This window comes from Psychrobacter nivimaris (assembly GCF_904846365.1).
Lineage (GTDB): Bacteria > Pseudomonadota > Gammaproteobacteria > Pseudomonadales > Moraxellaceae > Psychrobacter > Psychrobacter nivimaris_B.
Genome location: NZ_CAJHAL010000011.1, coordinates 1 through 86123, shown reverse-complemented (window position 1 = coordinate 86123; position 86123 = coordinate 1). Strand labels below are relative to the sequence as shown.

Here is an 86123-nt window from a genome sequence, read left to right as displayed (position 1 = left end):
CTGTTCTAGCAGTTACTTCAGCCGTGAAAAACTCTAATAGCCTTCGCTGTGCTTTTTTACTTAGTTTACAACGGGTTATCTTCATAAAAGTAGTCTAGCATAGTGCTTATCTACTACAGCCCCAAAATTAAAGGAGAGAAGCATGCCAAACATCCTGATAGGCGATGACGACGAAGAGTTGACTCAGTTATTGCAAGAGTACTTGGACAATCACGGCATTCGCTGTGACTGCGTGCATGATGGTGCAGCAGTCATACAAAGACTCAAGGCAGTAGCACACGAAGATACGGTCTATGATTTACTCGTACTCGATATTATGATGCCAAAACTGGATGGATTAAGTGTGCTGCGTCAATTACCAAATATTATTGATATTCCTGTCATTATGTTAACGGCGAAAGGGGAGGAGATTGATCGTATTATTGGTCTAGAGCTTGGGGCCGATGACTATATCACCAAACCTTGTAACCCTCGAGAGCTGCTAGCGCGTATCAATGCAGTGATTAAACGTACCAATACGACCGCATCAGAGCATACTCCGTTGCCAGAGAGTCGTTTGCATCTCGATCAAAACCAACGCGCCTGTCAGATAGATGGGGTAACGCTACAAGTCACTGGTACAGAGTTTGATCTACTTGTTGCCTTACTCAAACAAAAAGGGGAAGTGGTGAGTAAAGCATGGCTGTCAGAAAATATCTTGCAGCGTGAGTTGCAGCCGTTTGACCGTAGCCTTGATGTGCATGTATCTCGCTTACGCAAAAAACTTCAACCTTTCCACGATGAACCAATAAAAGCGGTGCGTGGTAAAGGTTATCAACTGGTGCTGTAATGACGGACATATCGATGAAAGCTTCTGGGCAGACCCTCAAAAAAGCACCTAAGTTTAAGGTGCGCATTACCTTGTTTTGGCGTATGTTTCTGAGCTTATTACTGACGATTTTAATCACCTCTGTATTGTCTATCGTGGTAGAGCGCTGGCTGGCTGAAAAAGAGCTGACCTCTCGTATGGATATACAAATCGATAGTCTATTGATAAAGCGTGAAGAGATGGTCGCGGCGCTACGGGCTGGTGATGTAGACTCTGTCAGGCAGATGTATCGTCAAGACCGCCAGCTGATGAATCAAATCAGAGTCTATGATGAGCAGGGCGCTATTATATTCCCGCGTTATCGTGACAAAGACGATCGCGCGCAAGGACAGTTGCAAAGTGGTCGGCGGCTAATGGATCGTGCGATACAACCGTTGCAGCAAATACCACCTAGGCCACCTAGAGTAGAGAATAGCGTTTATGGTCTAGAAGGTCGCAATGCTGACAATAGACTGCGTGAACACGACAATGAAATACCGAAAATTGAGCCGTCTTTTTGGCAAAAATTCCTAAAGCCAAGAACAGCAAGTAGTGCAGCAGTAGCTGATATCGATACTCGTCCTGAACTGGCTGATATGTCTGTTGAATTACCTGATGGTCAGTCAATTATCATACAGTTGCGTCCGCACTTGCGTTTTTCAGACGTGGTAGAGATACAGCACGGTAATTTTCCAATACGTTTGCTATTGATTGTTATCTTTAGCGTATTGGTCTGCATATGGCTCAGTCGTACTTTAACCCAGCGGATTGGCCGTGTACAAAATACTGTACACCGTATGATTGATGGTAATTATCAAGCCAACCCAGAACTGTCCAAGATGGGCGATGATGAGTTGGGGCTACTTGCCAAAGACGTTGCCCATCTCTCGACCAGACTGGTTGACAGTGAGCTGGCACGTAAGCAAATGCTCAGTGATATCTCACATGAGCTGCGTTCGCCGCTTGCTCGTTTGGATGTCGCGACTGAGCTGACTCGAGACTTCGCGCCTAATGCCAATCGTTATCTGGACCGTATCGATAAAGAGTCTACACGAATGAATGAGCTAATTGAGCAAATCATTCACATTCAGTCTCTACAAATGCAGCAATATACCGTCGATAATTTGGAGAGTGAGGCAGTCGATATATCCGACACTATTAGTAATATCGGAGAGGATGTCTGCTTTGAATTTCAACATAAAGACGTGCATTGGCAATGGCAACCGCCTGTAGCCTCAGCGCTAGATGATTTGGCAGGATTTTGGACAGTCCAAGGTAATGCCGAACAGTTGTATAGTGCACTTGAAAATGTTATTCGCAATGCCTTTATGCACACGGCAGCGGGTTCGACAGTGATTGCGGAAGTCAAAGCAATCAAGATGGACAATAAGGCACCAGCCGTTCAAATTAATATAACAGATGAAGGCGGCGGTGTCGCAGACAAAGACTTAGAACGTATTTTCCATCCCTTTGTGCGGCTTGATACTGCTCGGCATCGTGATACTGGCGGCTATGGTCTTGGATTGGCTATTGTTCATGCTGTAGTTATGGCTCATAAAGGATATATCAATGCTCATAATCGGCAAGATGGTATTCAAGGGTTAGTGGTTCAAATAGTGCTACCTAACAGATAAAAAGATAAATAATGTAGAAACAATTTATGTAACCAACATGCGCTTGTCCTGTATTTTTAATGTGTATAAGCGCATATTTAGTAGTAGATAAAAGCTGGCTCTTTTTAAAACCGACGTAATTTATTATAAATAGACAAAAATGAAAAGTATTTATATTCGTTTATATGAATATAACCGACGAACGGTATCAAAATACGGATGAACGGTATTGTCTCTCTGTATATATTCGGTAATACTAATATATACAGAGAGTGATAAAGATTATACAAAACAAAACGTCTTATTCCTTAAAGACTACTACAACTATTATTTGAACAAGGTCTCGTTATTATAAGCTTATAACCCGTTTTATTTTGTCACATCGTCTCTCTGACATAGATCTTATCTCTGATTTTTTAAATCTGACAAGTCTGTAAGGGAGTACGCATCATGAACCGCATCTATAAAGTCATCTGGAATGAAGCCTTAAGTTGTTTTACCGCTGTTGGTGAATACGCCAAGGGACGTGGCAAATCTTCCAAATCTAGCGTTAGCTCTAACGCTACCATCAATACAACGTCTAACGCATCATCAATCAATAGATTACGTCTTAGCGCTATCGGAATAGGGTTGATAGCGGCTGGTTTTACGATGTCGCCGCAAGTTTTTGCAGCAACTGGAGTAGGGGGCGGTGTAGAAATTGGTACAGCTAGTAATTGTAGTACAGCTGCATCCGCAGGGAAGACCGATAGTGTCGCAGTGGGTTGTAATTCTGTTGCAGACTTATCATCTGATACAGCAGTTACTTTTTATCAAAGAAACAACCCTGATAATACGGGTATTGACACTTCTACAGCTTTTAACTCTACCGCGATTGGTACTGGGGCAGTAGCAACCGAAGCAGGTACATCATTAGGGATGAATGCTTCGTCAAGTAATTTAGGAATTGCTTTAGGGATTCAATCAAAATCTGAAAATGTGGCAGCGATTGCAATTGGACCCGCCGCCCTAGCGAAAGGAAATACCTCACTTGCTTTAGGTCGTCAATCTGCAGCGACAGAGGATTTTGCCCAAGCGATTGGTAATGTGTCTTCTGCTACGGGGAAAGGTTCTTTAGCGATGGGTCATTCTGCTAGAGCAGAAGGATACCGCTCGATTGCTATTGGTTCTGCTGACATTAACGGTGCAGATGCTACAGGTACTCAGTCTGGTGTGGTATATCAGACCAATGAGCAGACTCTAGCAAAAGGCAAAGATTCAATGGCTTTTGGTAGCGGTGCGCAGAGTTTACTCGAGGACAGTGTCGCTTTAGGATCAAACTCAACTGCCAATGTCGGTGGTAATGTTGGAGGCTATGTACCAACTGGTGTCAATGGAACTGCTATATTGGCCACAAAAAGTACGACTGGTGCTGTAAGCGTGGGTAGAGTTGCCTCTGGAAATGAAGCAGCGGTTCGTCGTCAGATTGTTAATCTAGCTGCTGGTACCAACGACAGTGATGCAGTGAACGTTGCGCAGTTAAAAGGTGGTATCTCAAGTGTCATTGATCTAGGTCTTGACTTTACAGGTGACAATACAGCGACGACAGTCACTCGCAACCTTGGTGAGCAACTTACCGTCAAAGGCGGTGCAACCACAGCACTATCGGATAATAACATCGGTGTAGTTGCAGATAACATGAGTAACACCTTAAACATTCAGTTGGCTGAAAAATTAACAGGTCTTACTAGTGTGACTACTGGTAATACGGTTGTGAGTAATGGTGGTGTTACCTTCCTTGGTAGCAGCGTAAGCTTAAGCGGTGCTGGTTTAAATAACGGTGGCAACCAAATTACAGGGGTTGCTAGCGGAGGTTCATTAACAGATCCGAATGTTCAGAACAACGCTGCCAACATCGGTGATCTAAACAATGCTATCTCGAACAATAAAACCAAGTACTACAGTGTAAAAAGTGGTGCTACAGGAAATAAAAACAACGATGGTGCACAGGGACCAAACTCTATGGCTATGGGCGGCAACGCCAGTGCTACAGGTGGTCAAGCCATTGCTATTGGTAGTGGTGAGAGTGGTCAGAACACCGTAGCTAGCGGTCAGCAATCTATTGCCATTGGTGCAAACACAGTATCAAAAGGACATTCATCTATCGCCATTGGCGGTGATGATTTAGATGCCGCCTCAAAGGTAAATGGGGTTAATGCGTTATTTAACACTTATACAGGCAGCACAGGCGGTCTTGTTACGGTAGGTGATTATAGTAATCATACTGAATCTGGTGGTGCGGCCTCTGTTGCCATTGGTGTCAAAGCCCATTCCAAAGGCAATCTTTCTACCGCTGTCGGCGTCCGTTCAAGCTCATTAGGTGATGCCTCTTCAGCCTTTGGTATGGGATCGTCAGCAAGTAAAAAGGGCTCAGTAGCACTAGGTGCAGGGTCAACTACACTAACTGATGCAACTGACCAAAAGAAGCTTACTATTGGTAATAAGGATTATTTTTACGCTGGCGCGACCAATGATGAAGGAGCACAGGTCTCTGTTGGCTCAGAAGGAAGTGAGCGTCAAATTAAACATGTTGCTAGTGGTAAGGTGAGTGCATCCAGTACCGATGCGATTAACGGTAGTCAGTTACATGCCACCAATGAGTCTGTTAAAGATTTAAGCACTACGGTTGTGGCTAACAAGACACATTATTATAGTGTTAAAGATGGCGGAACTCCTAAAGCCAACTACAATAATGACGGCGCGATAGGCAATAATGCGATGGCAGCAGGAATAGGTGCTGAAGCGAAAGGTGATCAAGCCACGGCAGTTGGTTATAAGGCGAAAGCTGAAGGCGACCGTTCAGTGGCTTTAGGTGAAGGTGCACAAGCTACTACTTTGACAGGTACTGCTATTGGCTCACGTACGCTCGCTAGTGCAGTACAAAGCACGGCAGTTGGGGTGGGTTCTCATGCAACTAAACAATGGGCCACATCTGTAGGCTTTAGCTCAGAAGCAAAAGGTATTAGCTCTGTGGCTTTAGGTGATCGAAGCGTAGTAGATGGAAAAGAATCGATAGCGATCGGTAAAGGTAATATAGTGAGTGGTAAGAACTCAGTCGCTGTGGGCACTGGCCATACTATTAGTGGTGACAACTCAGGTGCCTTTGGTGACCCTAATATTATTAGCGGCAGCGGCAGTTATGCAGTGGGTAATAACAATACCATCGATGCCGACAACTCCTTTGTATTAGGTAATAACGTCACAATCAACGCCAGTGACAAGCATTCAATCGCTCTGGGTGAAGGTGCTGTAATTAATGGCGAGGATAGTATTGCAATTGGTCGCGGTGCCACTGCTGCGGCCAGTACCAGAAACGGTCTAGCAATTGGTGTGAGATCAAGCTCTGGTAACCATGCTGCATCTTTAGGTGATGATGCTACGTCTGGTAATTACGCAGTAGCGCTTGGCTCTAAGTCCACTGCTCAGATTGGCGGTACGGCTATTGGTCGGGATTCTAGTGCAGTCAGCAATGCCACAGCTTTAGGTCGTGAGGCTATTGCAGGACAGTCAGGTAACGTCGCTTTGGGGCATCAATCCATTACTGCATTACAGCACATCGGCGCTTTTGCCATAAACAATCAACCAGTCGCTGGCTTAACTAGTGGTGCTAATACAGTATCAGTAGGGACTGTGGGTGCTGAACGTCAAATCCAAAACGTGGCACCGGGTATCGTGGATGCTACTAGCACTGATGCCATTAACGGTAGTCAGTTACATGCTACCAATAAAGCGATTGGTGATTTGAGCGGGACAGTTATCGCCAACAAAACCAAGTACTACAGTGTAAAAAGTGATGCTACAGGAAACAAAAACAACGATGGTGCACAGGGACCAAACTCTATGGCTATGGGCGGCAACGCCAGTGCTACAGGTGGTCAAGCCATTGCCATTGGTAGTGGTGAGAGTGGTCAGAAAACCGTAGCTAGTGGTCAGCAATCTATCGCCATTGGTGCCAACGTTGTATCAAGTGGTAACTCTTCTATCGCCATTGGTGGTGATGATTTAGATGCTGCCTCAAAGGTAAATGGGGTTAATGCATTATTTGACACTTATACAGGCAGCACAGGCGGACTTGTTACAGTTGGCGATTATAGTAATCACACTGAATCTAATGGAGCAGCATCTGTTGCCATTGGTGTCAAAGCACAGTCGAGTGGTAATCTCTCTACTGCTGTTGGTGTGCGTTCAAGCTCATCTGGTGATGCATCTTCTGCCTTTGGTATGGGATCTTCAGCAACCAAGAAAGGCTCGGTGGCATTAGGTGCAGGGTCAGTGGCTAATCGTGCTGGTGGTTTGGCAGGTTACATTCCAACAGGCGTAAGCTTAGCAGATGCAGATGCAATCACAAATACTCAAAGTGGCGCAATATCTGGCGCTGTCTCAGTAGGAAGTGGTGCTAAGGGTGGCAATCGTCAGATTATCAATCTAGCAGCTGGTACCAACGATAGTGATGCAGTGAACGTTGCGCAGTTAAAAGGTGGTATCTCAAGTGTCATTGATCTAGGTCTTGACTTCACAGGTGACACTGGTACGGCCACTCGTAAACTTGGCCAAACCCTGAGTATTACTGGTGGTGCAACCAGCGACCTAACGACTGCTAATATTGGTGTCGAAGCGGATGAAACGGGTGGCCTAGTTGTAAAACTAGCTGAGAAAGTCAACCTTGGCGCTGACGGTAGCGTAACTACGGGCAATACACTAGTTAATAATGACGGTCTGACCATCGCTGGTGGTCCAAGCTTTACTACTAGTGGTATAGATGCTGGTGATCAGCAAATCAAAGGGGTATTAAGCGGCGGTCTCCTCACTGATGTAAACAACGAGCTAAATGCTGCAAATATCGGTGATATAAAGACTGCCATTGGTGATGTAACGACCTTAGGTTTTGGTATCAAAGCTGCTGATAATAATGAGGTTCAGAAGAACCTAGGTCAGACGGTTGATATTATAGGCTCTAACAGCAACCTCACTACGCAAATAGACAATGGCAAAGTTGAAGTTGTGCTCAATAACGATCTTGATCTAGGTAACAATGGTAGTGTCAGTACAGGTAATATTGTTGGTGGCACTCAAGTTGATCGCTTCGGCATGATCACAGGTGGTCTAGCGATGGGCGGTGTAACTACAGTTAGTGGGCTTGGTGTGACGGTAACCGGCATCAATCCACTATCCAATGCAACGTTGACCAGTGATGGTCTAAGCATGGCTGGTGGCCCAAGTATTACTAAGTCTAATGGTATCAATGCTGGTAACAAAAAGATTATCAATGTTGATAACGGTGAGGACCCAAATGATGCTGTCAATGTCAGTCAGCTAAGTAGCTCGTCTGCCGCTGCCAGAACCAAAGTTTTAAAGGGAACCAATGTCTCTAGTGTTGATTTCTCAATCGACAGCAATACCGGACAGGATGTCTACACCGTCAATGCCAATGGTACTAGTGTCTCTAGTGGAGATGACAGTGCATTGACAGTTACCGCTGGTGATAAAGGTAATGACAATATCACCGACTACAAAGTAGATTTAAGTGATAAGACTAAAACTAGCTTGAGTCATGCTGACAGTGCCATACAGACACTTATTACTCAGGTCGATGGTGCTGATGATAAGACGTTAACGAAAACGGATAACAAAGCCAACTTCGCCTCAGGTGACAACATTCTACTGACTCGTGAAACAGATGGCAGTATCAAAGTTGCGACTAAAGATAATGTTGAGTTCAAAAAAGTAACTGTGAAAGATGGCGCTAATAGTAGTGTAATCGAAGCCACTAAGGTTACTGTTGGTGGTGCAAACCCAGTGATGGTTAGTGGCGTTACTGGAACAATAAATGGTTTAACCAATAAGACATGGAATGGCAACACTATTGTTTCAGGCCAAGCGGCAACGGAAGACCAGCTAAAACTCGCTTCGACTGCATTAGTTAATAAAGGTATGAAGTTTGTTGGCAATGATGGACAAGTGATTAATAGAATGCTAGGTGAAACTCTAGGTGTCGAAGGTGGTATGACTACTGGAGCTTCTTCTGCAGCCAATATTAAAACCGTTAAGAAAGATAACGGTGCACTAGAAATTCAAATGGCTAAGAACCTAACGGATCTTGACAGCATCACCATCAATGACGGCGGTCCGATTATCAGCAGTACGGGTATTGATATGGGTTCCAACGCTGATGAAGAGGATTACCCAACCAACACAATCACGAACCTTGGAAAAGGTGTCAATGGTACTGATGCGGTGAACCTTGATCAGTTGAATGACGTGACAACGGATCTGACTGACTTAGGTTTCGACATTACTGCCGACAATGCTTCATTAGCGCCTGGTGAGACTAAAGACAAAGTCAAACTTGGTGAGACGGTCAAATACACCAGTACAGATGGCAGTATCGTCACTACAGTGGCAAATAATGAAATCGACTTTGCATTAGGCGACAACCTCAGTGTTGGTGGAGCAGGTCTAGACGGTGAAGATGGTGTAGATGGCTTTATCGGTGTGAATGGTGCAGACGGTCAATCTGGCATTGCCCTTAATGGCGCTGATGGCACAATCGGGCTAACGGGTCCTGCAGCGATAGATGGTGTGAGTCCAACGCTGACCATGCGTCCAGAAATCCGGCCTGGCGACGTATTTGATGATGACACAGACGTCACTCGCTTAAGTTACGAAGATGGTGACGGTAACAGTCATACCATAGCGACGTTAGAAGATGATGGTTTACGATTCTCTGGTAATGACAATCCAACTGTTGGTTATGTCACTCGCAACCTAAACAAGGAGATGCAGATTGTTGGTAGTAAAACAGCTATTGGTACATATTCATCAGGCAATATCAATACGATTGCGACACAAGATGGTGGTATTGAGATTCAAATGGCTGATTCACCGAAGTTTGGTGAGGTAATCATCAATGCTGAAAATACCGGTAAAATCACGGGTCTTGCTGCTGGTGAGGACGATACTGATGCCGTTAATGTCTACCAGCTCAATCAAACCAATTCTACTATCAACCAAGGTCTAGACTTTGGGGGTGACAGTGGTACCGATGTCAACCGTAAACTTGGTCAAAAGCTAACTGTCAAAGGTGGCGATACCATCAATGCTGATCCAGCAACGAAAAACATTAGTGTCACTGCTAATGGTACTGATACCTTGACTATCAGATTGGATAAAGATATTAATCTTGGTAATACAGGCAGCGTTACCACTGGCAATACTCAGGTTAATAATGCAGGCATTACTTTATATAATGGTGATAATAATCAGGTAGCACTGACTAACAATGGTCTGAACAATGGCAACAACAAAATTACCAATGTTGCTGATGGATTGTTGAGCGCTACTAGTAAAGATGCGGTTAACGGTAGTCAGCTGTTTAAGACCAATAACGAAATTGCTAAAGGTATCAAAATTGGTGACGGCAATAGTGCTAATGATCAGCAATTTGCATTAGGCGATACCATCAATGTCACAGGTGATAGCAATCTGACTACTGTCGCTTCTGCGACTGGCGTCCAAGTGAAACTGAATAATCAGTTAGACCTCGGAGATGATGGCAGTATACAGATAGGCAATAGCATCATGAGTGATGCAGGCTTTACCTTCGTTGGAAATGGCGTGAATAGAATGGTTTCGCAGGTTTCATTGAGTAGCCGTGGTCTAGACAATGGAGGCAACACCATTCGCAATGTTGGGGAAGGTGTGCTAAATACGGATGCTGTCAATGTTGGGCAGTTGAAAGATGTAGCCATTGCTTTGGATCAAGGTTGGGGCATCACCGCTCAAGGTGATATCGCTACTATGGTAAAACAAGGAGATGCCGTAGACCTTAGTAGTAAAGACGGTAATATCAAGGTATCTAGGAAATCAGTGAGTGATGTCGTTGCTCTTAATGGTAGTCCATCACTACAAGCTGTAGCCATACCTACCAATGCTAATGACATTAGCTTTGATCTGAACCCAGATATTACTTTGAATAGCGTAACTACTGGTGGTACGGTCATGAATGACGATGGACTGACTATTGCAGGTGGCCCAAGCATCACGAAAAGTGGTATTGATGCCGCTAATACCAAAATTACCAACGTTCAAAATGGAGAAGTTTCGGCAGAAAGCCAGGACGCCATAAACGGCGGTCAGTTTTACGCCCAAGGAGCTGGTATCAGTAGTATTATCGGTGGTGACACTGTTTACAATGCCGAAGATGGTACTTTCACCAACAGTGACATTGGTGGAACGGGTGAAAGCAATATCGATGGTGCGATTGCTTCTATCAGACAAGGCACGATTGAAATTAGTGAAAATGTGCAAATTAACACAGAGAGCATTACCACTAATACAACCAATATCGCGACCAATACGACAAATATTGCTACGAATACCAGCAATATCACGACCAATACTACGAATATCGAAACCAATACGGACAAGCTAAATGCTGGACTCAATTTTGGCGCAGACAGTGGTGCCAATATCAACAAACCAATTGGCGATGAGAGTGTCCTCAGCTTCACTGGTGGCAATAACATCACCACCACAGCAGATGGCAGTAGTATTAAGTTTGACCTAAACGGTAATATCAGCGTTGATAGTGTCACAGTTGGGACAACGGTTATCAATAGTGAGGGCATCAGTATGCAAGATGGGCCAAGTATGACGTCTCAAGGTCTATATGCTGGTAACCAACGTATGACTGGTGTCGCCGATGGGGTCGAAGCAACAGACGCCGTCAATTATAGTCAGCTTAGCGCGCTTGATAGTCGACTCAATAACAATATGAGCGATCTTGGCTACAAAATCGACGAAGTAGAAGACGATGCAAACGCAGGTATCTCAGCTGCAATGGCAATGTCAGCAATGCCTCAGGCTTATATCACAGGTAAGTCATTGATCGGTGGCGGTGTCGGTACCTATAATGGAGAGAGTGCTGTAGCAATTGGTTTCTCTAAATTATCTAATGACGGTCGCTGGGTCATCAAGGTAAATGGTACAGCAGATACTCAAGGCAACGTAGGCGGTGCAGTGGGTGCAGGCTTCCATTTTGATTAACAAAGCCTTTCAATTGTAGTTATCGGTAGGCTATAAAAAAGCAAGACATCCAATGTCTTGCTTTTTTACGGCTTAAAGATAAACAATTAAAGTAATAAAGCTATCGATAAATCATAAGCGCTTGTAAATTGTATCTTACAAGCGCTTATGATTTATAATTAAGACGCTGTTATATTCTAAACATTGCACCATTCGGTGTCAGTCCAACATATGCCATACCTGCTTGATTCATCCAGTGAGGTTGAATAATGCCATGCTGCAAAATAGCATGAATATCTCTATGCGCCCTTTCTATCTTATGCTTTTTATATAGGGAGGCTGTGCCTGCGACTGCGTAAACTTCAGATACCATGTCGCGAGCTTCTCTTGCGCCTCCACAAGACGCTGCCCATACATCGGCAAGCTGTATATCAGTAAAGGTGTTCTTTCGCTGAGATTCTTCCCATAATATATCTACACTTTGATGCAGTTGGGCGCGTTTCGATGCCAGTATTGTTTTACTCTTAGCAATGGTAGCCTGTACCGTTGCACGGTCGCGTAGATCTGGACTCTTACCAGGTGTTATTCTTTCAAGGCACATATCAACCAAGTCATCCATAGCGGCTTTTAATACGCCTAGCGCCATCGCCGCACAGCCAGCAGCATTGATACAACCGATAGGCAGGCGACTGTAGGCAGTATCGACAGCCACAGGACTATCGAAGTCAACTGCATAAGCCTCTTTGACAAAAGCGTCTTTGACAATGATATCGTGGCTACCTGTGCCATTTAGGCCGCCCACATCCCACGTATCAATGATTTTTACGTCTTTTTTAGGAATAAAGAATAGTTTTAAATTTGCACCTGGACCAAGGGTTGTAGGAGAGCCTTCGGAGATAACGAGACAACGTAACACAAACCAGTCAGCCAATTGGCATCCAGAGACGAGTGTCCATTGTCCTGATACCATGTAGCCATTATCTACTGTTTGGGCCACGCCTTCAGGCCGTGCGGAATTGGCATAAATATGAGAGGGGTCGCTATATACCTCTTTCATACTGGACTCATCCAAAAATCGACCGAATGTACAGGCCAAATGGTTGTTCCAAACGATCCAAGCAACGGAGGCCTCAGCACTGGCCAACGTCTCATAAGTTTTTAGCGTTTCTACTGGGTTGCCTGCCCATCCTCCTAACGATTTAGGCAACCCCATTCTAAATAATGCAAATTCTGAAAGTTTATTGACTACCACGGGTGCAATTTTTCTAGCGCTTTCTGTTTCATCTCTAAACATGATTGCTGATGCATAAATCTTGTTTGCTGCATCCGATGGTAGGGTGGTTATTTCTGCTGAGGATATATCATTCATATTGTTCAACCTTATTGTGATGAATAAGACAGTACTTTTTTCTACAGCTGATAAAGTACAAATTTGAGCGATGACAAATACTTATATAAAGAATAACCAACAGCTGCCTACCATACAACTGTTAATATGAATATATTAAAAATTATATTGTAAAAATTGAATAAATAATAATCAATGAGGCAAAGTTAAGCAATTAAGCTAGGAATTAAGCTGTAAAAATAGGTAGGGGTAAAGAATAGCGAAGAATAAAGCTAGACCAAATATTAAGTGTTAATTCTAAGTCACTTAATATTTGGCCGAGAAGATAAATATTCTATAAAGATAGGTATCCTATAAGAACTGTCTTAAATTAGGCATCACGTTTCGGCGCATCAGGCTGCATCATAGGATCCGCATCTGCAAATGCCTTTAGTGTACGGCAATGAGTATCAATGGCGACGATATTGGGATAAGCGCTCAAATCTACTTTGAAGCGGCGAGCAGAAGAGACTTGCGGAATCAAATAACAATCTGCGAGAGTAGGATTGTCCCCATAGCAGAACTGTCCGCGATTGTTATCCGCCGCCAAACGTGTCTCTAAAGCAGCAAATCCTTCACTGATCCAGCGGTTGCACCATGCAATCACATTTTCCTCGTCTACTGACAGCTCATTGCGTAGGTACTGTAAAATGCGGCGATTATTAATTGGGTGGATGTCGCAACCAATCATGGCGCTCAGCGCGCGTACCTGCATACGTCCAGCAGCATCGTTAGGTAATAGTGCGTGCTCAGGGTAGACCTCTTCTAACCACTCCAAGATAGCTGGACTTTGATATAATAATAAATCGTCAGCTTGTAGGACAGGTACTAATCCTTGTGGATTAATTGCTTTGAAGGCAGATTCTAACTGTTCATCCTGTGCCAGATTGATTGCGATATCATCGTAATCTAAGCCTTTTAGGTTCATAGCGATACGAGTACGGTAAGACGTGCTACTACGAAAGTAGCCATAAAGTGTCATCATGATTCATGTCCTTATGTAGATGTGTTTTTATAAAGATAAATATTATGAAGTAAGGTCTGTATCTCACTGGTATTTGATCGAGCAAGTCATTATTGAACAAACCATTATCAAGCAGACCGTCATTAGAAAATAACCAAGCACACCAGAATCGAGCAAATCATGCCAGCAGACAAAACCCTTGTAGACAGTTCTATCACCAATAAAAACCAAAGTGGCGTCCAGTCGCTTGAGATTGGGCTGTCGATACTCGATGTGCTGATCGACCGTAATGAGCCTATGATGCTAAAAGATATCGCTGAAGCCATGCAAATGCACCCAGCAAAATCGCATCGTTACTTGGTCAGTCTCATCCGCAAAAACTATGCGCGTAAACTTGATGATGGGCGCTATGGGCTTGGCGATAGAGTCAATGCATTGGCATCACTAGGACATACTGGACTCAACCAAAACAATCTTTTGGCACGTCTCACGCAAGTGGCTAATGAAATCAAAGACACCTTAAATTGCGGTGTACAAATTGCCAAATGGTTTAGCGAAGGCCCTATTATTATTCAGTCCGTTGAGCCAGACAGTCCGATTAGCATCATTACTCGCATCGGCTCACGTATGCCGCTGACGACATCGGCCACAGGGCAGTTATTTGCCAGTTATCAACCTGATGCCGTCATTCAGCCATTGGTCACAGCTGAATGGCATACGAGTAATACCGCCGCAGATATGGCCGAGAAGTGGCAGCACTTTACCCAGCTACAGGCCAAAATTCGTACTCAAGGCTATGCGACAGTGACGGGCGATATGCTTATGGGGATTAACGCCATTACGATTCCTGTTATATTGCCACAGCTTGCCAATAGTGCTACTAAACCATTCACGAGTAGTGAAAAAACTGATAGTGAAGATTTACCGCTAGAATATGCTATCACTATCATTGGAACAACAGAGCAGTTACCGATGAGTGAGCAACATAACGTGGTTAAGCAAATACTGGCGATAGCACAGCGTTATCAAATTGCCTAGCCAGTATGTAGTGCTATAAGCTAGGGCGTGCCTTCAATTCACGCCATAGTCATCTGATATGTATCCTTTAGACCATACAGGCGCTACTGGCCGCTTTTGCTTTTTCGTATACGTTGTCAGCGTCTAGGCCAGTCGCATTCACTTCATCTAGGTAATGCTGAGAGCCCTCCATCAATGGACCTCTCCAATCTGGGTCGTTGAGTGGATCAGGGATATCAATCATAATATCGCCTTTTTCTTTGGCAGCGGCCATTGCTTTGGCATTGCTGACGTCAAATACTTTAGAAATATGCGCTGCCAGCTCTGCGCCAGAATTGTTATCAATCACTTGTTTGAGGTCGTCAGGCAAACTGTTGTATTTATCCTTGTTCATGCTAATCACAAAGGTGGAGTTATAAAAAGGAATATTGGTGTGCGTATTGATCAGCTCATCAAGGCGAAACGCTTGAATGGGTTGCCAAGTAAAGCTGAGCCCGTCAATGACACCGCGCTGCAGAGAGGTATAGGTATCACTGGCAGGCATGCCGACAGGTGCAGCACCAGTGGCTTCGATAATATGGCTAGCAACCGCAGAAGGTTGGCGAATACGGAGACCTTTCATGTCGGCTGGCGTGCGAATCGGTTTATCAACCGTATGAAGCGCGCCTTGTCCAGTCCCTATCAAAGCGAGCAAATGCGTGTCTTCATACTCATCTTTAATGATACCGTCATCATATAGCTTATGAAGTATACAGCTCTGCTGCTGTGCGGTATTTGTGATACCCGGCAGCTCTACAATTTGCGTTAAAGGAAATCGTCCTGCTGTATATCCTTGCGCTTGCATACCAATATCCACACTACCTTTCGCCGTAGCGTCATAGGTAGCCCCTGGTTTGCTGAGCGTTGCAGAAGGGTAGATCTCAATCTTTAAGCGGCCGTTTGAATCCGCTTCAATTTTCTTTGCCCATGGCTCTAACGCTTCGGTGTTTATATTGTCAGTGGCAGTCATAAAGTGTGAGAACCGCAACGTTGTCACTTCACCTGCATCTGTAGACGCGCCTGTTGCTTGGTCGTTATTGGAGCAACCAGTCATCGCAAGCGAGGCGGCTAAGAGTATTCCTAGAGGGGTTCTTATTTTCATCATAGAGTCCTTTCATGATGGTTAGATATGGTTCGCTATTCATTAATACCTAGGGTATGTCGTCAATTAGCACTTTTATAATTAAAGCGATGATTAACTGATCATTTAAAAAGGCAGTAAACAGAATGACAGGAGAGTTACTCGCCGACAGGAGCAACTTCGCGTGCTTCAGCCAGCTCATCACTATGCAGAAACTGTGTATGTGCAGGAGCACGCTTGGTACGAGACCACTCATCTAGCATGTCTTGCTTGATGGCATCTGTAATCATCGATACTTTGTCTTCTGAGGTTGGATCATCATAGGTCAGCTCGAGACGATGACCGTTGGGATCAAAAAAGTAAATCGAGTGAAAGATGCCGTGATTGGTCACGCCAATGACATCGATGCCTGCATTTTCTAAATGCTCTTTGGCAACGATTAGCGCATCACGGTCCTTAACCTTTAGCGCCAAATGCTGCACCCAGCTTGGGGTATTAGGATCAAAGCCCATCTCAGGTTGATTGGGTACTTCGAAAAATGCTAAGACATTTCCATTACCAGCGTCCAAAAAGACGTGCATATAAGGGTCAAAGGCTTTGGTCGAAGGCACATGATCTTCTGCGAATGCCAGAATAAAATCCATATTTAGATTCTTTTTATACCATTCGACGGTTTCTTTGGCATCTTTGCAGCGATAAGCCACATGATGGATTTTCTCAATTTGAAAGCTCATATCAAACTCCTTTTGATAAGGTGCGTCACTCATTTGGCTGTATTCACATAACGATGAGTAGGTGAATGCATTTGTCTTCCTATCAGCCTGCATGAGAGTTTTCACGCCTATTTTGCTATTTCTCTATCTATGTTATTTCTTAAATACTATTTATCAAAATCAAAGCTCAGTGCTGGTAATACCTTGCCGCGTACTTCACCAAAGCCAACACGGATGCCGTCTTTTTCGCTATAGCCTTTCATGATGACGGTGTCACCATCTTCGATAAAGCTGCGTGTTTCGCCACCTTCAAGCGTGACTGGTTTGGTAGCATTCCAAGCAATCTCTAGCATCGAGCCATAAGAATCAGGCGTTGGTCCTGAAATCGTGCCTGAACCCATCATGTCACCGACTTCAACTTTGCAGCCAGTGATGGTGTGGTGGGTAAGCTGCTGTGCCATTGACCAATACATGTATTTGAAGTTGGTCTCACAAATGATGGTCGCTGTTTCCGCATTTTTAGGTAGTAATTCAACCGATAGATTGATGTCAAAGCTGTTGTCGCTCGATTTTTCATTTAAATAAGCGAGTGGCTTGGGTTCTTGTGTTGGACAAGCTGTTTTGAACGGAGCCAACGCATCCATGGTGACAATCCAAGGAGAAACCTCGGAGGCAAAGGTCTTAGCATTAAATGGACCTAAAGGCACGTATTCCCATTTTTGGATATCTCGTGCTGACCAATCATTGAGCAACACCATGCCAAAGATATGATCAGCGGCATTATCTACGGCGATTGGTTGACCGATATGATTGCCTTTACCAACAACAAAGGCGGTCTCTAGCTCAAAATCCAAGCGCTTACAGGCAGAGAAGATAGGGCGGTCGTCAGGGCTAGGCTTTAGCTGACCGGATGGACGCACGATATCAGTTCCACTGACGATGACGGTGCTGGCGCGTCCGTTATAGCCGACAGGCATTTCGGTCCAATTAGGTAGCAGGGCGTTGTTTGGATCGCGGAACATGGTGCCGACGTTGGTCGCGTGCTCTTTCGATGAGTAAAAATCGGTAAAGCCCGGTACTTGCACTGGCAAATGCATGGTGACGTCTGCTTGCTTAAACAGGACTTTGTTCTGTAAGTCTGCATTGTCACGTAGGGTGTCATTGTCGCTAGACAGCAGTGTCTGAATCGTCGTACGTGCTTGCGTCCAATTGTCTCGACCAGAATCAATAAAAGCATTTAGAGTGAACTGGTCAAAATACGGACCACCGTTCAAACTTAATAATCCTTCGGCTTCGAGTACAGATAGATCCAGTACATGCTCACCGATGGCAACGCCTGCACGGCGCTTGCTATCACCAGCAGCGTCGTTGGTCTCGCTAAAGATGCCATAAGGAAGGTTGTGAATAGAAAAGTCAGAGTCAGCAGCGATATCGATAAAAGAGGTGAGGGTGCTGTCAGTCGTTGACATGATTTGCTCCTTGCTAATATACATTATGAATTACGTTATAATTAATTACTTACGTATAATGTAATTTATTGATATATGGATTGCAAGTTTTTTGTGCAATGTCTTTTGTGAAAAGGCTGCTTTGAAAAGTGGTTGTCGTTGTTTTGACTAAACGGTTCTGACTAGATGATTTTAATAAAATAGTTTTGACGAAATAATTTTGATTAAATACTAGGCATAAAAAAAGGCCGAGCAATCGCTCAGCCTTTATTATCCGCGTTTATTTTTTATCAAGTTACATATTGAGTAACATGGCTTACGTGGTTTAATCAGTCTTTTAAGACGTCTGCCATGGCATTAGCCACATAGTCGATGTTACTGGTATTTAGGCCAGCCACACACATACGTGAGTTAGATACCATATAGATCCCAAACTCAATCTGTAAACGCTCGACTTGCTCAGGCGTGAGACCAGTAAAGCTAAACATACCATTTTGACGAGTGATGTAATCAAAGTTACGGTTAGGGATTTTAGCTTCTAATACCGATTTTAGCTTTAGGCGCATCGCTTTGATACGGTCGCGCATCGCATAAACTTCGCCAACCCACTGCTCATGTAGTGTTTCATCGTTCATAACGATATCGACCACACGTCCACCATGTGATGGCGGGCTTGAGTAGATACGGCGTACGGTCGCATTTAGCTGACCGAATACGCGCTCGGTTTCGTCTACGGTTGGGCATACAACTGATAGGCCACCGACACGCTCACCGTATAGCGATAAGTTTTTAGAGAATGAGTTGCTAACAAACAATGGCAAGCCCATCTCAACCGCTTTACGAATAGCGTAAGCGTCGCTGTCCATGTCTTCGCCAAACCCTTGATAAGCGATGTCCATGAATGGAATCAGCTCACGCGCCTTCACGACGTTGAGTACAGTATCCCATTGCGCTTGAGTCAAATCCATACCGGTTGGGTTATGGCAGCATGGGTGTAGCAAAATGACGTCATTTTTGTTTAATGTTTCAAAAAACGCAATCATTTCATCAAATTTGATGCTGCTGTTGGCTTTGTCGTAGTACGGGTATTTACCCACTTCTACATCAGAGCCTTCAAAGATAGCGATATGGTTGCCCCATGTCGGATCGCTCACATAGCATTTGGCTTGTGGGAACCAGTCATGGATAAATTCAGCACCAACTTTCAACGCGCCAGAACCACCGATTGTAGCGATAGTAGCGACCAAGCCGTCCTTTAAAATCTGGGCGTCTTTACCAAATAGTAATTCCTGACAGCCTTTACGGTGACCTGGCAGGCCTGCCATTGGCAGGTATGGACGCGGTGCGATAGGATCAGCAATACGCTCTTCGGCTGTTTTTACACAGTCGAGTACAGGCAATACGCCATTCTCATCATAATAAATACCAATACCTAAATTGACCTTGTTAGGATTGCTATCTGCTGAGTATTTTTCCATAAGACCTAAGATTGGATCACCAGCGTAATAATCGATACGTTCAAACATGCCATTTCCTTATAAAAATATAAATCGAGCAGCCGAAAATCATAGAGCAAATCGCGGCTGAACTCAACACGAGAGTGGGTTATATGAGGCAATTAATAAAATAAATAGCCAAATAGATTGTTTATCCATCTATCAAGCGCATTTGACATGCTATACGTCATTCGCTAGACGATGAGTCAGAGTGATGTAGGTCGTTATAATGGGTCGCAAAATACGTTTGCAAAAACTGCTTAAAAGCAATTGTCGCCGGAGAGAGCGCCCGTGAAGCACGTTGATAGATAAAGAATTGCCGCATTTTGACTGGTTGAGTGAGTGGTCGCATCAGCAGTCCATTGGCGCTGACCCAATCAATAACTTCAGGCATATAGGGCAGACAGAGCGTGATACCAAAGCCTTGGCGTGTCATCTCAAGCGCGGTGGACATAAAGTTCACCTTGTATCGAGCTTGTTGAACATGAGCGGAGATAGAGTCGTCGAGCTCTGCGGTTACTTGATCTAGGAACGGACCTTGTAAGGTAATTAGCGGTGTCTCTAATAAATCTTGCCAAGTAATTTCGTCTCTTTGTGCCAGTGCATGATTGTTTGGCATAACCACGCAAAATGGTAGCTGGTACAACAGGTCGGCCCCGATGTCATCTTCAGTTTCTATAAAGCCAAGTTCGGTACCAACCCCTAAATCGACTTCGATATCTTGAATATGCTTGAGCAAGTTTTCTGCTGAACAGTCCAATAGTGAGACGCCGATATTTGGATATTCTTTGGCAAATTGAGCGATGACGGCAGGTAGGGAAGATGCTGCAAACTGTGATACCGCCAAGCGTACCTGACCTTGGGCCAAGCTGGTCAAGCTACTTGCTTCATTTTCAAAAAGCTGCATCTCATTCAAGATACGCCGCGCTTGTGGTAGTAGATGCCGTCCTACTGCTGACAGAGACAACTGGCGAGTGGTGCGATCAAACAGCACGATACCGAGGCCAGTCTCTAATTCCTTAATCAATCCACTAACAGCAGATTGAGTCAAATACATCTGTTCGCTGGCACGAGTAAAGCTGCCGTTGTCAGCGACTTTGATAAATGCGGTCAATTGGCGAATACTGATATTCATAAGTAAACCTGATAAATAAATCATAAAAAACAATTAGTCTTATAAATAAAGCTAATCTAATATAAATACAACGTCAACAATAAAGATTGATTATCAATCGTTTTATAGACTTTTACTATTAATCGACTTTTACTACTCATCGATTTTCTATTACCAATTGAAATTAAGGATAATTACAATGGCAGATTTATTTGACAACCCAATGGGACTAAATGGATTTGATTTTGTCGAGTTTGCTTCTCCGCAGCCTGATGCAGTCGACGCATTGTTTAAGCAGCTTGGTTTTGCCCATGTCGCCAATCATCGCTCAAAAGACGTTGCGCTATATCGCCAAGGTGATATTAACCTTATCCTAAACCGTGAGCCAAAAAGCCAAGCCAGTTATTTCGTTGAAGAGCATGGCGCAGGTGCTTGTAGCATGGGCTTTCGAGTAAAAGATGCCAAAAAAGCATATGAGCGTGCGGTAGAAATGGGTGCGCAGCCAGTAGATGTGCCAACTGGGGTGATGGAGCTTAGATTGCCTGCTATCAAAGGCATTGGCGGATCACTAATCTATTTGATTGACCGCTATAAAGACGGCGAATCTATCTATGATGTCGACTTTGAGTTCTTTGCGGATATCGATAGAAACCCTGTCGGCTATGGCTTCAAAGTTATCGACCATCTAACGCACAACGTCTATCGTGGACGCATGGCATACTGGGCAAAATTCTATGAGCGTATCTTTAATTTCCGCGAGATTCGTTACTTTGATATCAAAGGTGAGTACACGGGACTAACCAGTAAAGCCATGACCGCACCTGATGGAAAAATCCGTATTCCACTGAATGAAGAAGCCAAACAGGGCGGTGGTCAAATCGAAGAGTACCTAATGCACTTCAATGGCGAAGGTATTCAACATATTGCGCTAGCCAGTGATGACTTGTTTGCCAGTATTGATAAGCTAAAAGCGGCTGGTATTCCGCTTATGACTGCACCAAATGCTGCTTACTATGAAATGCTGAGCGAGCGTTTGCCAAATCATGGTGAAAATGTCGCTGACTTACAAACGCGCGGTATCTTATTAGACGGCACCACAGAAGGCGGTGCACCGCGTCTGCTGCTACAGATTTTCTCTGAGACCATCTTGGGTAGCCCAGTGTTCTTTGAGTTTATTCAGCGTAAAGGCGATTATGCAGATGGCTTTGGTGAAGGTAACTTTAAAGCGTTGTTTGAGTCGATAGAGCGCGACCAAGTACGTCGCGGCACAGTCGGTCAGCCAGAGACTGAAACGCTATAAAACCATCTAAAGCCTAGACCACATCTAACAAACGGACAAGACAAAAGGAGTTTGTGTTGTCCTTAATAGGAGTACTACCTAAAAGCATATTGCAAAGGTAATGCTCTCATTGCGATAAAAGGAATACAGGCATGGAACGCCTATCACAGATAGATTCTCTTAATACTGCCATCGGTACCAATAGCGTTGCTACTAATAAGCAAAGTAACGATGCGTCCAGTCATTCTAACGCGACACATAAAAAACAGCCCTATATCTCACACCAGCCAGATAGTTATGGTCATATTCACTATAGTGATGATGAGCATGCGATGTGGCAAGCGCTGCTGGCACGTCAAGCGGAACAAACGCCCAATCGTGCGTGTACTCCATATCTAGAAGGCTTGACTAAGTTAAACTTACCGACGACGCATATCCCGCAGTTACATGATATCGATGAGGTATTGCAAGCGACCACAGGTTGGCAGACCGCCGCTGTGCCTGCATTAATCAGCTTTGGTAAATTTTTCAAATTACTGGCCAATAAGTCCTTTCCTGTAGCGACGTTTATTCGTCGATTCGATGATATGGACTATATTGAAGAGCCTGATATTTTCCATGAAATCGTTGGGCATTGTCCGCTGTTGACCCATCCTGCGTTTGCAGCTTTTAATGAAACGTATGGTAAGCTTGGTCTTAGCGCAACGAAAGAGGAGCGCTGGTTTTTAGCACGACTGTATTGGTTTACCATTGAGTTTGGATTGGTCGGCAGTCGCGTGGAAAATCGTAGAATCTATGGCGGCGGTATATTGAGCTCACCTTCTGAAACGGTTTATGCACTTGATCGGATGCCGCAAGAGCTTTCAATCGCTCAAAACAAGCCGCAATCTCAACCTCAGTCTCAACCTGAGCACCGAGCATTTGATTTGCTTGATGTACTGCGTACGCCTTATCGTATTGATCAAATACAGCCGATTTACTATGTCATCGATGAATTAGATACTTTATTTGATATCGTTGATAGCGACATCATGGGTACGGTCAAAAAGGCAATTTCGCTTGGACTATTTGAGCCGACCTATCCAGAAAAAACTCGTTAAAAACCTCAATTCAAAATTAAACATGAAAACCATCACTTCGGTGCGGAATATTGAGATAGCAGCAAAGCTATATCAACATGGATGTACGAGTATTAAAAAATAGCCACTATAAAAGGATTTTATTATGACAGCACTATCGCAAAACAGCTGCGAAGCTTGCCGCATTGGCGCACCGAAAGTTGAAGAAGCCGAAGCACGAGAACTATTACCGCAAATTCCTGATTGGTCATTGATTGAAGTAGATGGTATTCAGCAATTGCAGCGTCAGTATAAATTTAAAAACTTCGTCTCAGCAATGGCATTTGCCAATCAACTGGCAGAAATCGCTGAAGCAGAAGGACATCATCCGGGTATATTGGTAGAGTGGGGTAAGGCTACGGTCACTTGGTGGTCGCATAGTATTAAGGGTTTGCATCGCAATGATTTTGTCATGGCCGCTAAAACCGATGACTTACTGGATAAGTAATAGGTTGCTTCACTAGCAAATCACTTCAATCATACTTCTACCATCAAAATTAAAATAAAACCCAATCTAGTGCCAGTGTTTACTGGTATTTTAAGGATGTGTCATGCCACCAAAACCCCTCACATTAATCAGTGCCAAGCTCGCCTTTATCATATCCGCCATCGTCATCGGTATCATGGGCATCACCATGATCGGCTTTGGCTGGGTGCCTCATCTGTCTCTTATATTGGCTATCTGTGTACTACTGGCTATTGGTATGTATAAAGGACTCAGCTTTGATGACATGCAAGCACAAATGGCCTCAGGTGTCATGCGCGGTATTGGTGCCATCTATCTGTTCTTCTTTATCGGACTGATGGTTGCGGCTTTGATGATGTCAGGGGCGATTCCTACACTCATGTATGTAGGCTTTCAGCTGATCTCACCTGAGTACTACTATATCTCCGCCTTTGTCCTGACTTCTATTATCGGTATCGCTTTGGGCAGTAGTTTGACGACTGCTGCGACCTTAGGTGTGGCGTTTATTGGTATGAGTAATGCGTTTGATGCCAATGTAGCGATAGCGGCAGGGGCGGTAGTATCAGGCGCGTTCTTCGGTGATAAGATGTCGCCCTTGTCTGATACTTGTACCATTGCGTCCTCAGTCGTCGGTATAGATCTGTTTGAGCACATTCGCAATATGATGTATACGACCGTACCTGCATGGATACTGACAGTGATATTGTTTTGGCTGTTCTCAGGACAGACGACCAGTGCTGATCTGAGTCAAGTGACCATATTGCAAGGACAGCTCATAGACAGTGGTCTGGTACATGGATATTCGGTACTACCCTTTGTGGTATTGGTCGGATTGGCACTGTTTCGGGTCAATGCGATTTATACGATTATCTGTACGATTGCCGCGGCACTGATCATTACTTATGTGCACAGTTCACCAAGCTTTGGTCAGTTAGGCGGCTATCTGTTTGGAGGGTATGCACCTGCTGAGTCATTAGAGTTGGGTGAGGTAGGTGGTATGCTATCGCGTGGCGGTGTACAGAGTATGTTCTTTACTCAGGCGATTGTGATACTAGCCCTAAGCTTAGGTGGTCTATTAACGGCACTAGGTATTCTGCCAGCACTGCTATCTGGTATTAAAGATACATTGACGACTTCAGGCCGAGCGATATTTGCCGCAGCGATGTCGGCACTAAGCATTAACGTGCTGATCGGTGAGCAGTATTTGAGTATCTTGTTGTCAGGTACGGCATTTCGGTCGACGTTTGAGCGCTTACATCTACATCCTAAGAATTTGTCTCGGACGATTGAGGATGCGGGAACGGTGATTAATCCATTGGTACCTTGGAGTGTGTGCGGGGTGTTTATCAGTCAGGCGTTAGGGGTACCGGTATTAGACTATCTACCTTATGCATTCTTCTGTTATTTGTCATTACTGCTGACGCTGCTATTCGGGTTTACGGGGCTGACGATTAGTCGGGTTAAAGAGGGGAAGGTGGTCGAAGCATGATAAGTGATGATTGATAAAAAAAGGTGGGGCTAATATTAGCCCCACCTTTTTTGTTTCGAAATACGTAACTACTGATCTTCCGTTTGCGCATCCTGACTTTTGACGATTTTATGCTGATCTTCTGTGCTATCGACTTTCCAGTAGCTAGAAACATATAAATGCGTCTTTGGTATCGCGCGCTCAACTTTGAAGTATTGGCGCAGTGCACGCATACTATGGAACTCACAAGCTGCCCAAACAGCAGGTTGACCATCAAGCCAGTTCAATGATTTAACACAGTCCAGTAAAGGGCTATCGTCTGCATTTGGATGCGCATTAATCACCCAATGTATCTCGACGTTCTCTGGTTTTTTGAGCGTCTGACGATCTGCTTCAGTCGTCACTTCAAGTACTGCGTAACCATGAGCCTCAGTAGGCAACTGGGCTAAGTTGACCGTAATCGCTGGTAGCGCGGTCATATCACCGACTAATAAAAACCAATCTGCTTCATTGTTGATGAGTTTTTTTGGCCCTGGACCACCTATCAGAATTTGATCGCCGACTTGCGCATTTTGTGCCCATGCTGATGCAGGTCCTTCTGTTTCATGTAAAGCAAAGTCAACATCTATTGCGTCTTCACGTTGCACGCTCACCGTATAAGTACGCATCAGTGGGCGGCTACCTGCATCTTGAGGGAATATCAGTTTGATATAAGCACTTTCTTGATCGATAGGAAAATCAACCATGCCAGCACCGCCAAGCGTGACACGGCACATATTTGGCGTAATGTATTTAGTGCCAATAACTTCTAGTACTCTTGGAGTAGGTTTTGCCATATTGTGCTTTCCTTCTAACAGCGGGTTAGGGGCTAGGGGTTGGCTTACTAATAGCACCAACCCTCTGCTTGTAAATTTGATTAAAAATTGGCTTTTAGGCTGACTGATATTTGACGTTCAGGTCCCATCCAGCAGTTATTGATGTCGTAACAAGCACCGACATAGGTCTTATCAAACAGATTGTTGATACTAGCACCCACAGCCAGCATAGGGTTTATCTGATAGCTGCCTCCGACATCTACCAGCGTCACACTTGGCAGTTCATCTGAGTTTTGCTTGTCAATCTGCATACCATCTTCATAGCGAACACCAGCATTGAGAGTGAGTTTGTCTGTAGCATAGTAGTCTGCCCATAGCGTGGCTTTGTGTTTGGCAGTTTGAGCAGGGGTATTACCGACTATATCAGGGTTGAACTCATCTTCTGTGATCTCAGCATCGGTGTAGCTGTAGCTTGCCGCGAGATCTACCCAGTCATTAAGCATACGACTGCCTGATATCTCAAAGCCTTTTGATTCAATTTCACCGGTTTGAACTTTTTGTTGAGAATTAGCGGGGTTGGTTACTATGACATTTTTCTGTGTGATATCAAATACGGCAAGCGTCCCTTGAGTGGCACGGTCTGGAGAAAGATATTTGAAGCCAGCTTCGAGCTGATCAGCAGTGCTTGGTTCAAAAGGTTCATTAGTAATAAAGTTGCTACCAACAACGGGCTGAAAAGATTCTGAGTAGCTAGCAAACGGTGATAGACCATTACCAAAGTCATAGATAGCAGCAAAACGACCACTAGTTTCCTTGGCATCGTTAATAATAGTTTTTTCGCCAGGTGTACCTAGATAGCTTGATCTTTGCTCATTGGTACTTTTAAAATCGTCATGGCGTAGGCCTGCCACCACTGTCCAGTCTTGCCACCTCATTTCATCCTGCACATAGAGTCCAAGCTGGCTTTGTTCAATATCATCTTTCTGATAATAGGTATCCAGTGGTAGCATGTCAGTACTAATTTGAGAAAAGCTAGGTTTAGATAGATCAATAGGTAAATCTTTGCTGTCTAGCGTATCTCGATAACTCACCGTGCTGTCTGTCTCTTGATACTCAACACCGAACAGTAGATTGTGTGAGGTGTTAGCAGTATCGAATTGGTAAGCCAATTGGTTATCTGTGGTCCAGTTGTTCATACTTTCATCAGTAGTGTAGGCGCTACGCTTCAAAACCTTATCACTACCATCAATGAACCCTCTGTTATACATATTGCGTTGCTGCGCCTCGGCATCGGTATAGCGCGTGATATGTTTAAAAGCTAACTGGTCATTGATATCCCAGTTTACGGTGACGCTTGGCATAAATACTTCTTTACTAAACTTATTCCAGTCATCGCCTGCATAGGCATCACTGCCCAATTTGCCATAGCTTGCCTTATATACGGTGCCGACAGCAGGCAATGGGGTAGAAGGTATCATCTCTGGATCATCTTGATAAAACAGATTAGCAAGTACTGAGACATCATCCGTCGCTTGCCATTTAAGCGATGGATTAATCAGCAATCGCTCTTCTTCTGTGGTTTGCATTTGACCATCTTTTTGGCGTTTTAGCGCAACAAATCGATAATCCAAGGTGTCCGTGATTGGGCCTGTACTATCGACGGCCACTTCTTTTAGGTTCTGATTACCAAGTCGTAGCTGTACTTCATTTTCTTGAGTGCTCTTAGGGGCTTTAGCTATTTGATTCACCATACCGCCGGGTGCTGCATAGCCATAAAGGGATGAAGCAGGACCTTTCACGACTTCTACCGCTTCAGTCGCATAGACATCGACTTGTGGCATCAGATTCCAAGCGCCATCGTAGGGCAGTCTTAGTCCGTCATAAAAATTGGAATAGGTCTTAAACCCACGGATATTGTACTCATCAAAGACAGATACTGTACCGCGGCTCTCAGAGCTTACGCCTGGCTCATAACGTAGGGCAGCATTGACGCTATCTGCCTGACGCTTTTGCAACAGGTCTTGATCGATTCTGGTATAGCTCATTGGCGCATCGTTTGGGTCCAATGCAGTCTTGGTGCCAGTACTACGATAGCCATCTGAGTAGACGGTAATAGCATCTAAGGTGGCTGATGGTGTGGCAGCCTCATCGTTTTCAGTATTGTTTGTCGTCTCTACAGCGTAAGCGGCGTGACTCATACCCATGATCAGGCCAATTTGTACTGCTGTGGTGAGATATTTTTTGCGAATGACGTTAGTGGTTAGATGAGACCGCATCAGATTTCCTCTTGGACTAAAATGATTAAATATTATTGGTAACAGTTAAAGCAAATTTATAACGACGCTAATAATAACACTAATGATAATTATTATCATTAAAAAATTACAACGAGACAGTTTTGAGAAGTATTTGCACTATTAATAAGAGGCTAAAGATAGAGTATTGCGAATAGAGTCACACAGACTTACTGTTTTGAGCGATGTATTTTAAACGATGGTTTTTGTCAGACTTTTCTCGTATTATGCAGCAGCATTCTGAATACAATTATTTACAGTAGAGTTTTTACATCGCTGTATTGCCGTCACTGTACGGCTTTATTCTAGCTCGCTTTGAGATTCTTTAAGATTGGTCTTGCAAGCAGATATACCATTATTATCGATAGGTTTACGTTGTTCATTGAGCAACCAAAGATTGTTTAAGGTCACATTTATGGACACACCCTCCAACCAATCCACCAACAACCAACGCTATTTCACAGTGTGGCGTTGGCATTTTTATACAGGTATTTTTGTTGCTCCCTTTTTAATTGTCTTAGCGATAACGGCGCTCGGTATGCTGTTTATGTCCAACTCAGTAGGACGTGACAACGACCGCTTAACGGTTGTCGTGCCAGAGTCTACAGTTCAATCACCTGTCTCTACTCAAGCAAAGAACGCACTGAGCACCTTGCCTGATAGCACACTGGTTAAATATATCGCTCCTCGTGATACCGATACGGTAGCTTTGTTTCAGATAAAATCAGATGACCAAAGCAATATGGTGGCAGTTAACCCCTATACGGCTGATATCGTTCAAAGTGTGCCTACCAGTAGCGGTCTTTATAGTACGTTTAACGATATCCACAGTGATTTGCTGATTGGTAAAGTCGGTGATTATCTGTTAGAAACAGCGGCATCATTAACCATTTTGATGATTTTGTCTGGTTGGTATCTGTGGTGGCAAAAACGTAAATCAGTCAAAGCGATGTTGATACCTAACGAGAGGGTAACCAATAAGAAAAAACGCTCTTTTATCCGTACGATTCATGCGACATTGGGCAGTTGGATATCTGTGCTGCTACTGTTTTTCTGTATATCAGGTATGGCATGGGCAGGTGTATGGGGCGAAAGAGTGGTACAAGCATGGAGCCAGTTTCCTGCGGGTAAGTGGGGCGTTGCGCCTGTCCCCGTATCAATTGACCACAGTCAGCATGCTGCTATGCAAGAGTCTACACCAGCGCCGCATGTACATGGTGCGGCAGCGTCTGAATCACATACTGAAGTACCCACGCATGGCAGTGCTCTAAACTCAGGCGACACCAAAGAAGTTCCTTGGGTACTTGAGCTGACGCCAATGCCTGTGTCAGGCACGACCAAGGGTAAAGATGGTATCGCCGCCAATATACCCATTATGATTGATACAGTGGATCGCTACGCTCGTGAAATCGGCTTTGAAGGGCGTTATCAATTGAACCTACCACAAGGTAGTACAGGCGTCTGGACCATTAGCCAAGACTCAATGAGCTATGATATGAAAAGTCCGACAGCAGATCGTACGGTACATATCGACCGTTATTCGGGTAATGTCTTAGCTGATATTCATTTTGATGACTATAATGCGTTTGGTAAATTCATGGCGGCTGGTATCGCGCTGCATATGGGCACGCTCGGATGGTGGAGCGTACTGGCTAATGTGCTGTTCTGCCTAGCGGTAATCGCTATTTGTGTCAGTGGCTATGTCATGTGGTGGCAGCGTCGCCCTCGTCAGGCGAGTGACAACGTAGGATTAAACCCACCAGCTCGCGGCTTAAATATTTCCGTCTGGTGGCCGCTTGCTATTCCCTTGTTAGTGGTGGCTATCATATTCCCGACTGCTATTATCGCGATTGTGGCTATCGCGCTATTAGACTTCTTAGTGATTTCTCGAGTTGGGTTTTTGCAGAAATGGTTCAAATAAGCGAACGGTAAGATATCGTTGTTCTCGATATAGCAAAGGAGCGCCTTGTAGTAAGGCGCTCCTTTTTTGCTTAAAAATTACTTATGTTAAAAGCATGCTATTTCAAAAACTGCTCAGATTAACTGCTACTTAGCTTAAAGTTGATCAAACGTTTTATGGGATTGAAATAAATCGGTTCATGCTAGTAGTTAAAGCATTGCTTACTTGAGCATAGCAATGGCATCTTTGCTGGCACGCTGTCGCTCTTCAGCATTTAGCTCAATGAGACGGCCTTCTTTCATCAGTAATAATCGATCAGCATGTTCAAAATAACCGTCATCATGACTGATGATAAACAGTGTCTTACCCATGGCTTTTAGCTCAGGGATGAGCGTCTGATAGAACACGCGACGAAAAGCAGGGTCTTGGTCGGCTGCCCACTCATCGAGCAGTAATATGTCTTTTTGTTCGGCGACAGCGATTAGCATTGCCAAGCGTTTGCGCTGACCTTGCGACAGCTTATCTGTAGAGAGTTTATGGTCAGATACGCTAACTTTTTCTTGTAGATTGAGCTTATGCAGCCAGTCAGACACTAGGGCCGCATCAGGCTCATTGCCTTGAACTCCAATCAGTTGTTTAAATAGATGCTGGTCGCTAAAAATTGCAGAAAACAGCTGTCTAAAGTCGGCATTGTTCTCTGAATTAACGCTTTGTCCATCGACTTGTACCGTTCCTGTAGTAGGAGTAAAGATACCAGTAATGATTTTGGCAAGAGTCGATTTACCGCTACCATTCGCACCGATTAAGAAAACCACGTCACCTCGTTGCAAGGTTAAATTGACGGACTTTAAGATATTATTGGAAGGGTTCTGATTGTTATCACTGTTATCGCTATTTTGAGCATTATCATTAACCGCTGTGTCTGGTGCATTACTATTATGACTACTACTGCCTACATAGCGATAATTGATATTATTCAGAGTTATAGATTTCCAGTCCTGTGCAACAGTATCTGTCGCAAAACTCGGCTGATGCTCGGCCAATTCTAAAGACTGTATCTTTTCTAGTGCAACTTGAGCAGTCTGCAATGTTGGGTAAGCGCCAACCGCATGTAGGAGCGGCGACTGCATAAACAAAATCGTCAAAGAAAAAGTAGTGGCAACTCCCATCGGTATATCAAGATAATTGGCCACTGCAAACACGATACCAATCGATGCAAACATCATAATATTGGACCAGTTCACTGCTGATAAATGAAAAGTATCAGACTTGGTTACGGTCTTCTCGTACGATTTAGCATGAGCCAAAAAATCATCTGTATACAGTTTTTCTGCTCGGTGTTGGTTAAGTGCCAGCTCTTTACGACCTTCTATTATAGATTGATAGTCCTGATATAATGCGTCATTAATCTCTCTCAATTCGGTCAAATGCGTATAAACATGCTTGACCAAAATGGTACTTATCCAAATCGTCATCACAATCCAAAACATCACAATGAACAACAATGGCAACGATAACCAGCCCAGATATAGCCCAACGCCAACAGATAAAATAATGCCTTGTACCAGCTCTGGCATACGGACAAAAGCAACGGTAATCGATTGAATATCTGAAGATAAGCTGGCAAGTAAGCGTGCACTACCCAAATGATCTACCTGAGGCACGGCGGTATCGATGATTTGTTTGACCAATTTGGTTCTAAGCTCATAGACAAATCGATGCCCCAATCGCGTCAATGCATATTGCGACAAAAACGTCGTCACTAGCAGTAATAGTACCAGCAGGGAGAACTGCCCCAAGCTGAGCCAAGATAAAGTGTCAAATACTGGCTGACTAATAAAGGTGTGATTGATATAGGCAATTATACCGACGCTGACAGCGGCATTGACCAAATTTAGCAGAATGACTTTGAGAAAAGGCAGACGATAATTCGCCCAAATCATATGATATAAAGAAGCGGTCGTACGAGAGGACGCTGTGGTATGAGAAGACGCTGTGGTACGAGAAGACATAGTAACTCAGTAATAAAATAAATTTTTGATAGCAGAAAAGGGAGTAGGTCGCGCCTAATCCCTTTTATAGAACCTAAGAAAGCCTACTAATAAAGCTTAAAAATCGAACGTTGCTGATACTTTTAAGGCCGTTGGTTCACCTGCATTTAGATAGCCTGAATCTGCATAACCGCCCACTGACTGCCAATAATCTTCACCTGTGACATTGGTTACCATACCTTTTAGAGTAACGTCTTGTCCTGCTAGCATAGTGCGATAGCGTGCACCCAAATCTAAGGTAGTATAACCATCAACCTTTAAGGTATTGGCATTATCCGAATAACGAGAGCCTGTGTGGATGATATCACCCGTTAAAGTTAATCCTTCCACTGCTGCTAAATCATACTCTAGGTTGACATTGCTCTGTAAGGTAGGCACACCAATCACTCGATTGCCATCTAATGCACTATCACCAGTGTCTTTTTGCTTAGCACTTAAGTAAGTAACACCAGCATTGAGGCGCATGTTTTCACTTGGGCTACCAAAGACAGTCAGCTCCACACCTTGATGGCGATTTTCTCCAGCAGCAGTAAACGTATTTGAGTTGTTGATATAACCACGCGGTTCATCAGTTCGGAAAACAGCGAGACTACTGCCAATCATGCCATTGTCATATTTCACACCCAGTTCAGTTTGCTCACTCACGTACGGATCTAGATTTTGACCACCATTAGTGACAGCGCCATTATCGTTAGTTAGAGGCGCTCTTTTTCCTGGTGCTAGACTTTCGATATAATTACCATACACAGACCAGTCCATTGTTGGCTGATAAACAATACCGATACTTGGGGTCCACTCACTCTTATCGTAATGAGCCGTTTCTGCCTGCGTGTTGGCATCATAGCTGGTGGTTTTTATATTTTGATGACGCACACCCAAGGTGGTTTTCAGTTTGTCATCGAACAGCGATATGGTGTCTGCTAGCGCAAAGCTTTGGAGTTGCTTTTCATTGGTTAATTTGGGGTCGTCTAAATTTCCACCGAAGATTGCTGTGCTTGTAAAAGGGACTTCCGTGTAGTCGGTAGGGCGATAAAAATTGGTCGCTAGCTGATTGCCAAAATCATATGCGAATGCGCCTTTTTCTTCTTGATCATAGAGGTTTGCGGCAAACACTAAGCTATGAGCCACTTCACCGGTTTGTAATTTACCACGTAGACCAAGCTCGGCGCTTTGTACTTTATCTTCTCGAGTATTGTCAAAGCGATAAACTGTACCCGCACCATCAACGTTGTTGACAGTTAACGTGGCTAGTGAGTTTTCTTCCTCGCCACTTCGCACACCGTAAGCACCATAAGCGGTAATATTGTCATTAAAGTCATATTCTCCTCGAATCGTACCAAAGACATCCTTTTCATCTGAGTAGGTCCAAGGCTGCGCCCAATTTTTTGAGCCGTCTGGAGCATTTGGTACACTAGAAACCCCACCAAGATTGACACTAGGACGAGTCTCTGACAGCTTATTGTCTTGCCAACCTAAATCTGCTGATAGGCGATACTGATCTCCTCTATAGTCCAAACCAAGGGCAGCCAAACCCAAGGTCGATGACTCATCATCGATAGCGCTGTCACCATCTTGATAAGCAGCATTAAAGCGAACGCCAATAGCATCATCGCTACCAAAGCGATCACTGACATCTACTGCGACCTTACCTTGGTCACCTTGACCATAACCAAGCGTCACTTCACGTAGTGGCTCATTACTAGCACGTTTCGGTAGCAAATTGATTGTACCACCTGCGTTACCGCCACTGGGTGCTGCACCATTTAGCATGGCAGAAGCGCCGCGTTGGACTTCCACCCGTTCAAACAATTCAGTTGCAATGTACTGTCTTGGTAAGATGCCGTATAGACCATTGTACATGGTGTCATCTGATGTGGTGATGAAACCGCGCATAAAGTAGGCTTCTTGGAAGTTACCAAAACCCCTTGCCACGCGGACGGTTGGGTCTTTTTTGAGTAGATCGCCTACACTTTGGGCTTGCTGATTGGTGATATATTCATTGGTGTATGAGGTGGTAGAGAACGGCGTATCCATGATGTCTTGGTTACCCAAGATTCCGACGCGGCTACCGGTCGCAACTTGGCCACCTTCATAAGCATCTGGCAATCCATCCGCTGAAGCATCAGCGCTACTAGTGACGACGATAGTATCAAGTACCACATTAGGAGTGGTTTGAGCATCTACATCATCTGCCTGTGCCCATGCCGATTGACTCGTTGTTAATACGATGACAGAAGTAGATAGACAGGTTGAGCATAGTGTCTTTAAAGAGAGGGATTTAGTCGATACCAATCTAGAAGGTATAGATGCTAATCGTAGAGAAGAACCAGATACATTCGAAAGATTAAATAACGCAGCAGATAAGAGAGACAATTGCATGAATATTTCCAGCATGTAATTTAAATCGTTATTATATTGATAATAATTTTCATTATCAATATTATTACGGAGCTAATGCTAAATATATTTTCAGGTTAAAATTTTAAATGTATTATTTATATTGCCAATAGTGGTCTTGCCTGCTCAATTTCTTGTTTTGAAATGTACTTTTAATTATCTATGAATGTCAGGTAGATTATTCACTACTTTAAAGTTCGAATTCTTAGTTTCCTAAGCTCCTCTTAAGGTTTGTTTGTTGTAATAGCGGTAGAGCAAACGATGTGATGGCGAGTCTACTAGCGGTATCTCGCCTAGATTCGATGTTTAGCAATCATGTCGTCAAAAACAAACGAACCATTAAAGGAGTGACGGTCATGACCCAACATAGCACAAGCAATCCGGCACACGAGCCTGATATGTCTTTATCAAATACTCCTAAAACTCGACAAGTACGAGTTTGGGACATTTTGGTTAGAGTGACTCACTGGGCCGTCGCGGCTGGTATCACTGCCAATTTGCTGTTTACCGAAGAAGGTAGTGAGCTGCATCAATATGTCGGTTATATCGTGGTGGGGCTAGTGGTTATCCGTCTACTTTGGGGCTTTGTGGGGACGCGTTATGCACGTTTCAGTGACTTTTTCCCCACGCCGTCTCGTATTAAGCACCACCTATCTGATTTGAGTATTCGCCACACAGACGAGCAGCATTTGGGTCATAATCCATTGGCTGCCCTGATGATGTTTGCGTTATGGGCGGTGATTATTGGCTTGGGTATTAGTGGCTATCTGATGGAAGCCAACATTTTTGCCAGTAAAGATGTCCTTGAAGAAGTTCATGAGATACTGGCCAATAGTTTATACTTGTTGGTGCCGCTGCATATTATCTCTGCGATTGCCATGAGCTATTGGGAAAGGCAAAACCTGATCAAGTCGATGATAACGGGTAATAAAACGGTGACGCCGCGTCGCCCACAATAAAAAAGACAATAGAGTACATAACGTAATAGGACAATCATGGCACGCATACTATTAATAGAAGATGATAGCAATATCGCTGAAAGTCTCGTTGTTGGACTCAAAAGCCATGGTATGATGGTCGATTGGTTTAGTGATGCCAAGCAAGGTGAGATGGCACTGCAAGAGGGTATGTTTGACGCGGTGCTACTTGATTTGACCTTGCCAAGAGGGGATGGCATGACGGTGCTACAAAATTGGCGCTACAAACAGCTAGATACGCCGGTATTGATCATTACGGCTCGTGACGCGATTGCCAACCGCGTGGCTGGACTCAATGCGGGCGCCGATGATTATCTGGTCAAGCCATTTGCACTAGATGAAGTGGTTGCCCGCCTGCAGGCGTTGATACGGCGCAGTCAAGGACGTAGCCAGCCTGAGATTCGTTATGGTGACGTCGCTTATTGGCCGCACAATCACCGAGTCTCTTATCAAGGCCAAGTCGTTGAGCTCACCATCAAAGAAGTGGCGATACTCGAGCAAATGCTGACCCATCCCAAACAGATTCACAGCCGCGCAAGCTTAGAGGACAAGCTCTATGGCTGGCAACAGGATATTGAGAGCAATGCCATTGAAGTACATATCCATCATTTACGCAAAAAGCTGGGCAATGACTTTATTTTAACCAAACGCGGTATCGGCTACCATCTCAATCCAGCCCATAATCATTAATATGTTTATATTCAATTTGGCTTTCAATATACAAACCATATATGAGCAACCTATGAGCTTATGAAAAGTATCCAGCAGCGACTGTTCATCTCCTTACTCATTGGTCTGCCTTTGCTGTGGCTTGTCACGTCAAGTTTTATTGCTTGGCGGTTGTGGCACGAAATCAATGAGATGAATGACACACAAATCACCCAAGTGGTTCGTTATTTGATGGGCATCTCTGCTGATAACGATGAGCAAAGTGACCGCGACAATAATAACGAGACAGAGCACAATGGAAAACCCGTCGCCAAAATATATAATTTAAAAAGTAAGGCGCTGTCAGGCGATTTGGGTGATGCAGAAGACGATTACATGGGCTTTGCTATTTGGGATAAAGAGGGGCATTTATTAGCGGCTGACGAGAACGGACAGTCGTTTTCTTTTTTGCCAGATCAGCGCGGTTTTGTAGAAGAGGACAACGCTATTTATCAGCGTCTAAACCCTTTTAGTAAACGCTGGCGGTTGTTTTATGCGCATGATGACTATCGTAGCGATGATATGGGTGAGGAGCGTGTGATTGCCATTGGTCAAAGCCTTGCCTCTCGCCGAGAAATGATTGTTGAAGCGATGTCTGTGCAAGTACTGCCGATGTTAATTGGGCTGCTTTCCTTAATGATCTTGACTATCGGATTGATACGACACGGACTGATGCCATTAAGTCAGATTAGTTCTGAGGTAGAACAGCGCAAGCCGCAAGACGATCGTCCGATTACAGCAGACGTCCCACAAGAGATTCAGCCTTTAGTGACCGCGTTAAACGTGTTGTTTGTGAAAGTGGCAGACACTCTAGCACGGGAGCAGCGCTTTACCGCTGATGCCTCTCATGAGCTGCGTAGCCCACTGGCTGCGCTCAAACTACAAGCCGATCTTTTGCAGCAGCAGCTATTACAGCTGTCTGGTATAGAAAACGACAGTCAACTGTTTTATCACACGCAAAAAATCAGCGATGGTATTGAGCGCGCCACCCATTTGGTCGATCAGTTATTGGTGTTAGCCAAGATAGAACCGCAACAGCAGTTGCCTTTTGAGCAATTAGAACGTCCAGACTGGCTGCTGCTCACCGATACTGTGCTGAGTGATGTCAACCGCTTGGCTCGAGAAAAATACATCCAATTAAGACGTACCGTACACTGTGACAATCATGCCGATATTTTACCCATTCTTATTAATCCAGTGTTATTTAAATTGCTAATCCGCAACCTATTAGACAATGCCATTCGCTATTGCCCAGAGGGCTGCCAGATCGAACTGCAGTTGGATACTGATAGTATCAAAGTGGTGGATAATGGCTTGGGCGCAGACCCAGAGCAGCTAGCGCGGCTAAGCGAGCGCTTCTATCGTCCAGCCGGTCAAACCCAAATAGGTAGTGGGCTGGGGCTATCAATTGCCAATCGAATTGCCGATCTGCACAATCTTACCTTAGCATTTGCCAACCGCCCTCAACCAGAAACAGGCTTTATCGTAACGGTCAGCAGTAAGAACGCACTCTCAAAACCGTTATAAGACATAAAGCATACTGTCTTAATCTGTATCAGCTACACTAGGGCATACCCATTCGCGTCTCTACCTTTTGAGGATTTTATGCATCATTCTATTCATGACGAAGCACATTTGAGCAATCGCAATCATTGGTTGAGGGCAGCAGTGCTGGGTGCGAACGACGGGTTGATTTCGACCGCCAGTCTATTGGTTGGGGTGGCTGCTGCCAGTACAAGCAGTCAGACATTGCTGCTGACAGGTATGGCAGCGCTGACCGCAGGTGCATTATCAATGGCGGCTGGCGAGTATATCTCGGTCTCATCACAGGCGGATACCGAAAAGGCGGATCTCGATAAAGAGCGACATGAGCTGAGGCACAATGCTGAGCGTGAGCTGCTTGAGCTCACCAAAATTTATGAGGCGCGTGGACTTGAGCATGATTTGGCGCATCAAGTGGCCGTGAGCTTGACTGAGCACAATGCTCTGGAGGCGCATGCCCGTGATGAGATTGGCCTGACGGATATTAGTGAAGCAAAGCCTATTCATGCCTCAGTGGCTTCGGGACTATCATTTATAGCGGGGGCGATACTACCCATTATTGGGATATTACTGTTACCAGCGGAAACACTGGTTTGGTCATTGTCATCTTTGACGATAGTGGGCTTGATGTTACTTGGTATTATCTCTGCTCGTCTAGGCGGTGCACCTGTGATTCCGGCGACTACCAGAGTCGTGGTTTGGGGCGTGCTTGCCATGGTGGCAACCTCGTTAATTGGTCGCTTATTTGGCGTGGCGATTTAACAGCAGATTTATGCCATGACACCCTAACCGATTATTATGATTTTCTGGCATATTGTTTGATGGTGGGCAGGTCTTTGACAATGGCGTTGCCAACGATGTTGGGAAACAATCGATTGAGCCATGCAAAAAAACGCTCAGGAAACCCCAAATGCTGCTGCGCCTGATCGGTTGATATAAAGTGAATCAGTGCCTTTGCGACAGTCTCAGGTAAGTCCATTTTTACTTTCAATGCCTCATTCATAGCGACGACGGCATCGTTATTCATGGTGGTCTTGGTGGCTCTGGGCGCAAAATAGCGAAACGTCACTGAGGTGTCGGCATACTCGCGGCCTAACGCTTCACTTGCACCGCGTAAGGCAAACTTGCTCGCGCCATAAGCACTAAAACCTGGGTAGCCAATACTGCCAAAGGTTGAGCCAACGCTGATAATTTGGCTCGGGCCAGGCTGCGCTATCAAGATAGGTAGCAGTCTTTTTATAAGCTGTAGTGGATACGCCACATTGACGAGCATCATCTGTTCAATCGTGTCATCATTTTGATCCGTGAGCAAAGCAAAATCATTGATACCTGCGTTGAGTATGACCGTATCAATGACGTTTCCATGGCCTTGTGTCATTTCACCCAGTCCCTCTACCAGTAGCGATTGCGATGTCTGCGAGCTTAAATCACATGTATGAGACACAAGTGGGACATCAGGATAGTCTTTGGTCAACTCATCTACCAAATGAGTCAAGGTCTGGTTGTTACGCCCGACCAAAATGACAGGCTGATTATTGGCACATAATTGCCGTGCGATCTCCTGCCCGATACCACCCGTGGCACCGATTAGCATGGTGTAATTGAGCGTAGCTTGTACTAGGTCTGATTGGCCATTAGCTGGTGTCATGATATCGCATCCTTGTTGAACATTGATTGTTAGAGCACGGACTATTGAAGCGCGGATTGTGGTGAGATGCGCTGTTGCTAATCGTCTCAGTGATTAATGCCATGCCTAATTCTAAGACCCATCGCAATATACAGCTTACGCTCTGTTAAAGGTACGTCAATTTGTCGACGACCATGCATGATGCGTTTGTTATCTAGTATCACCACATCACCATTTTGCCACGCAATGTCTTGAGTGTATTTTTCACAAAGCTGAGTCAGCTCATCTAGGAGCGCATCATCAACGTGCTGACCATTGGCTAGGGTGAACTCAGGTTTTTCATAGTTAAATGATGGCCCAAGTAAAGTATTGGCAAAGGCCAATTGCCCGCTTACGTTGTCTTCTCGGATGGCAGGTATCTGTAAGACGTACCGAACGCCGCCATTTGTCTGAGGCTCTACATGATGCGTTAACGTCTTGCTCGTCGTCGCCGTGATAAATGTCTCTAAATCATCCAAGCTTATTTGATCGGCGTTTGCTCTGCCGGTCGCAGTCGCCACATAATTTTGCCATATTGCCTGAGGCAAATAGCGACTGATACGCATCGGCTGACTAAAGGTGGCCTTTAGCTCAGGTGATAGCGCTTGATACACAGCATGTCCATCACATATCGTTGTCTGTGAGCCTTTTTTAGCGCTCAATTCACTAAAAAAAGCAATGACGTCAGGCGGTATCGGCGTATTACCATTTTCGATATGCAGCCCAATAGCATGCGTGCCTGCATCCACTTTTTGCGCTTCAGAAGTGACGTTTTGGCGGGCAGGGTCGTATGTCAAGGTCTGACAAAGTTGACTCATCAATTGGCTAAACGTCTCTACATCGTAGTGATAGCCTCGAAGTAACGTCCAACCATGGGTTTGCAACTCCATTAAAATATCAGCGGTTTTAGGCAAGGATACGCTAGCAGACGCGTGGGAGGTTGGTGCCTCAAAAGTGTCAAGTTCGATAACGTCGCTTTTTATCAAGTTGCTTTGTATCAGGTCGTTTTCTATCAAATCATTTGGCATCAGAGTGGTTTGCATAATATGGTCCTATTGTTGTACTGCTGGTAAAAGTGTCTGTTATAAGCCGAGTGCCGATTGATAAGCGGTAAAAATGTGCGCGCGTCGCAGTTTGCCGTTATCAGTTAATAATTCATTGTCCGTACTAAAAGGGTGCTCGGCGAGATGCCACTGTTGGATACGCGCATAGTCGGGCAAGGTTTGGTTAACGACATCTATCGCTTGCGCAATCGCAGATTGTGGATCATTGCTCGTTGCGACCATGTTGGGGTTGGCGACTATCACCGCAGACAAATGCGGCTCATTATCTCCGAGTACCGCGACCTGATAAATAATGGGCTGCGTTGAGAGCTGCGCTTCTACCCATTCAGGCGAGATATTACGGCCAAAACTACTGATGAGCACGTTTTTGCGTCGACCCGTGATGTATAAATAGCCGTCGTCATCTAAATGACCGATATCCCCTGTGGCAATGATGCCATTGTCATCCTTACTATTATCATGGTTTAAGTAGCCTTGCATCGCATTGCCCTTAACCATTACTTCGCCACTATCTGCGATGCTGACCGAGGCGTGAGGCATCGGTTTACCGACACTGCCTGTACGATTGGCTTTTGGCGTATTGAGACTGACCACCGAGCCGCATTCAGATAAACCATAGCCTTCATAGACAGGCAAGCTTAAGGCGCTGGCGTCCTTTAGTAATTGAGGAGAGACTTTGCCGCCACCGACTGCCATAAATTTTAACGACGGCACAGCAGCATTGGTGCTAGATTCGGTTGTTTCATTGGCGGCCATGTGCTCACAAATGGCTTTTAGCATTTGCGGTAATAAAATAACGCTGGCGATATCGTATGTTTGTACCGTTGTCATCAAGCGCTTGGCATCAAATGCTTGATTGGATAACAAACCAAATTGATCAATGTGCCCTGTAATCAAAGTACGGCCCATGTATAGGCTCACGTAGACGCCTGCCACATTTTCTAATAAAGTGGCAAAAGGCAACACGCTCAAATGACTAAAATTGCTTGTGGCATTGCTCACTTTTGGCGCGTGAGTAGCGTCATCTGTCAAGGTATCAGCGAGCGCACCCGATAACGACTCGACAATACGCATCAATGTCTCTTGACCCAAACACACGCCTTTTGGCATACCCGTACTGCCTGAAGTGTAAGTCACTTTGCAAAAGTCGCTAGTGGTAGAGAAATTTTGAGCGGTGAAGGTATGGTCAGTGATGGTGCCAGCAAGTTGATAAAAACGGCCTGTGATAGGAGTTGCCTGCTCAGACTTGATGGCTTTTGTCTCTGGTGTATCAGCAATTATCCAGTTATCCGTATTGTCTATGGTTGGCAGTTGTAAACCAGCGCCAACGTATACCATCTCTATCTGCGCATCTTGTAGTAAGTGCGCAATTTGCGCGGCACTAAAAAATAAGGGGATGGGTACAACGACCGCGCCGACGGTACTCAATGCCAAATCGAGTATGATCCAATCTATATCGTTATGCGCATATAAGGCGACACGCTTGCCTTGCCATGTTTCTAATGTTTGATGAAGCGCGGATAGCGTGCGTTGTAGCTGGCCATAGGTCAGACTGGTCGTGTTATGGTCAGCTATCGTTTGTATCGCCACCTGCTTGGGTGTTTGGCGGGCATGCTGACATATCGCGGTATAAATGGGGGTCATAGTATTCTCACTGTCTTGTGGTGGTGCAGTGTTATTGGTTGGCTAATGCATGCGTATTAAACGGCTATCTTATTTAGCGTCAAACGCGTGGTAGCATTCATCTCTAACGTTTCGGTATAGCGATAATGAGGCGCGCATACCCGCTTAGCATCGGCCACATTGATAGCGACGACCAAGGGATTGTGCTGATAGTAATGGCCCCATGAGGATACTTGCTCAGGGTCTTCTAGCGCTTCTGCCGTGGCCTTGGCAATGACATGACTGCGAATGCCCATATGTGCCAATATATGCCGTACCGCATCGGTGCCAGTACACACGACCCAGTCTGCTTTGGTTTGGTATTCATGAGTCGTAGAATTCAGGGTGGGGGTGGATAAATAAAACACCAAAAATGCTATCATAAGCCGCGCGCTACCCGCACAACCTGATGCCAAATTGCCAATCTCAAAAATGCGCTGGCGACTGACTGGCTCGCCTGCCACTCTGCTGATCTCATGTTGTATCGGCGTGTTCAGATACTGCTCTAAAAATATCTTATCTTCACAGATAGGCTTTAGACCGATAGCAACGCTCGTGCCTTTAAATGTAGGCAAAGTATTATCATCAGTGGATAACCAATCGCCATAGGATGACATATCGGCAAAACCTGAAAACAAAATGGGCATAAAGTAGCTTAATCGGGCGTGATGGATGTACTCGTATATGCGTTTGATAAATGCCTGGGCATCTTGGTTTTGGGCATATGAAGTAGGCGATGTCGCTATTGGCATTTGCGTACTGGCACGAATATAGAGGGAGGAGGGTATGCCTTGCACTTCCAATATTGACATTGGCTTAACCGCTTCAATATAAAAGGTCGTATTTAGAACATTCTGTAAGGTATGAGTGCTATCAATAGATAATGACATCAGCTGTCTCCAAATGGTTAAAAGCTTTTAGCACGATTAACATCATGAAAGCATCATAAAGGAGCAACCTTAACTGAACCTTAAGATAGTATCGTCTTTAACAGGCGATATAGTTAGTTAGCAGTCGATATAGTTAGAAACGAGTATTTAGCGCAGTATTTAACCTCTAACATTAATACGCAGTAATCACGGACATGATTCGCCCTAAAGCCGTAAACCGACTCAACTGCTGACTTATCATCCTCAAAAACTGCATGTATCAGTCCTTAGACTATAGAAAATAGTCCAGTATAAATTCAAAAAAATGATATTTACAATAGGTGTCAATGGTTTTTAGCCAACAATAAGTTGCCATTATAATAACTTTGACTGTGATTATATTTTGAGTTTTTTGGTGTTTATTTATCAGTCAAACAAGAATTTAGGTGCTGCAAACGCCGTCAACATCGAGAGTGAAATCGGTGTGATCTCATCGCGCCTAATAATATTTACCTACTCCCTAATAAAAACCATATCAGTGTGTTTGAGCCTACTGGTTCTTATTGATATGCTATTTAGTTTTATTCAATTATGGAAAATAATTATGACTTCACCGCGCCATCGATTGTATTCTTTTCGCCGCTGTCCCTATGCCATGCGTGCCCGTCTCGGTCTTTTATTTGCCGAGCAGTCTGTAGCGCTGCGGGAGGTTACGCTGAAGAATAAACCAGAGCAAATGCTAGCGATTAGCCCAAAAGGGACAGTACCCGTTTTACAGTTGGCGGATGGGACCGTCATTGAAGAAAGTGACGAGATTATGATGTGGGCACTTGCGCAGAATGACCCACACGGCTTACTTGATAAAAATACATTACCGCAAGCAAGTGCCTTGATTGCACAAAATGATAATGAGTTTAAATATTGGCTAGATCGATACAAATATGCAGATCGGTATCCTGAGATGACCCAGAGCGAGTATCGACAGCGCGGCGAGGTGTTTTTGCAGGTATTGGAGACGCTATTGACAAAAAATGTCTATCTATTAGGAGACAGTGTGACCACAGCGGATATTGGTATCATGCCGTTTGTTCGTCAATTTGCGCATGTTGATCGTGAGGTGTTTTATGGTTTGCCATACCCTAAATCGCAGCAGTGGTTACAAGATTGGCTTGCGCATCCGTTATTTTTGCAAGTCATGACTAAGTTTGAACCATGGCAAGAAGGCGATGAGGTGGTGATTTTTCCTTGTTAATATCTGGTATTTGAAGTTATTTATATGATCACATGAGTGGTGAGTGGTAGGTAAAGTATAGATTTGAAAGAACGTAGGAGAATACACATTGTATACTTGTAGTGGTCAAATATTTTTAGACAGCACTTAAGAGGTTTTTGTTGAAATAAAGTCTCTTTTTCTCGCTCGGTGTTAAATACTCATTAAAGCTGTGTGGTCTTACACTTTGATAATAGCCCCAAATATAATCATTTACTGCCTGCCGAGCCTCATCAATATTGTCATAGCCGTTTTTTGGCATCCACTCTGTCTTAAAGCTTCTAAAGAATCTCTCTGTAGGTGCATTGTCCCAACAGTTGCCTCGTCGGCTCATACTATGCGACATACCATTGCACTTGGCTACGCATTTAGCATACTCTTCACTGGTATAATGACTGCCTTGATCAGAGTGAAACAGCACTCCACTTGGTTTAAGTCTCGTCTAATACGCCATCTGTAGTGCTGAGGCAGTCAAAAAGCTATCAGGAGAGTCTGAGATGCTAAAGCCCACCACGCACCGTGCAAACAAGTCTATCACCACTGCTAGATAGCACCAGCCCCCTTTGATGCGAACATAAGTCACATCGCCCGTCCAGATTTGATTAGGAGCGGCTGGTCTAAAGCTACGGTCTAAGAGATTGTCATAGGCTTTATGTTCTTCATCAGCATGTTTGTATTTGTGACTCTTGATCTGGCAGCTGACTAAGCCCATTTGGCTCATAAGCTTAGACGCTAAATAACGCGTCAGCGTTATTTCGTGCTTATTGGCTAAAATGGCAACCACAGTGCGAGCGCCAGCCGACTGCTTTGAGTCATTGAATATCTGACGTATTAAGGTTTTTAACCTAATGCGTTCTATATCAATCGGCTTAGTCTGTATGCCATAGTAGTAGCTACTTCTAACTACATCAAATAAGTTGCATAGCTTACTTATGCTCAGTCGTTTATCTTGCTCTACTAGTGTTTTAATTAACGATAGACGTTCAGGTTGTCCGATGCCAGCAGAGCTGAAGCCTTTTTTAATATGTCTTTCTCCATTTTAAATTGTCTAACTTCTCTCTCAAGCTCCTGAATGCGACGCTGTTCATCGGTTAGGGATAGACCTTCAGTTAGGGCAATGCCTTGTTTCTCTTTTTTATATTTGCGTACCCAGTTGTCTAAGCTAGAGATGCCTATGCCTAACGACTGGGCTACCTCAGCAACTTTGCGATTACGCTCAATCACTAAACTGACGGCTTCTAATTTGAATTCTCGGGTATATGCGCGGCGTTTGGTCGTCATACTAATTGTCCTCTTTAGGGTAGTATAACCTTGTATCTTGAATAACCGCTTAATACTATCGATGAAAGTTGATAAAATAAAGCAGTTATTCATGAGCATTGAGAGTATGAGTATAACCTTAGTGCCTAGACACTGTGTAAGAGATTATGCCCAATGCTCATCCTATCATCTTAATATTCTGAATGGTATCCAAGTGCCTCGACATCTTATCAGATGCCATGAGTGACACTGCATAAACAAGGGAAGACAATAAGATGACACATTATATAGGCATAGACGTTAGTAAAAATAAGCTAGATATTGCATGTCTCAAAGACACTGACAAACTAAAATTCAAAACTAAAGTCTTTAAAAATGATCACAGTGACTATGCTGCTCTTATCAACTGGCTAATTGCTAACATTACTGATGACTTAAACAACATCCACATAACCCTTGAAGCCACAGGCGTCTATCACGAGAACATCGCCTACTACCTATTTGATAAAAAGCTTAACGTCAGCATCATCAATCCTGCTTACGTCAAAAGCTATGCTGCTAGTTTAGGAAGTCGCAACAAGACGGATAAGAAAGATAGTATGTTATTAGCCCGCTACACCTATAGTGCTAAGCCTAAATTGTGGACACCGCCGCCAGCAGAGGCGCGTCACCTCAAGTCTTTACTGTCGCGCTTAGACGCGCTACAAGAAGACTTACAACGTGAGCTGAATCGATTGGAAAAAACGGAGGCCACAGACACCGCTCCTATCGTTAAAGCGTCTATTGAGCAGATGATAGTCTCTTTGCAAGCCGCCATTGTTAAGCTCAATGGTGATATTGATGACCATATCGATGGTCATCCCAATTTAAAGCAAGACCAATATCTGCTACAAACTATTAAAGGCGTCGGCCCTGTTGTCTCAAAGCAGATGATGTCGCTGATGCATAATAAGCAGTTTAGTCAAGCGTCGCAAATGGCAGCCTTTTTAGGCCTAGTTCCCAAGCATAGTGAATCAGGGCTATTTAAGGGCAAGTCTCGCTTAGCAAAGAATGGCTCAAGTGCCGTAAGAGCTAAATTGTATATGCCGGCGCTAGTCGCCATTAAGCATAATCCCGACATTAAGGCGCAGTATGAGCGACTGCTTGCTAACGGTAAGTGCAAAATGCAGGCTGTCTGTGCGGCGATGCGTAAGCTTGTGCATATTTGTTTCGGCGTGGTTAAACATCAGCAACCTTACCAAGCAAGAGTTGAGCTAATTAGCACTTGATTTAGCTTTTTTAAGATGGTATCTCTTGTGCACTGTCCAAATTTATTATGCCACTACAATGACACCTGCTGAGTACAGGCAGGTGGCTTAATTATTCTACGATGATGTTGTGTTAAGAATGGGGTATTTACAATGAGGTAATTCCGCTTATGGAACATTTAGCAGGCCTAACAAGACCATAAGTTGACCTCCCTGCGCTACACTTCAGCCGGTAAATTATGGCAGCGTTGATATCACTACCACTTGCCAAGTTGAATACACTGATGACTATCTAACTTTTAAGCCATAATTACTTTAGTTTGAATTAAAGTGAGTTAATGCATAGACTGAAGCAAGTAATGTTGTCTTCAGTCTATGTTCGTAGTTTGATTACACTTATTCTATAGGAGACGGCTTACCGTGCGGGCTTGAGCGCAGGTACTGTTTGGGCGCTTTGACGGTTGCGCCAAGCTCGGCCGCCGCGTGCCACGGCCAGTGCGGGTCATAGAGGATGCCGCGTGCCAATGCAACCGCGTCCGCTTGCTGCTCGGTGATGATGCTTTCTGCCTGCTCGGCCTCGGTGATTAGGCCCACGGCAATGACGGGTATATTGACCGCTTCTTTTATGGCTGCGGCAAAAGGCACTTGATAGCTCGCTTCCACAGGGATTTGCTGCTGTGGGCTAAGTCCTGCGGTGCTCACATGGATATAATCACAGCCTAATGCTTCTAAGGCTTTAGCCAGCTCGATCGTTTGGGTAAGGTCCCAGCCGCCTTCGACCCAATCGGTTGCAGAAACCCGCACGCCCACTGGCTTGTCACTTGAAAACTCAGCCCGAACCGCTGTAAACACCTCAAGTAACAAGCGCATTCTGTTCTCAAGACTGCCACCATATTGATCATCACGTTTGTTAGAAAGCGGCGACAAAAACTGATGTAATAGATAACCGTGCGCCCCATGCAGCTCAATTAAGTCAAGCCCTAGCGCATCGGCACGTCTTGCCGCATTCACAAAATCACTGATGAGTGTATCAATGTCATTTTGATCCATTGCTGTGGGTACAGTAGAGTTTTCGTCATACGCCAGCGCTGATGGTGCCACCGTTTGCCAGCCATTCACCTCATCAGGGGCAATCGAGCCGCCGCCGTCCCATGGTTTTTTGGTTGACGCTTTACGCCCAGCATGGGCCAACTGGACGCCTATCGGCATCGGGCTGTACTGTCTGATTGCTGTTAGCGTTTTATCCAGTGCCGCTTGCGTCCTATCATCCCATAATCCCAAATCTGCATAGCTGATACGCCCTTGCGGATTGACCGCTGTCGCTTCTAAAATAAGTAGCCCTGCACCGCTCAAACTCATTTGGCCCAAGTGAATCGTATGCCAATCGCTTGCCGCGCCATTGTTGGCAGAGTATTGGCACATAGGAGCAATGATGATGCGGTTATCTAGGGTGAGTTGCCCAAGTGTCAAAGGCGAAAAAAGCTGGCTCATGGTAAATCCTTAAAAAAACGCGCCTCGCTTAAAGGCATGGAAAATAACAGGAAAAATCGATATAAATGGTTTATATAGTTAAGTCTAAATAAAAACGATACAGGATAATAAATTCATTTGATTAAACGCTATTTTTCTTGCTTGCTGTGACTACGTCTCCAGAGGCTGCGAAAAATAGCGTTTAATCTTATTGTATCGATTTTATAGTGAACCGACTATATAATTAGCGCTTGAATACATGATGGGGATGAATGGTTGTTTTTATAGGTTACATTTAAGTGACGCTAGCTAATATATAAATTACTCTCAATCATGTTTTTCATATGCAGCAGGCGAGGGGCAATATCTTCTTCTAATTTGGTGCGACTCAGGATAAAACTTGGGGCGCCGCAGTTAAACGTGAGCAAACCTTCCGTCGGGTGCATCAGCGCAATGGCGACTGCATTGACATCTTTTTGCCATTCACTGATAGAAAAACAATAGCCGTAATCTTCATAATCTTGAAAGGCTTTGTCCAGCCCTCGTCTGATCTTTAGCCAATCATCCTTGTACTTATTGCGAATCGCATTTAGGATAAATTCTTGCTCAGCAGGCGGCATGCTGGCGAGGCAAGCTCGTCCCATTGAGCTTAAATGAATGGGGAGGTATGAGCCGATATTGCGCTGCATGGTCGTGCTACCAGCGCCCTGTACCACATTGAGATAGACCATCATCAACCGATCGCGAGTCGCCATGGCCACAGCACTATTGGCATAATCTGCCAGCTCTTCCATATAAGGGGTGGCGAGATTGTTGATGGAGATGTTGGTCATCATGGTATAGCCAAACCCAAGCACGCCGGTTGAGAGCTGATACTTACTGCTCGTAGTAGACTGTTTGAGATAGCCTAATTTGACCAGGGTATAGGTGAGGCGAGTGATGGTACCCTTAGGAATCCCTGTCAGTTGACTCAGCTCTTGATTGCCCAGATAAGGTCGCTTCGGGGTAAAACAGCGCAGTAGCTCAAGACCACGAGCCAACGCGGTGACAAACTGTCTGTCGTTTTTGCCCTGCATCTCTGCAATGGGTTCTAACAACTCCATATGCATCTCATTATTAGGGTCGTCATTGGCAAGGGTGTCATTCGTCATAGGCGGTCTATTATCCCCAATTCAGTCCATACAAGCATAGTAAAATTATCACTACCTAGCGTCACTGTGAGCCAGTATTGCTCTATAGAACAAGTGTTTAGCAAATACTCATTATAGGCTTTATCACTGACTCACAGTCACATGCCAAGGGCAGTTTATCTTGTTCATTATACTATATTACCGTACATTTATATTCTCAGCATAGCATGATGTGGGTAGATTGTTTCGCTATGCGGTATGAACGGTCGTAATATAGGGAGTCAACGCCATTATAAAAGATTTTATGAGGCCTCTTGTGGATCATACTGCTTTTCTTTGATAAACAAGGTTGGGATCAGACCACATAAGAAGTAAGCACCTGCCATCAGCAGCAGACCTGCACCGATGGAGTTATGCATGGCCATATAGCCAATAGCGACAGGGGCAATCACAGAGCCAAGTCGCCCGATATTAAAGGCACCGCCAATGGCTGTCCCTCGAATAGCTGTCGGGAAGCTCTCGGTCAGATAGGTAGCATTGATGGCATAAGGAATACCGTATAAAAAACCAAAGGTAATCATTAACCAGCCAATGTTTTCTGGAGTATGCATATAGACTAAGAAAGGAATGAATAGCGCGGTGCCCATGGTGCCAAAAGCAAAGACTATTTTTCGACCGATTTTATCCGCCATAAAACCTGCTATTACTTTAGCAAACATCATCGTTAGGTAAGTGCCCGCCATATATAGCGCCATTTCTTTAAACTTGATACCGAGCTCTGTCTCTAGATAAGACGGCAGCCAGTTACTCACACCAAAATAACCAAACAGTAAAAGCCCTGAACTCATCGACCACAATATAAACATGATGCGATGTTTGGGGTTTTCGAATATGGCTTTGTAGGGATTTTCCGCTTTTTGTAGTGTGTTTTTCTCGCCACTTAACTTGCGCGCACGAGCCTCTTTCCAAGATTGTGGTTCCGGTACTAAAAAATACATTGAGACTGAAAGGAGAATGGGTAAAAATGTTAAAAGGTATAGGGTACGCCAGCCATAGCTAGGGATGATCCATGCTGAAATGCTGGTAATGACCAAAGACCCGAGCGTAAACCCTGTCATGAGCGCGGCAAGTACCGTGGTTCGATGCTTCGTCGGCACCATCTCAGACATCAACGTGTTGGTGGCGATATATAAGCTGCCAAGCCCTAAGCAAGCAATAAATCGTAGTGCCACAAACTGCTCATAGCTCTGCACAAGCCCACTAAAACCAGATAGGATAGAAAACATCCCCGTCGCCAGAACGATCACGCGTACCCGTCCGAAGCGGTCACAGGCCCAGCCGCCAAAAACTCCGCCAATAGCCATGCCAAACAATGACCAGCTGCCCAGCGCGCCAGCTTGTACATTGGTCAATCCAAATTCTTGCTTGAGACTAGAGAGGGTAAAAGCAAGAATACCGATGTCAGCGCCATCACATAGCAATACCAAAAAACAAAAAACAAAGGCCAGCTTCCAAGGCTGTTTTTGGACCGCGCTTGCGCTTGGGTCTGACGTTATAGCGACACTTTTCACAATTTATATCCTTAACGTTGTGAGAATGAAAAACTAATTTGATGCGTAGTGGTAGAAATAGAGGGGAACGGTATCAGCATCCTAGCAAATACCGCCGTGCATTCTGGTGGGTAAAAAAGTGGTAGGGATTACTCGCTGGCTTCTTTAATCATATTGCGGGCAATGATGACTTGCTGAATTTGCGTGGTACCTTCATACAAACGATATAGACGTACATCACGATAAAAACGTTCAATACCGTAATCTGCGATATAACCAGCACCGCCATGGATCTGTACCGCTCTATCAGCAACACGGCCACACATCTCAGTGGCAAACATTTTGGCGCATGAGGATTCAGTAACGACGTCTTTGCCTTCGTCACGCAGACGTGCAGCGTCTAGTACCATGGATTTGGCAGCATAAATTTCTGCTTTTGAGTCAGCGAGCATGCCCTGGATAAGCTGAAAGCTAGCAATCGGTTGACCAAACTGCTTACGCTCGACAGCATAGTTGAGTGCATCATTCAGCATGCGACTGGCGGCTCCAGTACTGGCTGCCGCAATATGCAAGCGCCCTTTATCAAGAACTTTCATAGCCGTTTTAAAGCCAACCCCCTCAACACCGCCGATGAGTGCATCCGCTGGTACGACGCAATTATCAAAGATCACATCACAGGTATGCGCGCCTTTTTGGCCCATTTTTTTGTCAATTTTACCCAAAGTAATACCTGGTGTGTCACTCTCCACAATAAATGCTGAAATACCGCCAGAGCGTTTGTTTTGTGGGTCAGTACGTGCCATGACAGTGAATACGCCAGCCTGCGGGGCATTGGTGATATAACGTTTGGTGCCATTGATGATATAAGTATCACCATCCTTAATAGCGGTCGTTTTCAATGAGGCGGCATCTGATCCCGACTCCGGCTCGGTCAAACAGAACGAACCGATGATTTCACCACTGGCCAACCGAGGTAGATACTTCTGCTTTTGCGCTTCAGTGCCATCAATCACTAGGCCAGATGAGCCAATACCATTATTTGTCCCTATTAATGAGCGAAACGCAGGGGAGGTGCGTCCTAACTCAAATGCCAGCGTGACTTCTTCTTCCATAGTGACACCAAGTCCGCCGTACTCTTCGGGTATGGTCAGTCCAAAAAGCCCTAATTCTCGCATTTGCTCAATGATCTCTTCTGGAAGGCGGTCATTTTCGGCAACCCAATGTTCCATAGGGATAAGTTGATCGTTAACGAAGTTACGAATGGTTTGAGTGATGTGGTCGAGGGTCTCTTTATCTCTAATCATATGAATCTTCCTTGTTTGATTGATGCCTAATATCAATATCGGCTCTGTGACTGTAATAAATAATGTGACGTCCTTGGATAAACAGCATAATCGATGAATTATTAAATTACAATAGTTTTGGTTTAAAAAACCGCATTGCGGTATTTATATGATTGAATATAGCTATTTATTTTAAATTTATTATAATTTATCAAATTTTTATGCTTCACAAACCAAAATAAACAGTATATATTGATATTAAATACCGCACAGCGATATTTAATATTCAAAATAAATGCTTTGTTAGGGTGTTTATACTTTATGCAAGAATGATGTTTAAGGAGTCGATCATGGAAGAGCCGCTCATTATTTGTGAGAAAAAAGGAGAAGGCGTGAGTGTCGTTAGACTTAATCGCCCCAAAGTGCGCAATGCACTAAACAGCGAGCTACGTCAACAAATGGCAGATCTGTTCATTCAACTAAATGATGACCCACAAACCAAAGCGATCGTCCTTACTGGTGGTGACAAGGTGTTTGCCGCTGGTGCGGATATCAATGATTTCTTGACTACAAGTACAGTGGATATGTACCTGCGTCATAGTGAGCGCTATTGGGATGCCATTACTAACTGCCAAAAACCTATTATTGCTGCCGTCAATGGTTACGCACTAGGCGGTGGCTGCGAGTTGGCCATGCATGCTGACATCATCATCGCAGGTAAGTCTGCCAAATTTGGTCAACCCGAAATCAAGATAGGACTCATGCCAGGTGCTGGCGGGACGCAGCGTTTGTTTCGCGCGGTTGGCAAACATAAGGCCATGAAGATGGTACTAACGGGCGATATGATTAGCGCTGATGAGGCGGACACAATGGGGCTGGTATCTGAAGTCGTTGAAAACGAGGCTACCATCACACGTGCCATCGAGATTGCTGAGCAGCTATCACATTACTCTCCCATTGCCTTAGCGCAAATCAAAGAAGTGGCAAATTTGGGTGTTGATATGCCTTTAGAAGGTGCGTTGGCTTTAGAGCGTAAGGCTTTCCAGATTTTGTTCAATACTCACGACCAAAAAGAAGGTGCTAAAGCCTTCTTGGAAAAGCGTCCTGCAGAATATAAAGGACATTAATCCTTAGCCGCGTTAATTCCTAAGCACGTGAATTTATAGGCACGTGAATTTAAAGCCACATTGTGATCGCTTTTGAAGCAAGTTATCACCTTTGAACCGAAATTTCATAGCAAACTATGTAGAGAGTTATTATGACTGTGAACACAATTGCCATTATCGGCACTGGTATTATGGGCATGGGTATTGCTCAAATTGCTGCTCAAGCTGGTATCCAAGTACTTTTATATGACGCCAAATCAGGCGCTGCTGAACAAGGACGACAATCCTTGCAAAGTACCCTAGAAAAACTAACTGCTAAAGGTAAGTTTACCGATCAGCAGCTACAGGATACTTTAAGTAATTTGACGGTGCTACAAGAGCTTAGCCAAATTGCGACTGCTGAGATAGTGGTTGAAGCCATTATCGAAAATCTAAACATCAAAAAACAGCTTTTTGCCCAGTTAGAAGGTGTGGTCACCGCCGATACTATTTTGGCGACCAATACCTCTTCCTTATCAGTGACGGCAATTGCTGCTGATTGTGATTATCCAGAGCGCGTGGCAGGATTTCACTTCTTTAATCCTGTGCCTTTAATGAAAATTGTAGAGGTCATTCCAGGTCTGTCTACTCAGCAATCAGTGATTGACGTTCTCTCCGATTTGGCCAAACGTATGGGTCATCTAGGTGTGGTAGCAAAAGACACACCGGGTTTTATCGTCAATCATGGCGGTAGAGCGTACGGTACAGAAGCGCTGAAAATATTGGGTGAAGGGGTAACCACGTTTGAGAATATTGACCGAATTTTGCGTGAAGGCGCAGGATTTCGCATGGGGCCGTTTGAGCTGTTAGACCTCACTGGTATCGATGTGTCGCACCCTGTGATGGAGTCTATTTACAATCAGTTCTATCACGAAGCGCGCTATCGTCCGCATCCACTGACCCGTCAAATGCTAGTAGGTAAAAAGCTTGGTCGTAAGGTTGGTGAAGGGTTTTATCACTATGAAAACGGTCAGAAGTTGTCAGCAGCTACTGCTCAAGATCGGTCGTCCGAAGCACTCATATCTGATGCCGTTATTACCTCAGTTTGGGTTGGCGCTGATCTGGCAGAAGACAAAACTCAACTGGTCGATTACCTAAAGTCTCAGGGTGTCGCGATCGATGACAACGACAAGCCAAACCCTGATAGTTTGGTGCTGCTCGCACCCTATGGCGAAGATACGACCAATGCTGCCATTCGTTATCAAGTTAATCCTAAGCAAGCCGTTGCCATTGATATGCTCACTGGACTAGCAAAGCATCGTACTTTGATGCCAAGTCTCGTCACGCAGGAAACATTTATCGCACAAGCTTATGCATTATTCAGTAAGGGCTTGGATGACAGTGAAGCAAACACGCAATCCGCTGTCGGTGCCACGCTAATTACAGAAAGCATCGGCTTTGTGGCACAACGTGTGGTCGCTATGGTGATTAACCTTGGTTGTGACATTGCTATGCAAGGGATTGCTTCACCTGAGGACATCGATAATGCTGTCAAGCTTGGGTTAGGTTATCCATATGGTCCTATCTCTTGGGGCGACCATCTTGGGGCCTCGCGTGTGCTGCTTATTTTAGGGCGCATCTACGGGCTGACAGGTGACCCACGTTATCGTCCAAGCCCTTGGCTGCAACGCCGCGCCAAGCTTGATATGTCATTGTTTACTCAGCAGACCAAATACTAATATTGACGACACAGCAATATTGCCAAACCATAAAACTATTATTCAGAGTTAAAAATACGACAAGGAAACGTTATGTTAGATGCCTATATTTATGATGGATTAAGAAGTCCTTTCGGCCGGTATGTTGGCGCATTAGCAACCGTACGTGCTGATGATTTGGTTGCTACCGTGATGAAAGCGTTGGTCGAAAAGCACCAACTATCTGCTGATATCTTTGATGAAGTGTTGCTAGGCAGTGCCAACCAAGCAGGTGAAGACTCTCGTAACATCGCGCGTAACGCGGCTTTGTTAGCAGGGTTGGATGTCAATACCCCAGGTCAGACAGTAAACCGTTTATGTGCGTCAGGTCTGTCCACTGTTGTCGATGCTGCTCGCAGTATTACGTGCAATGAAGGGGATATTATTTTAGCAGGTGGGGTCGAGTCGATGACGCGTGCACCGTTTGTATTTGCCAAGACAGAGCAACCTTTTAGCCGTGACTTCAAAGTATTTGATACGACCATTGGTAGCCGTTTCCCCAACCCAAAAATTATTGAGCAGTTCGGCAGTGATACCATGCCGCAGACGGGCGATAATGTCGCGCAGAAGTATGGTATTACGCGCGAGGAAGCCGATAAGTTTGCAGCCGCATCACAAGCCAAGTACCAAGCTGCTAAGCAAGCAGGGTTTTTTAACGATGAAATAACACCTATCACCGTACCCCAAGGTAAGAAATTGCCTGCAAAAGTAGTCATAGAGGATGAGCATCCGCGTGCCAGCTCTAATATTCAAGCACTACAAAAGCTCAAACCGTTAAACAAAGATGGAATCGTCACCGCAGGTAATGCGTCTGGTATCAATGATGGTGCTGCCGCGCTCATCATTGGCTCAAAGCAAGCAGAGGAAAAGCTAGGCTTTAAACCGATTGCCAAGATCTTATCATCAGGTGCAATGGCTGTTGAACCCAATATCATGGGTGTGGGTCCTGTTGAAGCAATTAAGCTAGCACTAAAGCGTGCGGATCTGACCCTCGAGGACATGTCTGTCATTGAGATTAATGAAGCTTTTGCTTCTCAAGTGCTTGGCTGTCTAAAAGGGTTGGACATTGAATTTGATGATAAGCGTGTCAATCCCAATGGTGGCGCCATCGCTGTCGGCCATCCGCTTGGCGCATCAGGTGCAAGAATCGCCTTGAGTACCGCTCGAGAGCTACAGCGTACGGGTGGCAAATATGCCGTGGTCAGCTTATGTATTGGTATTGGGCAAGGGCTTGCCATGGTGATAGAACGCGTCTAAGACTCAAAAGCACGCTCGCCCCATTACTGATTATAGTTGATTCAGTTTAGAAGAGAGACAAGGCAACCGAGCGCAGATGTAACTGTGATACTTCAAGAGAGGTTAACGCTGTCACTCTTTTATAGAGGATTGACTATATCAAGGACAATTTATTATCAAGGAAGATACCATGACAACCATACTTAACGAACACGATAACTACCATCAAGCCGAAAACGCGTATGGGTTTCCGTTAATTATCAAACAGTTACTAAACCGCGCCAAAATCGTCTCTACCAACCAAACCATCAGCTATGCCGACAAAGTCACTTATACCTATGCTGAGTTTTTTAAACGTATTAATCGCTTGGCCAATGTATTAAAAAATATGGGCTTGCAGGCAGGTGATGTGGTCGCGGTCATGGATTGGGACAGTCATCGTTACCTTGAAGCATACTTTGCAGTACCAATGTCAGGCATGATTTTGCAAACCGTTAATGTCCGTCTGTCTGAAGAAAAAGTGCTATATACCGTCAACCATGCTGCGCCAAAAGCCTTATTGTTGAATGCTGAATTTGCGCCGATGATTAAAGACTATCGTGACGATGCGCCTTCTATCGAGCATGTAATGTGGGCCGATGATGCAGAGGATGACAAAGTAGGTGGTGAGAAAGCTGAGCTGCCTGACTATGTCGATGGCGAATATGAGGCGCTCTTAGCAGCTGCTAGTGACGAGTTTGACTTCCTAGACTTTGATGAAAACACTATTGCTACAACATTCTATACCAGTGGCACGACAGGTGATCCGAAAGGAGTTTTCTTTACTCATCGTCAGATCGTACTACAGACGATGGCAAGCACACTGGCATCAGCGCTCAATGCCGAAGGTCAAGGCGCGCGCTACAACGATGTATATATGCCGATGACGCCTTTGTTTCATGTACATGCGTGGTGCTGGCCGTATGGCGCAACCATGATAGGGCTCAAGCAAGTATATCCCGGGAGATATCTGGCACCAAAACTGGTCGATTTGATTGAGCAGCACAAAGTCACGCTGTCACATGGTGTCCCAGCAGTATTGCAAATGCTCCTCAAAGAAATGGCAGAGCGTGGCCGAAAATTCGAAGATCTTAAACTGTTACTAGGTGGCTCAAAGCTTAACGAAGGCTTGGCCAAAGCGGCAATCGAATGTGGCATAGAATTTATGTCAGGCTTTGGTATGTCAGAATCATGCCCTGTACTGTCTCGAGCAGTATTCGATGACAAAACAGAGTCGATGACGCTAGAGGATAATCTGAATTATCGCTGTCTATCAGGCTCGCCAATTATGTTAGTTTCGATGGAAATTTGGGATGAAAACGGTAAACCACAACCCATGGATGGCAAATCTACAGGCGAGCTTGTGATACGCGCGCCGTGGTTGACCCAAAGCTATTTTAAAAATCCTGACGCAGGTAATGAGTTATGGAAAGGCGGCTGGATGCATACTCAAGACATCGCCTGCATGACCGCTGATGGTACGCTAAGCATCACAGACAGGCTAAAGGACGTCATTAAGTCAGGCGGCGAATGGGTGTCCTCGCTTGAGGTCGAAACCATTTTGTCCTTTCATCCTAGCGTCGCTGATATCGCGGTGATTGGTGTACCAGATGAGCGATGGGGCGAGCGCCCCTTGGCATTGATAGTGTTAAAACCAGACTATGTCGACATAAAAATGGAAGATATTTTGGCATTGGGTCATCAAGCAGTAGAGAGAGGTCATCTGCCAAAATACGGTGTGCCAAGTGAAGTGAGGTTTTTGCCAGACATGCCAAAAACCAGCGTCGGTAAACTCGATAAAAAACGCATGCGGTCGATGTACTCAGAAAACCTCATCTAATTAAACAATTCAGTCACCATCAAATCGACTTTGACAAAAGTGAAAACTTGCATAAACCCTAGCTTTTGACCAAATGCTAGGGATGGGGGAGGTGTGTGAGTCACGAGTACCCTGAGTCACACTCATCATCTCTATAACAAAACCTATCTAATAAAAAGAGAGAAACTATGGAAGCTGCGCCTACGTTCCCAGAAATACAAGAGGTTGTCACAAGTGATGATAATCACCCATTGCATGACTTTACCGTTATCTACCCTCAACAAGTGGAATGGGGTGATATGGACTCCTTTGGTCATGTCAATAATGTGTTTTATTACGAATATGCTCAAAACGCTCGTATCTACTACAACAGGCGGCTTGGTCTATTTAACGAACAGACGTCTTCGGTGATGGCAGCCTCGTCATGTCGATACCTCAAATCGGTTGCTTATCCTGATGAATTATGGATTGGTATCAAGGTCAAAAAAATCGGTAATTCAAGTCTGATTCATGAATATACCTATTACAGTACGGTGCAGAAAGCAGTCGTTGCAATCGGTGAGTCGGTGTTGGTATATCTCGATAAATTGAGTGGGCAAAAAAAGCCTATCAATGAGTCGCAAAAAGACGCGATTGCTGCTTTGGAAAGTATTAATCAAGAAGCCTAAAACCTAATATATTGGTCAAATTATGATTGGGTTTTTAATTAGAAAGTACTTATTAATTAGAAGTTAATTTTCATCTAAAAGGATTATTTATTTTTATGGATTAAAGAAAGCGTAGTAGCAATTGGGATTGATAAGGATATCAACATAAAACAGGGAATAGATGAATGATGCTTTATATAAAAAGGCTATCTGTAGGTTTTGCTACGGTTGTAACATGCGTATCTGCACAAGCAATCGATCTTGTGACAACAGATGACACGACTTTGAGTATCGGTGGTTACATCAAAGCAGAAGGTGCTTTTAACTCTCCTGATGAAGGCGAGTCGGAATTTAAGGGTAATTTACGCCAGTCTCGTATCAATGTTAAGACGACCAAGTCGGTAGATGATAAAAAACTCACAGGGTTTATCGAAGGTGATTTTTATGGTGACTACGCCAAGGGCGGCTCAAATCTGCGCTTGCGTCATGCCTATGTTCAGGTTGATAATTTGACAGTGGGTAAGACTTGGAACGGTCAGTTTTTGGCAGTGGCGCCTCTTTCTACGGAGCAGCTTGACTTCTGGGGTACTGGTTTGGGCACGGCCTCTGGTGGTGGTTCTTATATTCGTCCAGATTTGACGTTGCACTATACTTATAAGGGGCTACGTTTTACGGCGCAAGACCCTGTTTATGATAATGCGAGCCTGCCTGATATGGTGGTAAGCTACAAAGATAAGATATCTAACTTTGACTATAACGTGGCTGTCACGGCTCGTGATGCTGAGAACGGAGATGGTTCAGATGTGGGTATCGGTGTTTCTTTAGCGGGCAAGCTGACATTGGGTAAAGATTCACTCCATGCCAGTATATACAATGGTAAAGGCATGGGTGCTTATTCTGCCATCTGTGTTGGAGGACCGCTAGTTATGAATGGCGGCGTAGACTGTGATGCCGAGGATGGGAAGCTTATCTCGCAAACTGGCTATAGCCTAGGATATAAGCATCAATTTACCCAAAAGCTGCGTGGCAACTTGCGCTATGGTGAGGTAAATGTAGACGATGCGGCAGATACTTCTGCTAATGTAAAAAGCGCAAACCTTATCTATGAGTATCTACCAGATCTAGATTTGGGTATTGAGTGGAGAAATCAGGACGTAACGACATTTCCATGGATGCCAGCAGGTCAGCAAATTGAAATAATGGCAAAATATGATTTTTGAGTTGAAGTGTTTAGAGAAGTAAGCGATACGATGGCGCATCTCCATAGTTATAGTGGGGATGTATTATCTTGATTAATGATTTTTTATCAATACTTATCATGCTATTCAGGTATTAGAATATATACTAGTAACTTTCCTATAAAAATAACTGACGTTGCAATTGTAAGAGTCGAAACGCCAGTTATATTAGCTTATAAAAAGATAATGTACTATGTGTTTTCTACGGTAACAGTAATACAATTTTAAAAACAATATTACTTTTACGCTGCTGACATATCTAATCTTGTTGGTTGCAGTTTGCCTTCTTTGCTGTCGACCGCTGCGCTCAGATTTACTAAGAAGATAGCGATGGCTGCGATAATACCTGGTATAGCGATAAATAAGAAGTTCATCTGATGGGTCAGCTCTAAGGTGAGAAGCGCACCAGTTAGGATTGGACCTACGATAGCACCAATACGTCCAATCCCTGACGCCCAACCCATAGCAGTCGTACGTACAGCGGTAGGATAATATTGAGCCACAAAAGTATAGAGCAGAATTTGTGAGCCGATGGTTGTAGCACCTGCAATCGCAATGAGCGTATATAGTACAATCTGAGGACTGTTGTAGCCAAGCAAAATTAATGCTATTGCCCCAGCGACAAACATAATAGTTAGTACAGGTTTTAAATGGAATTTATCAGCTAGGACACCACCGCCAATAGCCCCAATCATCCCACCAATATTAAGTGCAAATAGAAATAACATACTAGCACCTAATGAGTAACCGGCTTGAATCATTAGCTTTGGTAACCAGCTTGCTAAAGCGTAAACCATCAGCAAACACATAAAAAATGCTACCCAAAACATAATAGTAGTGAATCCACGTCTGTTCAGAAATAACGCTTTAATTGGTGCATCATCACCTTTGGTGGGTTCGTCTAGTACTAACGTAGTAGAGGGTGTAACTTTTTCTTGAGGAGCCAATTTTTGAACGATATTTTTAGCTTCGTCTTCTCGCTTTTCTTTGACCAAATACATCAAGGATTCAGGTAGCATCTTCCAGATAATTGGCAATAGCAAAGTAGGGATGCCCGCAATATAAAACATAATTTCCCAGCCAAAATCTAGCACCAAAAAAGATCCTAATAATGCTGACGTCATACCACCAATTGCATAACCGCTGAACATAATAGCGACTAAAGTACTACGCATACGTTTCGGTGCGTATTCAGATGTTAGTGCCACGCAGATTGGCATCACGCCGCCAATACCTAGACCTGCAATGAAGCGCAAAGCCGCAAACTGCATAGGCCCGCTAGCGAAAGCACCAAAAAAAGTAAAGCTACTGAATAGAGCGACACAAATCATAATTGTTTTTTTACGACCGATTTTGTCAGATAAAGTGCCAAAAATCATGGCACCAAACATCATACCGAATAGTGCTGCGCTAGCAAGAAAACCTGCTTGTACCGAAGTCAATGACCACTCCTCCATAAGTAATGGCAGGGCCACGCCGTAAATAATGAGGTCGTAGCCGTCAAAGATAATAATCAGTAAGCACCAAAACAGGACTTTCCAATGAAAAGGTGAAAATTTGGCTTCATCAATAACTTTATTGATGTTTAAGGTTTGAGATTCCATTCATATTCTCCGTTGATGATATCCTTATACGTGCTTTACAAGTTAGGGTTTTACAGGTGCTAAGTCAAAAACTATCTAGGTATCAATCGATACCTAAAAGGTATATTTTTCTATATAACATTCTATTGAAACAATGTTGACTTTTATCTTTATTAGAGTATTCGGTACTCTTATAAAGTATTAGATACGAAGAATGATGCTTGCAGTGAGTGTGTGTAAGACAACTAACGCCAAGAAGTTTCATTAATTTCTATTATGAAAATACTGAATACGCAGAAAATCATCCATATACTAAAAAAATATATAGATGATTAAAAATATAAGATAAATAGATAAAATTAGCCTAATTAATCAACGCTAATGAATGTGTTTTTTAAAAGCATTTATTGGCGTTATTGCAGGTAATATTTAATATACTCGTTAAGTGCTTCAGGTTGTTCAATATTTGAGATATGCGAGGCATTGATAGTGGCGAGCTTAGCACTAGGAATATGATCGACTATATATTGACCATCGGCAACCGTTGTCACTGGATCCTCGATACCTGCAACTACTGTGACTGGTACACGAATATTTTGTAACTGCTCGCGAGTATCAGCGACAGATAGTGCATCGCAGCAGCTGGCATAACCCTCGCTACTGCCAGCTGCGAGAGCGTCAGATAGTGCTTTAACTACATCAGGATGATTATCGATAAAACTTGCTGTGAACCAACGCGGAGCGGCTGTAGCGGCAATAGGATCTAGACCTTGCTCACGTACCAAGTGCGCGCGATCTACCCATGCTGCCTCATTGCCAATCTTCGCGGCGGTATTGCATAGCATTAAATGATCAAAGCGCTCAGGATGATGAATAGCTAACCATTGACCAGTCATACCACCCATAGAAATGCCACAAAAAAATGCTTTATCTATGTTCAGATAATCAAGCAAATCAATGACGTCTTGTCCAAGCTGATCGAAACTATAAGGACCTCTTGGTGCAGAAGAATTACCATGGCCACGAGTGTCATAGCAGATGATAAAATAATCGTTTTGCAAAGCATCGATTTGTGGCTGCCACATATGATAGCTGGTACCTAAAGAGTTAGAGAATATCAGAGCAGGGTTACTGCTATCACCAAAAGTGGCATAGTTTAGCGTTATATCTTTATTGTCAAATTCAGGCATGATGAACGTCCTTGTTTTTGATTGTCATGTGAGTAAGGTATTGGTTTTTGCCTATCAATGAGTGCATCTATTTTTTGAGCTATCTATATATTCTCAACACGCTTAACTCTCAACACGCTTAACTCTCAACACGCTTAACTCTCAACACGCTTAACTCTCAACACGCTCAATAATCATCGCGATACCTTGTCCAACTCCGATACACATTGAGCAGATAGCATAACGCTTACCTGTTTTTTCCAGTTGATTAAGGGCGGTTAAGATCAAACGTGCACCTGAGGCGCCGAGTGGATGACCAAGGGCAATCGCACCGCCGTTAGGATTGACGCGCTCGCTATCATCAGCTAACCCTAAGTCACGTGTGCAAGCTAGAGCTTGTGCAGCAAAGGCTTCGTTTAATTCAATGACATCCATCTCATCGAGAGACAGGCCGGTTTGCTTAAGCAGTTTTTTCATTGCGGGTGCTGGGGCGAAACCCATAATACGTGGCTCAACGCCTACCGTAGTTGAGGCCACAATACGTGCCCGTGGCTTTAGATTAAACTCTCTAACCGCTTGCTCTGACGCTACTAGGAAGGCTGCTGCACCATCATTAATTCCAGAGGCATTACCAGCAGTCACCGTACCATCTGCGGTGACGATAGGACGCAGTTTAGTCAACTTCTCAAGGGTGGTGTCAGCACGAGGATGCTCATCAGTATCGACGGTGACAGGCTCGCCTTTACGCTGCGGAATGACGACAGGGGTCATCTCATCTTTAAAAAATCCTGACTTTTGCGCCGCTGCGGTACGTTGTTGGCTACGTAGCGCAAATGTATCTTGGTCAGCTCGATTGACATTGAATTGCTCTGCGACATTTTCAGCGGTTTGCGGCATAGTCTCTGTGCCATATAGCTCATCAAGCTTTGGATTGATAAAGCGCCAGCCCATAGTAGTATCTTCCAGCTTTTGACTACGACCAAATGCCTGACCTGATTTGCCCATCACAAATGGCGCACGGCTCATGCTCTCAACACCACCTGCGATAATTAAATTGGCTTCACCAGCTTTAATCGCACGCGCCGCTATCGCTAACGCATCCATCGACGAGCCGCACAAGCGGTTAACAGTTGTCGCAGGCACTTGATAAGGTAGGCCGGCTAGCAATGACGACATACGTCCGACGTTGCGATTGTCTTCGCCGCTTTGGTTGGCACAGCCATAGATGACGTCATCTACTTGTACCCAGTCGACATTAGCATTACGTTCCATTAACGCCTTGATAGGGATAGCGCCTAGGTCGTCTGCACGTACGGGTGCTAGACCGCCGCCGTAGCGTCCAAAAGGGGTGCGAATGGCGTCAATGATATAAGCGTTTGTTAAGTTATCCATTGTAGATATTATCCTTTTTATTATTTTACTGTAGTAGCGTCAGTCAGTGTGGCACCCGTCAAGGCCTGTAAGTCTTCAAAGCTAATGCCATCGACCATTTCGGTGACTGCTAAGCCTTTATCGGTGACATCAATGACACATAAATCAGTATAAATGCGATCAACGCAGTTTTTGCCAGTCACAGGATAAGTAAGCTCGCTGACGATTTTAGGGTCGCCAGTTTTGGTGGTGTGATTGGTCATCACAAAGACTTTTTTGGCACCGACGGCTAAGTCCATAGCGCCGCCAACTGCAGGTATTGCATCTGGCGCACCCGTGCTCCAATTGGCTAAGTCGCCATTGGCAGCCACTTGGAATGCACCTAGTACGCAGATATCAAGATGACCACCACGCATCATCGCAAAAGAGTCGCCATGATGAAAGAAGCTGCCGCCGTCGAGCATGGTAACGTACTCTTTTCCGGCATTAATCAGCTCGGGATCTTCTTCGCCTTTAGCAGGTGGTGGTCCAAAAGCTAATAAGCCGTTTTCTGAATGCAAAAAGACATCTTTATCATCCGGTAGGTATTTTGCAATTTTGGTCGGTAGTCCGATGCCTAAATTGACATAGGCACCATCTGGAATATCTTGTGCAGCGCGCTCAGCGATTTGATCGCGGGTCAAAACAGTGTAGGAAGTATGGCTCATGATTATGATCCTTATAATTAGCAGTATTAAGCGGTGGCTGTAGTAGCTGTGCTAGAAAGTTAAGCGCTAGCAGATTCAGTGCTAGCAGGCTGAATTTGCACCACATGCTGCACAAAAATACCCGGTGTAATAATGTGTTCAGGATCAAGCGCGCCAAGCTCAACTGTTTCGGAGACTTGGGCGATAGTAATATCAGCCGCCATTGCCATGATAGGACCAAAGTTACGGGCAGACTTGCGGTACACCAAGTTGCCCCAACGATCGCCTCTAGAAGCTTTGATTAAAGCAAAATCAGCCTTGATCGGATATTCAAGAACATAGTCTTTACCATCGATTTCTCGAGTCTCTTTACCTTCTGCGAGTAAAGTGCCAAAGCCTGTGGGCGTATATACCGCACCGAGTCCCATACCTGCTGCTTGAATACGGCAAGCCAGATTACCCTGTGGTACGAGCTCCAGCTCAATCTTGCCAGCATGATAAAGCTCATCAAATACCCAAGAGTCCGATTGACGCGGGAAAGAGCAAATGATTTTACGCACAGCACCTGTTTTTAAGAGCTTGGCAAGGCCATGGTCGCCGTTACCGGCATTATTATTAATGATGACCAAATCCTTTACGCCTAAATTAATAAGCCCATCAATCAGTTCAGCAGGTTGACCCGCTGTGCCAAAGCCACCAATCATGATGGTGGCGCCATCTTTGATTTGACTAAGTACGTCAGTTATATTTTTATCAGCTTTATTAATCATGTTTATATCCTATAAAAAGTCATATGAGGTAGTGTCTTTAAAATTAATAAGTGGTACATGGGTTAGACTCATTGCTCTGACACTACTTAATTTTTTTCGTAAGAGACTTGCTCTTAATTGGCTTCATTATTAGAGGTCGTTAATGAGATAGATGATGTTGGTAGTAAGCGTTTTTTGGTCAGAATATAGTGAGCAATCATGCCGATAAGAATGCCCCAAAACACAGAGCTTAATCCCAAAAAGCTCATACCCGATGCTGTCGCCAAAAAGGTAATTAACGCTGCATCTCTTTGCTCATCATTTTTCATAGCAATGGTGATATTGGCAGAAATGGCACCGATTAATGCAAGACCGGCCAGTGCCGCGACAAGCTCTTTTGGAAGCAAGCTAAATACCATCACGATACTGCCAGCAAATAAACCGCCAAATAAATAGAAGATGCCATTAGCAACACCTGCGATATAGCGCTTTTCCTTAAGTTCATGCGCATCTTTACCAGTGCAAAGCGCGGCTGTGATCGCGGCAAGTACGATAGTAATACCGCCGACACATGCAACTGCTAAAGAGGCGAGGCTTGTAACACTCACAATAGGCTTGGCTGGCGTGTCATAGCCACTTAGATTTAAAATAGCCATGCCGGGTAAGAATTGACCAGTTAAGCTCACAAGGATGAGTGGTATAGCGAGGTTAAACGTTGAGTTCCACGACCATTCAGGTGCAATAAAATTAGGTATGGTAACGGCTAAATCGAAATGGACAGGGTTCATTTTGCCAAGTAAGACGCTTAAGATAACACCGCATATCAACACCCAGATCATCGTATAGCGCGGCGAAAAGCGTTTGGCTAATAAATAGCAACCGAGCATGCTAAAGACGATAAATGGCATGCTATCAGTGGCTTTAAATAATTCTAAGCCGAACTGAAATAGGATGCCTGCCATCATGCCAGCGGCAATACCGTTAGGAATCCATTTTAATATTTTGTCGAAGTAACCTGTCGCTCCAATAATAAATATGACAATCGCTGAGATGATATAACCGGCAACAGCTTCATTAATACTCATCTGTGGAAATAGGGTAACCAGTAAAGCGGTACCAGGGGCGGACCATGCTGTAATAACCGGTGTTTTATATTTAATAGATAAATAAATACCAGGAATGGCAGCACCAATGGAGACACCCCAAATCCAAGACGCCATCATGGCATCCGATACTTGTGCGGCTTGTGCGGCCTGAAAAAAAATAATCAAAGGACCTGCATAGGAAATAAGAACCGCTAAGAACCCTGCAACCGATGCAGAGAGCGACCAGTCGTTTTTTAAGGTTTGGATTACAGAGGCCATATTGCTTCCTTGCAAATTAGCATTCGTTACGGGGTTGCAAATTAAGATGCATGCTACTGATTGACAGATTTATTATTAGCCTTCGTCGCCACCGCCTACAGGAATGGTACTACCAGTAATATAAGAAGACTCATCGGATGCTAAAAACAAGATGGCATTGACTTGCTCATCAATCGTGCCGTAGCGTTTCATAAAGGTGCGATCAATGGTCTGATCAACCACCGCATTCATCCATGATTTTTCATCATCAGTTAATGGTTTGGCGTTACGTGGAATCTTTCTGGGCGGCGCTTCAGTACCGCCAGTTGCCACTGCATTCACACGGATACCATCGTTTGCATACTCAAAAGCGAGCGATGCGGTCATGGCGTTCACGCCGCCTTTCGCTGTCGAATAGGGTATGCGGTTGATACCGCGAGTAGCGATAGAGGACACATTAACAATAGTGCCTGATTGCTGTTTGACCATGGTTGGTAATACCGCATGACAACACCATAATGTTGGAAATAATGAGCGGCTGATTTCCTTTTGAATTTCTGCTTCAGAGAAGCTGGTAAAAGGTTTCATCCATATTGCGCCGCCGACATTGTTGACCAATATATCGATACGCCCATAGCTATCAAGTGCCTTATCAATAGCCTCTTTAGCACCTTGATGGGTTTCAAGGTCAGCTTGAATGGTAACGGCTTCTCCGCCATCAGCAATGATTTCAGCCAGCACCTCTTCTACTAATGGAGAAAAGTCTGCCATGACGATTTTTCCGCCCTCACTTGCTAAGCGTAATGCGACACCGCGTCCGATGCCTTGAGCGGCACCGGTGACGATACATACTTTATTATCAAATCTTTTACTCATGACAGTCTCCTAAAAATCTTGCTCATGCTTTGCTAGTAGAGTAATACGGCTAGGCTACGTTATTGTTCACTGGGCGTGAATTTTTCATAGTAAAAATTACTCGGTTTTAGATTGCTGCTGTCTAACCAGTTACTCACCGCATCCACCATCCCTAACGGACCACACAAGTAGACATCGACGTCACCATCGTTCAGCCACTCATTATCAACATGACCGGTAACATAGCCTTTACGCTCATGCTGGCTGTCTTCAGTGGCGACACAGGTGCGGTAGTCAAACCAAGGGTGGTTTTGTTTGACTTCTTCTAGTTTCTCAACTTCTATAAGATCAAAGTCGTTGGTAACGCCGTAGACCATTCTGACAGGATGATGAGCACCAGACACCTCTAAACTTTTTAGCATCGATAAAAAAGGCGCGATACCAGTACCACCTGCTAGAAATAGGGTCGGGCGGATTAGAGGGCGCAGGTAAAAGCTACCAAATGGACCCTCAAAATCAATATCTTGGCCAATCTGAGCGATGTCAGATAAAAAAGTACTCATCTTACCGTTAGGAATATTACGAACGACGAACTCAGCCTGCTTGGCATTGGGTACAGAGCTAAATGAGTAAGAGCGCGTTTCGTTGGAGTTAGGAATGTTGATGTTGACGTATTGACCTGGAAGAAACACCAAGGCATCTGAGTTGTCAATATCAATACCAAAATGAATGGTAGATTCAGACAACACATTGAGTTGCTGTAATTTACCTTTAAAAGTAGATTTACCAACTTTACAGGCTTCAGAAGAACTTGGCACTTTGATCACGCAATCACTTTCTGGAATCATCTGACAGGTGAGTACATAACCTTCAGCGGCTTCAGCTTCTGTCAGTGCATCTTCGATATACATATCAGGGTGCATGTCGTAGCTGCCAGATTCACAATGGCAACGGCAAGTACCGCAAGCACCATCAAGGCAATCCACAGGGATATTAAATTTTTGACGATAAGCGGCTTCGGCGACGGTTTCGTCGGCTTCACATTTGATGAAGCCTGTGACGCCGTCTTCGAACTGTAGAGCAATATTATATTCCATGAGAAATATCCCTTTTCAACACGTATTAATTAAAAGCTAGTGACTAAATAATGAGTGAATAATGATTAGACGTGATAGACGTCCATAATTTGATGCACATAGTCGTCTTTTAAGACCACATACTTATCCAAAATTTTTGGTTGGTCTTGAGTCATGTCTATTTTGTACTGAGAGTAACCCCAATAGGTATTGGTCTCGTGATAGCGAAAGGACTTGTTGATCCAGTTGAAACGCACCGTCACAATACCGTCATTGTCTTCGAGTAGTTCAATATTCGATAAATTGTGCGTGGTACGCGTATCAGGAATGGTCGCTGATGAGCGCTCAGTCTCGATGCGGAAGATACGATCTTCAAGACCACGGCGATCCGGATAATAAATCAGCGAGATTTCTCGTTGTGGGTCGCTGATGAGCTGACCATCATCATCCCAACTTGGCATCCAGAAAGGGCAGTCTTCATCGTAATAAGTGAGCCATTCTTCCCATTTTTTCTCATCCAATAAACGCGCTTCACGGTATAGAAACTGTCTAATGTCTTCAATGTTAACCGTTGCATTTTTCATGATTGATATCCTTATTTTTTGTCAGTTCTACAATAAATAGCAGAGTAATAATAAAAAATGTATTAGTCGCTATTAGCACCGTGTAGCTGCTGCTCTTGCTCTAGAGCTTTTTTCATCTCTTCATGCCAGTAGCGATGTTGGACGGTATATAGTCCTTCATCTTCAGTCTTAACACCACTCATTAAAGGTTTGAGGTCAATAGCGGCAGCGCCTTCATCTGCACCTTGAATCCAGTGCTCGGAGCCTCGGCACATATCATTCCATTCAAGCTTGATACCGTTATAACCTTCTTGGCATGAGCGGAACTCTTCTAAGTCATCAGGGGTTGCCATACCAGTAACGTTAAAGAAATCTTCATACTGACGGATACGGCGTGCACGTGACTCATCGCTTTCGCCTTTTGGTGCGATACACCAGATGCTAACTTCAGTTTTGTCAACCGCGATAGGGCGGAGCATACGAATTTGTGAGCCGAACTGATCCATGATGTAGACGTTTGGATATAGGCATAAGTTACGTGAGCGTTCAATCATCCAGTCCGCCATGGCTTCACCGTAGCTGGCGACATACTCATCGCGATAAGCGTAGTTTGGACGGTCTTGTGGGTTTTCCCACTGTGTCCATAACAGCATGTGACCGTTTTCAAAAGAATAAAACCCACCGCCTTGTCGACCCCATTTGCCAGCGTTCATGGCTTTGATATTGTCTTCTTTGACAGCTTCAGCTTCTTTACGGCGCGCAGTTGTCGCAGCGTAGTTCCAATGGACGGCTGAGACGTGATAGCCGTCGGCACCGTTTTCAGCTTGCAGCTTCCAGTTACCATCAAAGGTATAGGTTGAGGTGCCGCGTAACACTTCTAGACCTTCTGGCGATTGATTGACAATCATGTCAAGAATTTTGGTAGAGCCACCAAGCCAGTCTTCGAGTGACTGAACATCATCATTTAAGCTGGCAAAGATAAAGCCTTTATAATTGGCCATCTTCACTTGTTTTAGGTCGTGTGAGCCTTCTTTATTGAAGCATTCTGGATAGCCTGCATGTCTTGGGTCTTTAACTTTAAGCAGCTTACCTGAGTTGTTAAAGGTCCAACCGTGAAATGGGCAGGTGTAAGTGGCTTTATTGCCTTTTTTATGTCGGCAGAGCTGTGCACCACGATGTGAGCATGAGTTAATCATGCAGTGCAGCTCGCCTTCTTTATTGCGGGCAAGAATAACAGGCTGACGACCAATGTATGAGGTGTAGTAGTCGTTGTTATCAGGAACTTGAGACTCATGAGCCAAATACACCCAATTGTTTTCAAAGATGTACTTCATCTCAAGCTCGAACAACTCTTCGTTAGTGAAGGCGCTACGATGCAGGCGATAAATCCCTTTTTCACTGTTCTCTTCTAAAAAATCATCAATAGTGATGTCTGATCCTTCAGGTACTAGATTGATACGCTCGCTCATGGCTGCCTTCCTTGTATAATGACGGTATAAAATGAGATTAGAAGCTAACGTTTGATACGACAACTGAGGACATATCAAACGTAAGTCGCTAATCGTTATTAATGAATGCTATTTAATATGAGTGCTCGTTAACCTTGAGCACGGCGGCGTTCTACTTCGCTGCCTTGGACGTTTTGGTCGATATCTTTTACTAAATGAAAGTCAAAGTCGATACTTGCGTAAGGCTTATCCAGCGCTTTTTCTTTTAGCTTGTCCGCATCTTCGACCATTGTTACCTCTGGTACCAAACCTTCGCGGCTTGCAAAAGCAAAGTCATCCCATAGGTACTCATCGCCATCGATGTTAATCTGCGTGGTCAGTTTGCGATGACCGTCAGCACTGGCGAAGAAATGAATGTGAGCTGGGCGATGACCATGACGTCCTAGCGCGCCCAATACTTTTTGCGTCATTCCTTCTGGTGGTACCGAGTAACCTAGCGGAACGATGCTGCGGAATGCATAATTGCCGTTCTCATCTGTAATGATGCTACGACGCAAGTTGAAATGAGACTGTGATTCATCAAAGAAAGAGTAGTTACCTAAGCTGTTGGCATGCCATACTTCAACTTTGGCATTTGGAAGAGGTTTTCCGTCTTCACCATAAACAGTGCCTTGCATAAATAGCACGGTACCATTGTCAAGGTCAGTGCCGTCATCTAGACGCGCAAAGCCTTTTTCTTCTGGCGCACCAGCGACATAGAGTGGACCTTCAATAGTACGTACAGTCCCGCCATCAAGACCTGCTGCTTTTAAATCTTCTTCAATCATCAAGTCCATGAAGTGATCAAAACCAAGACCTGGTGATAACAAACCGGCTTCTTTGCCTAAATCACCAATGAATTCAACTCCAGACCAATATTCATCGGCGGTGATTTTTAAGTCGTTAATGGTTTGCATAAGGTCGGTCACGATACGCAAGACAATCTCTTGTACGCGTGGATTTACTTGCTCAGGGAAGTCGATTTTGCCTTTGATGAACTGAGTGGCTAATGCTTCAATTTGGCTGCGTTCCATGTCTCTCTCCTTGTTGAGGACTGTTTTATTAAGGGGTAACTACAGTGAGTATTCTTACCCACCTTTTATAGATTCTGATTACAGATTTAATGCCTTGATTTAACTGTCATCACTACGAACAGATGATGGGTGACGCAATAACGGTGTCACTTCAACCTTCATGTACGGATAAAGTGGTAATGACATCATAATATCGTGTAGCTCTTCATTACTCTCAACATCAAAGATACTGAAGTTAGAATACTGACCTGCTATACGCCAAATATGACGCCATTTACCTTGCTCTTGCAGCTTCTGTGACAGTGCTTTCTCAGTTGCCTTAAGCTCGTTGACTTTATCGGTATCCATATCTGTTGGGATTAAGACATCCATTCTGACGTGGTATAACATAATTATTTCCTTATACGTGATGAAAGATAATTTGGCTGACTTTTACAGCGTTTCAGTTTGAGCGTTGGTAGAGAATTACGGATTTGATGGTTTAGGTAACGTAGGGACTGCTTGTTTGGCGTAGTGATAGACTTTATCGCTATCTACTTCGATACCAAGGCCTGCGCCCGTAGGTACACTCAATCCAAAATTTTGATAATCAAGAGGCTGTGCTAAAACGTCGTCAGTTAATAACAAAGGACCAAAGAGTTCAGTGTCGAAGTTGAGACTTGGATATGTCGAGAACACATGGGCGGATGCTGCCGTACCGATAGGTCCTTCAAGCATCGTCCCGCCATAAAGCTCGATACCTGCTAGATGTGCCATTTGTCCGATTAAGCATGCAGCTTTTAATCCACCAGCTTGATTGATTTTTACAGCAAAGACATCGGCACAATGATCCGTTGCCAATTGGAACGCATTATGTGGATCTTGCACGACTTCGTCAGCCATAATAGCCACGTCAAAGTGTTCAGTTAAACGCTTTAGCGCTGATTTATTACGCATCGATACTGGTTGCTCGATTAAATCAACACCGCCATTTTGCAACAGACTAATACCTTTCATAGCTTCAAGCTCTGTCCATGCTTGATTAACATCAACGGTGATGCGGCAATCAGGTAAAGCTTGTTTAATAGCTAACACATGGGCGACATCATCAAGGATAGGGTTGCTACCTATTTTTAATTTAAAAATCCGATGCTTTCTCTGTTCAATCATCTGATGAGCTTCAGCGATATCGGTATCAGTATTTCCGCTAGCAAGCGTCCATGCCACTTCGATACGATCACGGACGCGACCACCGATGAGCTCGCTGATAGGTAGATTGAGTCTTTTGCCTTCGATGTCGAGTAGAGCAGTTTCAATCGCGCATTTTGCAAAACGATTGCCGCTGATGTGGGTATTCAATAGCTGCATTGCTTTTGCTGTGCTTGTAGGCTTTTCTTTCATCAAGAGAGGGGTAAAGTAAGTATCGATATTAGTTTTGATACTATGAGGACTTTCTTCAGCATAACTTAAGCCGCCAATCGTCGTTGCTTCGCCCCAACCTTCGTAGCCATCTTCGGTTTGGATATGCACCAGAACCAATACTTGTTCATTCATCACGGTACAAGCCAGTTTATGCGCTCGAATAGTAGGTATTGGTACTAGTAAAGTATTAATTGAACGAATCATATCTATCCTTAGTATAAAATTTTGGCTTCCTTATGCTTAATAAGAACTATAGGTGTTAAATATCGACATGTCTAAGACCTATTTAGTCTTTTTTTAATACTTTTTAGGTATTTTGTCGAAAGGTAGGTGGTATGTTATGTTCTTTAGGTATGGATGTTTTGTATATGAAGTAGGTGATGGATAAAAGGGAAGAAATTAGAACGACTTAGGATAGAAACAATAGGAAGTCAATCAAGGAAGAATAATGGAACTCAGGCATTTACGCTATTTCATAGCCGTGGCAGAAGAAAAAAGCTTCAATAAAGCAGCTGCTCGTTTATACATCTCGCAGCCACCACTTAGCCGGCAGATAAAACAGTTGGAAGAAGAGATTGGCGTTACGCTTATCGATAGGGAGAATCGTCCCTTGAAACTCACTGAGGCTGGCGAATTTTTTTATGATCATGCTATTCAAATTTTAAAAAAATCAGACGATCTGCGTACTATGACTATTCGTAAGGGAAATTTTGATAATTCGCTCTCAATAGGCTTTGTATCATCTATATTGTATGGCATATTGCCGAGAGTAATATCCCGTTTCAGAGAAGTTCATCCGAATATCGAAGTTAAATTGTATGAGCTAAACTCTTGGCAACAAATGCAAGCATTGACAGAAGGTAAGATAGATGTAGGTTTTGGCAGGTTATTATTTGAAGATGCTTCTATTAGGCGAATGGTGCTTAGAGAGGAAGATTTAGTAGTTGCTGTTCCTATCGAACACCCATTATCAAAAGAAAAACGCGACAGTTTAAGCTTGATCGATTTAACAAATGAAAACCTCTTACTTTATCCAACAGCACCGAGGCCCAGTTTCATTGATTACGTATTAGAACTATTTGAAAATCGTAATTTGAAGGCGAATTATTTCATGGAAGTACGTGAATTGCATATTGCCCTAGGGTTAGTAGCAGCAGGAGAAGGGTTGACTATCGTACCAAAGACACTTGAGCATTTACGTCATCAAGAGATAACCTATATCCCATTTGAAGAGGGGATATTAACTTCGCCAATCGTGATGAGTGTTAGACATTTTGATAAGTCTGGATTACTGGAAACGTTATTAGATGTTACTTATCAAATTTATGACGAAGAAGGCTTCATATATAAGCGTGAAAAAATTTGATCAAGTATAAGTTTTAAGGGCTTTACTTATTTAAGGCAAAAGCAATAGGCATACTAACATCGTCAATTTTTCTATAAAAATCGCTAATAATGCTAAAGTAGCAATAAAAAGTTCACATTAACTAAGGTTGCTATGTCTAATATAGAGTCCAATACAGAAAAACCAATATTCAAACAGAGTATCGCGCTGTCAAAGAATAGCGAATATATATCTAATGACATAAATACAGCGCAATCTGCTTTCTTGACGCTACCAGTCGTTATACAGACTGCCTTGGATCAAGCCAAACGAGTTGTTCTGATTGCAAATAATCCTGCTGTGACCACGACGCAGCTTGAGATGTTATTACAGCCCGATGATGTCTTAGTGTTATTTAATCACTTTATTCGCGCTGATTTTTTTGCTAGCCATCAGTTAGCTAGTTCACTACCTAAGTTGCTGTTTTTTCGGCAGATTGGTGATAGTAAGCTGCATTTTGGCCTGCCGCCTAGAAGCAATCATATATCAGTGGTGGAGCAAATGGCAGAGACCGCCCCGCTAGGAATATTGACGAGCAACCAGCCTTATCAGTTTCCAACATTAGCTGATGACCCAAGCTCTAATGACGATCCTATCACTACTCATCGCATCTTAGATATTCCTTCGAATATGCAAAAACTATTATCAAGCACCATTCATCACAGTGTACTATCAGAGCATCACAAAGTCGTTACTGACTATCCATACTTTACCGATATTCATTCGTCAGCACCCTCATCAGGTTTTCTGATATATCGGCTGATGCTGGCAGCTCGAGCATGCTTACACAGTATTCAAGACACGAAACTACCGTTAGAGATAGTAATGATCGGTTTCAATGACAATGATAAAACTGCTCACTTTTGGCATGGACATAATTGGGATTTTGAACGTCAGGAAATGAGTCGATTACTTAAAGGCGTGACTATTCACCAGTACTAGAATATTGATTAGCTAAGTTTTCGTTAGCTAAAAATTGCTAGAAATAGTTAAACATAAGGAGCGTCTGGGCAATGAGCGCGCTTTATCTCGTTATCGTTAGGCTCTCGTTGCACGGCTATCAGTGATGACTGTTCTTCGGTCCAATCAATCAACCGCATATCGGAAAACTGTGACAACCATCCTGCCATGGGCCAACAGTGCCATTTTTTATAGAAGCGATTGGCATTGACAATGATACTGTCCAGATGATTAAGAGGTGGCCGGTAGACACTATGCTGCTGATGATAAGCGATATCAGCAGTGAGGTAAAAATCGATATCTAATCGGCGTGCTGTAAAAGCAAAATCGGTATCCTCTGCACCATAACCTGTATATTGGGTGTCGAAACCACCAACCTTATCAAAAGTCTGTCGCTTGATAGCGAAGCACAGGCTCCAAAATGCACCATAATCATCAGTCTGTTTGATAGCGGTTTGTTCTGTTTTAGCTTGATTTGAATCAGCTTCATCAAAATTATAACGATAAGGGTTATAGACAGATAGCTCATCTAAAACAGAGAAAGACAGATGATTGATTTTTAATTGCGTACTTTCTTCTACTGATAATGGTCGCGTTAGATAGCGCGGTTGACCCATCAAAAGCGCATTAGGATATTGCAGAAGCTTCTTATACATTTGCTCAATAAACGTAGGCGCTACGATACAATCAACGTCCAAAAAAATCAGCATATCGTGAGTTGCCTGCAGTGCCCCAAGATTACGATTATGTCCGATATCAAACTCTGTAATTGTAGTATCACTACCATCATTTACAGCTGATTTGACCGTAGTCGGTAATTTCACGATATTTAATGGAAATTCAGCTAACCGATTGGGATCTGCGTCATCGTTGACAATAATGACTTCGGCTGGCTTTACACTACTATTTTCTAGACTGCTGAGTAGGTTATAGAGATGACGATTACGACCATAGCAAGTCGTAATGACGGTCATCGGTACAGAATCAGAAGTCGTACTAGCGTTACTTGTTGGCTGAATGGTCATCGTTTATCTTTACCTCGCTATCAGGTTGCCTGTTACTTTTAATAAATCAGTATTTAATAAGTCAGTATTTAATTGTTGATTCAGGTGTTAAGTTGAGTCGAAGAAGTAACCAGTTTTCAAACCAAAGCTTAGTAGTAGGATAATCAGTGATGCTATGCATAAACGCCTGACCAGCTGTTGGCGTAACTGCGTTGGTTTCCTCACCGCTATCTTCCTCAAAGTTATTTTCTTCACTGTTATTTTTTTTAATGCTATCAATCGAGGTAGCGTGGTGTGGTTTATTTCGACCATGAATCGCTTGGTCAAAAGATTCAGGTTGATTATCATTGACGCTCATTAAGGTTTTAAACTGCTGCCAATTTAGCGCTTTGTTTTGAGTGACTAACGCTTCAGCCATGACGGCTTGTTCATTATGTGGCCTGTCATCAGGCACTACTATGAGCGGCGTATCGTAATGATACGCTTGTGCGACAGCATTTAGGCCACACGCCATTATCAAATAATCGCTATGACAAATAAATGGTGTGATGTCATCTACCTCAGCTGAGATATCGACATAACATCGTTTGTCATCGTCTATAGGCCCGAGAGAGACAATTAATGCATTGGGTAGCAGTGAGCGCAATTCTGGTAATTTTTCGTCAATCGCTTTGTGTCCACCGTAGCCTTTAATGACGGTGATAATAGGTGTTGTAGCTTTGGACTTGTCTGTTAATTTAGCCTTGTCAGATGGTAAGCTTGTAGTTTTAGGAACAAAAGTTTCATTGTTCACGCTTAATTTTGCCAAAATATCTATAAAGCTCTCATAAGTATATGGCTCAGCTTTTTGAGAGTAGATAAAGTCAAGATAGAGCGTTTTATCACAGACCCACTCAGATGTCTGGGTAGACTCTAATGCTTTAGGATAAGGTGCTAGTAAGGCAAGCGCACCAGCAAATGCACCCAAATGTGGCGCATCATCGCGAATACCAGGAAGCCTAACGTAAAGGTAAGGAATACTTGCCGCACGGCAGAGCATTGCCACCTCGACGCTGACATCGATAATCATCAGATCAATCTTACATTGAAAGATAGTGTCTAGTATTTGGTGACTGCGTTTTTGAATGTCGCCATTGCCTACGGGCGAGTAATGTAGGCTGGCTGGTTGCCAATATTCTCCTGCACGACCTGCTAGTATGTCATCTGGGCGTTCATCTTCTGCATTTAAACGTACGATTTGTTGTTCATCAATAGCGGTAAAACGATAGCTATTTATATCTAAGCTCGTAAATACCGTTAATTGCGCTCTTGCATCATTAGGTAGCAATGCAGCCAGTTTGTCTGCCTGTCGGCAATGTCCTGAGCCGTGATGATGCGCATAATATCCGATACGCATCATTGCGACCCCTCAGAAAAGCTAACAAGATCATTATCAGTTTCAACTGGCGCTTGAATGGCTTGATTAAAAAACTGAAGGGAGTCTTTTGTTAAATCAGACAGCTCATAGCTGTTGATGTTGTTGATACTGCTTATGTAGCTTTCTGAATTGTCTTCTATTAACGCAGTTCTATTTTTTAACGCTGCTCGGTAAAGTTCCAGATAGCCGTCTACCATGGCTGACACTGAACAAAACTGCAAAGCACGGTCACGGCAAGCTTGGCGTGATATGTTTTTAATCGTAGAAAAACCATTGATAAAGGCGACTTTGTCTTTTTTAGGTACGATGACGCCTGTCTCTGGAGTAATAATTTCGGCACTGGCTCCTGCATCGAAACCAATGACTGGTGTGCCACATGCCAAACTCTCAGCTAAGGTCAATCCGTATGGCTCGTCCCAAGTGCTAGTAAATAGCATGGCAGTTGCTTGGCACAAGTAATTGTTAATCTCGTCCTTGGTGACATGACCTACGTAACTGAATAGTTTGTCATCGCCACTCTTACTGTCTTTAAATAATAAAGGAGCTACTTTTTGATTGAAGTAGTCTTCATTGCTTTTGGGTCCTGCTATGATAAGTTTCTTCCCAGCTTCCATACAGTACCGCATGGCTAAATGAGTGCCTTTCTCAGGGCAGATACGCCCATACCAAAAATATACCTCGTCATCGCTACCATCAGTACTGCCAAGCGACTCTGTATTGGCAGTAAAGGATTCAACATCGATGCCGTTATACACCACTTGTGAAGGGACAAACTCAGCGAATAACTGCTGTTGGTGCTTACTAATCGCTGTAAATTTAGTGGTTGTACCAGCGCGCAGTGTTAAAAGCGCCAAACGTAACTGTGGAAAAATAGGCGTATGAAAAGTGGTAAAAAACCTTTCGCCAAACGCTTGGCCTGTCATCATCGGAATGTGATGCAAGCTGTGGTTATGTACGATATCAATTTCACCGCGCTCATCACGTTCGATAATATTTCGTAGGGCTATCTGATAGGTGAGATATTGGTACATCTCTTCACGGCCCATGGCGACTGTTTCATGCTCATTATCATAGACCATCTTGTTAAACTCATGACGAGTCAATAATGGCACCAGCGTTGCTTTCGTCTCGCTATCTTTATGAGCGTAAAGCAATACCTCATGACCTTGCGCCACTAGCTCATCACAAATCAATTGGGTAATCATTTCTAGACCACCCGCATATGGCTGGGCAATGGGATAAAGTGAATGCGCGATAATGGCAATACGTAGCGGTGAATTCGAAGACCTAATCATGTTTTTAAGACCTTTATAGTTATAAGCATCATGGCTATAAGCGTTTTGGTTAGTAGAGTGGTGTATAGGGAACCTAGTATAGAAACGATAAAAGACAATAGAATGACCTTGGTTCAAAATTGGCTTATATAAACCGCTATCTTTATAAGTACTAGTTTTATCAGTACTGATTCTTACGAGTCGATGGTTTTTTTATCTTTAAATAAAGACGTCGCATAAGATGTCGTGATAGTCGTCTTCTTTTGATGGGCTACCTTTAAAGTCTGTTGTAGAACCTTACTCATACTTGGTATGTCTGCTCGAGCATCAGAGAAATTATCCATTGCTACCTTGGCTGCGCTTAGTTTAAGAATACAAACTGCCGCTGCACATATAAATAATACTGGCGAATAGAGCGGTGAAAACGGTGCTACAACTAGAGCTGTAATGATATTTAGTACTAGTAAAAGTTTTGGTAACGCTGATATATTCTTAAGGAATAATGACTGACGACTTTGGATATAGTTTTGTTTTGGCGTACAGACAAAAGGTTTCTCTCGTCCCCATAGCACCGGAAGCCATGATAAGGCACCAATCTCCCAAAAGTTTAAGTGCATCAACCATGCACGTATTTTTCTACCAAAACGTGGTTGATGGCTGTCATCTATTTGTTGATTGAGAGGCGATTGATCACGGCAGTAAGCCCATAGACGTCTAAGGATAAAAAATGTGTAGCCTGCATAAACCAGATATAAAGGTGCAAGCATCGACACGTCAGCGTTATTTATTAAAAGCATATCAACCATTACCAATAATGAGCAGATATGCAAAAGGATAAAGAACCCCGTGAAGTTTACCCAAGCACTTAATTGAGACAGATGAGCGCGTATATATGCTAGACGTTCACTCATACTTTTGGATTGCGAGACATACTGAACTGGGGAGTTGTACGGAACTGACAGGTAATCCGTGAGCACTTGCATATTGCCGTAGATCCAGCGTCGACGTTGACATATTAGGTCATCTAGCGTGTTAGGTAGTAAGCCTGTGGCAATAACTTCTGGCACAAACTGACTGCGAAAACCTTGTCGATGCATAAGCACGCCCATCTGAGCATCTTCAGTGATAGAAGCGCCTGACCAACCTCCTATGCTCAAAAGATCTGAGCGTCGAATGACTGCGTAAGTACCCGTTGATAAGGCGCGATTGCGATTAAAAGGACGATACAAATGATGATTGAAATAGTGATTCAACTCGCTATGCGCATCGAGCTGTCCTTCATTACGATAAAACTGCGGAAACTGAAGTAGGGTATGCTCAGGATATTGGGCAATAGCCTGCATGATAGAGGCTCTAGCATGTGGTAATGCTTGGTAATCACTATCGACCACCACAATGTGACTACAGTCTGGACTCATTAACCCAAGTGCCAAGTTTAAAGCACCCGCTTTGAATCCTTCGACACGATCAATGTGATAAAAGTGGACATTCAGCTCAGCGTTTAAGCTTTGGCAAAATGCTGCCAACGGCTCATACAACGACGACTCTTTATTATTATTATCGAGAATCAATATCTCATCGCGTGCTTCTTTTACTGCTAATAACGACTTTATCGTGGCAATAACCAACTCTGGAGGCTCAGCTCGCGTCATCAATTGAAAACTGAGTGCTGCGCTAGTCAAAGCTTCTTGTGTGTTAGCAGTCATGTCTGGTCCTTAAGCAGGTACAACAAGTGAAATTTATATAAAAAGAATGGCTTATAGACAATGTAAGTACTTGTATCCTCAGTCATTTAATGAATACCAATACATACTAATACAAAATTAAGTAATGATTTAGCCGATAATTGTTTGTGATAAATTAACTGTGTAAGTTGTACGTAATGTGACATAAAAACTTAGTATTTTAATCGCGTAAAAATAGGGCGTTTTTTGATTGAGAAGGGGTAGGTAACTGTATTTTACTTTTGAATTTAGGTAGTTAGTAAAAGGATAAAACGAGGAAAGAAGACGAGGATAAAAAAGTAGGAAGGTCTGCATCATTATGCTGAAGCACGACTGTAGTAGGATAGAAAAGCACGACTAAAATCGTAGTTAGTTTCAGAAGCTAACTACGTTAATAAGTTTGAGATTAGATTATTTATATTGACGTTTAACTTAACGCTTAGCTAGCTAGGTCTGAATAAATCAAGTCAGTGCTAAGCCAGTAATAAATGAGTGACACACCAGTTCCAGACAGCGTCGACAGTTGGTGTTGATGACGAACTCTTTTTGCGAACGAGATAATAATCTGGCTCGACTGTTAGCGTTGACTCACTCACTTGCACCAATCTTCCTGCATTCAAATCCGCTTGTACAAAAGCCTGACAAGCAATCGCAACGCCTTGACCCGCTAGCGCTGCGTCTAAAGCCAAAGCGGTCTGGTTAAATACAGCGCCAGGCAGCTTACCTGTAGTACCAAAAAATCGTGGCCAATGATGATGTGAGTCATGGAGCAATGGCATCTCTTGTAGCGCTTCAAGTGATATGGGCAATTTTCTATTGGCCATTAAGTGAGGGCTAGCCACGGCCACGAGCGTTTGTTCAAACAGCAGATGAGTATCAAATGTCGCAGGGAATGGTGGGCGCGTTAGGCGTACCGCGATATCTACTTGATCACGGTTAAAGTCTGCAACGGATTCAGTCGCTACAGTACGCAACTCGACACCAAGGACCGCAGCGGTCAAAGCAGATAAGCGCGGCAGTAATAGCTTAGTGGCAAAAGTCGGTGTCACGCTGATAGTGACAGTCTTAGGTTCTCTTAGTAGCTGAGCTGTTGCTTTATCCAAAATTTTAAAAGCGCGAGTAACTTCTGCAAAGTAAACAGAACCTTGGCTAGTGAGCGCTACGCCTCTTGGTAGTCTTTGAAACAAAGGAAAGCCGATATGCTCCTCTAGCATTCTTACCTGCTGAGCGACCGCGCCTTGTGTTACAAACAGCTCATCCGCCGCCGCCCGAAAATTAAGATGACGCCCAGCAGCCTCAAATGCACGTAAGGCATTGAGCGGTGGCAATGTACGATGGCTGTTTGACACTTTGTTTTCCTAGACTGTAGATTTTCTATAGTCTAGCATCTTTTATTACGATGTTAGGAATCTGATTTTATTGGTTATGATAAATGAAACGATAACTAATGGAGAAAGACAGATGAATAATATTACAACGACAAAAAAAGTGGCGCTTATCACCGCAGGCAGGTCAGGCATGGGTGCTGCCGCTGCTCGCAAACTTGCAGCAGATGGTTATCATGTCGCTATTCTATCTTCCTCTGGGAAAGGTGAGGCTTTAGCAAAAGAGTTGGGCGGCATTGGTGTTACTGGCTCCAACCTTATTAATGAAGATGTGCAGCGCTTGGTCGATTCGGCGATGCAACAGTGGGGACGTATTGATGCGCTTGTAAACTCTGCTGGTCACGGCCCGCGCGCACCTATTTTAGACATCACTGATGAGGATTGGCATAAAGGGCTAGAGGTTTACTTTCTTAGTGCGGTACGTGCAATTCGTTTGGTCACGCCAATCATGGTCGCACAGGGTAGCGGTGCTATCGTCAATATATCTAACTCTTGGGTAACGCAGCCGACTGCGCTTTTTCCTACGTCAACGGCTTTTCGTGCCAGCCTTGGCGCTTTTACCAAGATTTTCTCAGATGACTATGCAGCAAAAGGTGTGCGTATTAATAATGTCTTGCCTGGCTGGATTGATAGCTTGCCTGAAGTCGATGAGCGACGTGAGAGTGTGCTGATGGGACGTTATGGCAAATCTGAAGAGGTCGCCTCAACGATTGCCTTTTTATTATCTGAAGCTGCCGGATACATCACTGGTCAGAATATACGGATTGATGGTGGCGTCATTCGCTCTGTTTAACGAGTCAATCAATACAAGCCTATTGATACAAGATAGTTAATACAAGATTGTTAGTACAAGCAATAACACACTGTCGACGCTAGCTGCTTGACAAAAGCAGCTCATCTATTTATTAAGGCCAATGTTATGTTTCGAGCATATGCTGCACTGGTGCTACTTGGTGTCATCTGGGGGTCGAATTTTATTTTTATGAAATGGGCGACGGCTCTAATTAGCCCCTCACAAACCGTATTTTTACGCCTGCTATTTGGGTTCTTGCCATTGGTTGCAGTTGCTTGGCACAGCAAAGTAATCACTCGGGCGCAGTTACAGCATTTGCCACACTTTATAGTGATGTCAGTGCTCGCAAAGTCATTTTATTATTATGGATTTGTCGCAGGTACGGCGCTATTGCCCAGTAGTATTGCAGGTCTATTGAGTGGTTCAATCCCTATATTTACCTTTTTGGGCGCGGCGCTGTTCTTACCTGATGAGCGTCCGACCAAGCAAATGGCGATTGGACTTACGTTAGGATTTGCTGGTATCGCATTAAGTGCGCGACCATGGCAAGGCGCTACTGGTGTATCTCTCGTTGGCGTTTTATGGATGTTGGCAGGGTCTCTGAGTGTGGGTGCGTCTTTTGTATATGCGCGGCGCTATCTGTCTCCTTTGAAGTTGCCGCCACTGGCGTTGGCGACTTGGCAAGTGGGGTTAGCCGTCATAACGCTTTCCGTACTTATTGATTTCGATGGTATAACCCAGCTGTCGACAGATACTAGGGCAATGTGGGGAACGATACTTGGTCTGGGTGCTTTGGGTACAGGTGCTGCTTTTTTGATTTATTATTTTATTATTGAAACGTTAGGTCCAGTGCGGGCTGCTGGTGCTACTTATATTGCTCCAGTCGTTGCCGTCATCATTGGCGCGATAATTGGCGAGGACATCACCAGCTTAGAAATTATAGCGTTGGTACTGATTTTAAGTGGTGTCCTACGGATACAAACGGGTAGACAGACTTCAGGGTAGCGGTAGGAAGGGTAGGCTGTTAAAAATACAATACTCATACTTATGACAAGCTAGTCGATAATTTCATTTAAGCCTGCCATTGCTACTAGGTTTTTCGACGCGCTTACAGCACTAGCTCCATGACCAGTAACATGCCGACCATCAAATAATATTCGATGGTCGTCAGCATGATGAGCTCAACGATCTAATTATCTTACATTTTCTATGTTCAGATCAGCCTATGTCTAGGCAGTAGCAGTGAAATGTTGGCTTAATTCCTGAATATGCTCAGGGCCAATACCGCAGCAGCCGCCGATTAATGAAGCGCCTTGTGCCTGCCATTTTTGTGCCCAGAACAGATAGGCAGGCGGGGTCAAATCATCACGTACTTCATTAAGCGTATCATTTGCGGCGGCATTTTTTGGTTGTGGCGGGAAAGCATTGGCATAAGCGCCAAGTTTGATATGCTGCGCTTGTTTTGCTTGCAGTACAGTTTGCGCAACATCTAATGCTTGCTCGATGACATCAGGTTGGCAGCAGTTAAAGAGTATTGCCTCGACATCGAGAGCAGCCATCGTTGCTACGGCTTCCTCGACGGTTTCTCCTGAACGCAGACGTGGTACATCGATATCCATACTGTCTTCTAAAGTAAAAGCTACCCATAGCGGTTTATTATCTGTATCTAGCGTACTAAGTAGCTCACGAACAGCGATAGACTCGGCGATTAGACTCTGAGTCTCAGCGAGCCAAAAATCAACATACGGATTTAGACCTTTGATCAGTGGGGTGGCGATATCTTCTACGTGGTCAGCATCAAATAAGTCTGCACGGTAGGAGCCAAACAGTGGCGGGATAGAGCCAGCTACTTTGGTTGCTGTACCTTCTAGCGTCACTGCTGCACGTGCCATTTCACCTGACGCTGCTGCCAAATCTTGTGCTTGCGCTGCAAAACGTTCCTCGCCGATATGAAAGGGTACTAGCGCGTAACTGTTGGTCGTAATGACTGCCGCGCCGCTCTTTATATAAGCACGGTGTACATCACGAACGATCTCTGGCGCTTCTATCATTGCCAGTGCTGACCATTCAGGTTGACGAAACGGTGCACCGCGTTTCGCCAATTCTCGTCCCATGCCACCATCAATAATTGTGGTTGTGTTTATTGGCATAACGAATCCTTCTTTATTGTGAGTAGACAAACCTGTAGAGGTGTTATTGTTAAAAATAGAATTATTTAAAGGAGCGAAATATTAGGCGTAATAAGCGTCAGATGCAACCACAGGTTTGTTAGTAACGTTAATTTATGGCTTTTGGCATCTGGTTGCTTTATTCGAGTGTAGGTATTGCATGGCTTTTCTGATGAGGTCTATATAAATTGCAAGTAAATTAGCAGAATTGTTGAAGAGGTTAAAACTACAAGAAGGCTTTACTTATGACAGTGAAATTAAGCTAAAAAATATTTCTGAAAATAGTTATATAAGATTCCTTGAGGATCTTAGTCAGTTGAATGGTGCTTTATTTTGTGTAGCTACTGACTCTAGCTTTAATTCTATTGATAAAATTAACTCACATAAAGATTCTACTACTAAGTCTATTCTTCGTGGCCAAAATGAAATGAAGTATGATGGCGGCAGAGAGGGTATGAAGATATTGTATAAACAACTTAACGAGCCCATCCCAGATTCTGTGTAACTGCCATTTAGATTAAATGCCTGCTTATACGATCATCAAACATAATCATAAAGCGATTCAGAGCAGACGTCCAGTTACGGATGGGCATCGACCACTTTTTGGA

Annotated in this window: 67 protein-coding genes and 1 pseudogene; 26 read left to right on the top strand and 42 right to left on the bottom strand. The window is 44.0% G+C overall.

The features are described 5' to 3' along the window. Window positions 1–85 (bottom strand): annotated as a pseudogene (locus JMX63_RS06570) (IS1595 family transposase); the annotation flags it as partial. A 57-nt stretch (window positions 86–142) separates the two neighbouring features. Here JMX63_RS06570 and JMX63_RS06565 point away from each other — a divergent pair. The 3 genes from JMX63_RS06565 to JMX63_RS06555 all read left to right on the top strand — a co-directional run bounded on the left by JMX63_RS06565 (window position 143) and on the right by JMX63_RS06555 (window position 11544). After that, window positions 143–829 (top strand): response regulator transcription factor, encoded by a 687-nt coding sequence (locus tag JMX63_RS06565; RefSeq protein ID WP_102090591.1) that lies wholly within the window; start codon window positions 143–145, stop codon window positions 827–829. A 14-nt stretch (window positions 830–843) separates the two neighbouring features. Continuing rightward, entirely contained in the window at window positions 844–2481 is a 1638-nt protein-coding gene (locus JMX63_RS06560) for a sensor histidine kinase (RefSeq protein WP_201571680.1), read from the top strand. Window positions 2482–2910: 429 nt separating this feature from the next. Further along, window positions 2911–11544: a YadA-like family protein gene (locus JMX63_RS06555; RefSeq protein ID WP_201571678.1), complete on the top strand. Its 8634-nt coding sequence runs from the start codon at window positions 2911–2913 to the stop codon at window positions 11542–11544. Between the two features lie 169 nt (window positions 11545–11713). On the opposite strand, the gene JMX63_RS06550 is transcribed toward JMX63_RS06555, so the two are convergent. Together JMX63_RS06550 and maiA are read right to left on the bottom strand one after the other, a co-directional pair. After that, window positions 11714–12892 (bottom strand): acyl-CoA dehydrogenase family protein, encoded by a 1179-nt coding sequence (locus JMX63_RS06550; protein ID WP_201571676.1) that lies wholly within the window; start codon window positions 12890–12892, stop codon window positions 11714–11716. Between the two features lie 349 nt (window positions 12893–13241). Beyond that, window positions 13242–13892: a maleylacetoacetate isomerase gene (gene maiA, locus JMX63_RS06545; protein ID WP_201571684.1), complete on the bottom strand. Its 651-nt coding sequence runs from the start codon at window positions 13890–13892 to the stop codon at window positions 13242–13244. A 162-nt stretch (window positions 13893–14054) separates the two neighbouring features. Between maiA and JMX63_RS06540 the strand changes: the two genes are divergently transcribed. Then, the gene (locus tag JMX63_RS06540) at window positions 14055–14912 is read left to right on the top strand and encodes an IclR family transcriptional regulator (RefSeq protein ID WP_201571674.1); all 858 of its coding nucleotides are present in this window, start codon (window positions 14055–14057) and stop codon (window positions 14910–14912) included. A 67-nt stretch (window positions 14913–14979) separates the two neighbouring features. On the opposite strand, the gene JMX63_RS06535 is transcribed toward JMX63_RS06540, so the two are convergent. The 5 genes from JMX63_RS06535 to JMX63_RS06515 form a co-directional block, all read right to left on the bottom strand. Continuing rightward, on the bottom strand, window positions 14980–16032 hold the full coding sequence (locus JMX63_RS06535; protein ID WP_201571672.1) for a TRAP transporter substrate-binding protein: 1053 nt from the start codon (window positions 16030–16032) through the stop codon (window positions 14980–14982). Window positions 16033–16169: 137 nt separating this feature from the next. Further along, entirely contained in the window at window positions 16170–16745 is a 576-nt protein-coding gene (locus JMX63_RS06530) for a VOC family protein (protein ID WP_201571670.1), read from the bottom strand. A 146-nt stretch (window positions 16746–16891) separates the two neighbouring features. After that, a complete protein-coding gene (fahA, locus tag JMX63_RS06525) occupies window positions 16892–18193 on the bottom strand; it encodes a fumarylacetoacetase (RefSeq protein ID WP_201571668.1) in 1302 nt (433 codons plus the stop codon). Window positions 18194–18501: 308 nt separating this feature from the next. After that, window positions 18502–19698, bottom strand: a complete 1197-nt coding sequence (locus JMX63_RS06520) for an amino acid aminotransferase (RefSeq protein WP_201571666.1) — start codon at window positions 19696–19698, stop codon at window positions 18502–18504. Between the two features lie 157 nt (window positions 19699–19855). Next, window positions 19856–20803, bottom strand: coding sequence for a LysR family transcriptional regulator (locus tag JMX63_RS06515; protein WP_201571665.1), 948 nt, complete (start codon window positions 20801–20803; stop codon window positions 19856–19858). A 178-nt stretch (window positions 20804–20981) separates the two neighbouring features. Here JMX63_RS06515 and hppD point away from each other — a divergent pair, with 178 nt between their 5' ends. From hppD to JMX63_RS06495, 4 genes are all read left to right on the top strand, one after another. Continuing rightward, window positions 20982–22082: a 4-hydroxyphenylpyruvate dioxygenase gene (hppD, locus tag JMX63_RS06510; protein ID WP_057759888.1), complete on the top strand. Its 1101-nt coding sequence runs from the start codon at window positions 20982–20984 to the stop codon at window positions 22080–22082. Between the two features lie 131 nt (window positions 22083–22213). Next, a complete protein-coding gene (phhA, locus tag JMX63_RS06505; protein WP_201571664.1) occupies window positions 22214–23161 on the top strand; it encodes a phenylalanine 4-monooxygenase in 948 nt (315 codons plus the stop codon). Window positions 23162–23285: 124 nt separating this feature from the next. Next, on the top strand, window positions 23286–23627 hold the full coding sequence (locus JMX63_RS06500; protein WP_201571663.1) for a 4a-hydroxytetrahydrobiopterin dehydratase: 342 nt from the start codon (window positions 23286–23288) through the stop codon (window positions 23625–23627). 103 nt (window positions 23628–23730) lie between these two features. Beyond that, complete coding sequence (locus tag JMX63_RS06495; RefSeq protein WP_201571662.1) at window positions 23731–25134, top strand: Na+/H+ antiporter NhaC family protein; 1404 nt, start codon at window positions 23731–23733, stop codon at window positions 25132–25134. A 68-nt stretch (window positions 25135–25202) separates the two neighbouring features. On the opposite strand, the gene JMX63_RS06490 is transcribed toward JMX63_RS06495, so the two are convergent. Then, window positions 25203–25949, bottom strand: coding sequence for a siderophore-interacting protein (locus tag JMX63_RS06490; RefSeq protein ID WP_201571661.1), 747 nt, complete (start codon window positions 25947–25949; stop codon window positions 25203–25205). A gap of 80 nt (window positions 25950–26029) precedes the next feature. Continuing rightward, window positions 26030–28204, bottom strand: coding sequence for a TonB-dependent siderophore receptor (locus JMX63_RS06485; RefSeq protein WP_201571660.1), 2175 nt, complete (start codon window positions 28202–28204; stop codon window positions 26030–26032). A gap of 433 nt (window positions 28205–28637) precedes the next feature. Between JMX63_RS06485 and JMX63_RS06480 the strand changes: the two genes are divergently transcribed. Next, window positions 28638–30143: a PepSY-associated TM helix domain-containing protein gene (locus JMX63_RS06480; RefSeq protein WP_201571658.1), complete on the top strand. Its 1506-nt coding sequence runs from the start codon at window positions 28638–28640 to the stop codon at window positions 30141–30143. A 200-nt stretch (window positions 30144–30343) separates the two neighbouring features. On the opposite strand, the gene JMX63_RS06475 is transcribed toward JMX63_RS06480, so the two are convergent. Both JMX63_RS06475 and JMX63_RS06470 read right to left on the bottom strand, forming a co-directional pair. Further along, window positions 30344–32134, bottom strand: a complete 1791-nt coding sequence (locus tag JMX63_RS06475; RefSeq protein WP_265089094.1) for a multidrug ABC transporter permease/ATP-binding protein — start codon at window positions 32132–32134, stop codon at window positions 30344–30346. Window positions 32135–32230: 96 nt separating this feature from the next. Further along, window positions 32231–34552 carry a TonB-dependent receptor gene (locus JMX63_RS06470; RefSeq protein WP_201571657.1) on the bottom strand — a complete coding sequence of 774 codons (2322 nt, stop codon included), beginning with the start codon at window positions 34550–34552 and terminating at the stop codon, window positions 32231–32233. 374 nt (window positions 34553–34926) lie between these two features. On the opposite strand from JMX63_RS06470, the gene JMX63_RS06465 reads away from it, so the two are divergent. The 4 genes from JMX63_RS06465 (at window position 34927) to JMX63_RS06450 (ending at window position 38559) form a co-directional block, all read left to right on the top strand. Continuing rightward, window positions 34927–35529, top strand: coding sequence for a cytochrome b/b6 domain-containing protein (locus tag JMX63_RS06465; RefSeq protein ID WP_201571656.1), 603 nt, complete (start codon window positions 34927–34929; stop codon window positions 35527–35529). 36 nt (window positions 35530–35565) lie between these two features. Continuing rightward, window positions 35566–36237 carry a response regulator gene (locus tag JMX63_RS06460; RefSeq protein WP_058025431.1) on the top strand — a complete coding sequence of 224 codons (672 nt, stop codon included), beginning with the start codon at window positions 35566–35568 and terminating at the stop codon, window positions 36235–36237. Window positions 36238–36297: 60 nt separating this feature from the next. Beyond that, window positions 36298–37782, top strand: coding sequence for an ATP-binding protein (locus JMX63_RS06455; RefSeq protein WP_201571655.1), 1485 nt, complete (start codon window positions 36298–36300; stop codon window positions 37780–37782). A 78-nt stretch (window positions 37783–37860) separates the two neighbouring features. Continuing rightward, entirely contained in the window at window positions 37861–38559 is a 699-nt protein-coding gene (locus tag JMX63_RS06450) for a VIT1/CCC1 transporter family protein (protein WP_058025429.1), read from the top strand. A gap of 34 nt (window positions 38560–38593) precedes the next feature. Here JMX63_RS06450 and JMX63_RS06445 read toward each other — a convergent pair whose 3' ends face one another. From JMX63_RS06445 to JMX63_RS06430, 4 genes are all read right to left on the bottom strand, one after another. After that, the gene (locus JMX63_RS06445) at window positions 38594–39445 is read right to left on the bottom strand and encodes an SDR family oxidoreductase (RefSeq protein WP_201571654.1); all 852 of its coding nucleotides are present in this window, start codon (window positions 39443–39445) and stop codon (window positions 38594–38596) included. A gap of 86 nt (window positions 39446–39531) precedes the next feature. After that, complete coding sequence (locus JMX63_RS06440; protein ID WP_227673261.1) at window positions 39532–40506, bottom strand: TauD/TfdA family dioxygenase; 975 nt, start codon at window positions 40504–40506, stop codon at window positions 39532–39534. 39 nt (window positions 40507–40545) lie between these two features. Beyond that, the gene (locus JMX63_RS06435) at window positions 40546–42171 is read right to left on the bottom strand and encodes an AMP-binding protein (protein ID WP_201571653.1); all 1626 of its coding nucleotides are present in this window, start codon (window positions 42169–42171) and stop codon (window positions 40546–40548) included. A 56-nt stretch (window positions 42172–42227) separates the two neighbouring features. Then, window positions 42228–43079 carry a thermostable hemolysin gene (locus tag JMX63_RS06430; protein WP_201571652.1) on the bottom strand — a complete coding sequence of 284 codons (852 nt, stop codon included), beginning with the start codon at window positions 43077–43079 and terminating at the stop codon, window positions 42228–42230. 583 nt (window positions 43080–43662) lie between these two features. On the opposite strand from JMX63_RS06430, the gene JMX63_RS06425 reads away from it, so the two are divergent. Further along, entirely contained in the window at window positions 43663–44310 is a 648-nt protein-coding gene (locus tag JMX63_RS06425; protein ID WP_201571650.1) for a glutathione S-transferase, read from the top strand. Window positions 44311–44425: 115 nt separating this feature from the next. Here the strand turns inward: JMX63_RS06425 and JMX63_RS06420 are convergent, their stop codons facing one another. The 3 genes from JMX63_RS06420 to JMX63_RS06410 all read right to left on the bottom strand — a co-directional run bounded on the left by JMX63_RS06420 (window position 44426) and on the right by JMX63_RS06410 (window position 45609). Beyond that, entirely contained in the window at window positions 44426–44749 is a 324-nt protein-coding gene (locus tag JMX63_RS06420) for an integrase core domain-containing protein (protein ID WP_201571649.1), read from the bottom strand. Between the two features lie 21 nt (window positions 44750–44770). After that, complete coding sequence (locus tag JMX63_RS06415) at window positions 44771–45178, bottom strand: DDE-type integrase/transposase/recombinase (RefSeq protein ID WP_406947830.1); 408 nt, start codon at window positions 45176–45178, stop codon at window positions 44771–44773. 119 nt (window positions 45179–45297) lie between these two features. Continuing rightward, complete coding sequence (locus tag JMX63_RS06410; protein WP_201571647.1) at window positions 45298–45609, bottom strand: transposase; 312 nt, start codon at window positions 45607–45609, stop codon at window positions 45298–45300. A 254-nt stretch (window positions 45610–45863) separates the two neighbouring features. Between JMX63_RS06410 and JMX63_RS06405 the strand changes: the two genes are divergently transcribed. Further along, the gene (locus JMX63_RS06405) at window positions 45864–46856 is read left to right on the top strand and encodes an IS110 family RNA-guided transposase (protein WP_201571646.1); all 993 of its coding nucleotides are present in this window, start codon (window positions 45864–45866) and stop codon (window positions 46854–46856) included. Between the two features lie 375 nt (window positions 46857–47231). On the opposite strand, the gene JMX63_RS06400 is transcribed toward JMX63_RS06405, so the two are convergent. The 4 genes from JMX63_RS06400 to JMX63_RS06385 form a co-directional block, all read right to left on the bottom strand. Then, window positions 47232–48326 carry an NADH:flavin oxidoreductase/NADH oxidase gene (locus JMX63_RS06400; RefSeq protein WP_201571645.1) on the bottom strand — a complete coding sequence of 365 codons (1095 nt, stop codon included), beginning with the start codon at window positions 48324–48326 and terminating at the stop codon, window positions 47232–47234. 284 nt (window positions 48327–48610) lie between these two features. Then, entirely contained in the window at window positions 48611–49456 is an 846-nt protein-coding gene (locus JMX63_RS06395; protein WP_071001513.1) for an IclR family transcriptional regulator, read from the bottom strand. Between the two features lie 281 nt (window positions 49457–49737). Further along, on the bottom strand, window positions 49738–51006 hold the full coding sequence (locus tag JMX63_RS06390) for an MFS transporter (protein ID WP_201571644.1): 1269 nt from the start codon (window positions 51004–51006) through the stop codon (window positions 49738–49740). Window positions 51007–51134: 128 nt separating this feature from the next. Continuing rightward, window positions 51135–52289 (bottom strand): acyl-CoA dehydrogenase family protein, encoded by a 1155-nt coding sequence (locus tag JMX63_RS06385; protein WP_201571642.1) that lies wholly within the window; start codon window positions 52287–52289, stop codon window positions 51135–51137. A gap of 329 nt (window positions 52290–52618) precedes the next feature. On the opposite strand from JMX63_RS06385, the gene JMX63_RS06380 reads away from it, so the two are divergent. From JMX63_RS06380 to JMX63_RS06355, 6 genes are all read left to right on the top strand, one after another. Further along, a complete protein-coding gene (locus JMX63_RS06380) occupies window positions 52619–53395 on the top strand; it encodes an enoyl-CoA hydratase (protein ID WP_201571640.1) in 777 nt (258 codons plus the stop codon). 131 nt (window positions 53396–53526) lie between these two features. After that, window positions 53527–55092, top strand: coding sequence for a 3-hydroxyacyl-CoA dehydrogenase (locus JMX63_RS06375; protein WP_201571638.1), 1566 nt, complete (start codon window positions 53527–53529; stop codon window positions 55090–55092). A gap of 72 nt (window positions 55093–55164) precedes the next feature. Further along, window positions 55165–56367: a 3-oxoadipyl-CoA thiolase gene (locus JMX63_RS06370; protein ID WP_201571636.1), complete on the top strand. Its 1203-nt coding sequence runs from the start codon at window positions 55165–55167 to the stop codon at window positions 56365–56367. 169 nt (window positions 56368–56536) lie between these two features. Beyond that, window positions 56537–58225 (top strand): fatty acid--CoA ligase, encoded by a 1689-nt coding sequence (locus tag JMX63_RS06365; protein ID WP_201571634.1) that lies wholly within the window; start codon window positions 56537–56539, stop codon window positions 58223–58225. A 167-nt stretch (window positions 58226–58392) separates the two neighbouring features. Further along, complete coding sequence (locus tag JMX63_RS06360) at window positions 58393–58872, top strand: acyl-CoA thioesterase (protein ID WP_201571632.1); 480 nt, start codon at window positions 58393–58395, stop codon at window positions 58870–58872. A gap of 242 nt (window positions 58873–59114) precedes the next feature. Continuing rightward, window positions 59115–60071 carry a hypothetical protein gene (locus tag JMX63_RS06355; RefSeq protein WP_227673260.1) on the top strand — a complete coding sequence of 319 codons (957 nt, stop codon included), beginning with the start codon at window positions 59115–59117 and terminating at the stop codon, window positions 60069–60071. Window positions 60072–60331: 260 nt separating this feature from the next. Here JMX63_RS06355 and JMX63_RS06350 read toward each other — a convergent pair whose 3' ends face one another. The 13 genes from JMX63_RS06350 to JMX63_RS06290 form a co-directional block, all read right to left on the bottom strand. Continuing rightward, window positions 60332–61693, bottom strand: coding sequence for an MFS transporter (locus JMX63_RS06350; protein WP_160023269.1), 1362 nt, complete (start codon window positions 61691–61693; stop codon window positions 60332–60334). A gap of 392 nt (window positions 61694–62085) precedes the next feature. Beyond that, the gene (gene pcaD / locus JMX63_RS06345) at window positions 62086–62862 is read right to left on the bottom strand and encodes a 3-oxoadipate enol-lactonase (RefSeq protein WP_101204508.1); all 777 of its coding nucleotides are present in this window, start codon (window positions 62860–62862) and stop codon (window positions 62086–62088) included. A gap of 150 nt (window positions 62863–63012) precedes the next feature. Continuing rightward, entirely contained in the window at window positions 63013–64233 is a 1221-nt protein-coding gene (pcaF, locus tag JMX63_RS06340) for a 3-oxoadipyl-CoA thiolase (RefSeq protein ID WP_201571630.1), read from the bottom strand. A gap of 20 nt (window positions 64234–64253) precedes the next feature. Then, the gene (locus JMX63_RS06335) at window positions 64254–64919 is read right to left on the bottom strand and encodes a 3-oxoacid CoA-transferase subunit B (RefSeq protein WP_179799438.1); all 666 of its coding nucleotides are present in this window, start codon (window positions 64917–64919) and stop codon (window positions 64254–64256) included. A 59-nt stretch (window positions 64920–64978) separates the two neighbouring features. Then, entirely contained in the window at window positions 64979–65668 is a 690-nt protein-coding gene (locus JMX63_RS06330; RefSeq protein WP_201571629.1) for a 3-oxoacid CoA-transferase subunit A, read from the bottom strand. A 113-nt stretch (window positions 65669–65781) separates the two neighbouring features. After that, entirely contained in the window at window positions 65782–67011 is a 1230-nt protein-coding gene (gene benE / locus JMX63_RS06325; RefSeq protein ID WP_101204512.1) for a benzoate/H(+) symporter BenE, read from the bottom strand. A gap of 75 nt (window positions 67012–67086) precedes the next feature. Further along, window positions 67087–67866, bottom strand: a complete 780-nt coding sequence (locus tag JMX63_RS06320) for a 1,6-dihydroxycyclohexa-2,4-diene-1-carboxylate dehydrogenase (protein ID WP_201571628.1) — start codon at window positions 67864–67866, stop codon at window positions 67087–67089. 59 nt (window positions 67867–67925) lie between these two features. After that, complete coding sequence (benC, locus tag JMX63_RS06315; protein ID WP_201571627.1) at window positions 67926–68942, bottom strand: benzoate 1,2-dioxygenase electron transfer component BenC; 1017 nt, start codon at window positions 68940–68942, stop codon at window positions 67926–67928. A 65-nt stretch (window positions 68943–69007) separates the two neighbouring features. Further along, a complete protein-coding gene (gene benB / locus JMX63_RS06310; RefSeq protein WP_020443471.1) occupies window positions 69008–69505 on the bottom strand; it encodes a benzoate 1,2-dioxygenase small subunit in 498 nt (165 codons plus the stop codon). 62 nt (window positions 69506–69567) lie between these two features. Continuing rightward, on the bottom strand, window positions 69568–70953 hold the full coding sequence (gene benA / locus JMX63_RS06305) for a benzoate 1,2-dioxygenase large subunit (RefSeq protein WP_201571626.1): 1386 nt from the start codon (window positions 70951–70953) through the stop codon (window positions 69568–69570). Window positions 70954–71081: 128 nt separating this feature from the next. Further along, window positions 71082–72005, bottom strand: coding sequence for a catechol 1,2-dioxygenase (gene catA, locus JMX63_RS06300; RefSeq protein ID WP_165596830.1), 924 nt, complete (start codon window positions 72003–72005; stop codon window positions 71082–71084). Between the two features lie 99 nt (window positions 72006–72104). Beyond that, window positions 72105–72395: a muconolactone Delta-isomerase gene (gene catC / locus JMX63_RS06295; protein WP_101204514.1), complete on the bottom strand. Its 291-nt coding sequence runs from the start codon at window positions 72393–72395 to the stop codon at window positions 72105–72107. 75 nt (window positions 72396–72470) lie between these two features. Continuing rightward, on the bottom strand, window positions 72471–73610 hold the full coding sequence (locus JMX63_RS06290; protein WP_101204515.1) for a muconate/chloromuconate family cycloisomerase: 1140 nt from the start codon (window positions 73608–73610) through the stop codon (window positions 72471–72473). A 244-nt stretch (window positions 73611–73854) separates the two neighbouring features. On the opposite strand from JMX63_RS06290, the gene JMX63_RS06285 reads away from it, so the two are divergent. Both JMX63_RS06285 and JMX63_RS06280 read left to right on the top strand, forming a co-directional pair. Next, complete coding sequence (locus JMX63_RS06285; protein ID WP_101204516.1) at window positions 73855–74772, top strand: LysR family transcriptional regulator; 918 nt, start codon at window positions 73855–73857, stop codon at window positions 74770–74772. A 132-nt stretch (window positions 74773–74904) separates the two neighbouring features. Beyond that, complete coding sequence (locus JMX63_RS06280) at window positions 74905–75732, top strand: hypothetical protein (protein ID WP_201571625.1); 828 nt, start codon at window positions 74905–74907, stop codon at window positions 75730–75732. 47 nt (window positions 75733–75779) lie between these two features. Here JMX63_RS06280 and JMX63_RS06275 read toward each other — a convergent pair whose 3' ends face one another. The 5 genes from JMX63_RS06275 to JMX63_RS06255 all read right to left on the bottom strand — a co-directional run bounded on the left by JMX63_RS06275 (window position 75780) and on the right by JMX63_RS06255 (window position 82518). Further along, the gene (locus tag JMX63_RS06275; protein ID WP_201571624.1) at window positions 75780–76775 is read right to left on the bottom strand and encodes a glycosyltransferase family 2 protein; all 996 of its coding nucleotides are present in this window, start codon (window positions 76773–76775) and stop codon (window positions 75780–75782) included. A 61-nt stretch (window positions 76776–76836) separates the two neighbouring features. Continuing rightward, window positions 76837–78153, bottom strand: coding sequence for a hypothetical protein (locus JMX63_RS06270; protein ID WP_201571623.1), 1317 nt, complete (start codon window positions 78151–78153; stop codon window positions 76837–76839). Next, a complete protein-coding gene (locus tag JMX63_RS06265) occupies window positions 78150–79466 on the bottom strand; it encodes a glycosyltransferase (RefSeq protein WP_201571622.1) in 1317 nt (438 codons plus the stop codon). The genes JMX63_RS06270 and JMX63_RS06265 overlap by 4 nt, the downstream gene beginning before the upstream one ends. Window positions 79467–79639: 173 nt before the next feature. Beyond that, window positions 79640–81151 carry a glycosyltransferase family 2 protein gene (locus JMX63_RS06260; protein WP_201571621.1) on the bottom strand — a complete coding sequence of 504 codons (1512 nt, stop codon included), beginning with the start codon at window positions 81149–81151 and terminating at the stop codon, window positions 79640–79642. Window positions 81152–81642: 491 nt separating this feature from the next. Then, entirely contained in the window at window positions 81643–82518 is an 876-nt protein-coding gene (locus JMX63_RS06255) for a LysR substrate-binding domain-containing protein (protein WP_201571619.1), read from the bottom strand. A 112-nt stretch (window positions 82519–82630) separates the two neighbouring features. Between JMX63_RS06255 and JMX63_RS06250 the strand changes: the two genes are divergently transcribed. Continuing rightward, on the top strand, window positions 82631–83347 hold the full coding sequence (locus JMX63_RS06250) for an SDR family oxidoreductase (protein ID WP_201571617.1): 717 nt from the start codon (window positions 82631–82633) through the stop codon (window positions 83345–83347). 126 nt (window positions 83348–83473) lie between these two features. Beyond that, on the top strand, window positions 83474–84352 hold the full coding sequence (locus JMX63_RS06245; protein ID WP_201571616.1) for a DMT family transporter: 879 nt from the start codon (window positions 83474–83476) through the stop codon (window positions 84350–84352). 224 nt (window positions 84353–84576) lie between these two features. Here the strand turns inward: JMX63_RS06245 and JMX63_RS06240 are convergent, their stop codons facing one another. Further along, a complete protein-coding gene (locus JMX63_RS06240) occupies window positions 84577–85497 on the bottom strand; it encodes a homocysteine S-methyltransferase family protein (RefSeq protein WP_201571615.1) in 921 nt (306 codons plus the stop codon). Window positions 85498–85726: 229 nt separating this feature from the next. Here JMX63_RS06240 and JMX63_RS06235 point away from each other — a divergent pair, with 229 nt between their 5' ends. After that, window positions 85727–86020, top strand: coding sequence for a hypothetical protein (locus JMX63_RS06235; protein ID WP_201571614.1), 294 nt, complete (start codon window positions 85727–85729; stop codon window positions 86018–86020). Window positions 86021–86123 lie beyond the last annotated feature (103 nt).

Bases quoted from the DNA above. Each gene is read 5' to 3' on its own strand.
- JMX63_RS06460 (WP_058025431.1), top strand. From the start codon at position 35,566: ATGGCACGCATACTATTAATAGAAGATGATAGCAATATCGCTGAAAGT.
- JMX63_RS06430 (WP_201571652.1), bottom strand. From the start codon at position 43,079: ATGTCATTATCTATTGATAGCACTCATACCTTACAGAATGTTCTAAAT.
- JMX63_RS06480 (WP_201571658.1), top strand. From the start codon at position 28,638: ATGGACACACCCTCCAACCAATCCACCAACAACCAACGCTATTTCACA.
- JMX63_RS06370 (WP_201571636.1), top strand. From the start codon at position 55,165: ATGTTAGATGCCTATATTTATGATGGATTAAGAAGTCCTTTCGGCCGG.
- JMX63_RS06425 (WP_201571650.1), top strand. From the start codon at position 43,663: ATGACTTCACCGCGCCATCGATTGTATTCTTTTCGCCGCTGTCCCTAT.
- JMX63_RS06365 (WP_201571634.1), top strand. From the start codon at position 56,537: ATGACAACCATACTTAACGAACACGATAACTACCATCAAGCCGAAAAC.
- JMX63_RS06250 (WP_201571617.1), top strand. From the start codon at position 82,631: ATGAATAATATTACAACGACAAAAAAAGTGGCGCTTATCACCGCAGGC.
- benC (WP_201571627.1), bottom strand. From the start codon at position 68,942: ATGGAATATAATATTGCTCTACAGTTCGAAGACGGCGTCACAGGCTTC.
- fahA (WP_201571668.1), bottom strand. From the start codon at position 18,193: ATGTCAACGACTGACAGCACCCTCACCTCTTTTATCGATATCGCTGCT.
- JMX63_RS06475 (WP_265089094.1), bottom strand. From the start codon at position 32,134: ATGTCTTCTCGTACCACAGCGTCTTCTCATACCACAGCGTCCTCTCGT.
- pcaD (WP_101204508.1), bottom strand. From the start codon at position 62,862: ATGCCTGAATTTGACAATAAAGATATAACGCTAAACTATGCCACTTTT.
- JMX63_RS06375 (WP_201571638.1), top strand. From the start codon at position 53,527: ATGACTGTGAACACAATTGCCATTATCGGCACTGGTATTATGGGCATG.
- benB (WP_020443471.1), bottom strand. From the start codon at position 69,505: ATGAAAAATGCAACGGTTAACATTGAAGACATTAGACAGTTTCTATAC.
- JMX63_RS06290 (WP_101204515.1), bottom strand. From the start codon at position 73,610: ATGATTCGTTCAATTAATACTTTACTAGTACCAATACCTACTATTCGA.
- JMX63_RS06465 (WP_201571656.1), top strand. From the start codon at position 34,927: ATGACCCAACATAGCACAAGCAATCCGGCACACGAGCCTGATATGTCT.
- JMX63_RS06240 (WP_201571615.1), bottom strand. From the start codon at position 85,497: ATGCCAATAAACACAACCACAATTATTGATGGTGGCATGGGACGAGAA.
- JMX63_RS06500 (WP_201571663.1), top strand. From the start codon at position 23,286: ATGACAGCACTATCGCAAAACAGCTGCGAAGCTTGCCGCATTGGCGCA.
- JMX63_RS06435 (WP_201571653.1), bottom strand. From the start codon at position 42,171: ATGACCCCCATTTATACCGCGATATGTCAGCATGCCCGCCAAACACCC.
- JMX63_RS06360 (WP_201571632.1), top strand. From the start codon at position 58,393: ATGGAAGCTGCGCCTACGTTCCCAGAAATACAAGAGGTTGTCACAAGT.
- phhA (WP_201571664.1), top strand. From the start codon at position 22,214: ATGGAACGCCTATCACAGATAGATTCTCTTAATACTGCCATCGGTACC.
- JMX63_RS06530 (WP_201571670.1), bottom strand. From the start codon at position 16,745: ATGAGCTTTCAAATTGAGAAAATCCATCATGTGGCTTATCGCTGCAAA.
- JMX63_RS06450 (WP_058025429.1), top strand. From the start codon at position 37,861: ATGCATCATTCTATTCATGACGAAGCACATTTGAGCAATCGCAATCAT.
- JMX63_RS06495 (WP_201571662.1), top strand. From the start codon at position 23,731: ATGCCACCAAAACCCCTCACATTAATCAGTGCCAAGCTCGCCTTTATC.
- JMX63_RS06540 (WP_201571674.1), top strand. From the start codon at position 14,055: ATGCCAGCAGACAAAACCCTTGTAGACAGTTCTATCACCAATAAAAAC.
- JMX63_RS06270 (WP_201571623.1), bottom strand. From the start codon at position 78,153: ATGATGCGTATCGGATATTATGCGCATCATCACGGCTCAGGACATTGC.
- JMX63_RS06400 (WP_201571645.1), bottom strand. From the start codon at position 48,326: ATGAGCCAGCTTTTTTCGCCTTTGACACTTGGGCAACTCACCCTAGAT.
- JMX63_RS06520 (WP_201571666.1), bottom strand. From the start codon at position 19,698: ATGTTTGAACGTATCGATTATTACGCTGGTGATCCAATCTTAGGTCTT.
- JMX63_RS06380 (WP_201571640.1), top strand. From the start codon at position 52,619: ATGGAAGAGCCGCTCATTATTTGTGAGAAAAAAGGAGAAGGCGTGAGT.
- JMX63_RS06335 (WP_179799438.1), bottom strand. From the start codon at position 64,919: ATGAGCCATACTTCCTACACTGTTTTGACCCGCGATCAAATCGCTGAG.
- JMX63_RS06260 (WP_201571621.1), bottom strand. From the start codon at position 81,151: ATGACTGCTAACACACAAGAAGCTTTGACTAGCGCAGCACTCAGTTTT.
- JMX63_RS06245 (WP_201571616.1), top strand. From the start codon at position 83,474: ATGTTTCGAGCATATGCTGCACTGGTGCTACTTGGTGTCATCTGGGGG.
- JMX63_RS06555 (WP_201571678.1), top strand. From the start codon at position 2,911: ATGAACCGCATCTATAAAGTCATCTGGAATGAAGCCTTAAGTTGTTTT.
- JMX63_RS06550 (WP_201571676.1), bottom strand. From the start codon at position 12,892: ATGAATGATATATCCTCAGCAGAAATAACCACCCTACCATCGGATGCA.
- JMX63_RS06535 (WP_201571672.1), bottom strand. From the start codon at position 16,032: ATGAAAATAAGAACCCCTCTAGGAATACTCTTAGCCGCCTCGCTTGCG.
- JMX63_RS06265 (WP_201571622.1), bottom strand. From the start codon at position 79,466: ATGATTAGGTCTTCGAATTCACCGCTACGTATTGCCATTATCGCGCAT.
- JMX63_RS06455 (WP_201571655.1), top strand. From the start codon at position 36,298: ATGAAAAGTATCCAGCAGCGACTGTTCATCTCCTTACTCATTGGTCTG.
- benA (WP_201571626.1), bottom strand. From the start codon at position 70,953: ATGAGCGAGCGTATCAATCTAGTACCTGAAGGATCAGACATCACTATT.
- JMX63_RS06560 (WP_201571680.1), top strand. From the start codon at position 844: ATGAAAGCTTCTGGGCAGACCCTCAAAAAAGCACCTAAGTTTAAGGTG.
- JMX63_RS06445 (WP_201571654.1), bottom strand. From the start codon at position 39,445: ATGACACCAGCTAATGGCCAATCAGACCTAGTACAAGCTACGCTCAAT.
- JMX63_RS06485 (WP_201571660.1), bottom strand. From the start codon at position 28,204: ATGCGGTCTCATCTAACCACTAACGTCATTCGCAAAAAATATCTCACC.
- JMX63_RS06395 (WP_071001513.1), bottom strand. From the start codon at position 49,456: ATGACGAATGACACCCTTGCCAATGACGACCCTAATAATGAGATGCAT.
- JMX63_RS06275 (WP_201571624.1), bottom strand. From the start codon at position 76,775: ATGACCATTCAGCCAACAAGTAACGCTAGTACGACTTCTGATTCTGTA.
- JMX63_RS06330 (WP_201571629.1), bottom strand. From the start codon at position 65,668: ATGATTAATAAAGCTGATAAAAATATAACTGACGTACTTAGTCAAATC.
- JMX63_RS06385 (WP_201571642.1), bottom strand. From the start codon at position 52,289: ATGATTAGAGATAAAGAGACCCTCGACCACATCACTCAAACCATTCGT.
- pcaF (WP_201571630.1), bottom strand. From the start codon at position 64,233: ATGGATAACTTAACAAACGCTTATATCATTGACGCCATTCGCACCCCT.
- JMX63_RS06490 (WP_201571661.1), bottom strand. From the start codon at position 25,949: ATGGCAAAACCTACTCCAAGAGTACTAGAAGTTATTGGCACTAAATAC.
- JMX63_RS06440 (WP_227673261.1), bottom strand. From the start codon at position 40,506: ATGCAAACCACTCTGATGCCAAATGATTTGATAGAAAACGACCTGATA.
- JMX63_RS06280 (WP_201571625.1), top strand. From the start codon at position 74,905: ATGTCTAATATAGAGTCCAATACAGAAAAACCAATATTCAAACAGAGT.
- JMX63_RS06405 (WP_201571646.1), top strand. From the start codon at position 45,864: ATGACACATTATATAGGCATAGACGTTAGTAAAAATAAGCTAGATATT.
- maiA (WP_201571684.1), bottom strand. From the start codon at position 13,892: ATGACACTTTATGGCTACTTTCGTAGTAGCACGTCTTACCGTACTCGT.
- JMX63_RS06565 (WP_102090591.1), top strand. From the start codon at position 143: ATGCCAAACATCCTGATAGGCGATGACGACGAAGAGTTGACTCAGTTA.
- JMX63_RS06350 (WP_160023269.1), bottom strand. From the start codon at position 61,693: ATGGAATCTCAAACCTTAAACATCAATAAAGTTATTGATGAAGCCAAA.
- benE (WP_101204512.1), bottom strand. From the start codon at position 67,011: ATGGCCTCTGTAATCCAAACCTTAAAAAACGACTGGTCGCTCTCTGCA.
- catC (WP_101204514.1), bottom strand. From the start codon at position 72,395: ATGTTATACCACGTCAGAATGGATGTCTTAATCCCAACAGATATGGAT.
- JMX63_RS06515 (WP_201571665.1), bottom strand. From the start codon at position 20,803: ATGAATATCAGTATTCGCCAATTGACCGCATTTATCAAAGTCGCTGAC.
- JMX63_RS06470 (WP_201571657.1), bottom strand. From the start codon at position 34,552: ATGCAATTGTCTCTCTTATCTGCTGCGTTATTTAATCTTTCGAATGTA.
- JMX63_RS06285 (WP_101204516.1), top strand. From the start codon at position 73,855: ATGGAACTCAGGCATTTACGCTATTTCATAGCCGTGGCAGAAGAAAAA.
- hppD (WP_057759888.1), top strand. From the start codon at position 20,982: ATGGCAGATTTATTTGACAACCCAATGGGACTAAATGGATTTGATTTT.
- JMX63_RS06320 (WP_201571628.1), bottom strand. From the start codon at position 67,866: ATGAGTAAAAGATTTGATAATAAAGTATGTATCGTCACCGGTGCCGCT.
- catA (WP_165596830.1), bottom strand. From the start codon at position 72,005: ATGGAACGCAGCCAAATTGAAGCATTAGCCACTCAGTTCATCAAAGGC.
- JMX63_RS06410 (WP_201571647.1), bottom strand. From the start codon at position 45,609: ATGACGACCAAACGCCGCGCATATACCCGAGAATTCAAATTAGAAGCC.